82 protein-coding genes and 16 pseudogenes (1 of these 98 running past the window's edge) are annotated in these 115,343 nt (G+C 59.3%); 45 read left to right on the forward strand and 53 right to left on the reverse strand.

Annotated features, from left to right (window positions below):
* The 3 genes from repA (at position 1) to repC (ending at position 3,859) form a co-directional block, all read left to right on the forward strand.
* Positions 1-1,194 (forward strand): plasmid partitioning protein RepA, encoded by a 1,194-nt coding sequence (gene repA / locus ACZYHG_RS36440; RefSeq protein WP_464615456.1) that lies wholly within the window; start codon positions 1-3, stop codon positions 1,192-1,194.
* 180 nt (positions 1,195-1,374) lie between these two features.
* Complete coding sequence (gene repB / locus ACZYHG_RS36445; RefSeq protein ID WP_464615457.1) at positions 1,375-2,340, forward strand: plasmid partitioning protein RepB; 966 nt, start codon at positions 1,375-1,377, stop codon at positions 2,338-2,340.
* A 175-nt stretch (positions 2,341-2,515) separates the two neighbouring features.
* Positions 2,516-3,859 (forward strand): plasmid replication protein RepC, encoded by a 1,344-nt coding sequence (repC, locus tag ACZYHG_RS36450; RefSeq protein WP_464615458.1) that lies wholly within the window; start codon positions 2,516-2,518, stop codon positions 3,857-3,859.
* Between the two features lie 48 nt (positions 3,860-3,907).
* On the opposite strand, the pseudogene ACZYHG_RS36455 reads toward repC, so the two are convergent.
* From ACZYHG_RS36455 to ACZYHG_RS36465, 3 genes and pseudogenes are all read right to left on the reverse strand, one after another.
* Positions 3,908-4,810 (reverse strand): annotated as a pseudogene (locus ACZYHG_RS36455) (recombinase family protein).
* On the reverse strand, positions 4,807-5,913 hold the full coding sequence (gene fic, locus ACZYHG_RS36460; RefSeq protein WP_464615525.1) for a protein adenylyltransferase Fic: 1,107 nt from the start codon (positions 5,911-5,913) through the stop codon (positions 4,807-4,809). The pseudogene ACZYHG_RS36455 and the gene fic overlap by 4 nt, the downstream one beginning before the upstream one ends.
* 471 nt (positions 5,914-6,384) lie before the next feature.
* Positions 6,385-6,483, reverse strand: a pseudogene (locus tag ACZYHG_RS36465) (IS630 family transposase); the annotation flags it as partial.
* Between the two features lie 66 nt (positions 6,484-6,549).
* Here ACZYHG_RS36465 and ACZYHG_RS36470 point away from each other — a divergent pair.
* Positions 6,550-6,864: a helix-turn-helix domain-containing protein gene (locus ACZYHG_RS36470; RefSeq protein ID WP_464615459.1), complete on the forward strand. Its 315-nt coding sequence runs from the start codon at positions 6,550-6,552 to the stop codon at positions 6,862-6,864.
* Positions 6,865-6,908: 44 nt separating this feature from the next.
* Here the strand turns inward: ACZYHG_RS36470 and ACZYHG_RS36475 are convergent, their stop codons facing one another.
* On the reverse strand, positions 6,909-7,097 hold the full coding sequence (locus ACZYHG_RS36475; RefSeq protein ID WP_464615460.1) for a hypothetical protein: 189 nt from the start codon (positions 7,095-7,097) through the stop codon (positions 6,909-6,911).
* Positions 7,098-7,126: 29 nt separating this feature from the next.
* Between ACZYHG_RS36475 and ACZYHG_RS36480 the strand changes: the two genes are divergently transcribed.
* From ACZYHG_RS36480 to scpB (ACZYHG_RS36500), 5 genes are all read left to right on the forward strand, one after another.
* Positions 7,127-7,426 carry a DUF982 domain-containing protein gene (locus ACZYHG_RS36480; RefSeq protein WP_464615461.1) on the forward strand — a complete coding sequence of 100 codons (300 nt, stop codon included), beginning with the start codon at positions 7,127-7,129 and terminating at the stop codon, positions 7,424-7,426.
* A gap of 817 nt (positions 7,427-8,243) precedes the next feature.
* Positions 8,244-8,603, forward strand: coding sequence for a type II toxin-antitoxin system RelE/ParE family toxin (locus tag ACZYHG_RS36485; protein ID WP_464615462.1), 360 nt, complete (start codon positions 8,244-8,246; stop codon positions 8,601-8,603).
* Positions 8,593-8,916 (forward strand): helix-turn-helix domain-containing protein, encoded by a 324-nt coding sequence (locus tag ACZYHG_RS36490; RefSeq protein ID WP_464615463.1) that lies wholly within the window; start codon positions 8,593-8,595, stop codon positions 8,914-8,916. Before ACZYHG_RS36485 ends, ACZYHG_RS36490 begins: the two co-directional genes overlap by 11 nt.
* 186 nt (positions 8,917-9,102) lie before the next feature.
* Positions 9,103-10,050 (forward strand): DUF1403 family protein, encoded by a 948-nt coding sequence (locus ACZYHG_RS36495; RefSeq protein WP_464615464.1) that lies wholly within the window; start codon positions 9,103-9,105, stop codon positions 10,048-10,050.
* A gap of 5 nt (positions 10,051-10,055) precedes the next feature.
* Entirely contained in the window at positions 10,056-10,763 is a 708-nt protein-coding gene (gene scpB / locus ACZYHG_RS36500) for an SMC-Scp complex subunit ScpB (protein WP_464615526.1), read from the forward strand.
* Between the two features lie 217 nt (positions 10,764-10,980).
* Here the strand turns inward: scpB (ACZYHG_RS36500) and ACZYHG_RS36505 are convergent, their stop codons facing one another.
* The 5 genes from ACZYHG_RS36505 to ACZYHG_RS36525 are packed head-to-tail and all read right to left on the reverse strand — an operon-like array spanning position 10,981 to position 14,137.
* On the reverse strand, positions 10,981-11,382 hold the full coding sequence (locus tag ACZYHG_RS36505) for a hypothetical protein (RefSeq protein ID WP_464615465.1): 402 nt from the start codon (positions 11,380-11,382) through the stop codon (positions 10,981-10,983).
* Between the two features lie 36 nt (positions 11,383-11,418).
* Positions 11,419-12,162, reverse strand: a complete 744-nt coding sequence (locus tag ACZYHG_RS36510) for an OmpA family protein (RefSeq protein ID WP_464615527.1) — start codon at positions 12,160-12,162, stop codon at positions 11,419-11,421.
* Positions 12,162-12,827: a hypothetical protein gene (locus ACZYHG_RS36515; protein WP_464615466.1), complete on the reverse strand. Its 666-nt coding sequence runs from the start codon at positions 12,825-12,827 to the stop codon at positions 12,162-12,164. The genes ACZYHG_RS36510 and ACZYHG_RS36515 overlap by 1 nt, the downstream gene beginning before the upstream one ends.
* Positions 12,820-13,836, reverse strand: a complete 1,017-nt coding sequence (locus ACZYHG_RS36520) for a hypothetical protein (RefSeq protein ID WP_464615467.1) — start codon at positions 13,834-13,836, stop codon at positions 12,820-12,822. Before ACZYHG_RS36520 ends, ACZYHG_RS36515 begins: the two co-directional genes overlap by 8 nt.
* Complete coding sequence (locus ACZYHG_RS36525; RefSeq protein ID WP_464615468.1) at positions 13,823-14,137, reverse strand: hypothetical protein; 315 nt, start codon at positions 14,135-14,137, stop codon at positions 13,823-13,825. Before ACZYHG_RS36525 ends, ACZYHG_RS36520 begins: the two co-directional genes overlap by 14 nt.
* Positions 14,138-14,404: 267 nt before the next feature.
* Between ACZYHG_RS36525 and ACZYHG_RS36530 the strand changes: the two genes are divergently transcribed.
* From ACZYHG_RS36530 to ACZYHG_RS36545, 4 genes and pseudogenes are all read left to right on the forward strand, one after another.
* Positions 14,405-18,100 carry a hypothetical protein gene (locus tag ACZYHG_RS36530; protein WP_464615469.1) on the forward strand — a complete coding sequence of 1,232 codons (3,696 nt, stop codon included), beginning with the start codon at positions 14,405-14,407 and terminating at the stop codon, positions 18,098-18,100.
* 126 nt (positions 18,101-18,226) lie between these two features.
* A pseudogene (scpB, locus tag ACZYHG_RS36535) lies at positions 18,227-18,537 on the forward strand (SMC-Scp complex subunit ScpB); the annotation flags it as partial.
* 220 nt (positions 18,538-18,757) lie between these two features.
* Complete coding sequence (locus ACZYHG_RS36540; RefSeq protein ID WP_464615470.1) at positions 18,758-19,525, forward strand: hypothetical protein; 768 nt, start codon at positions 18,758-18,760, stop codon at positions 19,523-19,525.
* A 344-nt stretch (positions 19,526-19,869) separates the two neighbouring features.
* Positions 19,870-20,295, forward strand: a complete 426-nt coding sequence (locus ACZYHG_RS36545) for a hypothetical protein (protein WP_464615471.1) — start codon at positions 19,870-19,872, stop codon at positions 20,293-20,295.
* A gap of 227 nt (positions 20,296-20,522) precedes the next feature.
* Here the strand turns inward: ACZYHG_RS36545 and ACZYHG_RS36550 are convergent, their stop codons facing one another.
* From ACZYHG_RS36550 to ACZYHG_RS36580, 7 genes are all read right to left on the reverse strand, one after another.
* Positions 20,523-22,085 (reverse strand): ATP-binding protein, encoded by a 1,563-nt coding sequence (locus tag ACZYHG_RS36550; RefSeq protein ID WP_464615472.1) that lies wholly within the window; start codon positions 22,083-22,085, stop codon positions 20,523-20,525.
* The gene (locus tag ACZYHG_RS36555) at positions 22,078-23,889 is read right to left on the reverse strand and encodes a PIN-like domain-containing protein (RefSeq protein WP_464615473.1); all 1,812 of its coding nucleotides are present in this window, start codon (positions 23,887-23,889) and stop codon (positions 22,078-22,080) included. The genes ACZYHG_RS36550 and ACZYHG_RS36555 overlap by 8 nt, the downstream gene beginning before the upstream one ends.
* A gap of 300 nt (positions 23,890-24,189) precedes the next feature.
* Positions 24,190-24,594, reverse strand: a complete 405-nt coding sequence (locus tag ACZYHG_RS36560; protein WP_464615474.1) for a hypothetical protein — start codon at positions 24,592-24,594, stop codon at positions 24,190-24,192.
* Positions 24,595-25,118: 524 nt separating this feature from the next.
* The gene (locus ACZYHG_RS36565) at positions 25,119-26,696 is read right to left on the reverse strand and encodes an ATP-binding protein (protein WP_464615475.1); all 1,578 of its coding nucleotides are present in this window, start codon (positions 26,694-26,696) and stop codon (positions 25,119-25,121) included.
* The gene (locus tag ACZYHG_RS36570; protein ID WP_464615476.1) at positions 26,693-28,324 is read right to left on the reverse strand and encodes a radical SAM protein; all 1,632 of its coding nucleotides are present in this window, start codon (positions 28,322-28,324) and stop codon (positions 26,693-26,695) included. The genes ACZYHG_RS36565 and ACZYHG_RS36570 overlap by 4 nt, the downstream gene beginning before the upstream one ends.
* Positions 28,317-29,345, reverse strand: a complete 1,029-nt coding sequence (locus tag ACZYHG_RS36575) for a DGQHR domain-containing protein (RefSeq protein ID WP_464615477.1) — start codon at positions 29,343-29,345, stop codon at positions 28,317-28,319. Before ACZYHG_RS36575 ends, ACZYHG_RS36570 begins: the two co-directional genes overlap by 8 nt.
* A gap of 195 nt (positions 29,346-29,540) precedes the next feature.
* Positions 29,541-31,373, reverse strand: a complete 1,833-nt coding sequence (locus ACZYHG_RS36580) for a type II toxin-antitoxin system HipA family toxin (RefSeq protein ID WP_464615478.1) — start codon at positions 31,371-31,373, stop codon at positions 29,541-29,543.
* 173 nt (positions 31,374-31,546) lie between these two features.
* Here ACZYHG_RS36580 and ACZYHG_RS36585 point away from each other — a divergent pair, with 173 nt between their 5' ends.
* Together ACZYHG_RS36585 and ACZYHG_RS36590 are read left to right on the forward strand one after the other, a co-directional pair.
* The gene (locus ACZYHG_RS36585; RefSeq protein WP_464615479.1) at positions 31,547-33,655 is read left to right on the forward strand and encodes a helix-turn-helix domain-containing protein; all 2,109 of its coding nucleotides are present in this window, start codon (positions 31,547-31,549) and stop codon (positions 33,653-33,655) included.
* 482 nt (positions 33,656-34,137) lie between these two features.
* Positions 34,138-35,766 carry an IS1634 family transposase gene (locus ACZYHG_RS36590; protein WP_464615422.1) on the forward strand — a complete coding sequence of 543 codons (1,629 nt, stop codon included), beginning with the start codon at positions 34,138-34,140 and terminating at the stop codon, positions 35,764-35,766.
* 82 nt (positions 35,767-35,848) lie between these two features.
* Here the strand turns inward: ACZYHG_RS36590 and ACZYHG_RS36595 are convergent, their stop codons facing one another.
* Together ACZYHG_RS36595 and ACZYHG_RS36600 are read right to left on the reverse strand one after the other, a co-directional pair.
* The gene (locus ACZYHG_RS36595) at positions 35,849-37,561 is read right to left on the reverse strand and encodes a DGQHR domain-containing protein (protein WP_464615480.1); all 1,713 of its coding nucleotides are present in this window, start codon (positions 37,559-37,561) and stop codon (positions 35,849-35,851) included.
* Between the two features lie 5 nt (positions 37,562-37,566).
* Positions 37,567-37,962 (reverse strand): hypothetical protein, encoded by a 396-nt coding sequence (locus tag ACZYHG_RS36600; protein ID WP_464615481.1) that lies wholly within the window; start codon positions 37,960-37,962, stop codon positions 37,567-37,569.
* A 1,461-nt stretch (positions 37,963-39,423) separates the two neighbouring features.
* On the opposite strand from ACZYHG_RS36600, the pseudogene ACZYHG_RS36605 reads away from it, so the two are divergent.
* A pseudogene (locus ACZYHG_RS36605) lies at positions 39,424-40,517 on the forward strand (IS1595 family transposase).
* A 39-nt stretch (positions 40,518-40,556) separates the two neighbouring features.
* Here ACZYHG_RS36605 and ACZYHG_RS36610 read toward each other — a convergent pair.
* Both ACZYHG_RS36610 and ACZYHG_RS36615 read right to left on the reverse strand, forming a co-directional pair.
* Complete coding sequence (locus tag ACZYHG_RS36610; protein WP_464615482.1) at positions 40,557-43,532, reverse strand: Tn3 family transposase; 2,976 nt, start codon at positions 43,530-43,532, stop codon at positions 40,557-40,559.
* 165 nt (positions 43,533-43,697) lie between these two features.
* Positions 43,698-44,791: pseudogene (locus ACZYHG_RS36615) on the reverse strand (IS1595 family transposase).
* Positions 44,792-44,909: 118 nt separating this feature from the next.
* Between ACZYHG_RS36615 and ACZYHG_RS36620 the strand changes: the two are divergent.
* Positions 44,910-46,621, forward strand: a pseudogene (locus ACZYHG_RS36620) (vitamin B12 dependent-methionine synthase activation domain-containing protein); the annotation flags it as partial.
* A gap of 69 nt (positions 46,622-46,690) precedes the next feature.
* Positions 46,691-46,943 (forward strand): annotated as a pseudogene (locus ACZYHG_RS36625) (transposase); the annotation flags it as partial.
* A 52-nt stretch (positions 46,944-46,995) separates the two neighbouring features.
* Here ACZYHG_RS36625 and ACZYHG_RS36630 read toward each other — a convergent pair.
* Positions 46,996-47,712, reverse strand: coding sequence for an IS6 family transposase (locus ACZYHG_RS36630; RefSeq protein WP_464615483.1), 717 nt, complete (start codon positions 47,710-47,712; stop codon positions 46,996-46,998).
* A gap of 650 nt (positions 47,713-48,362) precedes the next feature.
* On the opposite strand from ACZYHG_RS36630, the gene ACZYHG_RS36635 reads away from it, so the two are divergent.
* From ACZYHG_RS36635 to ACZYHG_RS36650, 4 genes are read left to right on the forward strand one after another with little or no spacing between them, the layout of a single operon-like run.
* Positions 48,363-49,616, forward strand: a complete 1,254-nt coding sequence (locus tag ACZYHG_RS36635; protein ID WP_464615484.1) for an NAD(P)-dependent oxidoreductase — start codon at positions 48,363-48,365, stop codon at positions 49,614-49,616.
* A complete protein-coding gene (locus ACZYHG_RS36640) occupies positions 49,613-50,320 on the forward strand; it encodes a class I SAM-dependent DNA methyltransferase (RefSeq protein WP_464615485.1) in 708 nt (235 codons plus the stop codon). The genes ACZYHG_RS36635 and ACZYHG_RS36640 overlap by 4 nt, the downstream gene beginning before the upstream one ends.
* Entirely contained in the window at positions 50,317-51,246 is a 930-nt protein-coding gene (locus ACZYHG_RS36645) for an isopenicillin N synthase family dioxygenase (RefSeq protein ID WP_464615486.1), read from the forward strand. The genes ACZYHG_RS36640 and ACZYHG_RS36645 overlap by 4 nt, the downstream gene beginning before the upstream one ends.
* Before the next feature lie 29 nt (positions 51,247-51,275).
* A complete protein-coding gene (locus ACZYHG_RS36650) occupies positions 51,276-51,797 on the forward strand; it encodes an FMN-binding negative transcriptional regulator (RefSeq protein WP_464615528.1) in 522 nt (173 codons plus the stop codon).
* On the opposite strand, the gene ACZYHG_RS36655 is transcribed toward ACZYHG_RS36650, so the two are convergent.
* Positions 51,792-54,731 carry a Tn3 family transposase gene (locus ACZYHG_RS36655; protein WP_464615487.1) on the reverse strand — a complete coding sequence of 980 codons (2,940 nt, stop codon included), beginning with the start codon at positions 54,729-54,731 and terminating at the stop codon, positions 51,792-51,794. The genes ACZYHG_RS36650 and ACZYHG_RS36655 overlap by 6 nt on opposite strands.
* Positions 54,732-54,874: 143 nt before the next feature.
* Between ACZYHG_RS36655 and ACZYHG_RS36660 the strand changes: the two are divergent.
* The 5 genes and pseudogenes from ACZYHG_RS36660 to ACZYHG_RS36680 form a co-directional block, all read left to right on the forward strand.
* Positions 54,875-55,092 (forward strand): annotated as a pseudogene (locus tag ACZYHG_RS36660) (recombinase family protein); the annotation flags it as partial.
* A gap of 183 nt (positions 55,093-55,275) precedes the next feature.
* A complete protein-coding gene (locus ACZYHG_RS36665) occupies positions 55,276-58,251 on the forward strand; it encodes a Tn3 family transposase (RefSeq protein WP_464615482.1) in 2,976 nt (991 codons plus the stop codon).
* 114 nt (positions 58,252-58,365) lie between these two features.
* Positions 58,366-59,459: pseudogene (locus tag ACZYHG_RS36670) on the forward strand (IS1595 family transposase).
* A gap of 45 nt (positions 59,460-59,504) precedes the next feature.
* Positions 59,505-59,705, forward strand: a pseudogene (locus ACZYHG_RS36675) (recombinase family protein); the annotation flags it as partial.
* A 124-nt stretch (positions 59,706-59,829) separates the two neighbouring features.
* Positions 59,830-60,840 (forward strand): DUF7986 domain-containing protein, encoded by a 1,011-nt coding sequence (locus tag ACZYHG_RS36680; RefSeq protein ID WP_464615488.1) that lies wholly within the window; start codon positions 59,830-59,832, stop codon positions 60,838-60,840.
* Between the two features lie 257 nt (positions 60,841-61,097).
* Here ACZYHG_RS36680 and ACZYHG_RS36685 read toward each other — a convergent pair whose 3' ends face one another.
* From ACZYHG_RS36685 to ACZYHG_RS36710, 6 genes are all read right to left on the reverse strand, one after another.
* Positions 61,098-62,105 (reverse strand): GlxA family transcriptional regulator, encoded by a 1,008-nt coding sequence (locus tag ACZYHG_RS36685; protein ID WP_464615489.1) that lies wholly within the window; start codon positions 62,103-62,105, stop codon positions 61,098-61,100.
* 133 nt (positions 62,106-62,238) lie between these two features.
* Positions 62,239-63,177, reverse strand: coding sequence for an electron transfer flavoprotein subunit alpha/FixB family protein (locus tag ACZYHG_RS36690; RefSeq protein ID WP_464615490.1), 939 nt, complete (start codon positions 63,175-63,177; stop codon positions 62,239-62,241).
* Positions 63,178-63,200: 23 nt separating this feature from the next.
* Positions 63,201-63,950: an electron transfer flavoprotein subunit beta/FixA family protein gene (locus ACZYHG_RS36695; protein WP_464615491.1), complete on the reverse strand. Its 750-nt coding sequence runs from the start codon at positions 63,948-63,950 to the stop codon at positions 63,201-63,203.
* Between the two features lie 15 nt (positions 63,951-63,965).
* The gene (locus ACZYHG_RS36700; protein ID WP_464615492.1) at positions 63,966-65,201 is read right to left on the reverse strand and encodes an NAD(P)/FAD-dependent oxidoreductase; all 1,236 of its coding nucleotides are present in this window, start codon (positions 65,199-65,201) and stop codon (positions 63,966-63,968) included.
* 28 nt (positions 65,202-65,229) lie between these two features.
* Entirely contained in the window at positions 65,230-66,525 is a 1,296-nt protein-coding gene (locus ACZYHG_RS36705; protein ID WP_464615493.1) for an aspartate aminotransferase family protein, read from the reverse strand.
* On the reverse strand, positions 66,518-68,995 hold the full coding sequence (locus ACZYHG_RS36710) for an FAD-dependent oxidoreductase (protein ID WP_464615494.1): 2,478 nt from the start codon (positions 68,993-68,995) through the stop codon (positions 66,518-66,520). Before ACZYHG_RS36710 ends, ACZYHG_RS36705 begins: the two co-directional genes overlap by 8 nt.
* Before the next feature lie 62 nt (positions 68,996-69,057).
* On the opposite strand from ACZYHG_RS36710, the gene ACZYHG_RS36715 reads away from it, so the two are divergent.
* Genes ACZYHG_RS36715 through ACZYHG_RS36740 form a run of 6 tightly spaced genes read left to right on the forward strand, consistent with a single transcriptional unit; the run spans position 69,058 to position 75,121 of the window.
* Positions 69,058-69,963: a MurR/RpiR family transcriptional regulator gene (locus ACZYHG_RS36715; RefSeq protein ID WP_464615495.1), complete on the forward strand. Its 906-nt coding sequence runs from the start codon at positions 69,058-69,060 to the stop codon at positions 69,961-69,963.
* Entirely contained in the window at positions 69,960-71,060 is a 1,101-nt protein-coding gene (locus ACZYHG_RS36720; RefSeq protein WP_464615496.1) for an aromatic ring-hydroxylating oxygenase subunit alpha, read from the forward strand. Before ACZYHG_RS36715 ends, ACZYHG_RS36720 begins: the two co-directional genes overlap by 4 nt.
* The gene (locus ACZYHG_RS36725; protein ID WP_464615497.1) at positions 71,053-72,504 is read left to right on the forward strand and encodes an aldehyde dehydrogenase family protein; all 1,452 of its coding nucleotides are present in this window, start codon (positions 71,053-71,055) and stop codon (positions 72,502-72,504) included. Before ACZYHG_RS36720 ends, ACZYHG_RS36725 begins: the two co-directional genes overlap by 8 nt.
* Before the next feature lie 12 nt (positions 72,505-72,516).
* The gene (locus ACZYHG_RS36730; RefSeq protein WP_464615498.1) at positions 72,517-72,897 is read left to right on the forward strand and encodes a carboxymuconolactone decarboxylase family protein; all 381 of its coding nucleotides are present in this window, start codon (positions 72,517-72,519) and stop codon (positions 72,895-72,897) included.
* Positions 72,894-74,000, forward strand: a complete 1,107-nt coding sequence (locus tag ACZYHG_RS36735) for a mandelate racemase/muconate lactonizing enzyme family protein (protein WP_464615499.1) — start codon at positions 72,894-72,896, stop codon at positions 73,998-74,000. Before ACZYHG_RS36730 ends, ACZYHG_RS36735 begins: the two co-directional genes overlap by 4 nt.
* Positions 74,001-74,032: 32 nt before the next feature.
* Positions 74,033-75,121 (forward strand): alcohol dehydrogenase family protein, encoded by a 1,089-nt coding sequence (locus ACZYHG_RS36740; RefSeq protein ID WP_464615529.1) that lies wholly within the window; start codon positions 74,033-74,035, stop codon positions 75,119-75,121.
* A gap of 59 nt (positions 75,122-75,180) precedes the next feature.
* Here the strand turns inward: ACZYHG_RS36740 and ACZYHG_RS36745 are convergent, their stop codons facing one another.
* The 3 genes and pseudogenes from ACZYHG_RS36745 to ACZYHG_RS36755 all read right to left on the reverse strand — a co-directional run bounded on the left by ACZYHG_RS36745 (position 75,181) and on the right by ACZYHG_RS36755 (position 78,683).
* Complete coding sequence (locus ACZYHG_RS36745; protein WP_464615500.1) at positions 75,181-76,833, reverse strand: ABC transporter ATP-binding protein; 1,653 nt, start codon at positions 76,831-76,833, stop codon at positions 75,181-75,183.
* A complete protein-coding gene (locus ACZYHG_RS36750; RefSeq protein ID WP_464615501.1) occupies positions 76,820-77,731 on the reverse strand; it encodes an ABC transporter permease in 912 nt (303 codons plus the stop codon). The genes ACZYHG_RS36745 and ACZYHG_RS36750 overlap by 14 nt, the downstream gene beginning before the upstream one ends.
* Positions 77,728-78,683: pseudogene (locus tag ACZYHG_RS36755) on the reverse strand (ABC transporter permease). The gene ACZYHG_RS36750 and the pseudogene ACZYHG_RS36755 overlap by 4 nt, the downstream one beginning before the upstream one ends.
* Before the next feature lie 202 nt (positions 78,684-78,885).
* Here ACZYHG_RS36755 and ACZYHG_RS36760 point away from each other — a divergent pair.
* The 3 genes from ACZYHG_RS36760 (at position 78,886) to ACZYHG_RS36770 (ending at position 82,819) form a co-directional block, all read left to right on the forward strand.
* The gene (locus ACZYHG_RS36760; protein ID WP_464615502.1) at positions 78,886-80,439 is read left to right on the forward strand and encodes an ABC transporter substrate-binding protein; all 1,554 of its coding nucleotides are present in this window, start codon (positions 78,886-78,888) and stop codon (positions 80,437-80,439) included.
* A gap of 146 nt (positions 80,440-80,585) precedes the next feature.
* Positions 80,586-81,689, forward strand: coding sequence for a mandelate racemase/muconate lactonizing enzyme family protein (locus tag ACZYHG_RS36765; protein WP_464615503.1), 1,104 nt, complete (start codon positions 80,586-80,588; stop codon positions 81,687-81,689).
* Positions 81,690-81,715: 26 nt separating this feature from the next.
* Positions 81,716-82,819, forward strand: coding sequence for a mandelate racemase/muconate lactonizing enzyme family protein (locus ACZYHG_RS36770; protein WP_464615504.1), 1,104 nt, complete (start codon positions 81,716-81,718; stop codon positions 82,817-82,819).
* A 94-nt stretch (positions 82,820-82,913) separates the two neighbouring features.
* Here the strand turns inward: ACZYHG_RS36770 and ACZYHG_RS36775 are convergent, their stop codons facing one another.
* Genes ACZYHG_RS36775 through ACZYHG_RS36785 form a run of 3 tightly spaced genes read right to left on the reverse strand, consistent with a single transcriptional unit; the run spans position 82,914 to position 87,485 of the window.
* A complete protein-coding gene (locus ACZYHG_RS36775; RefSeq protein WP_464615505.1) occupies positions 82,914-83,648 on the reverse strand; it encodes an aspartate/glutamate racemase family protein in 735 nt (244 codons plus the stop codon).
* A gap of 46 nt (positions 83,649-83,694) precedes the next feature.
* Entirely contained in the window at positions 83,695-85,149 is a 1,455-nt protein-coding gene (locus tag ACZYHG_RS36780) for an aldehyde dehydrogenase family protein (RefSeq protein WP_464615506.1), read from the reverse strand.
* Positions 85,146-87,485: an FAD-dependent oxidoreductase gene (locus ACZYHG_RS36785; RefSeq protein ID WP_464615507.1), complete on the reverse strand. Its 2,340-nt coding sequence runs from the start codon at positions 87,483-87,485 to the stop codon at positions 85,146-85,148. The genes ACZYHG_RS36780 and ACZYHG_RS36785 overlap by 4 nt, the downstream gene beginning before the upstream one ends.
* Before the next feature lie 92 nt (positions 87,486-87,577).
* Between ACZYHG_RS36785 and ACZYHG_RS36790 the strand changes: the two genes are divergently transcribed.
* The 3 genes and pseudogenes from ACZYHG_RS36790 (at position 87,578) to ACZYHG_RS36800 (ending at position 92,329) form a co-directional block, all read left to right on the forward strand.
* Positions 87,578-88,498 carry a LysR substrate-binding domain-containing protein gene (locus ACZYHG_RS36790; protein WP_464615508.1) on the forward strand — a complete coding sequence of 307 codons (921 nt, stop codon included), beginning with the start codon at positions 87,578-87,580 and terminating at the stop codon, positions 88,496-88,498.
* A gap of 281 nt (positions 88,499-88,779) precedes the next feature.
* A pseudogene (locus ACZYHG_RS36795) lies at positions 88,780-89,873 on the forward strand (IS1595 family transposase).
* 68 nt (positions 89,874-89,941) lie between these two features.
* A complete protein-coding gene (locus ACZYHG_RS36800) occupies positions 89,942-92,329 on the forward strand; it encodes an AAA family ATPase (RefSeq protein WP_464615530.1) in 2,388 nt (795 codons plus the stop codon).
* Positions 92,330-92,513: 184 nt separating this feature from the next.
* Here ACZYHG_RS36800 and ACZYHG_RS36805 read toward each other — a convergent pair whose 3' ends face one another.
* Positions 92,514-92,711: an IS1096 element passenger TnpR family protein gene (locus ACZYHG_RS36805; protein ID WP_464615509.1), complete on the reverse strand. Its 198-nt coding sequence runs from the start codon at positions 92,709-92,711 to the stop codon at positions 92,514-92,516.
* Between the two features lie 183 nt (positions 92,712-92,894).
* Positions 92,895-93,878 carry an IS5 family transposase gene (locus ACZYHG_RS36810; RefSeq protein ID WP_464615510.1) on the reverse strand — a complete coding sequence of 328 codons (984 nt, stop codon included), beginning with the start codon at positions 93,876-93,878 and terminating at the stop codon, positions 92,895-92,897.
* A 185-nt stretch (positions 93,879-94,063) separates the two neighbouring features.
* Here ACZYHG_RS36810 and ACZYHG_RS36815 point away from each other — a divergent pair.
* Positions 94,064-94,536, forward strand: a pseudogene (locus tag ACZYHG_RS36815) (transposase); the annotation flags it as partial.
* Positions 94,537-94,890: 354 nt separating this feature from the next.
* Here the strand turns inward: ACZYHG_RS36815 and ACZYHG_RS36820 are convergent.
* From ACZYHG_RS36820 to ACZYHG_RS36865, 10 genes and pseudogenes are all read right to left on the reverse strand, one after another.
* Positions 94,891-96,597, reverse strand: coding sequence for a hypothetical protein (locus ACZYHG_RS36820; protein WP_464615299.1), 1,707 nt, complete (start codon positions 96,595-96,597; stop codon positions 94,891-94,893).
* Between the two features lie 153 nt (positions 96,598-96,750).
* A pseudogene (locus ACZYHG_RS36825) lies at positions 96,751-97,736 on the reverse strand (IS5 family transposase).
* A gap of 25 nt (positions 97,737-97,761) precedes the next feature.
* Positions 97,762-98,160 carry a hypothetical protein gene (locus ACZYHG_RS36830; RefSeq protein ID WP_464615511.1) on the reverse strand — a complete coding sequence of 133 codons (399 nt, stop codon included), beginning with the start codon at positions 98,158-98,160 and terminating at the stop codon, positions 97,762-97,764.
* A 10-nt stretch (positions 98,161-98,170) separates the two neighbouring features.
* Positions 98,171-98,965, reverse strand: coding sequence for an SDR family NAD(P)-dependent oxidoreductase (locus tag ACZYHG_RS36835; RefSeq protein ID WP_464615512.1), 795 nt, complete (start codon positions 98,963-98,965; stop codon positions 98,171-98,173).
* Positions 98,952-100,517, reverse strand: coding sequence for a hypothetical protein (locus tag ACZYHG_RS36840; protein WP_464615513.1), 1,566 nt, complete (start codon positions 100,515-100,517; stop codon positions 98,952-98,954). Before ACZYHG_RS36840 ends, ACZYHG_RS36835 begins: the two co-directional genes overlap by 14 nt.
* Positions 100,517-101,125: a CDP-alcohol phosphatidyltransferase family protein gene (locus ACZYHG_RS36845; protein ID WP_464615514.1), complete on the reverse strand. Its 609-nt coding sequence runs from the start codon at positions 101,123-101,125 to the stop codon at positions 100,517-100,519. Before ACZYHG_RS36845 ends, ACZYHG_RS36840 begins: the two co-directional genes overlap by 1 nt.
* 24 nt (positions 101,126-101,149) lie before the next feature.
* Entirely contained in the window at positions 101,150-101,929 is a 780-nt protein-coding gene (locus ACZYHG_RS36850; RefSeq protein ID WP_464615515.1) for a phosphocholine cytidylyltransferase family protein, read from the reverse strand.
* Positions 101,926-103,161 (reverse strand): aminotransferase class I/II-fold pyridoxal phosphate-dependent enzyme, encoded by a 1,236-nt coding sequence (locus ACZYHG_RS36855; protein ID WP_464615531.1) that lies wholly within the window; start codon positions 103,159-103,161, stop codon positions 101,926-101,928. The genes ACZYHG_RS36850 and ACZYHG_RS36855 overlap by 4 nt, the downstream gene beginning before the upstream one ends.
* 30 nt (positions 103,162-103,191) lie before the next feature.
* A complete protein-coding gene (aepX, locus tag ACZYHG_RS36860) occupies positions 103,192-104,100 on the reverse strand; it encodes a phosphoenolpyruvate mutase (RefSeq protein ID WP_464615516.1) in 909 nt (302 codons plus the stop codon).
* A 433-nt stretch (positions 104,101-104,533) separates the two neighbouring features.
* Complete coding sequence (locus ACZYHG_RS36865) at positions 104,534-104,902, reverse strand: Rid family hydrolase (RefSeq protein ID WP_464615517.1); 369 nt, start codon at positions 104,900-104,902, stop codon at positions 104,534-104,536.
* A 228-nt stretch (positions 104,903-105,130) separates the two neighbouring features.
* On the opposite strand from ACZYHG_RS36865, the gene ACZYHG_RS36870 reads away from it, so the two are divergent.
* From ACZYHG_RS36870 to ACZYHG_RS36880, 3 genes are read left to right on the forward strand one after another with little or no spacing between them, the layout of a single operon-like run.
* Positions 105,131-106,276, forward strand: a complete 1,146-nt coding sequence (locus ACZYHG_RS36870; protein WP_464615518.1) for an NAD(P)/FAD-dependent oxidoreductase — start codon at positions 105,131-105,133, stop codon at positions 106,274-106,276.
* On the forward strand, positions 106,260-106,517 hold the full coding sequence (locus ACZYHG_RS36875; RefSeq protein ID WP_464615519.1) for a (2Fe-2S)-binding protein: 258 nt from the start codon (positions 106,260-106,262) through the stop codon (positions 106,515-106,517). Before ACZYHG_RS36870 ends, ACZYHG_RS36875 begins: the two co-directional genes overlap by 17 nt.
* Before the next feature lie 52 nt (positions 106,518-106,569).
* Positions 106,570-107,958, forward strand: coding sequence for an FAD-dependent oxidoreductase (locus ACZYHG_RS36880; RefSeq protein WP_464615520.1), 1,389 nt, complete (start codon positions 106,570-106,572; stop codon positions 107,956-107,958).
* Between the two features lie 475 nt (positions 107,959-108,433).
* Here the strand turns inward: ACZYHG_RS36880 and ACZYHG_RS36885 are convergent.
* The 3 genes and pseudogenes from ACZYHG_RS36885 to ACZYHG_RS36895 form a co-directional block, all read right to left on the reverse strand.
* Positions 108,434-108,766, reverse strand: a pseudogene (locus ACZYHG_RS36885) (transposase); the annotation flags it as partial.
* A 55-nt stretch (positions 108,767-108,821) separates the two neighbouring features.
* Positions 108,822-109,805 carry an IS5 family transposase gene (locus ACZYHG_RS36890; RefSeq protein ID WP_464615521.1) on the reverse strand — a complete coding sequence of 328 codons (984 nt, stop codon included), beginning with the start codon at positions 109,803-109,805 and terminating at the stop codon, positions 108,822-108,824.
* Positions 109,806-110,357: 552 nt separating this feature from the next.
* Positions 110,358-110,648, reverse strand: coding sequence for a porin (locus ACZYHG_RS36895; protein WP_464615532.1), 291 nt, complete (start codon positions 110,646-110,648; stop codon positions 110,358-110,360).
* Between the two features lie 155 nt (positions 110,649-110,803).
* Between ACZYHG_RS36895 and ACZYHG_RS36900 the strand changes: the two are divergent.
* Positions 110,804-111,494 (forward strand): annotated as a pseudogene (locus tag ACZYHG_RS36900) (IS6 family transposase); the annotation flags it as partial.
* A gap of 130 nt (positions 111,495-111,624) precedes the next feature.
* Entirely contained in the window at positions 111,625-111,855 is a 231-nt protein-coding gene (locus ACZYHG_RS36905; protein ID WP_464615522.1) for a DUF6880 family protein, read from the forward strand.
* Between the two features lie 50 nt (positions 111,856-111,905).
* On the opposite strand, the gene ACZYHG_RS36910 is transcribed toward ACZYHG_RS36905, so the two are convergent.
* From ACZYHG_RS36910 to ACZYHG_RS36925, 4 genes are all read right to left on the reverse strand, one after another.
* Complete coding sequence (locus tag ACZYHG_RS36910) at positions 111,906-113,000, reverse strand: IS1595 family transposase (protein ID WP_464615134.1); 1,095 nt, start codon at positions 112,998-113,000, stop codon at positions 111,906-111,908.
* A 418-nt stretch (positions 113,001-113,418) separates the two neighbouring features.
* Positions 113,419-113,697: a hypothetical protein gene (locus tag ACZYHG_RS36915; RefSeq protein WP_464615523.1), complete on the reverse strand. Its 279-nt coding sequence runs from the start codon at positions 113,695-113,697 to the stop codon at positions 113,419-113,421.
* Between the two features lie 490 nt (positions 113,698-114,187).
* A complete protein-coding gene (locus ACZYHG_RS36920; RefSeq protein ID WP_464615524.1) occupies positions 114,188-114,856 on the reverse strand; it encodes a hypothetical protein in 669 nt (222 codons plus the stop codon).
* 23 nt (positions 114,857-114,879) lie between these two features.
* On the reverse strand, positions 114,880-115,343 hold the 3' portion of the coding sequence (locus tag ACZYHG_RS36925; protein ID WP_464615533.1) for a hypothetical protein. The gene runs 103 nt beyond the window's last position; only the last 464 of its 567 coding nucleotides appear in the window; its start codon lies off the right edge, out of view; it ends in the stop codon at positions 114,880-114,882.

The raw sequence follows: 115,343 nt of genomic DNA on the forward strand, positions 1-115,343 counted from the left end.
GTGGAGAACCGACCCAAACGCAAGGCAATCCATGAGCTGATAGGCGCCCATGCTCGGGAGCTATCTGCTCGACTGCAAGAGCATCGTCTGCAGCTATATCCCCCCGAGGCCCGCAAGACGCTCCGCACGTTCTCATCGACCGAGGCTGCAAAGCTCATCGGTGTGAATGATGGGTATCTTCGGCATCTGTCGCTGGATGGCAAGGGTCCACAGCCGCAAATCGGGCTAGGCGGCCGCAGATCCTACTCGATCGACACCATACAGGCACTCCGAGAGTACCTTGAAGTAAGCGGCAAGGGCGATCGGCGTTACCTCCCCAAGCGGACCGGCGGCGAACACCTCCAAGTCATAACGGTTGTCAATTTCAAAGGGGGCAGTGGAAAGACCACGACGGCTGCGCATCTCGCGCAGTTCCTGGCCTTGAACGGATATCGAGTTCTTGCTGTTGATCTCGATCCACAGGCAAGCCTATCCGCGCTTCACGGCTTTCAACCCGAATTTGATATCGGTGACAACCAGACGCTTTATGGGGCGGTTCGGTATGATGCTGAGCGACGTAACCTACGCGATATCATCAAGAAGACGTACTTTGCCAACCTCGATCTGGTGCCAGGCAATCTCGAGCTAATGGAGTTCGAACATGACACCGCCAAGGTGCTCGGCTCGAACGACAGGAAAAGTCTTTTTTTTACGAGGATGGACGATGCACTGACGTCCGTCGCAGATGACTATGACGTGGTCGTTGTGGATTGCCCTCCCCAGCTCGGATTTCTGACCATTTCGGCTCTTTGCTGCGCAACCGCAGTTTTAGTCACGGTGCACCCTCAGATGCTCGACGTGATGTCGATGTGCCAATTCCTTCTGATGACATCGGAATTGCTGAGTGTCGTGGCCGACGCGGGCGGGAGCATGAACTATGACTGGATGCGGTATTTGATCACACGGTACGAGCCTGGAGACGGGCCCCAGAACCAAATGGTTTCATTTATGAGGTCGATGTTCGGCGACCACGTACTGAATTACCCGATGCTTAAGAGCACGGCGATCTCGGACGCGGGTATTACCAAGCAGACTCTGTATGAGGTTGGCCGGGAACAGTTTACCCGCACGACCTACGATCGCGCGATGGAAGCGTTGGATCACGTCAATCAGGAGATTGAGCAACTCATTGATGCGGCATGGGGACGGAAATAATGCCGAGATCGCAATACGATGGCGTCTTGTGGGAGCGAAGTTGCCGGCCGGCAACTTCGGGAGAACCGGCGCGGCAATTGAGGTCGCCCCCGTGCTTTGGACCTGGCTTCGCTCTGTGTCGCCGGTCCCGCCACGCCCAAACTAAACGACTTGGTTTGACCAGTGAAAGGAGGTTTGAAAATGGCTAGAAAGCACCTCCTGTCCGGGCTAGGGAGCCAAAAGTTGCCGGACGGCAACTCTTCAGAAAATGCGAGCAGTTCATCGGCGGTTTCACCCGTCCCGCAGTTCTCCCCTCGTGGGGCCATCGGCGCGGTCTCTCGCTCTATAGAGTATTTGAAGGCTCAATCTGTTGTCGAACTCGATCCCGATCTAATCGACGAGCCCGCCATCACCGATCGCCTTGAAGAGGCGACGGACCGCTTCGATGAGTTTGCTGCGCAAATCAAAGAGCACGGTCAGCAGGTTCCGATTCTCGTTCGCCCGCATCCGACGATCGAAGGGCGGTACCAAATCGCCTATGGCCGAAGGCGGCGGCGAGCAGTCAAACAGGCGGGTCGATTTGTAAGGGCCATCGTAAAGCCCCTCACCGATGAGGAGCTTGTTCTCGCACAAGGCCAAGAAAACAGCGCCCGTGCCGATTTGTCGTTCATTGAGCGAGCCCTGTACGCTGCGCAACTCGAAGCCACTGGGTATTCGCGAGACCTAATCATGGCGGCGCTCGCCGTAGACAAAACCGGGCTTTCGCGTTTGATCGCCGTGGCGGTGCAGATCCCTGGCGATATTATTCGTGCGATCGGCCCCGCGCCAAAGGCAGGACGGGATCGTTGGACCGAACTAGCCAGTCGGCTCGAGCGTAAGGGGAGTGCGGATACTGCTCGGGCCTTGCTTTCCGCAGATGGGGTTGCCGATCTCGCGTCTGACGATCGCTTCGTTAAGGTTTTTGACGCGACAGCGCCTAAGAAGGCCGGGGCTCCGCGAGCCAAGGTTTGGAAGGCGGAAGACGGAACGCGGGCCGCCCGCATTAAAGAGGACGACCGCACGCTGACATTGATGATCAACAAGAAAGCCGCCCCAGAATTCAGCGACTATCTGGTTGCGGAACTTCCAGAGATTTATGCCGCCTTCAAGAGACATCAAAGGCGGTAGAACCCACGAAATCAGAGGAGCAATCGCGCAAAGAAAAAGACCCTCCGAAACCGCGTCCCAGAAGGCCTCTCTCAGTGTGGTAGCTAGAGAATCGCATTTCCGGGAATCACAGTCAAGAAGTTTGGCGCTGTTTTAGCGAGGGTGTTTTCTTTTGCCTAGCGCAAGGTGAAGAAAAATGAGGACGCATATCTCAACGACGCCCTTTGGGCGGCGGTCGATGTCGCTTGGCATGATTTCAAGTCAGGTCACGGCCAAAGCCATGCCTGCGGACGCAACGGTCCATAAGTGGCATGTCTTCCAGAACATTAAGGAGGCCCGGATGGCTCTGGGCGCAACCGACCGCGCTCTGGCGATCCTGGATGCGCTGCTGTCATTCCATCCCGATACAGCGCTCTATGGCGATAGCGCCCTGATCGTCTGGCCATCCAATGAGCAGTTGATCCGGCGGGCTAACGGTATGTCGCCGGCGACGCTGCGCCGGCATCTGGCCAATCTGGTTGATTGCGGCCTGGTCATCCGTCGTGACAGTCCCAACGGCAAGCGCTTCGCCCGCAAGGGGCAAGGCGGTGAGGTCGAGCAGGCCTATGGCTTCGATCTTTCGCCGATCGTGGCGCGAGCTGAAGAGTTCAAGGATCTTGCCGAGGCGGTTCGCGCCGAGGCTAAGGCCTATCGCCTGGTTAGGGAACGGTTAACTATATGCCGCCGTGACATCGTCAAGATGATCGAGACGGGCATTGAGGAAGGCGTACCTGCGAACTGGGGCAGGGTGCAGCAGACCTACCAGTCCATCGTTAGCCAGGTTCCTCGCACGGCGCCCAGGCAGGTCCTGGAGGCGATAGCAGCCGACCTCGACGATTTGTGGGCGGAGGTGCGGGATGCATTGGAATCCTTTGTAAAAACAAAGAATCTGAACGCCAATGAGTCTCAAATTGAGCGCCACATACAGAATTCAAAACCAGACTTTAAATCTGAATCTGAACAGGGCTTTCGAGAAAAGAAAGAAGCGAGCGGCAACGCTGCGGAAACCGACAACGTACGGAGCCTGCCGAAGCGGGAGCTACCTTTGAGCATGGTGATGGATGCCTGCCCAAACTTGGCCTGGCTGCTGAAAGGCGGCGGCGAAATCCGGCACTGGCGCGATTTCCTGGCGGCGGCCGAAGTTGCCCGGCCGACATTGGGGATCAGCCCCAGCGCCTGGGAGGAAGCGCGCATCGCCATGGGCGAAACCCAGGCGGCGATTACCATTGCCGCGATTTACCAGCGGGTCGATCAGATCAACAGCGCCGGTGGCTATCTGCGAAATCTGACGGACAAGGCCAAAGCCGGGAAATTCTCGGTCTGGCCGATGGTCATGGCCCTGCTGCGCGTGAAACTCGATGCCTCGAAGGCTGCCGGAGGCGGGGCAGGGGCGGGCGTCGTCGAACTCGAAACGGCTGCGAAAGTGGCCCGGACGGAGCAGCGCCTGGAAATCAGCGATGCGCTGCGTCGCAGCCTCAACAAGCCGGACCGTGGACGGTGATGCGTTTGAAACGCTTGGTGATCAAGCTCGTGTTTGTGGGCAGCGGCTTCAGGTGGAGGCGGTTGGTTTGAGCAATCCTGATCTGCGGGCGCGGTCAATCAGGTTCTTGACGGACGAAGGGGACCATTTCGACCCGCCGCGCGGTGTCCGTTCATGCAAACGTTCGAGCTGGCTGGCGATCGAGCGCATCGAGAGCTCGGGATTCGACGCATGGATGCCGGCCACGAGCGTCATGAGGCGATCTTCCGGCAGGCGAGGAGGGGACTTCCGGAGTAGGCCGGGGTCGGCCATGTGTTCCGCGACGAGCCACTTCACGGCGCGCCGTAGCCGCTCCGGCGTCCAGCTCTGGCCACGCTGATTGAGAACGCGGGCTATATCATCCCATGTGTGATCGGGACGCATGCGTTTGACGGTCGGTAGCCACTGATTGGCCGTCGCCTATTGTCGCCGAACGCGGCGCGCTGCACGGCGGCCATCTTCGCCAGCGCTTCTGGCCTTCGTTCACGAAGTCCGGGATTGCCGGGAAGCTTGCCCTTCGCTTTCGCTGCTTGGATGCCGGCCTTGGTCCGCTCCGAGATCAGCGCTCTCTCGAGCTGCGCGACGGCGCCGAGCACTTGCAGCGAATCTTGCGGCGTTGTCGTGTCGATCGGATCCCGTAGAGACCGGAAATGCGCGCCTTTCTGCGTCAAATCCTCTATCACCTCAAGCAGATGGCTGACCGAGCGCGCCAGGCGATCGAGCCGCACCACGACGAGTGTCTCGCCGGCTCCGATCTCGCGTATCAGCTTCGCGAGGGCAGGGCGTACACGCGAAGCGCCGGAACCGTGCTCCTGGACGATCACGTCGCATCCGTCCGATGCGCAGCTCGATCTCCTGCGCTTCCGTCGCCTGTTCGTCGGTCGATACGCGCGCGTAGCCGATCAGGCGCCGCCTGGCGCTCAGACGTTTCATAGGTCGGGCCGATCCGGAGGCCGGTCGCCGAGAAGCGCGAGCAGCGCCGGATTGATGTATAGATTTTCCCGGCCTGCCTTCATTTCCTGCAGCAGGCCCTGCTCGGTAAGGGTCTTGAGATAGACCGACGCCGCCTGTCGCTTTGCGATGCCGGCGGTCACCAGATCGCCGATGCGGCAATAGGGATTCACGAAGATCACCTCGGCCAACTCGCGCGAATAAATCTTCGGCAGATCACGTCGGATATGCTCCGCGGTTTGGTCGAGCAGATCCCGGATGGCGCGCATTCGCGCTGTCGACCAATTTGCCGTCTCCCGCACCGCCTCGAGCATGTAGAGGATCCAGTCCTCCCATGCCTCCTCGGTCGTGACGGCTAGAAGCCGGTCGTAATAGGCGCGTTTGTTGCCGATGATGTAGCGGCTGAGATAGAGCACCGGGATGTCCAGCAGGCCCTTGTCGACAAGATAGAGCAGGTTCAGCACCCGCCCCGTCCGACCATTGCCGTCGGTGAAGGGGTGGATCGCCTCGAACTGGTAGTGCATCACGGCCAGCCGGATCAGCGGGTCGATCTCCTCGGCTTCGTGAATGTAGCGCTCCCAGTTCGCGAGCTTGTCGCGCAGAAGTGCCTGGCCCTCGGGCGGCGTGTAAATCACTGCGCCCGTTGCCTCGTTCATCAAAGCCGTTCCCGGCGTTGCCCGGATATCGAGGTCGATACCTTTGATGGTGCGGCAAACCGCGATCGCCGTCGATGTTGACACGGGGCGCTCGCGCAGCGACCGGAATCCCTCGCTCAGGGCCGTTCGGTAGCGAAGCGCCTCCTTCGTCGCCGGATCGGCCTGGTTGCCGGCCTCATCATTGGCGAACCGGAAGAGCCTGTCGGTTGTGGTGACGATATTTTCGATTTCCGAGCTGGCCTGCGCCTCGAGCAGTGGAATCGAGTTGATCAGAACGGCCTGGTTCGGGATGAGCTGGCCGGATATGCGAAGTTCGGCCAGCGCCGCCCGGGCCTCGATGCAGGCCTTCAGCACGGCCTTCGTCTCGACATCCGCGCGCGGGGGCAGGGGAGGGAGGTCGTTGTAGGGGCGGTCTGGGCGGAAAGGCATGTCGATCAATCCTTCTTCGATCGACATGTCGGGCGAATATGTCGTCGACATCGACATGTGGTTAAATCGTGTCGATAGAATCGTAATCTATCGACATATGGTAAGCGCTGCAAGCCGGTTGTTCAGAACCATAGGTCATCAATAACCGATCGGTTGTAAACGTCTTTAGCACCCTTTGCCATCGGCCCTACGGCCTCGGTGAGCCTGCAAAGCACCGTTTTCCAGGCTCCTGAGAGCCCTAGGGCGTGGTGCTGTACAGTCCCGATATGAGGTCATTATTACTAGGGGGTTTTGTCCCGGAAGAAATCGCCTGTGGCGGAAGTAATAGGCATTGTAGCTTCCGTTGTGCGGATCGAATCGTTCCGCGGGAGCGGCGTAAATGCCTAGAGCACGTCTGGTTTAATCCGGGTCATAGCCTGCGGCCTTGAAGTAGTTCTGGCATTCGGCTGGGGTGAAGAGGTCGACGAGCGATCCGACGCCGAACCTCGCCGCCGCCTGCCGTGCCGACATGCCCGCGTCCGAAGCCTTCAAGACCCGGGATCGAAGATCGTCGCTTAGCGCTCTCGCCATCATCCACCTCCTCAAAGTGGATGTTGAATCACCCGCCGAGCTCGACGTCACATCACAATCGATTCATTGATCGCAGGACCTGCTCTAGTCCGCACCACAAGGCTGCTGGCCGTCCTCGACGCTTTCCGAGGCCGCCGCCCCGGGCTGAAGGAACACGACCGGCTGGCGCTGGCCAAAGGCCAGATGGAACGCCGGCTCAGGAACCGGCGCAAAAACTCGAGCCTGCCGGCGTTGATCGCGCTGGTGCTGGCGCGGCCGGTGGTTTCGGCGGGATTGATCGCGGCCGAGCTCAAGGTCACGCAACGCGCCGCGCTCGTCGCCGAGCTCGGCATCCGCGAGGTGACCGGCCGGGAACGCTACCGGGCGTGGGGACTCTTGTGACGAAGTTGAAAGCCGCCCAGCGCCGTGATGGATTGCCACCGGGATCATAGTGCAGAGCGCGCCGCGGGAAACCCCCAGAACACGCGCGCCGAGCTTTTATCGAGGCGGCGAAAGACGCTGGTATTCTGGTGGAGCATGATTGGTGAGGTCATGCCGCCTTCCCATTCTTGAACCGTCATCAGGCTGACAACACATTCTGCGATGGTCGCCGCGACGGCGGCTTCATCACACACTCGAGCCGTTCGTCAAATTGGAGGAACGAATGAACGCCACGGCTTTCAGCCCCGTATTCGTGAAGAACGGAGCCTACCTGGTGCAGGAGATTGCGGATCTCCCAGACGCGATCAATTTTTTGGAGGAATGGCCGGACGATCGGCGCAACCTGATCCATGAAACGGCCCTTCGCGCATGCTACCAAGCGCATGGTGGGCTTAAGCCAATGAGCGTGGCGCGCGATGCCTTTGTCGGCTTCGCGAAGCGAGCCGGTATCCTAGAAGACCCCGAGGCGGTTATACCGTGGATCGCTGCTTCCAAATCGGGCAGCGGGAAGGTTCAGGTGTAGACTCATTCGGCGGCTCGCCTCTTTTGCCGCCAAGAGTTCCGCGTATCGGCCGATGCGCGTTGCTGGCCTTATCGGCCCGAAGCGATTTTGGCCAAGTTGTGTGGAACGTTGCCGGAACGGATTGACCGGTATGGCGTCGTCGTGACCGGTCTCTCGGCGCGAGCAAGCGAACGCGTCATTGAAGCGCAGATCGAATTGGGAGCTCATTTGATGAGCGACGAGTGGAGGCATTCTTCGAGCAGTTCTTGTTCTGACCCCTTGTATGCCGTAGCGACCGAATAGGGCTCTGGAAATCGCTACCCGCGAGTGGACGGGGAGGACAGGAGCGCCGGGAGAGGCGGCGGAGTGGCGCGGGGTGTCCAGCCTTGCGCACTTTCGCGGGAACTGAGTTTCCGGCGCCTCGCTGCGTCGCCTGCTCAAGCGGGTTCCTGTTCGGCAGCGTGCGCATCAGTCAGTGAATCGGTTTTCGTGAGACTACGTGACAAAGCCAGGGGAGACCGGCGGTCAGTATCAATAAGTCATTAAACTCAATCGCTTAAGGGCCGGCTCGTTCGTCGCCATGCACGTAGTCTCACGAAAACCGATTCAAAAAGGCGGCGAGTCTCACGATTTCCGGTCAGCTGACAGTAGCCGTCCCTGCCATGGCGCGAACGATCTCAACGATGTCGGGCAATTCTTCGTCTGTTCGGTCCACCATCACCGTTACCGCTCGCGCAATTCAAGATTCGCAAGAATATTCGGGTCCGCAGGCTCTTGTCCACGAATTCGGGGATTTGAGGCCGGTTGAATATCCTAGCACCGAGTGCTATCTTTCGCCATGCCTGACCGAATATTCAAAACAGCCTGGTTCGCCAAGGCGGCGCGCAAGGCACGGCTTCCCGATACAGCGCTTGTGCGTGCGGCCAGGGAGGCTGCGCAGGGCAAGGCAGACGATCTGGGTGGAGGCGTGTTCAAGAAGCGGCTCGGCGACAATCGGTTTCGGTCGATCTTGCTCGCCAAGAGCGGTGGCTTTTGGGTTTACGTCTATCTGTTCGCCAAGCAGGACAGGGCGAACATCGATGATGACGAATTGCGTGCGTTTCGCGAGCTGGCGGCGCTCTATCGGCGCAAATCCACCGCCGACTTGGACGCTGAACTGACTGCTGGAGCTTTGATGGAGATTGGTCATGGCCACTAAACGGAAATTCAAGAGCGACGCCTTCGAGGCGATCCACAGCGCGGTGGAAGGCATGGTGCGGGCCGGCACGGTCGACAAGCAGACCCTGCGCTCCTTTGACGAGGCCTGCCTGTCCAGGCCGACGATATTCGACGCGAGGAAGATCAAGGCGCTGCGTGAGCGCAATCACGTCAGCCAGCCGGTGTTTGCACGCCATTTGAACACATCGGAATCGACAGTGCAGAAATGGGAGAGCGGCGCCAAGCGGCCGAGCGGCATGGCGTTGAAGCTGCTGACGGTGGTCGAAAAGCACGGCCTTGACGTCCTGAGGTAGGCATTATTAATACGAACGATAATGCAAGATTATCATTCGTTGTATGTTGCCGACAGGCGCGGCGGATTTTACGCAAAACAATTGCCAAAAGCGCCGTCATGACTCATCATGCTTGCGATGATTCTGCGCCCCAAACCCTCTCTGTCTCGCCATGGCGTGCTTGGCGGCGCCCCTTCGATCGCACCGATGGCAACGGTGCCGGCCTGGTTGCGCCGGGCCATCCCCGATGCGCAAAGCCGTACAGGAAAAGATATTGAGGACGTTGCGCTCGTTGCTGGCGCCGCCATCGCCGCGCTCGATGCGGTGGTCAGACGGCAGGAGCGGTGGGCCGGCGCCTGGCGGCAGCGGCTAGCACTTTCGGCGGCCACGGCAACGGCAAAGCAGGCCGGCCGCGTCGAGGATGAAGGCGCACTGCGCGACGCCGTGCTGCTCGCGCGACCGGGCGATTTTTTGTCCGTAGGCCCGGCCGGTCTTTTGCTGCTCGCCTGGCGCCGGCTGGGGGCCCGGCCCTGGGACGAATTGCTGACGGAAAAAAACCTCGCCGCGGTGTTGGAAGAGTTCGGGTACGCCCCGGATGATGACGTGGTCAGCGATCTGGCGGCTGATCTTCGGCAACTCGCGGCCGGCGCTGGCATGGTCGCAACGCTGGCCGGCACATTCATGGCCGCCGAGCGCCACGGCTTTGGGCGCGCCGTTGGGGCCTGGCTCGCCGATGCCCTGCTGGCGCAACGGATGGGTTGGACACACGCGGTGCCGCTGCTGGGTGCCGAAGCGGCCTTGGGCGCTCGCCCGCCTCGATCGGCAGCCAGCGCTGTGGCGACAAGCATTGAGATAGATCTTGAGCGTGCGAAAGGTCTGCTTGCCGCGCAGGCGCGGGCCGCGTTGCGCGCCATCGATCTTTCCGCTGAGCTCGAGCGCCGCGCTGACCGGCTGCTTGCGGTGGCACCGAAACTACGCGCCCGGGCGTCTGATTTTGTCGTCGAAAGGCTCTTGTCCGACGACGCGATCGTCGCCTCGGAAAAGATCGCCGACATGAGCGACCGCGGCCTTCGCCGCCTGTTCGACCGGCTGGTCGAGCTCGGCGCCGTACGCGAGCTATCTGGACGTCCGACCTTCCGTATGTACGGGCTGTGACGATCATGGCGGAGAGTGCGCGTAGGAGAAGGGGAGGGGCTCAAGGAGCCGGCAGCCGGCCAAATGACCATTTGTTTGACCGCGAGCTGGATCATCTGCCGCCGGAGGTGCGTTGGCGGGAGTGGATGCACCGCGTCGAGGCGACAATTTTTGCGGCCAGCGAGCCGGTCACTCGCGAAACGCTCGCCCGCATCGTCGGCAAAAGTTCCAGCATCGACCTTCTGATCGACGACATTCGCGAAGAGCTGCGCGGCCGTCCCTATGATCTCGTTGCGGTCGCCGGCGGCTGGAAGCACCTGACCCGGCCCGCCTATGCCGATGCCATCCGGGCGGCTGTTGGCAGCAGTCAGAAGGCGGGCGAGCTGACCCAGTCCGAGGTGTTGGTGCTGATGTGCATAGCGTTCTTCCAGCCAATCACCCGCGGAGAACTATCGAGCTTTTTTGGGAAGGAAGTTTCGCGCGACCTGATTGGCCATCTGCGCGGTGCAAAGCTGATTGCATCCGGCCCGCGCAGCCCGACGCCCGGCGCGCCCTACACCTATGTGACGACCAAAGAATTCCTGCTGGAGTTCGGCCTCGACACGCTACGCGATCTGCCGGATTTCGAGGCGCTCGAGGATGCCGGGCTGCTGTCAAAGGAAAAGTTTCTGGCCGGCGAGATAGTGCCGGCTTTGTCCAACAATCAAAACGCCGACGTCGAGATCGAGGATTAGCTACCGGCTGCCGTAAGGCAGCCGGTAGCCGTTGCACGTCCTAGGCTTCCCAACGGGCCGACTGGTGCCGTTCTTGCCCGCAATTTGTAGGCATATTTCGGACAGACGCGGTTCCGGGCCGAGCGTTCAAGCCATAAGCCGGTCAACCTCTGGGAACGTACTCTCAGGAGAGTAGGCGCCGATATCTGAGCCCGTCGAGTTCGAGGAGAAAGCTATGTTAGCTTAACTGCGTGTCCGAAAACCGGCAGCAGGCCAGGTCTCTGCTTAGTCGAACCTCGAACCGGGCAACCCCATCCTTCATTGCAATTTCACCCCACCAACCTTCCTCGGTCGTGCCAGGAGGCAGCTTAGACATGATCGAGGATGGAAGGCCCTTGGTTACGGTAAGATCATAACTCGGGATCACATCGCTCGCGTCGACCAACCCGAGACCGGCCGACGCTATAAAAAGGGATGCGCCGGCCTCGGACGCCGCTTTTTTGGCTTCCATCATGCCGCGTCCCGCATACACATTCCTGGCCTCCGCAATGCGATTGCGCCAATCCTTGCCAACTGAATGGAAGCGACCGTGAATCGAAATCGGCCGGCGCCGCTTGCGGCATTGCGGCCAACCCGCCAAGGATCGTGTCCGACGATGCACGATCACTGCCGGCGGTCACTCGATCGGGACGACGTCGACGCGCCGGTTCTTCGCGCGGCCCTCGGGCGTTGAATTCGTGGCAACAGGCCGGCTCAGCCCGTACCCCAGGGCCATGAGGTTTGCCTCGGGAACGCCGAGGGCGACAAGCGCTTCTGCCACGGCCTTTGCGCGGCGGACAGAAAGCCGTTGATTATAATCGCTGCTGCCCTCGTCGTCCGTGTGTCCTTCAATCCGGACGCGAAGGTCAGGACGCGCCTTCAGCGCATCAGCGACCGCGGCGATATCGACATCCGACGCTGGCCGCAAGGTTGCCTTGTCGTGGTCGAACAGGACGCCATCAAAGCGGATGGTCTTTCCCGCTTCCAGAGCAGCTTCGACTTTCTGCGACGCCTTCACAACAGGCTTCTCGGCGGTAACGGTCGGGATCACATCGCGCGTGGTCGAGGGCAGCGCAACCGAGTTATCCACGGCCTCGCCGCTTTCGAGCGTCTCGCCAGGTTTCGCTTCCGCGCTGAAATCGCGCGAGTTGGCGGTGGTGCTTAACGTGACCACGGACGCATCGGTGAGCGTCGTTCCCAACTCGACGCGATCGGCACTGCCGTCACCGGACACGATGGAAAGCGTCTGCGCCTCGATCGGCGAATATGCCAGCAACGTCATGCAGGATAGGATCGTCAGGGTCCTATAGGTCATCGGTCTTTCCTCATTTTCATGTCGGGTGAGTGAAGCGTGGATTTCCGAGCGCCCACGCCGGATCATCAACGTCTGATCTCTGCACGTTCGAAGCCGATATCGTGCGCCAGTTTCAGGAAGAGTTTCTCGCCCTCGGCCTTCATGCCCGGCGTCGGCTTGGGGTCGTTCACCCAAAGGCCGACGAAGTAGGCGGCACCGCAGAACGGCGTCCCATGCGGCGCATCCTTGAGGATGAACCGGTTGCCGGCGATCTCGCCCGCCTCGATGCCGTTGCTGAGGATGATCGTCGTGACGTCCCCGGAACCGCAGTCGAGATTGGTAGCAAGGTTGCCAAGCGCGTAAAGCATGTCGGACTTGCCGTCCGGCTGAAGGGCGCCAAGGGCTGCGACCTTCTGGTCGATGAACGGCGCAACGTCCTCGACCTTTGCGCCGCGGTAGGTGAAGGTGATGTCGCGATTGAAGTCCTTCTTCGCCATCTGATCGAGCAAACCGGGATTGCCGAAGGTGCGCATGGTGAGCGTGTCGCCGAGGGTCAGTCCGAGGCCCGACACGATTTCGTTGACGGCCGCGGCGGCCCGCGCCTGGTAGGCCGGGTTGCGGAAGGGGGCACCGCCCGGGCCGGTGTCGATCAGGAGGTTGACCAACTTCGGCTTTGCCGATGCCGCGCCGGCGAGGCCGGCAATGCAGGTGGCGATCATCGTCGCGCCGGCGATACTGAGTCTCTTAGACATAGGCGGGCTCCTTGTTCCTTTCGGTTTCCTTGACGATGGCGTCGAAATCGGCCTGCTCGCGAAGCCAATCGGCGAATTCGGCGAGTTCGGTACGGGCGTCGGCGGTGATCTTCTCGGGGGTAATGGGCAGCAACGACAGTTCGATACGGTGCTGCTGCAGGCGGCGTTCGACCTGTACCGCGATCAGCTTGTCGGTCGGCACAAACGGTGCCTTGAACTGATCGCGCACGTTCTGCAGCCACTGTTCGGGGTTGACGGAACGACCCGGGATGCCGTTCAGGTAGCGCGAGATCGTCCGGGCGTGGTCCTCCATCCCTTCCGCGACAGCCCTTGCGAACTGCGCTGCGCGGTCGCGGTTATGCTCGGCCGCGACGGACGGCATGTCGGAGGCTTTCTTGTAGCCGGTATCGATCTCGACGATTGCCTCGTTGATCGTTTTCGCGTCGCGGTTGGCGCGGGCCGCCTTCGCGGCCCCGCGCCATCCGCGCTCGATCATCGTCAGCCCGATGCTCGCGACGATCGTGCCGAGGCCGACAAGGAGGCCGCGCACGAGGCCGCCCGTCGCCATGAGATTCGTCTTGAGGCTCGCGAAATCGCCCGGTACCGCATCGAGGCTGTTGCCCATCGGCAATCCGCGAATGACGTTCGAGAACTGCGGAGCCAGGATGACCACTGCGACGATCGCCAACCCGATCGCCGCAAGCCAGGTGCTGTTGAGCTTCTCTGTCACGTGCCGGAGCGCCAGGTGAAAAATCACCAGGTTGATGATCAGGCACGATATGATGGTTACGGCCACCAGGGCCCAGAACTTCGTGTCTGAGAGCACGCCGTTTGCGTCGCGCAGATCGAAGTCGCCGAATTCCCAGACCGAGAGCGTTTCCGGCGCGAGCGCGGTCAGAAAGGGGATGCCCAGCAGCACCTGTGCGACATGCGCCCAATACCCCCTCGACTCGGCCTTCAGGCGTGCTGCGTGCGCCTGAAGGCTGCGGATGAAATCACTTACGACCATCGGTTATCTCCTTCCCGTTGAACTCAGTCTCGGTCATCAGCGGCGCCACTTTCTCGAAAACCTGGCGCAGGCTGCGTTCCAGTTCATCTGTCGTCGCTTCGACATGGGCGTCCGTCATCGCTCCGATGGCGGCCTTGTCGGCGGCATAGTTCGGGGTCTTCTTGGCGCGTGCCACCATGGATTTGACCATCGGGCCGATGTGGCCAGGGGTGGTGGCGGCTTCTGCGTCCTCGCTGGCGTCGTTTTTCGGCTCGGTGGCCGGCCCCTGCGGCTGGAGCGAGGTAATATTCGATGTCGGCATCACGGCTCTCCCTTCGCGTTTTGATGGGAGAATCCTCTCACATCAAAACCACGTGGAAAATCGAAGCCTGACGGGCTGCGGTAGATTGAAGAGGAATGAGATTGCGAAGATGCAGCGCAATTCGAGGACCGGATTGCATTTGGCTGGAAGGTTTGCAATTAGCTAATTGCAACGCGCGGCACTGCTGCCTTGATCGCTGCGGCCTTAAACCTTGAACCACTGCGAATTTCAAGTTGATACTTTAGGTGTAGTTAAGGAGATTTTGACGTGAAGGGCCCGATACCGGCGGACAGGGTGTATTTCAACGAATCCCGCGTGCAGGAGGCCTTTGAGGGCTTGCCGCGGTCATACGACAACAAGACAAATGATGATGATCGGCTCAGGATCGCGAGCCAGGTCACATATATCTACAGGCGCAAACAAGACCCGCGGACCAAGGGGCGCGACCTGTATCGCAGGCTCTGCGAGATCCATGAAAAGTGTTGGCTCACCTGGGAGGACCCGGAAGCGGAAAATGAAGACCGCATCGTCAAGCGGATCGGCATCTGGGGTCAGATCTGGGCGTTGGCGGTGACATGGTCACTGGTCTCAAAAGACCACAAGAGGTTCAATATTAAAAGGCTCGCCGAGGCGATCGTCGAATACGGCATCGAGAGGAAGTTTCTCGACGGCGAGACCTTTGAACACGAACTCACCAAAGAGGACGCCAAGGTCCTGGAAATCCTCTCGGTCGAGAACATCGCGGCTTTGTCGCCGAAAACCTACCGAGAGCTTCTCCACGCTTATCTGCGCAGAGGCGACGATCCGTCGATCGTCCCGTCGCTCCCGGCGTCGATCGCCTTGCGCAAATGCGTCGTCGAATTCGTTTTCGAACATTTGGTAGGCACCGACTTTGCGCCGAAAGCGGGCGTATCAGCCGACACCATCATCAAGTTTCTGGATGATGAGGACTGCACGACACCGCAAGAGTGCTTTTGGCGTCTTGTTACGGATCATTTGGGTATCCGCGAAGCGGTGGATGCCCGCGAGAACGACATCAACAACATACCGAAGCAAACAGGGTTTAGCTTTATCGAGCCAAGCGTCTGGCGCTATATCACGGCGCTTGAAAGCGACAAACGGTCCGCACCGCCAGGGGATGTGAAGCAGACCGTCATCGATATAACAGACGTCTTGAACTATCGAGGGACTGGCATACGGGGCCGCACCGAAAAACCCATGGCGATTTTGTCCGGGCCGGCGCATTCGGGAAAGAAGTCGGTTCTCGGCGATTTCTTCAAGGCCTTGAAACAAGGTCGAGAGGTCGTCCTGACCTGCAACGCGCGCCACGGGCAGGCCGATCCTGTCGAACTTCCAACCTTATGCATACAGACCCGTGACCGCGATTATGTTTCGCTCTGCGTTGAAGTGATGGTTTTTCTCGAGCGGATCATCGCAGGAGACAACAAGGCCTTTCTTCCGCAAGAGGAAGCGACAAAGGCCCGATGGGCAGTCCTCGATCAAGGAGACGGCGTTCCAAGCCTGCCATTTCTTCTCAATCGCATTGACGAACTTCATCGCGAAACGCCGGCATTTTTCGTCTTCATGGATGTCCGGGCAACCTCCTATACAGACATGCGAAGCTTGATACGGCGGCATGGCATCGGCCGTCTCGTGGAGACATTGTCATGGAGCAACAGCGACAGCAGGTTCTTGCTCACGACCGAGAAGGTCGACAACCAGTTCGCCAAGTTTGACCACGAGAATTTTCCGCTCCTGTCACCAACCTGCGCGCGCCTCTCCTGGTACCTGAGTGAAGACCAGGAAAAGGAATTTGCGGTCCTCGCCGATGCGCATGATTTCGAGGCGCTTAAGAATAAGTCGGTGTGGGGTGACGTCCTTATGGCGCTATCCATCCTGTTCTCTGAACGAGACGTGCAGCGCGAAGAGTTTTTTTCGATGCTGACTACGATATGTGAAGGCAAGCTCCACCCATCTGTCGACGCGGTCGATTATGTGTGCCGTCGCCTCATCGCAAGCTGGCACGCGGAGCACCTGACACCCTATATCGCCCTGATCGCAGCATCGAGTGACGGCATGATGTCGGAGACACTGAAAACCTGCGTTGCCGAATGGCAGAACGCATCAACAGGTCTGGAATTCGCCAGCGACGCCGATGCGCTCAAGAAGTTGCAAGACCTCTCGAAACTCGGGCGTGGTCTGTTTTTGCGGTTTCAGGCGCCTCCCAATTTTCTCGCCGAGGAACGTCGCTTTGACGAGCCACCTTTCCATGTCAACAACGAGTATTTCTGGACCTGGGAGTTCGACGCTGGGTTTGCAAAGGTCATCTCACGAATCCTCGCCACTGACCCGGCCTATCAGGCGATCCTGAGAGGTGCCTATCGCCTCGTTTCGATCCAGGCCCGCATCAGGGCGCAGCATCGGCAGATGCGGGGATTGACCGGTCAGCGTTCGTTCGGCCAGCAGGTGCCGGAACGGAGCGTTCAAGCATTCGTCGCTCTGATCCTGAGCATGGAGCAGAATGCGCCTCTCCTCGTCGATGACAGTGGCCGGAAGAGTCAGCCGAGCTTCTTGGAGGTCGTGCATTCGGCGCCGAATGTCTTCACGATGGCAACCGGAAGGTTCGATCAGGATGCCGCGATCCGCTACGCTTACGACATCCTTCTCAAGGCCGAGGCGGATTACGATGAACGGTTAAGCATGACGCTCGATACCGATCTGTTGCGGCTGCAACTCTATACCCTCCTTTGCGCGTCACCAGGTTCCGTCCTGTCATGGAATGATGATCGACTGAAGGAACTGAAAAGTGGCGAACTGCCGCTCGAACTGGTCGGTGCCGACCTCCGCCACCTCGATGTTTTCCCACTCAAGGCGCGGGCTCAGATCCTCACTAGTCTGGGCATGGCTGCCTTCTACGGCGGATACCACGCCATTCTGGTCTGGGCTGAGGCGAAACTGGTCGGTCTCGGCGTCGATGACGAGGCTGTTCTCGACGACCTTTCGCGCCTCATTTCCGCGCGCGCTGATCTTGAGTGTCAGATCGGAAGCCCGCTTGAAGAGGATCCAAGCGAGACGGACAATCGCCCCCAAGACCTGCCTTTGGTTCAGGTTCGATCCAAGCTTAAGAAAGACGTAGCCCGGGTGCGGGCGGCGCAAGCTGCCTTGGCCGCGCCGCAAAAGACGACCGTGGCCTGGCGGCTAGAGCGACGGATTGCTCAACTCGACGCCTTGGTCGACCCGCATCGAAGCGATGCGACATCCGCGGCGCCCCTGTCGGCCAAGATCGCCAATGACGTTCGGCAAGGCCGGACCGCCCGGCTCTCCTTCAAGACAATGCTGCATCAGTTTCCACTGCTCTCGAAACGGATTGGCGAAACTTGGCGCCAGCCGTTCGAACCGTCGACCTCGATCGACATGCTGGATAGAATGATCGACGCGAACATTTTGCGTCTTGCCCACTATGCGGGCTCCGAGCGGGCGCTGACGCTCATCGATCACGCCCGGAAACTGATGATGCAGGGCCTCGTCCTCGCCGCGCAAGGCGCCATCGAGAGTGCGCGCGACATCTGCTTCCTGGGGGCGTCCAGTGACAGCGTGCGGCTCGAAGTCCTCTATCTGGAAACGACGATCCTCATCGCGAGCGCGGAAATCGAGAGCGTCGGCCGCAAGTTGAAAGCGAACGAAATCAAGGAGACCGCCGAGGCGATCCTCCTGAATCTCGAGTTCATCGATGACATCACAGACGCCCACGGCCTGAAATTTGAGAAAGCCATGCAATATGCGTTAGCGTGGAGAGCGCAGATCATGGCGGCGAAAATCGGAACAGCAATTAAGTTGCCGTTTAAAGAGGAACCCTTCGAGACAGCCTGCAAGATCGCGGATGAGTTTGGCGCGGCCGGGTTCAAGCAGGTCCTTCGGGAACTGCATGCATTCTTCGAAGAAGACCGGAGGAGGAAATCGTGATCTCGGCGTAGTTTCTCTAAGCGGATTTGAGTCGTCGCTCCTTGCGATGATGGGCAACTGCGCTCGAACCTCTTCGCTACGTCAATACCGATCTTTTTCTTGTTCTCGCAATCTTGTTCTGACCCCTACTTCCAGCCGATCACCCGCGCCGAACTGTCGTCTTTCTTCGGCAAGGAGATCAGTCGCGATTTTATTGGTCATCTGCGCGGTGCCGGCCTGATCGCTCCGGTCCGCGCAGTCCAACGCCAGGCGCGCCGTACACCTATGTCACCACGAAAGAATTCCTGTTGGAGTTCGGGCTCGAGACGCTGCGCGACCTGCCGGACTTCGAGGCGCTCGAGGACGCCGGATTGCTGTCGAAGGATAGGTTGCTGGCGGGGGACATCACGCCGGAGTTTTCAACCCAGCAAAACTCCAACTTCGAGATCGAAGACTAAATGCTCGCTAGCGGAGCAGCTGCTGGCCGTTGTGAAATCGATGCCTTACGAGTTGGCAGACCTTCCTTTGGAGAGGTTGATCGGGCCTGTTTTCGCGCCACCGAGGGCGTTGGTCCGCGTTGACGAGCGGCTGGCCCATCTGCGCGACACCTCCAAGCGTGAGAAATCGTTGACGGGCGAAAGCGGTTAGGAGTTGGATAGGTGCACAGGGGGAAGAGCTATGCCACTCAATCTACGCATCGGGATACTTGTCGTCGGATCGCTCGATTGGGAGAGCAAAAGCTACGGCGGGCATTTTGTTGGAAAGCTGGATCAAGTTCGCACGAAGTGGCGGGAGACACGCCTAAAAGCAGACAAGCGGTCGATCCAATACGTTCGTGTCCCAATCCGGTATGGCCGGCGGTCATCTAGTCGTGGCAACACCTATACGATGGTTTTCTCGCCTGAGCTTGGTCTAGGACTTGGTGTTGGCAAAATCTTCCACTGTCGCAATCCGGCCAACGGCATCGACGATCTAGTGCAGGAGGCCAAAGAGCTCTGGAGAGCGGAGCAGCCAAACGGCAACGACGTGATCTCCGCAGGCTGGGGATGTGTCGCGATTCTGACGTCGCCCGGCTTTCTCGACCACACGGACGCTGCGGATCGGACGAAGCTGCTGGGAGATTGGGCTGCCTTTACGGAAAAGCAAAGCCGTTACGCTGGATTCGCATTTTCCGCCACCTATCGCGCCGCCGCCGGGGATAGGCCTGTGATTGAAAATGGCCGCCTCAACATCCCTTGGCCGAAATTCAGAAACAACTGGCCGCTCTCGCTGGACGCAGTTCTGCTGACAGCTACCAAACCGGAAATTACGCCGAAGGGGGCATACCGTATCGCGCGAGAGATCGCCGACGTTGGAAAAAGAGCAAGAAGGAAGATTACTATTTTCGCAACAATTTGCTGGCCGGAATTCGAACGGCCGACGATGAAGAAATCAAAACGTATCTAGACGGCTGAACTGAGCGATGAGTTTCGATCTACGCCCCGCCAATAGTCTGACCGGCCCGAGGGTCTATTCCACCGACTTCAACCCACGTGCGTTGGAGCGAGGTGCGAACGAGGTGGCTATATCGAGGAGCTTGAAGATCAAGCTTCTCACCAAGGGGATCGTTACGATCAACGGTGGCCACTTGATGCACCCCGCTGCTTTCGACTTCATGCAGCGGAATCCGAACCTGCTAGCTGATGGGCTACTGCTTCCAGCGATTAGAGAGGACAAGGGCGACTTAGCTAAGGTTGAGGAGGCGATCGCCTTCCTGCGACAGAGTGTGAAGGTCGTTTTGCCTTGGAAAGTTGGCACAGGCTCAGGAGCAGTACCGCGAGCGTCTACTCTGGGGGCTGTCCTCCGATCGTTCAATCGCCAGGCAGCGCCTGCTCGAGGTGGAAAGAATGAGCGAGCTCCGACTGAGCAATCTGGTCGAGCAGCTTTCCAAAGTAGACCTCAACGAGGACAGTATTCTCGATCGCCTAATTGCCGGCGAGCCAGAGGAGGCCCGAAAGATAATATCTCGCTTTGCCGAGGCAGCCTATCATCATGTCGGCACCAGTGTAGTCAACTGCGAGACGGGACTGGACGTCTCGGAGCTCGCCGCGAGCCGAATTGATCAATTGTCCAACAGCGAAATCTTGGCCTCGTTCTTCGGTGATAGCTTTTTGAGAGCTTGGTCGATCATAGCGTCGCGCTTGGACCGCGCCGCCGCGTACCAGAAGCCGTTCTGATAGTCGGGGCTCACACACTCACTGTGACCTGGTTACGAGAGAAGCATTTGAAATTCGGGCTCGTCACGTCGCGTGAGCGGCCGGGTTCGAAGAATTGGACGACGCCGACTGCTGTCAAAGGGGCAACGCGTGAGTCGTGAGCCCGGAGCGACAGCGCGATATCGTCGAATTGTGTTTGGCGTGGGGTCGCGCGAAGGCGCGACCCCAATACCGCAAAGGTCTCAGCGCTAAGTTCGTGGCCAATCATACTCGCGCCGAACGATCTCGCGCACGTTGGTCAAGCATTGCAACGAGAGGTTCTGCTCGAACAGCCCCATCAGTTCCCCGAGAAGCGCGTCGCGTGCCTCGTTCTCGATCTTGTCGCGATCGACGTCGACCGTGGTCCCGGGAAGCTTGCCCATCGCCTCGGTTTTCATGTCGACGAGGCGCGAGCCGATCGCTTGGAGGGAGGTGAGTGTGGCAGCATCGGCATTTTTGGCCGCGCGCCCGACCTCTCCTTGCAGCTTGGTAACCTGAGCCGAGATGATGAGCGTTTTGTCACCGTTTCGGAAGTCATTCCGGCGCAGCGACTCCACCTCACTCGCCATCCTCTCGGTCTTCTCGGTCAATTTTTGGAGCGTGAGCTGACCTTGATTGGAGACCTCCTGCGCCCAGGTTCCAGCGTCTTTGCAAATGCTACCGCCAATCTCATCCCGGATCGTCTTCCATGCTTTCGTGTCCTCAAAGCCATCACGTCGGGCATTTGGCACCACGGCTCTTGGATCGACGAAGATCTCGCCGATAAACCAGTCCTGATACCGGCCGTTGGACTTGTTTTGACGCTGGAATATCTCACGGACGAGCGCCGTACCGTCGATCTGGATGTTCTTCGTCCGCACGCGGATGCCGCGTACCTCAGCGTCGACATACGAACCCGGAACGTCTTTCTTCCCGATCCACGCCCACCACTTCTTGCTGGGTGACTCGTAGAATTTGTGCTCGGCCAACTCGACTTTGGAATCCGCACCTTCGATCTCGAATTTGGCGGTGTAAGGCTTGAACACCTCTGTAGGAGCTTTGCTCGGCTCCTCTATCTGGATACGGACGGTTTCAATCGGCACGGGCGAACTCTGGGCTTTCTCGCGGATCGATGTGGCCAGTTTAAAGTCGCTGCGATAGTTCACCGGTGAGACCTGAGATGCGAACAACTCCATGTGCTCGGGCGAGGTGAGCTCAAGGGGCGGCTCCACCAGCGATCGCATGCTCACCTCGAAAAAAGCCGGATCACCGGCGGTGACGTCATGCTGGCGCCCCTCGACACAGGCTTCGAGGATGTCATGAGCCTTGTACTTACTGCCTTGGCTTGGTGACATCATCACCCGCATCTTCTTTGCGTCGAAGATGACTTCTGTGAGCAGAGGTTCCCGGTTTGCCTTGGTTGTGAATGTCAGCGTGTCGCAAAAAGCCACCCCGGCGAGCCGGCCGATGCCGCGGAATCCAGCATCGTTGATGAAGTCCTTCGACGAGGCGCCTATCGATACAAGGGTTTGGACGGCGTTGGTGGCGGGAAGCCCCGCACCATTGTCACGGATTCGGACCCCCTGCCCATCAGCATCATAGATGATGCGAATGAGACCCTCGCCGAGTTTTAGGTGATGAAGTTTGGTGATGGCACGCTGGATCGAGTCGAAGCTGTTTTGAATATATTCGCGGATCGCGTTACGAGTCTCCTCGTACATCCCGATTGTCAGTGTCTCGAGGACAAAACCCCCAAAATACGGTTCGATCTTAACGGGGCGAAAATCAGCCATTTGCTTCTCCTTGCGAGATCTCCCGCCGGACGTCCTGAGGAGCGCGGAATCCTATGTGCTCGTCAATGCTGTAGGCCGCGATAATATTTCCTGCCGCAGCAAGCTGGCCCCGCGGCAGGACATACAGATCCGCGACGTGATCAAGGACCAGTGCGGGTGTCAGCGCAACATGTCCGATGCGCCGCGAAAGCTGCAGAGCCGCGTCCGACTGAACGTCGATGAGCAGGTCTTGGTCACCAATCCACAAGGAGCGTAGCGCGTTCTCGCGATCCAGGTCAGTGTCGATTTTGAACTCGACGGCAATCGGCGGCCGATCGACCGAGGGAAGATAGAGCGGAACATAACTCGCTTTGGATGCCCTTGTTGCAACGTCTTGGATCGGCAGGCTCGCTATCGGAAGGTGCTGAAGGGCGAACAATTTTTGCGCGACGGCGGGGCGAGGAGACGCTAGGAACTGATTACGGTCATCAAGATAGGTGCCCGCCAGCAGTCCCATGTAAAGGAATGTGGCCGTCACCGGGGGCATCGCCTTCAATGCTTCGGCCAGATCGTTGGCTGCAGCGACACGTTGTTGATCATCGCAAGAAAGGGATACTAGCCGTCTTGCGAAGCCGACAAGGCCCTTTCCCCGGAGCGCCGCCACTGCTTCTGCATTCACTATGTCGACAATCTGGCCAGAGGCAAGAGCGTGGCGGATGCTCTCCTCGAAGGCTGAGAGCTGCGCATCGACGTCAACGCCCTCGCGCGTCTCGTAGACCGCCTTTAGCAGGATCGCTTTCGACACAGTCATCCCATCTGGGTCCATGAATCGCAAATTACTTGCACGTGCGATCCCAGCATTGATTTTTGCGCGCTCCTGGAGTTCTCGCTCTATCGCCTCGCTTCTGATTTCCGCGTCCGTTTTCGGCGGGGGCAATGCCGGCGGACGCGCCGTGGCGACAAACTTGGCCGTCCGCTCGGGCGATGCTACTTTCATGACCTCCGACAGCCGAACCTGATCGAGCAGGACGAGTTCCTGTACGCCCGCGGTACGGGCAGCCTCAAAGCTAAGCATGGGATGTGGTGGTTGGACGCCTGGACCGTTGGATTCGTCCGCGGCCCTAACCGGCAGCGTACCGGCCATTCGCCAGTCGTTTTTCACATCTTTGGTCAGGATAATCACGTTGCGGACCCGATTGGCACGTGCGTGCTCTAGTACCTCCTGCCAGAAGATGAGGTCACCCCAGCGGTTGCTGCCTACGACGGCCTCGCTACCGTCATCGGTCCCGGTCACCTTTTCCTTTTTGTGCTTATCCTGAAAACCCGGAGGAACCCTGCCGGTATATCGCGCTGCCGAGAGCCCTTCGAGGGAGGTGAACTGATCGAAAAGCGCGCCGCCCTTTAACGCGTGGCGATTGGCGAAATCGATCACCGCGCGCGCGTTGCGGTCGTAGTTTGCCGACCATGCGGCGGCGCGGTCGGTCAAGGTACGGACGGACCGCAGGGCGTCACGCGCCTGGTCGCGTTGATGGCCAACGCTTGGCGCCCCGCCCAGCGGCTCGTCAAACAATGTCCAGAACATGGAGAAGGATTCACCGACCAGGCCATTGAGCTTTTTGATATGCTCTTCGACATCGGTGGGCAGTCGCTTCTCGACGTGGTGCCGGTACAGTTCGTGTGTAGACCAGGTGGGAACCGAAATCCGATCACCGCAGACCTGCTTCAGCCAGGCCGAGAATTCTTCGCGCGATTCAGGGCCGATCTTGAACATCCACATCAGATAGGATGTGTCTATGTAGATATGGCTGCCTGGCAGTCGAATCATAAGATCCACCCGCCTCGCGAAACCCTCCATATCCTCGGAGTTCGAGGGGAAGCTGGAGACAGGCGCTGCGGTTCTCAAATCGACCACGTCTAGGGGCACCCGGGAGGGTCCCGCCGGCGCGACGTCGCATTGCAGCCAACGCGCGCACCTTCTTCTCGACTTTCAGAGCTTCCCCCCGTCCGCGCTGCTCCCGCCGATTATACTTCGCGGGAATCTTTACAATTCTGGCGACAAACTAACGCGGTACTTAGTCGGGCACAACGGCAAAGCAGGGGGCCTGATCAATAGGTACGGAATGGATCAGAGGCCGGGCTTTGCTGAGGACGGCCGCCGTCTTGGCAGACTCATGCGCTTTAAACTCTGGCGCAGTCCATCGACCTCGTCGACCGAACGGAGCGCGCCCCGATCAATTGACACGAACGCGAGCGAGTTCGCGCGCTCCAACCCAATTCCAAACAGTCCGGTGAAGTCGACGACGAACCGGAGACCGCTTACAATGAAATGCCACGAGCCCCGATCCGCATTTGCGGGAGACGGCAGGACTGCAATCACAAGCGGCGCACCTTCTCCGTCATCGATCTCGAAGCTCTCGATGAACACTGCGGGGTCGCAGCCTTCACCGGGTCCGAACAGCCTACCTTCGATAAGGTCCGCGTAGTGGCCAAGCGCATGTCCGGGCCGCCCGCGCGTTCTCGATGCGGCCATGCGCCATATGCATGTGAGGATGAAGTTGACCAGCAATGCCGGCTGCGGATTTGGGAGGAGCACAGGTCCGCGCTGGCCGGTGGCTAGGCTCCGCCATGATCGGCAGAAGGCAATCCCATAGCCATCGGCAAGCCCGGTCTGACGCTCGTGCCGTTCGCAGAGGATGCTTTCATCCAGTTTTCCCGACTGGGTTACGCGATAGCCGTCCTCGAGACCCCCCATGATGATGGTCCGCCTTGGGCGCTTTGAGTCGTGGAAAAGCGCCCGAGGCAGGACGTGAGAGCGTACAGTCGGCCGTTCGGCGCAGATTACACAGATGGGAGAAATTTCATTCATCTGGCTCGCTGACATTCTTGACCTGAGCAGCGGCAACACTAGCAAAGGAGTGTGCCGAGACGCTTGCTTAGACGGTTCGAGAAGCAGGCCTCCACACTGTCATTTGCAACTGCTGGCGCTCAGAGCTTAACGATGCAATCGCGAATAGGCTGACCCTGGACGTGGCGAAGCCGACTCCGCTGATCTCTCTAATTCTCAAGACGCATCATTATTCGATCAATTAAAGACTTGGCTGCAACGCGATTTGCAGAGCATTCATATACAAGATCGAAAAATTTCTGGTAAATCGCCCGCTGCTCCGGCGGGAGGCGCATTAGAGGAGTTTCGATCGGGGAAACGTCATCCATTAATTCGCCAAGTCGAACACGAATTCTCTCTATCACGGCGGCTCGCATATGAGCTTCGTCTTTCAGTACGTCCATCCTTGCTACCTTGGATAGATGCAGCAGTGTTTGGTCTGTCACGAGCGCGAGGCGTTCCCGCTCCACACTGCTGACACCGCCTTGGTTGATAACCGACAGTGTGTCCTCGGCTGATTGAGCCTGCAGCTCGAATTCCCGCGCCCATTTTCTGCGTACCGAACTTGTCCGACAGCGCCGAGCGATGTCCCGCGCGGTTGGCGTCAGGTGATTCAATAGATTGTTGTAGTGCGCGTTCTGTTCGAAGTGATCGCGCCGGCCATTAGGGACGACCTTCCTGTCGAGCACGTGTACTTCGCCTACAGACCAAACGTTGAACCGTGGTTCTGGAAACAGATCCTCAAGAAGGGTGTGGTCGCCGACCTGGACGTTGCCCGCGCGAAGCCGAAGACCTTTCACGAGCGTCCCGGTCGGCACCGCCCCTTCGTACTCATGATGCAGGACCCAGCCGACCGCCGCGGCGTCGCCATCGATGCCGGGGATCTCGATAAAGGTCACGTCATCGAACGTGATATCCGCCTTATTGTCCAACACAAACCGGTCGCGGTGCGGACGATAGAGCGGCTCTTCGGCGGCGTCGATTCGAATGTCGAGCACACCTAGATCGAGATGATGCGAAAGTGCCTCGGTCATTTGCCCGCCGAAACGGAAATCTGGTGAGAACGGCAGGGGAGCGACCTGGCTCAGATAGTCGCCAATCGCCGTCGGGCTCATCAAGCGATCGTTCCGCAGCCGGACAATGCCCCTCATTTCAACTTCGAAAAATCGCTCCGGTGCGTCGGAGATTTCGACGCGTTGCAGCGTGGTCACTTGGCGGATCAGCTCCGCGATACCTGTATCCTCTTCCAATGCGCGTAGAGCTACCTTTAGTTGGCGGCAATCCCAACGCAGTTCGGAAATTTTGGCCTCACCCGGAACGCGCGAACGGAAGATCAGCTCCTGCGCGTATGCGAGCCCTGCGAGCCGGCCTACGCCGCGAAATCCACGGGCCGGTGTCCCACGCTTGGCACTGCCACCAAGTGCGGTCAACTTGCGACCGAATTCCTGGAAAGGAACGCCGCAGCCGTTGTCTCGAATTCGGACCGTCCGGCTACCAGGCTCGACCGAAATCTCGACGCGGCCAAGCTCGCTGGCAGCGAGCTGGCCATCCGCGCGAGCCGCATCGACCGCGTCAGCTGCGTTCTGAATGTATTCGCGGTACACGGTCATAGGGTCGACGTACATCGCGCTCGAGACGAGCTCGAGAACATCCTTGCCGATCACGATTTCCGGCAACTCGTGGCGTTCGGCCGTCCCGCGACTTGTTGACGCCGCCCGGGCGAGCTTGATTGCAGCCGTCGCGTTCATGCGGCGATCCCTTCATGCGTATTCGATTTGCAGACCGGCGAGGGCTCCGGTTCTTCATGGTCAAGGCCTGCGTCCTCGACCCGTTCATCCTCCGCCAGACCTGTTTCGGCAGTTGGCTCGCCCCGGGTAAGCTCCTTCTGCTTCGCCCAAATTGCAAACAGTTCGTCTTTAGGCACTGGCACGTAGAAGCGAAGAACCCGCTTCAGTGCCGCCGTTGTGGCCAGCTCCGCCAGCCCCGCAAACTGTCGAGGATCGCACGACGACAGTAACTCCAGCAGCTCGCGCCGTTCATAGCCATCGAGCCTGTTGAACTCCGCCCGGTACGCAGCGAGCCGCTCCTCGGGATCGAAACGTTCATACCAATCGCGATTGAAGATGAAGTCGTGCGGGAGAGCCAGGATACGCTCGTACTCCTCGAACGTGTTGCCGAAGGCCCGCTTAAAAAAGGTGGGTTCGCCGCTGACGATGCCGTGGGTCGCCTGCAGGATGAGCTGCATCGAGCGGAGCTGGTAACGGGTCCACTTGCTGCCGATGTGACCACGGTCGGGCCGGTCGGTCGGCTGGAAGCGCATTGGAAACGACCAGATGCGCACGCCTAACTCCTCGTTGAGAGTCACGTTGAGCCGCATCCGCTCAAACAAGTCCGCAGGGTTGTCATGGAAGTTATAGAGCATGTAGTTCGAGAGCTCGGTGAGGCCGTATTCGGCGGCGTACCGCACCGCCTGTTCGTACGGCTTCCTCACACCGAGATGGTCAAACGCGATCCTCAGCGGCTTGAGGCAGATGGTCGCCAGTTCGCGCAGGTACATGGGATCCTTGCAGAGGATCCGGGCATCAACACCCTGATTAAAGTCGACCCGGCGCTGGACAGGCACCCGCATCCCTTCGCGCTGGAGCTTGGCGCCTGGCGTGAACCCGAGATCGCGGATTTCGGCGATGATCTCCTTGAAGCGCGGGCTTGCGACGACATTGTTGTCCATAAGGGTCAGGTCCTTCTTCGGACCGTAGAGCGCGTCGATGGCCTTGATGAGCGCCGTCAGTGACTCCGTGTCCCGCTGCGCGCCCTCGAGTTTTGGCACTCCGCAGAAGTGACATTTTCGAATACAGCCGCGGGAGGTGTACGCGAAGTAGGCATCACGAACCGGATACTTGTAGTCGATCTGATCGAGGATGCCGTAGTCGGGGACCAGATCCTCGATCGGGCGGCCACCGGTGTCCTCGGCGTAAAGCTCCTCTGAGAACTCATCCAACTGGAGCGCAACAGCCGGCGGATCCGAAAGCAGCCCTTTGATGAAGCGTATGCCCTGCCAGCGTCTCTCCTCAATGAAGCGCTCGTGCATCAATGAGGCGGCAATCCCGCCGACGAAAACTTTGTCGGCTTGACCGTTGGCGACCTCCAGCGCGAAATCGATCGTCTGCGCAATCTTCGGGTACTCGAAAGAGAAAAGCGTCGTGATGTAAATTCGGTCCCACGCCTGGTTCAGAACTGAGCGATCTTCCCCTTTGATGAATCGGACGCGATCTCGTTTCCCTCGCGGTCCATGATATTGGGCAATTTTCATAAGGCCGAGCGGTGGATACTTGTTCTTGTAGCCGGGCTCGATCAGCAGAATATTCTTGTTAGCCATTGACCACCTTATAACGAGCGCGCTTCCGAACTTCGCGAATGAATTCTACCGCCTGCTTGACGCCGCCTTGGCCGCCGAAGCCCTTGAGGGGGCCGGAGGTGGACCAATCGATCGTTCCGGCGAAATCAGAAAGTGCGGTGATGAACGCCCGCTTGTCACATGATCGTCCAGCGTCGCGGCATTCGTTGACAATATCCGCCGCGATGCGAAAAAGCGCATAGACCCCCACACCCTTTGTCAGCATATGCTTGCGTGGATTGGCCCACTCCTGCGGGAGCACCACGCCAACCGCACGCCAGAAATCCAGCACGATACGCAGCGCTTCCTCGACCGAGCCCTTCGAAGACAGTTTGGTCGCCTTCAGGAACGCGTGGATGGCTTGCTGCATCATTCGCAGCGAAACGATCCTTTTCAGTCCGGAGGTCGTCTTGCCGCCAAGGTTCAGGCGCCGATGCCACGGCGAGTCTTCTTGGTTGTTCAGCTTGAATGCAATGAAAAGCTCGGGACGTTCGAGGGCCAGATCCTCGGCAAGTTGTGCTTCGTGGTAGTCGAGCAGACTGGTGCTCAGTCCCTTGGCTTTGCTGTTGATGATGCTGAAGACCTCCATTTCCTCGCGCTCGGAAAGCTCGATAAAGCACATGAATGGGAGGGGAATCGGCAGGTCGCCCAGGTGACCGAGGCGGTGCTGGCAGTCGACCTGTGCCATGATCTTCTGGGCGCCGGCCGAGATCTCCAGGCGAATTCGACCGTCCGGAAGCTCTTCGATCCGCCATTCGTCATTTAAGGCCGGCCGCAGGTTCAGCGTCAGCGGGATCGTCGAACTTTCGGGTTCCTTGATGTAGCGCCGAAAGTCCTGGCTGTGACGGTCGTTGAAAGGACGTTGATACCCGCGACGGCTATCCTCATCGAGGATGTCGGCAAAGCTCAAGCGATAAAGAACGTCTGCCGGCGCGAAGCCGAGCAACACAGGCCTATGCGCCGATTGGCCTTTCAGGCAGTCGATAACAATAGCGGTTGTCACTGTTCGAATCCGACGACAAAATTGCAGTTCCAGACTGCACATTCTGCAGTCTGGAACTGCAGGTCAAGGCGGAATTTTGTCTGCACGGCAACTTTTGCGGGCAATCCAACAAGCCGTCTTGCTATTCCCCCTAAAAGTTCGCTCGCGCTCAGTGCGGAGCAATGTTTTTGGGTCGAGGGTAAGGCACGGATTCTATCAGAGAAAAGGTTCGGCGCGATGCTGCACGATTGCGACAATACGATCCCGAATAAGATCTCCGTTGGGAGCCGCCTCCAGAGGTATAGCAACATGGGGAGCCGAGTCGAAGGTCCGTCGAGCGCAGTTTGCCATCAGTTGCGCGGCACGGGAAACCGGCAGTTCGATCGTCCGCGCAAGCGCGAGAAAATCATCGGGGGTCAAACGGTCGTCCTTGCCATTGAGCTTTAACGCCATCCGGTCGTGTTGGAGGCCCGGGAAAAGCCGGGTGGTTACCGCATCGTAGACGGGGGCGAACCGGACTTGCGTGAAGCCATCGGCGCCGTCTTCGCCAATTTTGAGCAGTGCCAAGTTCTTCAGATGCATGTCGCCATCAGCGATTAGCCAGGCGAAGACAGCACGTTGGAACAGGATTTCTATGTCGGCAACGGGATCGGTGGACAAGGGGCGCAGGCCGCGCGCCATTCGCTCCACGGTGCCATCGTATTTGCGGGCCGCCGGGAGCTCGAGGATCGAGCAGAAATCCTCAAGTGCAAGTCGATGGATGTCGTTGTGGGTACGGCGAATGTCGAACCGTTCGATCAGTAGGGCAGGTGGCATCTGGTCGGGCATGCGCACGAGGACCGCCTCCGGAACATCGAACGCGGCCTCGCGCGCCAGCATCAGGCAGATCCATTCCACGATGGGCAGGTCGTCGAAACCGCTCGTCCCGGCAGGCTTCAGGATATGGGTGAAAGGCTCGGTGATTGCTGGAACCAGATCACCGTCCTGCCTGAGGCACATCGGCGCCTTGATCTGGACGCCGGACAGCCGCGGTGTGTTTGCGTCCGCGAACAGGCGCGCAAGGTTATCCTGGAAGGTATCCTCGAGGGAACGTCGGGTCGGCCCTTTGTATTGGCCAGTGAAGAGTCCGCCAGCCTGGAAGTGAGCAAGACGCCCTTGCAGAACATCCTGCGGGACAGTTGCCAAGTCGACGGAACCGTCGACGATCGTTATGTTGGACATGTAGCGACGGCTCGTCCTGAGAGTTTCCCGTTCGTCGCGATCATCGAGAACGTGTGCTAGCCAGCCTTCCGGAAGCAGCGATTCGATAAAAGGGGGTAGGCTGCCTGGGCGTGTCGGGCGGATCAATGGCGGCTGTCGACCCTCGGCCGCCGTCCAGCGCCATTCCACACCATCATGGATCAGTCGGCCGACAGGTTCCCCGTGCCAAGCTACGACGAGATCAATTTGCGCCCTGTTGACGGGTGCCTGGACCGGTCGAGCCGCGTTGAGAAAGGCTTCTGCGGCTTCGGCCTCGCGAGTCCATCTGTTGGCGCGCGCCAGAGCCCAAATGGCATCGGCCGCAGAGCTTGCATTCCCATACTCTTCGATCAACCGGTCAGCCATGCTTCGGCGCATAGCAGGGTCGATTGCACTTGTATGTTCGCTTCGTAAACGGAAAGCTTCCAGAAAACGCTGGCCGGGTGATGAGGCCGTGATATGGAACTCGCCCATGTCGTCGCCAACGATGACCGGTACCGTCGAGGGGTTGTCAGGCGCCTGGTTCTGTATGATTTCGAGGCCCCGGATTCGGCTTCGCTGGTTACGACGCCCACTTAGGAAGAGGCGGCCGTCCACTGTAGGCGCGAGCTGGAATGCACTCGGACCCGACAAAAAGGCGTGGGGATAAAGGTAGGCAGCGATGCGGACGGCATGGTCCATCACCGTCTTGTTTACGTCGTCGTTGGCGTCCACATAGACGCCGCGCAGCAAGCTCACGAGCGAGCCGGCCTGCGCGGCCATATAGGCTCGGTGCCTGTCGAGATTTTCACCGACGAGATGGAGCGGCATGACTTTCCCGTTTTTCAGATGCGCGAAAGTTATACCGCATTCGCCCGCCTGTCAGCGAGAATGTTCCCGAAAAGCCGTCAAAGGCCTATAATCGCGCAAAATCTCATTTCCTGATGGGATAGTTTGCGAATATTCGCGATTTGTGTCATCAAAGAGTGGAAAAGAGAAAGATCATGGTCCACTCCATCCCAGCCGACGTGCTCAAATATGTTAGAGACGCTAGTGGCATGAGTCAGGCGACTCTCGCACGCGCGATGAACACTGTTCCCAGCGTGCTCTCCAAATTGGAGAAGGCAGATGAGGTCGAGCCGGAAATTGCTGAACGCTATTTGGCCGCATTCGGTACCCAGACCGCGACCGAAGTGAGCGAACACTACGCGCGAAACTGGCTGCGCGCAAAGCCACCATCCTTCCTGCATCCCGACCGAGAGGCGCTTTGGACGATCGATAGGGCCGCCCGAGACCTCCTTGCCTTCCAGGAACAAATGACGGACCCGATTCTGCGCGGACCGATCGATCTGCTTCGGAATGAACTTCAGATAACGGAAGCCTATCTGGACCGTCGTGACCACATTATGGCCTGGGTAGGGGATATCGGCGTCGGAAAAACCATGGCGCTCACCTATGCAGTTGGACTCCTGGTTGGCGATGGCCGCAGCGGACGCCGGCCTGCGTTCCCGGTGGGGCCTGGACGTACCACGGTCTGCGAAACGGCCATACGCGTCGCACCTACATTTGGTGTTCTTGTCGATACCGTTACGGAGGAGGAAGTCGTTAGACTGACGAAACAATTGGTCGCCAGTCTCGTGCCTGGGGCGAGTGGCGGCGGGCTGTCAGCCGAACTAGGCCGTCTGATCCGCAATATGGCTGGCATGAGGCCGGTCAGTCACATGGAAAATGATGAGCCGATTACCAAGGACCCAATCGTTGACCTTCTGAAAGAGGGCCTTGGCATCGACGAGGTTACCGATCGAATTGTGGGCGGAATGAGTCTGGCCGCTCGAAAGGAACGCCAGATGATTCTTCCGGAGGGGCGAGAGGATGGCCTGCTTTGGGTGTCAAATCTGGTATCGGCGATCAATAGTGGTGCGGAACCGCGCTTCAGTATCCCTCGACGCATCACCGTCCTGATGCCTTCGAACAATCTTAGTGCTGATGGTCAGACCCTATCCGTCATCGATACTCGCGGCGTGGAAGGCGTAACCCAGCGTCCTGATATCACCACGTACGCAGAGGACTCCCGGACTCTCCTAGTACTCTGCACCAAATTTGCAGATGCCCCGAATACGACCGTCCAACGTCATCTTCAGGAATCGCAGGACGCGGCATCCGACGCGGCTGAGCGCTATCGGCAATGCATCCTTGTATTGCCGCGCGGCGACGAAGCCCTTGAAATGCCCGGCCTTGATGGTCCTGTTATCTCCCGTCAGCAGGGCTACGGCCTTCGGCGCAAGGAGATTGAACAGGCTCTGGCCAATGTGGGCCTACCACCGACACCGGTTTACTTCTTCGATGCAAAAAACGACGACGCCGGCAAGATCTGGACGGCTCTTCGCGGTCAAATCGCTCGCATGCGGGCTGCCTATGCCGCTCGCGGCGTGAATGCGGCAGACGGCGTTCGAAACTTGATCGAGAATGTCGATGTCGTTCGCACGAGCGAAGCACGTCGGGAAATCGAGCAGGATCTGGCGCGCGTCCTGCACGCGGTCGGCGACCTTCCAGAAACAGTACGCCCCGCCTACCAGAACCTCATCGACCAGCTTGCGGTGGGGCATCACAGTTCAATTGCCGCCTCGATCTATCGGCGAGGCGATTGGGAGAATTTCCAGGTTGATCACATCTTGGGTACGGGGGTCCGGGTCGATGCCAATTTGCGTTCGCAAGCTCTCGTGCAACGTATCGAGCACAAGCTGATGGATCTCGAAAGCAAGTATGAGGATCTTGAAGCGATCGGCCAGAATCTGAGGGCACTTCGGGCGCGGCTAAGTGAGAGCCGACAGGAGTTTCTGGCGGCGGCGCGCACCATCGGCCGCGACGCCTATGGTGAACTGTTGTCGGACGCGGATATCTGGACACAGACGGCGGAACGTTACGGCCAAGGGGCCGGGTACAAACGCGACATCACGGCCGCGTGGCGCAATTGGTTCGAAACAACCGAGGGCGTGCGCCAGACGGCATCAAAGGTTAGCGAGCGCCTTCAAGATGCCTGGAGCGTCTGGGTACTCGAACCCCTCATGCGCGCAACGAGAGTTCAGCCTGACAGCGAGCTTGGCGGAGCCTAACTGCCCAACTCTATGCTGACAGCCAAATGCGAATATTGGTAAAACGCGTGACTGTTAGCCGGCGCTGTCACTTGAAGAACCATCGAAGAGCAGCTGTTTGCGGCCGTCGACGGGCTCTCCCCCAAGGATGTGGCGTTTCACAAGTTCATGCACACGTCTCACATATTCGACCTTGTCCTTCGACAGCGGGCCTTTTTCTGCATGGTGCGTGACGGTGCGCGCCTTGTTGACTTTGCCGATCCACCGGACAAGCGTCGCCTTGGCGCCTTTGCCGTAGAAATTGTAGCGATCCTTGAAAAGCTCCCAATTGCTGTCATGCCCGACTTGAACAGTTGGAGGTGAACGGATGGCGAACGCTGTCCGTTAAGCTATTGACTTCACTCGCCTCGAGTTTTCGGCGCGAAAATGTGTGGTAACAACGTTTGATCTGCTAGCTGCATGTTGTATGGATTTTATGGCATTTATTCGCTAACAACGCTGGCATGTTTGTCGTTGAGAGAGTCGCGCGCGGCCACCGCTATCTTTACCTCGTGGAAAGTGTCCGCGACGGCAAAACCGTTCGCCAGCGCACGATAAAGGCGCTGGGCCGCAAGGATGCGCTGGTTGCCAGCGGCGAACTTGACAGATTGGCGGCCTCGATTGCGCGCCATGGCGAGCGCAGCCTCATCCTGTCCGACATTGACGCGGGGCGAATTGCCTCTCGCCGCATCGGCGGTCCGCTGTTGTTCGGGCGGCTGTGGGAGCGGCTCGGGATCGGCGATGTGCTGGAAGAGGTGCTGGAAGGGCGCCAGTTCGGCTTTGCGGTGGAACGGGCGGTGTTCATTGGCACGTTGCATCGGCTGTTCGTCTCGGGCTCGGACCGCGACTGCGCGAACTGGATGGCCGATTATGGTATCGAGGGCGCCGAGGGTCTGGCGCTCCATCACTTTTACCGGGCCATGGCGTGGCTGGGCGAGGAACTCGGCGAAAAGGCGCAAGGCGCGCTGGTGGCGCGCTGCGTGAAAGACGCGATCGAGGAAAAGCTCTTCGCGCGCCGGCAGGACCTGTTCACCGACCTCAGCCTTGTATTCATGGACACCACCTCGTTGTCCTTCCATGGCGCGGGCGGCGAGACGCTGGGCAAGCGCGGGCATTCCAAGGACTTCCGCCCCGATCTGGCGCAAATGATCCTGGCGCTGGTCGTTGATGCCGAGGGCCGGCCGATCTGCACCGAGATGGTGCCCGGCAACACCGCTGACGTGACCGTCCTGTTGCCGGTGGTCGATCGGCTGCGAACGCGCTTCGGCGTCACACGCGCCTGCGTTGTCGCCGATCGCGGCATGATCAGCGCCGATACCATCGCCGCGCTCGAAAAGCTGGGCATGGAATACATTCTGGGGGCCCGCGAACGCTCGAGCAGCGTGATCCACAACGTCGTGCTCAATGACGCGGCACCGATGGTTCCGCTCGTTCTCGAGCGCCAGCGCGGTGAAACTCAGTTGTGGGTCAAAGAGGTCAAGGTCGGTAAAGACCGCTACATTGTCAGCCGCAATGACGCCGAGGCCGAGAAGGACAAGGCCGACCGCCAGGCGATCATCGCCGGCCTCGAGGCACAGCTCAAGAAGGGCGACAAGGCACTGGTCGGCAACTCGGCCTACCGGCGTTACCTCAAGGCCAGCGGCAAGAACTTCAAGATCGATGTCGGCAAGCTTGCCGAGGAAGCCCGGTACGACGGCATCACCGTGGTGCGGACCAACGCGAAGGTGACCCCGCTCCAGGCCGTGCTGCGGTATCGCGATTTGCTCGAGGTCGAGAGCCTGTTCCGCGCCGCCAAGGCAACCTTCAATACCCGGCCGATCTTCCACCAATCCGATGCCGCCATCCGCGGGCATGTGTTCTGCTCGTTCCTGGGGCTCGTACTCAGCAAGGAACTGTACCGCCTCTGCCGGGCCAAAGGCCTGACGCCCGAATGGCAGCCGCTTCTACGCGATCTCGACCGCCTCCAGGAAGCCACCATCGAAAAGGATGGTCGCATCGTCACCACCAGAACCCACGTTACGGGCCAAGTAGGCAACGTCTTCAAGGCAGCTGGCATCGCTCTGCCACACAACCTCGACGAACAACTCGCCTGAGATCATCCCCAAAATGTAGTGGTAACACGCGCCGGCGCGCGCCTAACGTGCTGATATAATAACATATTCTTACAGGCGGTGTTTAAGTGGGGTCATGAAGCACAATGCCGAGATAGTCGATCAGGTACAGATAGCGCCAACGCTCGTGCTCGCCATTGTCGTTGTTATAGTTCTTGTCGGCTTCAATCCGGATCGCCTTTGGCACGCCAGATAGCCACCAGGCATCTTTCTCCTCGCCAAACTTGGCCTTCAGCGTGGTCAGGACATCGTCAAAGAGAATCTGGTTGATCTCATCGATCATGATGCGAGCTTGTCGGGTCCCCTCGGCATCCTGGTTCTCAAGGTAGCGTTTGACCTCGGGGAGATCGAACGAGGGATCAGCGGTATGGATGATTGCCATCATCTGCAGGGCATTTTGATCGACACTAGCAAGCGAACTGCCGCGGTTGCGAAAGCGGGCGACGTCGGAAGGCGATGCATCATGGAAATAGGCGACTACGTGCTGCGCGAGCGGCCTAATGAGTTCGACGATGTCATCAGCTTCAAGCGACACCACGCGCGTACCGTCGCGTTCGCTGAAGACGGTGAGCTTGCGGAGCAGAACTAGTAATGCCCGCAGACCCAAGTTAGTGCAGAGATAGCCGCCCTTGGCATCGCCCAGTGCCCAGTGTTCCGGCAGGCCACCCGCAAAAATGGCGAAATAGCCTGACAACGTGGAAGTCGCCTTTTTCATCATGGCCGCCGAGTCGTCGGACAACGTACCCAGCGGGCCGGGGATCAGCCTGAAACTACCTTTCTTGCCACCCGACTTGTGAACCGATCCGAGGAGACTGTTGCCCTCGATTCCATCGGCGAGAGAGGTGAGGGTCAGACACTGGAAATTGTCCTTCTGTTGACCGACTGTGAGTATGCGGTCACGGACCGGAGACAGCTTTTCCTCGTCCAGCTTCAGCACGATGCGCGCGCACATCGCGTCCAGCCGCTTGCGCGGGTCCTCGTCGTCGATGTTGAGCGACGAGATGATTTCATTCACCAGATTGCGCTGAACCTTGACCTGCTGCGTATTGATGTCGACGAACATCTCTATTTCCTGCCGGACCGGCAGGTTCTGGTAAGCCAGAACGGAGACGACGGACCGGTCCTCATCGGCATCGCGCCCTGCGTACGCGTAGCCATAGAGCCGATGCTGCCCATCGATTATCCATGCGGACCCGTATTGGCCGGGAAGATCGAGAGTGCCAGTCGCGGTATCTCCCAACGTTTCCTGGCTGTTGAAATTCAGGCCATCGAGCTTAACATTGACGACGATGTTGGTTGGGAACGTGCCGCCGCGATCGAGATAGGCGCCGATTGATCGGAGCCGTGTAGGCTTCACCATGCGCTGGTACGTCTCAAGGTCTTCGTTGGATGTAGCGCCCATATGACTGATGTAGGCGATGCGCAACAGGTCGTGGGGCGACATCAGGAAGCTGTAGAAGGTCGTGTTACCGACTTTGCCACGGTTCGCCGGGACGCGCGTACGCAGACCCTCAACTTTTTCACCCTTGAGATAACGGCCGAGAAACTGGTATCGCGCCGCCGATTTCAGAATACTGGTGAGCTTAAAAAAATACGCGACGTCGGCCTCTGTGATAATCGGCACGCCTGCTGCCGCGGCACGTTGCCGGTCGGCAGTGCGGATGTCGACGTTTCGTGTTGCGATCGCGATTTTGACTTTCAGCTTTGGATCCCGGCCAAACGTCGAATGCACCGCGGTGACGACGTCTTCTCTGATCGCCCCAATCTTGTCGAGCAACTGCTTTACGGACTTGGTTGCAGTATCCTGTGCATGTGTGCATTCGACGACGAAACCGTCTCATCGTCCTTCGCGAAAACATCGAGCTGCCGCCGTGACCCATCCTTCCCCACGATGTAGAAATTTCGATCAGGGTTTAGCGCCTTGAAGCCCATCCGGTAAAGCAGCGTCCAAACATCATCCTCGAGCTGCCGATCGATAGGCTTGGCACGCTCAAGGCGAAGCGACCGCTTGTTTCGCTTCGCGAGCGTCCACCCGTCCGCCTCTTCTGCCGCAAGCTTCATGTCTAGCGCGGCGGCTGAACCGGCCGACACCGTCTTCTCGTCCACCTTCTTCGCTCGCACGACGGACGCAACGCGCAGTTCGTCATCCGAAACCAACATCCCCAAAGAAGCCGCCATCGTCCTTCCCCGCATGCTTGCCGCATCAGTTTGAGCGCAAGTAATCCAATCCGACCCACGATTCACGTATTGCAGTAGAGTATCTACAGCACATATGCCCAAATCGTTGCGCTGTCTTTCTCGGCTCAGTAGAAGCGCTCCCATAAAAGAACCTGGAGCCGGCGGAACATGGCGCTCGGACAAAGACCCGCAATGTCGTTCGGCACATCGATCCGGCGCTATCTGGCGAAATTCCGCCGGATCATTTCTGAGGACTCGTCAAAAGAGGTAACCATGCCCGCCCTATTTGAAGACAAGAAAAGGGATAGGACGTCGCCAAAGAAGGCAGGGGAAGACGATTTTGCGTTTTACGACAGCTCAGCTCGCAAGCCTTTTGCCCTTTATCGTCAGCTCGTAAACGGATGGTTGGCGGAGTTCCCGCAAGCGGAACAGGCCGACTTGGTCAAACGATTACGCGGCGGTTCGAACGTTCAGTATCAAGCGACAATGGCCGAAATTGTTGTTCACGCAGCATTGCGCCAACTCGGACATACCGTGGAGATTCATCCTGTCTCTCCGCATCCAACACGTAGGCCGGACTTCTTGGTCAAGGATGGGAACGGAGGTCCTTTGGCCTTCGTAGAAGTCACGACGTTCGGGCCGGACTTGGAGACAGTGGGCCGAGACAACCGTGAGGCAGCAATTTACAATGCTTTGGAAACGGTGAAGCTGCCAGCTGGGTGGCTGATGGGTTACAGCGTCGAAAAGCACGGCAAATCATCACCCAGTCTTGGCAAGCTCAGATCTGAAGTCGAGGCCTGGGGGGCACAGGAGTGCGGCGACAATGTTCAGCACATGCCCAGCCGCATTTTCGACGCTTCTGACTGGAAGATCGAGCTCACACTTCATGGTGGGTACGACAAGGAGAAGCTGTATGAGCGCAAGATTGCGGCTGCCATGAGCGGTGTGCGATCGGTTGCGCCGCATCTTGACCTCCGCCAGGCCCTTGAGATCAAGGGACAAAGGTACCGGATTTCCGAAACACCGTATCTAATCGTCGTTGCCGACTGCAAAGGATCGATTCCCGTAGGCGACCATGTTGCCGACGCACTGATTGACGCCTTGTTTGGAAGTCCCTGCGTTCATTTTCGCCGACGGCCCGACGGCGGATTTGATACCGAGAACGACCGGACAAATGACGGCTACTGGGGACGCCACGGCGCTCCGCGCAATCGCAATGTGAGCGCCGTCGTCATATTTCCAGAGCCCAATCTTTGGAAACTACGCGACGAACGGTGGCAACCACTCATCGCTTATAATCCGTTTGAAGCCAATCCGCTTTCCAGGGAGTTGTTGCCCTTACCCGGGGTCGGAACAAGAGCAGTGCGAAATCGTACGCGGCCTTTATCAACCAAAGACCGCAATATCCTTGTGATGTATGGCTTTTCATGCGATTCTTCGGGCTGGTCTAAGGAGGTGAGAATGCCTGAAATACTTGCAGCGCTTTCCAACATTCGGACTGTTGAAGAAATGATCGCGGCCTTCCGGGATGAGCAGCATTGCCGTCGGTTGCTGGAAAGCATGGTGTGGCCGGATGGCCGGATCTGCCCCGCCTGCGGATACAAACGCTCGATTGCGCTTGCCGGTCGCGATACCGGCAAGCGTCGCGCCCGACCGGGTCTTTATCAATGTTCCAGCGGCGATTGCCGGTTCCAGTTCACGGTGACGACACACACGCCTCTGCACTCCACGAAGCTTCCCTTGCGTGTTTGGCTGAAGGCCATGTGGCTGTTACTGCAATCCGACAAGGGCTTGTCGTCGGTGCGCCTGGCCGAGGCGCTCGGGGTGAGCCAGCCAACGGCCTGGCGGATGGGACATGCACTGCGTCTCATGGTGGCGCGGGAGAACATGCTCGCCGGCACGGTGGAGATCGACCATTTCCATCTCGGTGGAAGGCCCAGAAAGAATCCCGACGACCCGCCTCCGGGCCGCGGCCGGAAAGGCCAGGCGAATACGGACAAAACGCCAGTCATGGCAATGGTGCGGCGCCCGAGTGACGTCATGCCTGGCACTCTGGCCGGTGACGCGCGTGCCGCGGTCGTGACCAGTCTCTCGGCGCGAGCAAGCGAACGCGTCATTGAAGCGCAGATCGAATTGGGAGCTCATTTGATGAGCGACGAGTGGAAGGCATTCATGGCCATTGGTAGAGCTTTGCCAAGCATGAGACAGTGAAGCATTCCAGCGGTGAGTATGTGCGCGACGCCGTCCACGTCAATTCGGTCGAAGGTTTCAACTCCCGCGTCCGCCGTACCATCGCCGGCGTCTTTCATCATATCAGCCCGCAGCATGCCGACCTGTATTTCCACGAGGTCGGCTTCCGATGGTCGCAGCGCGTCGTCACAGGAAACGTCATTCGCAAAACCCGGCATGGCCGGGAGAGCGTGCGAACCTTGTGGTCGCGCGTGCCGCCTGCGCTGCAATTGACGAATGTTTTTCGCACCGCCACGGGTCGTCAGATGCGCCGAAGCCCGGATGGCGGCATCATCATCAAATCAGCCGTCGCTGTCTTTGGTTGATAAAGGCCTCGTACGCTAAGGTCGAACGGAGCAGGAACGTTATGCGGCACGGCGTAGCCCTGGCGGGAGGCGAAGCGACCTGAAGCCTTCCGGGAGATGTTGCTCGCTATCCCAGGTGTAGATACCTGTCAGGTTGATGTGCTCCCAACTCAGCGGCGAGATATGCTTCAACAGCGTATCTGGGATGTTCCTTCCCGCTCGTTTGAGCTCTGTGACCGCGCGGTCGAGATAGACCGTGTTCCAGTGGACGATCGCGCTGACGACAAGATTGAGCCCCGATGCGCGGAATGCCTGACTTTCGAACGACCGGTCGCGGAGTTCGCCACGCTCATGAAAGAAGACTGCGCGTTTGAGTTTGTGCGCTGCCTCCCCCTTGTTGAGGCCGGCTTGGCAGCGCCGGCGCAGTGTCGAGCTCGAGTACCATTCGATCATGAATAGCGACCGCTCGATGCGGCCGAGTTCCCGAAGAGCCTTGGCCAGTTGGCTTTCCTTCGGTGATGCCGAGAGCTTCTTCAGGATCGTCGAGGGCACAACGGCACGGGTGGTGATCGATGCCGCCAGATGAAGCAGATCGTCCCAGTGATCGAGGATCAGGGTGGTGTTGATTGGCGCTCCGATGTGGTTCGACAGCGCCGGGTATGCATCGCCTTTCTCAAACGTGTGGAACTTCCGATCTTTGAGATTGCGCAGTCGCGGTGCGAACCGCTTGCCGATCAGAGCGAATAGCCCAAAGACGTGATCGCTCGCGCCGCCGGTGTCGGTGAAGTGCTCCTGTATCTCGAGGATTGTGTCCTGATCGAATAATCCGTCGAGCACAAAGGCGGCCTCGCTTTCGGTCGGGCTGATGGGCAAGATGCTGAAGTAGCCGTACTGATCTGACAGATGGCTGTAGAACTTCGATCCGGGCTCACTGCCGTAATGTAGATTGATATCTCCGCGCTTTGCGGCGCGGTCGCTTGCTCGGAAGAATTGGCCATCAGATGACGACGTCGTGCCATTGCCCCAAAGGCGAGAATGCGGATGGCGGGTGTGTGCGTCCGTCACGCAGGCCTGGGCCGCACGGTAGGTTTCTGACCGGGCATGGAAGGTGCGCATCCAACTGATCTGGTGAGCGCTGATCCCTTTGGACGCGCTGGCCATCCGTTTAGGACCAAGGTTGGTTGCATCGGCCAGTACGCCAGCCAGCATGGCCGAGACATTCCTCGGAGTGTCGCCCGTGCGAACATGGGTGAAGCAATCCGCAAAGCCGGTCCATTCATGCACCTCCCTCAAGAGATCTGGCACCTCGACCAACGGATAAAGCTCGCTGATCTCGGCATTCAGTTCCTCGGCTGCAGCGGGAACCTCGCCGGCGGTCGGCGTGACGATCAAGGTACCAGCTTCAAGGCGAACACCGTCGAGCTTCCCGGATCGTGCCCTGTGCGCCAGGCGCTTCAGGTTGAAGTCGAGCATCTGCCGCGCTTCGGTAAGCCACGCCGCACCGCCTTCTTGGACACCAAGTCCGAGGCGACCTTCATCTTTCAGGATTGTGAACGTTGACCGCGGCATCAGGTGCTCGTCGATCGGTCGGAAAGATCGGCTGCCGTCGACCCAAATGTCCGCGGATCTAAGGCGGTCTCGCAAAGCCGCGAGCGTAGCAATCTCATAGAGACGGCGATCGGGCTTCTCCTGCCCGAGGATTAGTCGTCGATCAGCTTGGCTGAGGTGGGTGACCGGGACGCGATCCGGAAGGCTCCGCCGCTTCTCGGCATAGAGCCGTTTCAGCAGCGAAATCGCCGCAAGAAGGGGATCATGGCGGCGCGCTGAGCGGAATGTGAACGCCTGCAGGAACGCACCGGCGTACTTGTTGACGGTCGCATATTGCTCGGCCGCCAAGGTCAAAGGCGACGCCTCGTTATCCTCGACCATCGACTCAAGCTCAGGCTTCATCCGAAGCAACCGGTGCCATCCAACTTCCTGATCGAGAACCTCCAATGCGTTGCGGCCATAATCGTTCGCGGACTGCAGGGCTGTGATCGTGTCCAGGAACATGCGTAGCGCTTTGGCCGTATCCGGCCTGCAGTCCATGTGCCGCTGCTTCTTGCGGTTATTGGCTTGCGAGAACAGCCGGCCGATCAGCTTGATGAACATCGACACTGCATCGTCAGTGAGCTTCTGGCCGAGCTTGATAATCTGCGCCACGATCAGCGCATGTCGACGGCTGGCATTGAAGTCGTTGGCCAGCCATGCCGGTGTGGCGTTGCCCTCACGGATCATCTGATCCCACCGTCCAGACGATATGCGCATCTGCAATTTCGGATCGATTTCTAGCTTGCGCAGGAACGCGATCCGTTCGGTCAGCCCGACCAGGTTTGACGCACCTGGCGCATCCGGCGCTGATCGCAGCCAATGAAAGCGCGTTTGCCCGATGGCCGGGTCAACCTCCAACAGCTTATCCAATGATTGAAGCGTATCGACCGAAATTTCTTCGATCAGCGCTCTCTCCGCCCGCCGACGGGCAATGGCGCGGGCGGCAAGACCGATCCGTTCGATCGTGTCAATTGACGGCAGAAGAGATCCGCGTTCACGAAACATGGAGACAGTAGCACTCGCTATCGCGCCACCGTCGTCGGAGATCGCGGCCGCCTGAATTGCAGCCAACAGCGCAGCTCTACGGTCTTGCCCCGTCGCGCTCCGCGCGGCCAGATAAACCATCAAGCGAGCAATGTGATCGCGACGCGTTTCTTCACGGCGTGCATAGAGCGCAAACTTTCCAGCGTCGGCGCCAATCTGCTCAGCAACGTACTTTAGCATTGCGCGAGGCGGCGTTTCATCGGTCGCCAACACCCTGCCTGGATATCGCATCAAGCAGAGCTGAACGGCAAATCCGAGCTGATTGTGTTCTCGTCTGCGAAGTCCAATTTCAAGCCTGTCAGCCGACGACAACGAATAGTGTCGGATGAGGCCGTCCTCATCGGTTGGTGTATCGAAAAGTCTCTGTCGATCCTGAACCTTGAGAAGCCTCCGTTTACCCATCGCCCAACTCCATCCACGACTAATCTGCCGGGAGCGTTGTCGAGTCGGAGGGGCGAAGAAATCAAAATTGGTGCCCTGCGATGGCAATCCACAGGGATCGGATGCTGCACAGCCGGACTACAGTAGAGTTCATGATCCGTTCGCCCTTAGCGTACGAGGCCTTTATCAACCAAAGACAGCGACGGCTGATTTGATGATGATGCCGCCATCCGGGCTTCGGCGCATCTGACGACCCGTGGCGGTGCGAAAAACATTCGTCAATTGCAGCGCAGGCGGCACGCGCGACCACAAGGTTCGCACGCTCTCCCGGCCATGCCGGGTTTTGCGAATGACGTTTCCTGTGACGACGCGCTGCGACCATCGGAAGCCGACCTCGTGGAAATACAGGTCGGCATGCTGCGGGCTGATATGATGAAAGACGCCGGCGATGGTACGGCGGACGCGGGAGTTGAAACCTTCGACCGAATTGACGTGGACGGCGTCGCGCACATACTCACCGCTGGAATGCTTCACTGTCTCATGCTTGGCAAAGCTCTACCAATGGCCATGAATGCCTTCCACTCGTCGCTCATCAAATGAGCTCCCAATTCGATCTGCGCTTCAATGACGCGTTCGCTTGCTCGCGCCGAGAGACTGGTCACGACCGCGGCACGCGCGTCACCGGCCAGAGTGCCAGGCATGACGTCACTCGGGCGCCGCACCATTGCCATGACTGGCGTTTTGTCCGTATTCGCCTGGCCTTTCCGGCCGCGGCCCGGAGGCGGGTCGTCGGGATTCTTTCTGGGCCTTCCACCGAGATGGAAATGGTCGATCTCCACCGTGCCGGCGAGCATGTTCTCCCGCGCCACCATGAGACGCAGTGCATGTCCCATCCGCCAGGCCGTTGGCTGGCTCACCCCGAGCGCCTCGGCCAGGCGCACCGACGACAAGCCCTTGTCGGATTGCAGTAACAGCCACATGGCCTTCAGCCAAACACGCAAGGGAAGCTTCGTGGAGTGCAGAGGCGTGTGTGTCGTCACCGTGAACTGGAACCGGCAATCGCCGCTGGAACATTGATAAAGACCCGGTCGGGCGCGACGCTTGCCGGTATCGCGACCGGCAAGCGCAATCGAGCGTTTGTATCCGCAGGCGGGGCAGATCCGGCCATCCGGCCACACCATGCTTTCCAGCAACCGACGGCAATGCTGCTCATCCCGGAAGGCCGCGATCATTTCTTCAACAGTCCGAATGTTGGAAAGCGCTGCAAGTATTTCAGGCATTCTCACCTCCTTAGACCAGCCCGAAGAATCGCATGAAAGGCCATAGGTCACAAGGATATTGCGGTCTTTGGTTGATAAAGGCCGCGTGTCTGCGGGAACGGTTCTTGTTCCGACCCCCGATACAGACGAGGCGCGGCTTGCCGCCGAGCGGCCGTGCATGTCATCGAAGGCCCGCTGATGGCCGGCATGAACGTTGTCGGCGATCTGTTCGGCGCGGGAAAAATGTTCCTGCCGCAAGTGGTGAAGTCCGCGCGGGTGATGAAACAGGCCGTCGCCGGATTGTTGCCGCACATGGAGGCTGAGAAGCTGGCCAACGCCGCCAATGGCATCGACAATGGCGAGCGCCAGACGGCGGGCAAGATCCTGATGGCGACGGTCAAGGGCGACGTCCACGACATCGGCAAGAACATCGTCGGCGTGGTTCTGGCCTGCAACAACTACGAGATCATCGACCTCGGCGTCATGGTGCCGGCGGCAAAAATCCTGCAGACGGCGCGCGAGAGACAAGTCGACATCATCGGCCTGTCCGGCCTGATCACGCCGTCGCTCGACGAGATGGCGCACATGGCCGCCGAGATGGAGCGTGAAGGCTTCGACATTCCGCTTCTGATCGGCGGCGCGACGACCAGCCGCGTGCACACGGCGGTGAAGATCCACCCGCGTTATACCAGGGGGCAGACGGTCTATGTCACCGACGCCAGCCGGGCGGTCGGCGTTGTGTCCTCCTTGCTGTCAAACGAGACCAAGGGCGGTTATGTCGACGCGGTTCGCGCCGAGTACAAGAAGGTCGCCGATGCGCATGCCCGCTCCGAAGCCGACAAGCAGCGGCTGCCGCTGGCCAGGGCACGAGCCAACGCGCACAGGATCGACTGGTCTGCCTATGAGCCGCCGAAGCCGTCTTTCACAGGCATCAAGGTTTACGAGAACTGGGACCTCGCCGAACTGGCGCGCTATATCGACTGGACGCCGTTTTTCCAGACCTGGGAGCTGAAGGGCCGTTATCCAAAAATCCTCGAGGACGAAGCGCAGGGGCCCGCTGCCCGTCAGCTGTTCGAGGACGCACAGGCGATGCTGAAGAAGATCATCGCCGAAAAATGGTTCGCGCCACGCGGCGTCATCGGCTTCTGGCCGGCCAATGCCGTCGGCGACGACATCAGGCTGTTCATTGACGAGGCACGATCCGGGGAATTGGCGACGTTCTTCACTTTGCGCCAGCAACTGACCAAGCGCGACCGCAAGGCCAATGTCGCGCTGTCGGATTTCGTCGCCCCGTCGGACAGCGGCAAGCCCGATTATATCGGCGGCTTCATCGTCACCGCCGGCATCGAGGAAGTGGCGATCGCCGAGCGTTTCGAGCGGGCCAATGACGATTACTCCTCGATCATGGTCAAGGCGCTGGCCGACCGCTTTGCCGAAGCCTTTGCCGAGCGCATGCATGAGAAGGTGCGCCAGGAGTTCTGGGGCTACGCGCCCGACGAAGCGCTGGCGCCCGACGAACTGATCGGTGAACCCTACCGTGGCATCCGCCCGGCGCCCGGCTATCCCGCACAGCCCGACCACACCGAGAAGGCGACGCTGTTCCGGCTGCTCGACGGGGAGGGCAATGCGGGCGTGAGCCTGACCGAAAGCTATGCGATGTGGCCGGGCTCGTCGGTGTCGGGGATCTACCTGTCGCATCCCGAAAGCTATTATTTCGGCGTCGCCAAGGTCGAACGCGACCAGGTCGAGGATTATGCGCGCCGCAAGGCGATGCCATTGGCGGAGGTCGAGCGCTGGCTCGGACCGATCCTCAACTATGTTCCGGTGCCCCATGCCGAGGCGGCTGAATAGCGAGGGGAAGCTCTGTCGTTTCGCTTTAACAGTGCTGGTGTTTTGCGTGCCACGCTGTCATGCGCGGCAAGCCAGACCTGTCGAATCCTCATGTCGATCCCTGGTGTTGGTGTGACCGTCGTGACGTCCTTTGTGTCGGCCATCGAAGATCCAGAGAATTTCAAGACATCTCGCTCCGTCGCCGCCTGGCTGGGCCTGACGACCCGCCGCTACCAATCGCGCTAGGTCGACTATCACGGCCTATCTCGGGTCGTGGCGATCCTCGCATGCGTGCCCTTCCTACGAGTCGGCGACGGTCATCCTGGCCCGCAGGGCCGCCGACGGCACCGTAAACTTAACGCTGTGAAACCAAGATCTGGGAGTGAGGCTTTGGTTCATTCGGCGTGAAGGCGGGCGATTTGGCGCCATGCTTGCATGGCAGTTGCTCGCAGTTCTCGATGGTGGGTGGATGGAATATCGTGGCGGGGAACGTTAAAGAGGTTGGCGATCGGGTCGTGGACGGAAACGAAACGCTGAAGATGTCGCGCTGACTTGAAGCGCTTCATGACCCTCTCCCGCCGTCGGACGGGTTGATGAGAGTTCTCCGCCCGATTGTTCAGGCCCTTGTGCGAGCGATGCTCGACGCCTGGCATGATCTCCCGCTTCGCCGCACCGTAGGATCGAAGCTTGTCGGTGATCATCACACGCGGCGAACGGCCTTGCCCTTTCAGAAGCTTTCGCATCAAGCGCTTTGCCGCCTTGGCATTGCGACGGCTTTGCACCAACACGTCGAGAACAAACCCGTCCTGATCAACGGCGCGCCAAAGCCAGTGTTTCTTTCCACCGATGGTGATGACAACCTCATCGAGATGCCATTTGTCGCCGAGCTTGCCGGCCGATCGCTTCCGGATATCATTGGCAAAGTGTCTGCCAAATTTCTCAGCCCAAAGTCGCACGGTCTGGTGAGAGACGATGACGCCACGAGCTGCCAGCATATCCTCGACCATCCGCAGGCTGAGCGGAAACCGGAAATAGAGCCAAACGGCATGGGCAATCACCTGCGCCGGAAATCGGTGGCGACGATAAAGAGGATCACGGGAAAATCTGGTCATGCCGCCAGATCCCACATTTTGATCGATGCCCGGTTAACGTTACGGTGCCGTTTGAGCGGATGTTTGCCAGGCAGGTATGCGTAGTTGGGGAAATTCCTTTTTTTTGGCAGCAAGCAAGAACGTGATAGACCCAGCAATCACGAACGCACGTTGATGGCAATTCACGTCACATGGAATCTGACGGGACACCGCCCTGCATTGGCTGTTTTTGGGTCCTGCCATTCCTGAAGATTTCTGCTTCCGCCGTACACGCACGACGCCGGGCGTCTCCGGCGGCAGAGACCGATAGCGCTTGACCGTCTTGAAGCCCGACTACTCGCGCACCCTTTCGCCGAGCTGTCAACAAAAAAGCCTCTCTAACTCCGCCCTAATACGACTCACAATTGTGAACGTTGTCCGCCAAAAATTTAACCATCGTTAGTAAACTAGCAATAAAAATGTAAAGTGTTTTCACATATCTTCCCTTGCTTCTGCCCTAAACCAGGTGTTTATTCCATTTATAAGGTAATGTTGGACGCGCAAACCAAAAGAAAAGCGATACTGTACTTATGAAAAGAAACCTAGTGTCTGCCGCAGGGGCTGTAAGCGCCACTCGTTTGCGCAACGCCGAACGCATCGGATTCATTGGTACTGGTAGTATGGGACGACCGATGATCGCCAAGCTCTTGGAAGCCGGCTATCTGGTGGACGTCTACGACATCGATCCCGCAGCTGCGAAACACGTGCTGGAAAAGGGAGCTCGGTGGCATGACGCACCGCGCGACGCGGCCCGCGATTGCGAAATTGTCATCACCTGCCTGCCGCTGCCACACGACGTCTTTGACAACATGACGGGCGAGCAAGGCGCTTTGGCGGGAATGGCACCGGGGAGCGTGTGGATCGATACGTCCACCACCGACTACCACAACACGATCGAGATCGCCCGCCGGGCCGCAGCAATTGGCGTGGATACACTAGAAGCGCCCGTGAGCAACTTGTCTCACATGGGGGTCGATTTCGCCAATGTCAGCTTCTTCGTCGGCGGGCAATCGGAGGTCTATGGGCGTTGCGAGGCGGTATTGCAAACCATGGGAGCCATCTCCTTCCATGTCGGAGACATCGGTCAGGGCCAATCAGTCAAATTGCTGACGAACCTACTCTTTTACGCTGCAGCAGTTGCGAGCGGCGACGCGCTCTGCCGAAGTGTGCGCGATGGCGTTCCAGCGCAGCAGGCGTGGCGCAAGTTTGTCGGCTCTTCGGCGAACTGCGTTGCAATCGAGCAGTTCGTCCCGTTTCTCCTGGATGGCAGCTACGATCGCTCTTGCACTCTGGAGATCACGGTGAAGGATATGGGCTTGACCGTCCAACTGGCTGATGAACTCGGCGTGAGACTGCCGATCGGGCGCGCCGTCGAAAAGTGTTACAGCCAGGCGGGACGGAAGTTCGACCGATACGACAACCACCTGCGTGTCGTTGAACTGGCGCAGGTGGCCTTCGGCGTTCGAGTGCAAGTGGCGGGCTATCGCGCGCCATCCAAGTACGGTGCCGACCCCGCGCATCCGCCAGACCAGGAATTCCTCACAGATCCCGTCGGACGGATCAAACCGAAGCGCGAGCATGTGTTTCCGCTCGACGACGCCCCACTCAGTGACATCCAGATACGCTTGCTCAAGTCTCTGGTCGACGAGCTCACCCACGTCAATCGCCTGATCCTTGACGAGGCGTTTGATCTCGGACGCGGCATGGGCCTGAGCGATGCCCTGATCTACGACGTGATCACCTGGAGCGTAGGAGCCTCCGCATGGTCGGACAGCCATGCTCAGCAATACGGCAACGAGGACCTCATTGATCGAGCCGGTGCCATTGCGCCGCCGCTGACGACCGTACCGCATCTCATCTGCCCTACACGGAGGAAACTGTCATGACCACCCTCGACCAGCAGACGACACTGGAGCAAGCCGCGCGAAAGCGCATCAAGGATTCCCATGCCCTCGACGGCGACGTCAGTCGCTTGGCCCACTTCTATCGCGGATGGGCTAGTTCCTATGAACTGGATGTCGGCCGCGACGGATACTGCGGGCCGACGGTGGTTGCGGAACTCGCGAGCGCCGTGCAGACAGCGTATTTTGCCAATGAGCGAGCAGCCATCGCAATCCTGGACGCCGGGTGCGGAACAGGCCTCGTTGGCGTGGAATTGAAGCGCATCGGCTTCCAGTTGCTCGACGGGTTCGACCTTTCCGAAGAGATGGCCGAAAAGGCCCGGAAAACTGGTGTCTACCAGGATGTCCAAGGCGATGTCGACCTTAACGGGCCGCTCTCCGACCACTCAAGCGCGAGCTATGACATCACGGTCTGCTGCGGCGTCTTCACGCTCGGGCATGTCGGACCGAATGCACTGCGCGAACTGGCTCGCGTCACGCGCCCCAACGGATTCATCATCGCAAGCACCCGAAAGAGCTATGCGGAGGCCACATCCTTTGAAGATGAGGTGCGGCGTCTGCAGGATGCGGGCGTGCTTGTGACGGCACAGTGCCTAAATGACGGCAAATATATCGCGGAGGAGGGCGCGCATTACTGGGTTTTCAAAGTGCCCGATAGGGTCTTTGCAGAAACGGAGCAGGAGCTATGATCACGCTACCGCAAATCTCACTGGCAAAACTGGCAGCCGATGCAACCCGACACGAAGAGCGCGAGCGCCTACGCCTGGCCTGCGAGGAGTACGGGTTCTTCTACCTTGAGCACGGAATCCCGAAAGAACAGATCGCAGAAGCGATCCAGGCTTCCCGGCGGTTCTTCGCGTTGCCACAGGCGACAAAGGAACGTTACGGTCACTCCGCCCAAGAGGTGTACCCCGCTACCGCCCGTGGATACAGTCCGTTGTACGGTGAAATGCTACATCCCGAGGCCGGCCCCGATCCGAAGGAAATGTTCGACCTCGGAATCGAGAACGAAGGCGATCGGCGTCCGTTTGCTGGTTGCACACGCCTTCCGGATGACGCGGTGGCCCCTGGCTTCGCCCGAAGCCTGCTTGCTTTGCAGGCTACCGTGGTCAATGAGGTTGTGCCGAAGCTCGGGATGGCGCTGGCCGACCTGCTCGAAATGGAAGAGGGCTGGTTCCGACGCTATTTCAACCCGCCGACGGTCCTGCAGCGCGTGATCCGATATCCATCTACTGGCGGCACGGCCGGAAAGCATACCGACAATGGATTCTTCACGCTGTTGCTGCAGGAGGAACTCCCCACGCGTTCCTTGCAGGTGTGGTTCGGGGGGCGCTGGGTGCCGGCGCCGAGCCTCCCCGACAGTCTCGTTGTCAATCTGGGCGACATGCTTCAAGCCTTGAGCGATGACCGATTCAAGAGCACGCCCCATCAGGTCGTGCACAATGGTCCGGCTGAACGAATTTCTCTTCCCTTCTTTATCTATCCCGACATCGACGCTCGCCTGACTTCCCGGCAAGGCAAGCACACCTTCAGTGTCGTGGAAATGATGTTTCGCAACTTCGAATCAATCTGGGATACCGGGAATGGCGCTGGACATGCACGAGAGTTGCAGTAAGCCGTTCGGTTTCTCGAGCTTGCGTGAATATGGTGACGACGTATCGCTTAGTTCGGCAGGTGCCGACGTGGAACTATCTCGTCGCCCACGCCCATGGGCGCATCACTGTTGTGGATCATGAGCGCTACGTACGTCGCAACGTCGCGAAGCTCACACATATGCATGAAGCCACGCAGCCGGCCCCGTGGAAGATGGGCGACGCGCGAAAGATTTCATCGAAACTATGCTCAAAGCTCAAAGCGATCCGTGGCTTTGGAGATCACCAGCCTGGTTGGGAAATCCAAACTCAGTCTAAACAAGAGGTGCGCGACATTCAGAACGCTACGGAAACGCCCAAGGAGCCAATGGGGTGGGACAAGCGATGCTCGAATCCGCAGCGGCCAAATCCGATTAGCTTTTACCTTCGTGAAGAATTGGGTTGCGCCGAAGCCGCTGTTCTGGACTGCCCAATGTTAACCTATGCGTTGCAGCTGAACACCTATTTAAAACATCTTGGCCCCAGTGCATTATTGGGACACAGATATACGGTAGGCATGTCGGCGCCGTCATGAGGCGTCAATCCTAAGCGGCAGGAACCCTTCGCCATCGACCATGAGATGGTCTGACCAGACGTAATCGCCCGTGATGTTGATATGGTCCCAGCCCAACGGCGAGAGCTGCGGGATTATCCGCTCATCGAATGCCGTTCCGCGCCGGCGCATCGCTTCGACGACGCGACCGAGATAGCGGCAGTTGAACAGGATGATGGCTGCGGTGACGAGGTTGAGGGCGGCGGCGCGGCTGGCCTGGTTTTCGTGCCCACGGTCCCGGAAACGCCCAAGGCGGTGGAAAGCCACTGCTCGGGAGAGCGAGTTCTTCGCTTCGCCCTTGTTGAGTTCGGCGGTGACGAGCCGGCGGAGCTCGGGATCCTCGAACCAGCGCAAGGTGAACAGCGTGCGCTCGATGCGGCCGATTTCGCGCAGCGCGGCGGCCAGACTGTTTTGCTGCCGGTAAGCGCTAAGTTTCTTCAGGATGAGCGACGGTGTCACCACCCGGTTCCTGAGCGCCTGGATTATCCTTTGAACATCCTCCCAGTGTGTCCGGATCAACCCGGCGTCGAGGCGATGGCCGAACAACGGCGCCAGTGGACCGTACCGCGCTTTCGGCTCGAACGCGTAGAGTTTGCGATCCGACAGGCGCGGGATACGGGGTTCGAAGGAAAGTCCGAGCAGGTGCATGACGGCGAAGACGATGTCCGACGCGCCACCACCATCGACATGAAGTGCTGCGACGTTCACGCTGCTCTCGTGACCGAGGATGCCGTCCAATGAATGGATGGCTTCTCCGGCGGTGCCAGCTATGACCTTCTGGTGGAGCGGCGCGTAACGGTCGGTGATCGTGGTGTAGATTTTGACGATCGGATCGCGGCCGTAATGCGCGTTGACGGCGCCGCCAGCTTCGCCGGGGCCGCCGAGATAAAAGGCCTGCCCGTCCGCCGATGCCCGCCACCCTTCGCCGAACCAGGCCGACAGCGGCTCGGCGTGGATCGCATCGGTGAGGCCGGCGAGTGCCGCCCGGAATGTGTCCTCACGCATGTGCCATGTCTGCATCCGCAATAGCGCCCGACGGGAGCCTGCTCCGCTTATCTCGGCCATGCGCGACAAGCCAAGGTTCGTCGCCTCGGCGATGAGCGTCGCCATGAAGGCGCGAATGTTGTCGGGTGGCAGACTGGTCGAGACGTGACCGAATTGACTTGTGAATCCTGTCCAGCGGTCGACCTGATCGAGCATGTCGGTAATCCGCACGCGCGGCATCAGCCGGTAGATGGCGGCGGAAACGGCGCCGGCGCCCTCGGCCTCGTTGTCCTTCTGCTCCTTCGGGAAACGGAGCTTGCCGCCGGTGAACATGGCCACATCCTTGCCCGACAGCCCGCGCGCCGTGGCAAGGAGGGCGGCATCGAGTTCGGCCGCGCGAGCCTCTATGTAGGTCTCGGCACCAACCACCGGAACGGTCGGCAGCCGCGAAGGGGGGAGGTTCGTTGCAGGCGAAGCCGGCGTAAGGAGCGTATCGAGCGAGCGATGGATTCGCGATGTCGGCACCCACACGTCACCGCTGGCGAGAGCGTTGGACAGTGCGAAGAAAGTGACGAGTTCGTAGTAGGTCCGGTCAACCGAACCCTCCTTGAAGACGTGTCGATACCAGCGTCTTTCGATATGGCCGAGAGGCAAACTCGCCGGTAATGACTTGCGCCAGTCACCGCCAAGGTCGCGCAGAACGGTAGCCGCTGAAAGCAATGGCTGAGACGCCCGACGCCCCTCGAACGTGAAGCTCGCCAGGAGTCGGGCGCCGATCTGCTTGAACACGCGGTGCTCGTGGGAAAGCTCGCCGAGTACGTCCGGCCTTCCGGGACGAATTGTACGCCGAATGATGGCGGCGTCGGCTTCGACGACGTCGAGCGCCGCGATCGCGGTGACGGCCGCTTTGATGTCGCCGTCTTTCCTCGCGGTCCTCACCAAAGCGTCCAGCACATCGGCGATGCGAGTCAGCCGTGTTCGGCCCTGTTCGGTGGAGGCGGCGATCGTCTCCTCGAGCCGCTTTCGGGCACGCAGGTTCGCGCGGCCGACGAGCGACTGGAACATGGTAAGCGCGCCATCGGTCAGCGCGATCCCGAGTTCGCTCAGCGTCGCCATCATGATGGTGTGCCGGCGGGCAGGTCCCATCTGCTGAAAAGCCTGCGCCGTATAGAGGCTGCCCTCCTTCGCCATCTGCGCCATGCGGGGCCCGAGGCCGGGACGCGAAACAACAACATCGCCGCCAATCGTGCGGACGAGGGTGAGCTTGTCGAGAAGTTCGAGAAGCGGCCTCCCACCGACCCTGGAGGGCGGCTCACGCAGCCAAGACAGCCGGCTTTGGCGGACATGTATCTTATCCGACAGAAGTGCATCAAGCTGCAGACGCTGCGCATCCGATAGAAGAGAATTGATCTCAGCTACCACGGCGGCATCGGCCGCGTGCATCGCCGCGGCGGCCATGCGCTCGACCACGCTGATGCCGGGAATAATGATCTGCTCGGCGCGCATCCGTTCGATCAGCCGATCGAGCAGCACGCGCCCGTCGGTCAAACCGACGGCTTCGCGCTCCGCCCAGGCGGCGAGTTCTGCTCGCGTCGGCCTGGTGAAATCCCGAAAACCATGACGCTGTTTGATCGCCGCCAGTTGTTCATATCGGGTGGCTCCACGTCGGGCGAACAAGGATATCGCTTCGGCATCGGCACCGACCTGTTCTGCGATATGATTGAGCATGATGCCCGGCAGGAATTCGCCGCGCCGAAGATATCGACCGGGGTAGCGCAGGCAACAGAGCTGAAGCGCGTAACCGAGCCGGGTCTCGGGCATCCGGCTTTGGGCGATCGCCGCGAGGTCATCGGAGGTGAGGCTATGATACCGGACGGTTTCATCTTCCCTGTCCGGCAATGCCAAAAGCTTCTCCCGCTGCGTCTTGGTCATCGATATCCGAGCCGGCATCGTTCATCCCTTCACAAACCACTTGCCTTACGACGTCATAATGAAAGAGGATTGTGAAAGGCTCTGCACCTAGATTCTCGTAGATGCCGGCGGCCTTCCATAAACGACCGTTTTCGAAAGGAACCATGGTGCTGATCGGCTATGCCCGGGTGAGCAAGGGGGACGACCAGTCGAACAAGGCGCAAGCCAAGGCTCTCGCCGATGCAGGTTGCAAGCGCATCTTCAAGGAAGAAGCGTCTGGCGGTCGCTGGGAACGGCCTGAATTACACAGTTGATGCTTGATCACTTGAGGCAGGGCACCGTTGTCGTCTGGAAGCTCGACCGCCTGTCACGCTCGCTCAAGGGGGTCGGAACAAGAGCAGTGCGAAATCGTACGCTAAGGGCGAACGGATCGTGAACTCTACTGTAGTCCGGCTGTGCAGCATCCGATCCCTGTGGATTGCCATCGCAGGGCACCAATTTTGATTTCTTCGCCCCTCCGACTCGACAACGCTCCCGGCAGATTAGTCGTGGATGGAGTTGGGCGATGGGTAAACGGAGGCTTCTCAAGGTTCAGGATCGACAGAGACTTTTCGATACACCAACCGATGAGGACGGCCTCATCCGACACTATTCGTTGTCGTCGGCTGACAGGCTTGAAATTGGACTTCGCAGACGAGAACACAATCAGCTCGGATTTGCCGTTCAGCTCTGCTTGATGCGATATCCAGGCAGGGTGTTGGCGACCGATGAAACGCCGCCTCGCGCAATGCTAAAGTACGTTGCTGAGCAGATTGGCGCCGACGCTGGAAAGTTTGCGCTCTATGCACGCCGTGAAGAAACGCGTCGCGATCACATTGCTCGCTTGATGGTTTATCTGGCCGCGCGGAGCGCGACGGGGCAAGACCGTAGAGCTGCGCTGTTGGCTGCAATTCAGGCGGCCGCGATCTCCGACGACGGTGGCGCGATAGCGAGTGCTACTGTCTCCATGTTTCGTGAACGCGGATCTCTTCTGCCGTCAATTGACACGATCGAACGGATCGGTCTTGCCGCCCGCGCCATTGCCCGTCGGCGGGCGGAGAGAGCGCTGATCGAAGAAATTTCGGTCGATACGCTTCAATCATTGGATAAGCTGTTGGAGGTTGACCCGGCCATCGGGCAAACGCGCTTTCATTGGCTGCGATCAGCGCCGGATGCGCCAGGTGCGTCAAACCTGGTCGGGCTGACCGAACGGATCGCGTTCCTGCGCAAGCTAGAAATCGATCCGAAATTGCAGATGCGCATATCGTCTGGACGGTGGGATCAGATGATCCGTGAGGGCAACGCCACACCGGCATGGCTGGCCAACGACTTCAATGCCAGCCGTCGACATGCGCTGATCGTGGCGCAGATTATCAAGCTCGGCCAGAAGCTCACTGACGATGCAGTGTCGATGTTCATCAAGCTGATCGGCCGGCTGTTCTCGCAAGCCAATAACCGCAAGAAGCAGCGGCACATGGACTGCAGGCCGGATACGGCCAAAGCGCTACGCATGTTCCTGGACACGATCACAGCCCTGCAGTCCGCGAACGATTATGGCCGCAACGCATTGGAGGTTCTCGATCAGGAAGTTGGATGGCACCGGTTGCTTCGGATGAAGCCTGAGCTTGAGTCGATGGTCGAGGATAACGAGGCGTCGCCTTTGACCTTGGCGGCCGAGCAATATGCGACCGTCAACAAGTACGCCGGTGCGTTCCTGCAGGCGTTCACATTCCGCTCAGCGCGCCGCCATGATCCCCTTCTTGCGGCGATTTCGCTGCTGAAACGGCTCTATGCCGAGAAGCGGCGGAGCCTTCCGGATCGCGTCCCGGTCACCCACCTCAGCCAAGCTGATCGACGACTAATCCTCGGGCAGGAGAAGCCCGATCGCCGTCTCTATGAGATTGCTACGCTCGCGGCTTTGCGAGACCGCCTTAGATCCGCGGACATTTGGGTCGACGGCAGCCGATCTTTCCGACCGATCGACGAGCACCTGATGCCGCGGTCAACGTTCACAATCCTGAAAGATGAAGGTCGCCTCGGACTTGGTGTCCAAGAAGGCGGTGCGGCGTGGCTTACCGAAGCGCGGCAGATGCTCGACTTCAACCTGAAGCGCCTGGCGCACAGGGCACGATCCGGGAAGCTCGACGGTGTTCGCCTTGAAGCTGGTACCTTGATCGTCACGCCGACCGCCGGCGAGGTTCCCGCTGCAGCCGAGGAACTGAATGCCGAGATCAGCGAGCTTTATCCGTTGGTCGAGGTGCCAGATCTCTTGAGGGAGGTGCATGAATGGACCGGCTTTGCGGATTGCTTCACCCATGTTCGCACGGGCGACACTCCGAGGAATGTCTCGGCCATGCTGGCTGGCGTACTGGCCGATGCAACCAACCTTGGTCCTAAACGGATGGCCAGCGCGTCCAAAGGGATCAGCGCTCACCAGATCAGTTGGATGCGCACCTTCCATGCCCGGTCAGAAACCTACCGTGCGGCCCAGGCCTGCGTGACGGACGCACACACCCGCCATCCGCATTCTCGCCTTTGGGGCAATGGCACGACGTCGTCATCTGATGGCCAATTCTTCCGAGCAAGCGACCGCGCCGCAAAGCGCGGAGATATCAATCTACATTACGGCAGTGAGCCCGGATCGAAGTTCTACAGCCATCTGTCAGATCAGTACGGCTACTTCAGCATCTTGCCCATCAGCCCGACCGAAAGCGAGGCCGCCTTTGTGCTCGACGGATTATTCGATCAGGACACAATCCTCGAGATACAGGAGCACTTCACCGACACCGGCGGCGCGAGCGATCACGTCTTTGGGCTATTCGCTCTGATCGGCAAGCGGTTCGCACCGCGACTGCGCAATCTCAAAGATCGGAAGTTCCACACGTTTGAGAAAGGCGATGCATACCCGGCGCTGTCGAACCACATCGGAGCGCCAATCAACACCACCCTGATCCTCGATCACTGGGACGATCTGCTTCATCTGGCGGCATCGATCACCACCCGTGCCGTTGTGCCCTCGACGATCCTGAAGAAGCTCTCGGCATCACCGAAGGAAAGCCAACTGGCCAAGGCTCTTCGGGAACTCGGCCGCATCGAGCGGTCGCTATTCATGATCGAATGGTACTCGAGCTCGACACTGCGCCGGCGCTGCCAAGCCGGCCTCAACAAGGGGGAGGCAGCGCACAAACTCAAACGCGCAGTCTTCTTTCATGAGCGTGGCGAACTCCGCGACCGGTCGTTCGAAAGTCAGGCATTCCGCGCATCGGGGCTCAATCTTGTCGTCAGCGCGATCGTCCACTGGAACACGGTCTATCTCGACCGCGCGGTCACAGAGCTCAAACGAGCGGGAAGGAACATCCCAGATACGCTGTTGAAGCATATCTCGCCGCTGAGTTGGGAGCACATCAACCTGACAGGTATCTACACCTGGGATAGCGAGCAACATCTCCCGGAAGGCTTCAGGTCGCTTCGCCTCCCGCCAGGGCTACGCCGTGCCGCATAACGTTCCTGCTCCGTTCGACCTTAGCGTACGAGGCCTTTATCAACCAAAGACCGCAATATCCTTGTGACCTATGGCCTTTCATGCGATTCTTCGGGCTGGTCTAAGGAGGTGAGAATGCCTGAAATACTTGCAGCGCTTTCCAACATTCGGACTGTTGAAGAAATGATCGCGGCCTTCCGGGATGAGCAGCATTGCCGTCGGTTGCTGGAAAGCATGGTGTGGCCGGATGGCCGGATCTGCCCCGCCTGCGGATACAAACGCTCGATTGCGCTTGCCGGTCGCGATACCGGCAAGCGTCGCGCCCGACCGGGTCTTTATCAATGTTCCAGCGGCGATTGCCGGTTCCAGTTCACGGTGACGACACACACGCCTCTGCACTCCACGAAGCTTCCCTTGCGTGTTTGGCTGAAGGCCATGTGGCTGTTACTGCAATCCGACAAGGGCTTGTCGTCGGTGCGCCTGGCCGAGGCGCTCGGGGTGAGCCAGCCAACGGCCTGGCGGATGGGACATGCACTGCGTCTCATGGTGGCGCGGGAGAACATGCTCGCCGGCACGGTGGAGATCGACCATTTCCATCTCGGTGGAAGGCCCAGAAAGAATCCCGACGACCCGCCTCCGGGCCGCGGCCGGAAAGGCCAGGCGAATACGGACAAAACGCCAGTCATGGCAATGGTGCGGCGCCCGAGTGACGTCATGCCTGGCACTCTGGCCGGTGACGCGCGTGCCGCGGTCGTGACCAGTCTCTCGGCGCGAGCAAGCGAACGCGTCATTGAAGCGCAGATCGAATTGGGAGCTCATTTGATGAGCGACGAGTGGAAGGCATTCATGGCCATTGGTAGAGCTTTGCCAAGCATGAGACAGTGAAGCATTCCAGCGGTGAGTATGTGCGCGACGCCGTCCACGTCAATTCGGTCGAGGGCTTCAACTCCCGCGTCCGCCGTACCATCGCCGGCGTCTTTCATCATATCAGCCCGCAGCATGCCGACCTGTATTTCCACGAGGTCGGCTTCCGATGGTCGCAGCGCGTCGTCACAGGAAACGTCATTCGCAAAACCCGGCATGGCCGGGAGAGCGTGCGAACCTTGTGGTCGCGCGTGCCGCCTGCGCTGCAATTGACGAATGTTTTTCGCACCGCCACGGGTCGTCAGATGCGCCGAAGCCCGGATGGCGGCATCATCATCAAATCAGCCGTCGCTGTCTTTGGTTGATAAAGGCCGCGTACGATTTCGCACTGCTCTTGTTCCGACCCCTTGGCGCGATCCGAGGGCAGGATCGGCGGCCGCCGCAAGAAGCTCAATCCAAAGAAACGGCTGGAAATCGCCGAGAGCGTCTTGTCCGGACGCAAGTCAGCCGCTGAAATGGCGCGGCTCTACGAAGTCAGCCAGCCAACGGTATCGAGAATTATAGCCGAGCACAGACGGAAGGTGGGAAAAGGCCATGCCCAACAGCCATGACCTCAAGGGTCTGATGAAGTTCCTCTCCCGCGACGAATGGCGTGATTGTTTCGAAGACACTCTCGACGATCATTTCGGGCCGGTTCTCGACGCCAGCAACATGGAGTTCGATGATCTGGCCGAGATGCTCGGCGATCATTGGGCAATGACGCTTTGGGGCTGCGCCTTCGAGGATTTCCTCACTCAGGATTTCGACGTCGAGGGCGGCAATATCGCTGACGACTATCTGAAGCGGCGCGGTTGGAAGGAAGGCGCCCAGGCAAAAGCTTATATGAAGGCGCTCCGGACGTCGGTCATGAGCCTCTACGAAGTCAGCGACATCGTGTCGGGCAAATCCCTGATGGCCCGCGATCTCATCCGCGGTGGTGATCCTGTCCTGGTCAGCGAGGGCACTGCCACGAAGACATTGCAGCAATGGGACAGGGTTGCGGCCAGAGTCGTTCCCGTTGCGGGCAAGAACATCATTGGCGGAGGATTGCTACCGTTCACACCGGAAGCTTCCGACGCGCTGTTCGATGGTTTGCGGGCGATCTTTGGCAAGGGTCGGTCCAAAAAACTGCCCGTACCAACAAACGAAGAACTTCAACAGGCCGCGCCGGTATTTACCCTCTCATGGCTGTTCGACACCCTGGATCGGACGATGCGGATGGAGCAGACCACCTTCGAGAATGGCGACGGCGACGCAATCATCTTCCACGATGTCCGCTTTCCGCTGGCATCCGGGATCACCCCGAAAGAAATCACCGCCCAGTTGAAGACAGTCCCGGCTCTGCGACAGGAGAACGCGAAATTCTGGAACTGGCTTGGCGACATCCCGAAGGGAAGGCTCAAGGCCGGCAAATCTGGAAACCTCGCATGGGACACTTCCATGGAGGACGGCGCGCGGGTGCTGGGCAATGTGGAACTGAAGGGCCGCTTCCTGCACCTGTCGACCAATTCCGCCGCCCGAGCCGAAAAAGGAACGGCGCTGATGCAGGGGGCGCTGAACGATCTGGTTGGAAAGCCGCTCACTGAAATCCGTACCGTCGAGCAAATGATGGCCGAAAGGCCCGTCCACAAGGATACGGCTCGTCCGGAGCTGCCACCCGAGATCGCCAGGTCGCGAGAAGGCCGCCGAATGGCTCAAATATCTTGAAAACCGTTCTTCAAGCCAGCCTGACCCCAACGATCCCATGGCGACCTATGATTTCCAGTGGATCAGGACCGAACTCGGTATCGAAAATCTCCGCCGATAATCGCTACCGTATATCTGTGTCCCTATAATGTACTGGAGCCATCTTGGATGATCCTCGTGCAGGGCGCCGTAAGCTGTGACCAGACTGCAGCCACGGCACGTGGCATTTTCTCGGCAACAACGAGGTCCGTTCGGTTGAGAATGGCCCGAAAATCCATTTAGCCGCGCCGCACACCGCTGGGCGCCTCACCGAAATGGTCACGAAAACATTTTGAAAAATGCGATGATGAGACGAAGCCGCAAGCAACTGCCACCTGCAGCACGGACATATCGGTTAATTCGAGTAGTTGGCGCGCCCGCGCCAATCTTAGCAAAAGATAGTATTGCATCGGCGTCGCCTTGAGATGGTGAAGAAAGAGGCGCTGGATTTGCCTGCAAGAAAGGCCCTGCTGTTGAGCAATAGCGCGAATCGACAACGGCTCATCTACAGAATTTTCCATGATGCGAATGATGCGGATCAGCTTTTCGCTCGCGCCGCTGAAGCGAAGCCCAAGGGGAGCTGATTGGCAGCTTTCCCCCTCGCGCCATCGATCGGCTGTGAGGAAACGGCAGACTGATCGCGCGACATCGGCACCACATCGGTGTTCTACTGAGCTGATCGCGAGATCAAAGGCAGCAAATTCGCCGGCGCAAGTGACTATTCCTTTTTGCTCGACGAAGAGAGCGTCAGTCAGCTTGAGGCCTTCAAATGTCTCCGAGAACGCTGCCATCGCGTCCCAATGGATAGTGCAGCGCGTGTCTGACAACAGACCGGCCGCAGCAAGGACCCATGCGCCGGTACCAAGTCCGTAAAGCCTCACATTGCGACGCGCACAGAGGCGTAGAAGAGACACCAGTGGTGCTGATTGATAGTGTTCGATTCCCTCGCCCGTGCAAACCACGATGCCATCGGGTAAACGTTTTGATTTCAGAAGCTTGGCTTCCTGGTTAAGGCTTGCATCCACGCACACTCGGACGCCGCTGGCACACATAACAGGGGTGCCGTCGTCGCTTATCAATCTCCATCGAAACCGCTCGCGACCGGACAATCTGTTTGCGTACCGCAATGGATCGATGAACGACGACATACACAGTTGTGAAAATCCGGGAACAAGGACTATCAAGAATTCCGTGATTCCATCAGCCAAAGGCATGAAGGCCGTGGCATCTAAGCTTACGCGATCCAATCTCCGCTCGCTGACAAGTCGGTTGTTTATTAAGTTCATCCTGTCACCGCTCAAATTTTGTGGCATACCGCCAGAGGATGCCGTCGTTTCCTAACCTCTAGCGAGAGGATCGAACCAAGCCATCTTTCTCGCTTCAGCTGCCTGAGAGCGCCTTTTCCAGCTCCGGCAGGATGACGAAGAGATCGCCGACCAGGCCGTAGTCGGCAACCTGGAAGATCGGTGCCTCCTCGTCCTTGTTGATTGCGACGATGACCTTCGAATCCTTCATGCCGGCAAGGTGCTGGATGGCGCCGGAGATGCCGACCGCGATGTAGAGATCGGGTGCGACGACCTTGCCGGTCTGGCCGACCTGCCAATCGTTCGGCGCATAGCCGGCATCGACGGCAGCGCGCGAGGCGCCGACGGCGGCACCGAGCTTGTCAGCGACCGGCAGGATGACTTCCTGGAACTTTTCCGCCGAACCCAGCGCACGGCCGCCCGAGATGATGATCTTGGCCGAGGTCAGTTCCGGACGGTCGGTGTCGGAAAGGTTGTTCTCGACAAAGGACGATACACACGGGTCGGCTGCCGCCGAGATAATCTCGACGGCAGCCGCATTGCCTTGGGAGGCGACGGAAAATGAAGCGGTGCGCACGGTGATAACCTTTTTGGCGTCGGTCGACTGCACCGTTTGGATCGCGTTGCCGGCATAGATCGGCCGCTTGAACGTGTCGGGCGAGACCACTTCGATGATCTCGGACACCTGCGCGACGTCGAGGAGCGCCGCCACGCGCGGCGCGACATTCTTGCCCGACGAGGTCGCCGGCGCGATGATGGTGTCGTAGCTGCCAGCCAGCGAAACAATCAGCGCGGCCAGCGGTTCGGCGAGGCGCTCGGCCAGTTCGTCGGCCTCGGCGAGCAGCACCTTGCTCACACCCTTGAGCTTGGCGGCGGCATCCGCTGCCGGCTTGGCGCCCTTGCCGGCCACCAGCACATGCACGGCCGAGCCAATCTGCAGGGCCGCCGACAGCGCCTTGGCGGTCTGGTCGGAAAGCGTTGCGTTGTCGTGTTCTGCGATGAGGAGGATGGTCATTTTTCTGTTCCTTTCCCGATCGCTTACAGCACGCCGGCTTCGTTCTTGAGCTTGTCGACCAGTTCGGCGACGCTCTTGACCTTGACACCCGCCTTGCGGCCGCTGGGCTCCTCGGTCTTGATCACCTTCAGCCGCGGCTTGACGTCGGCGCCGTAGTCGACCGGGGTCTTTTCGTCGAGCTGCTTCTTCTTGGCCTTCATGATGTTGGGCAGCGAGGCATAGCGCGGCTGGTTGAGGCGAAGGTCGGCGGTGATGATCGCCGGCATCTTCAGTTCCACCGTCTGCAGGCCGCCGTCGACTTCGCGCGTCACCTTGGCTTTGTCGCCTTCGAGGACGATCTTGGAGGCGAAGGTGCCTTGCGCCCAGCCGAGCAGGGCCGCCAGCATCTGGCCGGTCTGATTGGAATCGTCGTCGATCGCCTGCTTGCCGAGGATGACGAGGCCGGGCTGTTCGGCGTCGACGACGCCCTTCAGCACCTTGGCGACGCCGAGCGGCTCGGTCTGCTCATCGGTCTTGACCAGGATGGCGCGGTCGGCGCCCATGGCGAGCGCGGTGCGCAAGGTTTCCTGCGCCTGCTGCGGGCCGATCGACACGACGATGATCTCTTCGGCCTTGCAGGCTTCCTTGAGCCGGATCGCCTCTTCGACCGCGATCTCGTCGAACGGGTTCATCGCCATCTTGACGTTGGCGAGTTCCACCGCCGAACCATCAGCCTTGACGCGAACCTTCACATTCGCATCCACAACCCGCTTCACGGGCACAAGCACTTTCATCGATTTTTCCTTTATTCACCCAGACGGCGCGGCGGCTGTACGAACGTACTGCATGAGGTTGAAGTCGGGTTTTAGAAACAGTTCACGCCGGAGCTCGACACGAGCTCCGAAGAGCCGGCGCGCGGCCATATGCGTTTTTGCGTCATTCATCGTGTCGACGGCCACGGCCAAGCCGTCGCGAAAGTACCAAAACGCCGAAGAGCCCGCTTCCACGGACACCGGGAGGATATCATCGTAGTCAAGCGCCAGACCAGCTGTTTGCAACTTGATGTCGTATTGGTCGCTCCAAAACCAAGGGACAGGCACGTATGCCACCGGTCTGCCCAAAATGGCATTAGCGACGACACTGCCCTGCTCGATGGCGTTTTGTACCGATTCGAGGCGGATTAGCCGGCTGCCAAAAGGAAAAGCGGCACAATCACCAGCCGCATAGATGTCGGCGTCGGAGGTCTGTCCGAATTTGTCAACAACGATGCCATTCTCGACTATCAGGCCGGTTTCCGTGGCGAGCTCAGCATTCGCCATGCCACCAATCGCAACCAGCACCAAATCGGCAGGGAGCATCCTCCCGCTTTGCAAAGATACGCTCGAGACTTTGCCGCTGTCCCCGGAAAATCCTGACAGCTGCTCATTGGTTAGGATCGTCGCACCGTGGCGCACATGGAGTTCTTCGATCGCTTGAGCTGTTGGAGCGCCTGCGACGCGCTTGAGGACCCGGTCAGCCATTTCGACAATGGTGACCGCATTGCCCATGCGAACAGCAACCGAAGCAACTTCCAGCCCCACATAACCGCCGCCAACGACGACGATGCGCTTTGCATCCGCTAACGCGCGCCGAAGACGATCGGCGTCAGCGATGCTCCTCAGGGTCAGTATCCCGTCCCGGCCGTGCGTCATCGCATCCGGAAGGGTTCGTGCCCGCGAGCCTGTGGTTAGAACGAGCTTGGTATAGGAATAACTTCTGCCATCGGATGTTTTAACACTTCGGTTGTTGCGATCCACGGAGTTAACCCGGGTGCCCCGCTCCACGACAATTCCAGCTTTTGCGAAGAACTCCTGTGGACGAAACTCCAATCGGTCCGCTGTTGTCTCGCCCTTCAGGTAGGCCTTGGACAGCGGTGGCCTTTGGTAAGGCAGCCATGGCTCATCACCAAGCATGGTAACGGCGCCCTCGTAGCCGGAGTCGCGTAATCTTACGGCACATGAGAGCCCAGCCTGCCCCGTGCCGACAATGACAACATTGTCCTGCATATGTCTTCCTCAGGGAATGCTTCGTGCTCTATGCTGCCAGCAGTCTTGTGGCAGCGTGATCAATTGCTTCTTTCGTCCAGGCCAGATCACTGTCAGTCAGGGCAAGGGATGGGTAGATCTTACCCGGCGACTTGAAAATTCCCTTCTCACGCAAGGCAGTATTAAATCTACCGGCGGCCGCGGAATTGCCTTTCGCGACGTCTTGATACGATTTCACGGTTTGCTCTGTGAAGACCACATCAAACAGCACTGGATCACCGACGATCTGGTAAGCGATACCGGTTTGGTCGAGCGAATTGCTGAGCATGCCCATGACGCCTACGCCATATCCGCGAAGACGGTCGTAGCTGCCAGGCCGACGCAGGATCTCCAAGGTTTTTAGTCCGGCCACAGCGGCAAGCGGATTACCGTTTAGCGTCCCGATCTGAAGGGTGAACCCATTCTTCCCAACAGCTGCTTTGTCGAAGTGGGCCATGATCTCCGTCTTCCCCGCAACCGCTGCAAGCGGAAGGCCGCCTCCGATGATCTTGCCCAAGGTGCATAAATCGGGCACCACACCGTATCGCTCCTGAGCACCGCCGTAGGCTAGGCGGAAGCCGGTGACCACTTCGTCAAAGATTAGAACGATGCCTCGCTTCGACGATTCCTCGCGCAACGCCTCGAGAAACCCTGGCGCCGGTGGGATTAGACGCTGGAGCGGCTCTACGATGATTCCGGCAATCTTAGAGCCATGCTCGTCCAGGAATTGACGCACGAATTCAACGTCATTAAATGGCGCGACAAAGACGCCGTCCCAGACTTGCTCCGGAATCCCGGCCGAGTCTGGAACGCCGTTGGGATAATTCTCAATTCGGTCCGGAAAAACGCTGATAAGCGCTTCAGACGACATCCCGTGATAGCCGCCCTCGAACTTTAGTATTTTATCGCGACCAGTATGGGCTCGGGCGAGACGCATAGCGTACATATCCGCCTCGCCGCCTGTCGAAACATATCGAAGCTTTTCTGCGCAAGGCACCGCCTCACAGATGATTTCCGCAAGTTCGATCGCATGCCTGTTGCTGGCGAAGAAGGTGAGCCCCCTCGTCGCCTGCTCGCGAATGGCCTCGATGACCTCGGGGTTGTCATGACCCAGAATCATAGGTCCCGAGCCTATCAAAAAGTCGATATACTCCTTGCCATTTTCGTCCCAGACGTGAGCGCCATGGCCTTCTCGTATGACGATGGAAGGATCAAAATTTCCAAATCCACCGCCAGGCAACACTGCCTTCGCTCGGCTCACCCAATCGCTTTGTGTGGCGCTAGCATTCACGACGGTGTCAAGCATGTGCAGCAACCTTCTTGGTCGGGCTTGATCTTTCCGCGTCAACCCGTGGATGTTCATTGTTGGGATCGAAGGCGGCGTCACCCAGAACCGTCGCCGCTCGAGGCTCGCCGAGCACCATGACCTGCAAATTCGTTCCTGCCTGCGCAGCTTCGGGAGCGACGTAGGCAAAGGCCAGGATTTTCCCGGCAGTCGGGGAATAAGCAATGGAGCTAACGGAGCCGACCTGCCGATCACCCAGCAAGACAGCTTCGCCTCCATTTCCATCGGACACGCCGTCGGCTTCGATCGCGAGATAAGCGCAAATCCAGTTCGGTCCTCTCTCCATTGCTTCCAACGTCGCCTGCTTTCCGGCAAAATGAGGCTTGTCCAACTTAACGAAACGCATGACGTCGGCCTCTGGAAGCGTCACTTCATTGGTCAATTCACCTGCTCCCTTGAACATCTTTTCCAGGCGCATGACGTTCATTGCGAATGAGCCGTAGTCGACTAAGCCGAAGGCGCTGCCGGTAGCATGCAGGGCGTCATAGATAGCCGGCAGGCTTTCTCTAGAGGCATGGAATTCCCAGCCCAGCTCGCCCGCATAGGACATGCGAAACGCCCAAACCTTCTGCCCGGCGACTTCGATTTCTTGAGCCGTCAGCCAGGGAAAAGCAGCATTTGTAAGAGCAGCCTCGGTATTCGGTCCCAGAATATCACGTGACCGTGGCCCGTTAAGCGCAAGCGCCCCCCAACGGTCCGAAAGATTGGTGATAGTCACGGTTTCGTTCGCCGTACGCGCAAACGTCAGGTGGTCCAGGAGGCGCTGTTCGAAGAAGGCAGCGCAGGTGAAGTAGAAGCTGTCATCCGCCAAGCGAACGATCGTTGTTTCCAGCTCGATGCGCCCTCTATCGTTGAGCAAATGCGTGAGAGCAATTCGGCCGGTTTTCGACGGGAGCCGGTTCGGTATGAGTTGATCAATGAACCCGGCAGCATCCGGGCCCGACACCTGAACCTTCGAGAAGGCCGAGATATCCATCAGGCCGGCACATTCGCGCACCGCGCTGACTTCCTTCTGAACGAGCGGAAACCAGGCGGGCCGTCGAAACGAGTAATGGTCTTTCTGCTCAAGGCCGTCCTTCGCGAACCAGCGTGGGCGTTCCCAACCATAGACTTCTTCAAAGACAGCGCCGCGCCTCTTAAGACGGTCGTAAAGTGCGCTGGGCTTGACCGGCCGCCCATCATGACGGTTGAGGTGCGGGAAGGGTATTTCATGGCGCAGAAGGTAATCTTCTTTTGCCTTGGTGACCTGATAGTCTGGATCGGCAAACTTGCCAAAACGCCGTGGGTCGTAGTCGCGCATGTTGATGTCGGCGGCGCCGTGAACCATCCAGCGGGCCAGTTCGCGCGTCAGCCCTGGCCCCCAACCGATGCCAATCTGACAGCCGCAATTGAGCCAAAAGTTCTTAAGTCCTGGCGCGGGGCCGATCAGCGGGTTCCCGTCCGGGGGGTGAGAAATGGCACCATGCACGGCCCGTTTGATGCCGAGCTGGGAAAGCACGGGCATCCGACCCATCGCATTTTCAAGCCAAGGCATGATGCGATCGTAATCAGGCTCGAACAGCTCATGCTCGGCTTCCCATGGACAGCCTTCGATCCAAACAGCATTGGGCTTCGCCTTTTCGTAGATGCCGATCAGGCCAGATTTCTGCTCCATCCGGATGTAGCCGGATACCAACCGATCATCCCGAACGACAGGAAGCTCCTTCTCCAGCGTCATGAATTCCGGAACCGTGTCCGTTATCAAGTAATGGTGGGTCATGGAGGTGGTGGGGACATCGAGCCCAACCCATTTTCCAACCTGGCGCGCGTAAGTGCCGCCCGCGTTAACGACATGCTCGCAAACGATCTCGCCCTGTTCCGTAAAGACGCGCCATTCGCCATTGGGCTCTGGCTTTACGTCCAAGACCCGACATTGGCGAACGATCTTAGCCCCGAGCTGACGTGCACCTTGCGCAAGTGCGAATGTGGCGCCGGAAGGGTCAACATGGCCGTCATCGGGCGTGTACAGCGCCGCCTGCACGCCTTCGAGATTATAAAAGGGATGAAGCTGTCTGATGCGCTCCAGGTCTACCAATTCCATGGTGAAGCCCAGCGCCTTTCCGACGCTCAGGGTCTGACGGAGCCAGTCGAGCTCGTCATCCGTATAAGCCAGCCGCAGAGACCCACAGCCATGCCAGGTCACAGATTGTCCGGTCTCTTTTTCGAGCACCTTGGAATAGAGATCGATATTGTAGCCGACGCATTTGCCGAGGGAAAAACTCGACGTCGAATGTGTGATCTGCCCAGCGGCATGCCAGGTCGATCCCGACGTCAACTCGGCCTTCTCCAACAACACGATGTCGGTCCAGCCTTCATGCGCGAGGTGGTAGGCAAGGCCGCACCCCATGATGCCCCCGCCTATGATTACTACCCGCGCGTGAGATATGCTCATTGTCGTCTCCCGAGAAAACTGCCTGTAGACAGGGCTATCGAACAAGTGTACGATTGTCAAGGATGAAACACATGACTGTACCAAAGGTAAAAACAGCCACAATGGTTCTCGACGCTCTGACGAGCCGGCTATCTACATTCACTCCCGAGTTGCAAAAGGCAGCTGCCCACGTGCTCGAGAATTCGAACATGATCAGCATCACTTCGATTAGAAGCATGGCGCAAGGCGCGGACGTAAAGCCCAATACGCTGGTGCGAATGGCGCGCGCGCTTGGTTTTGAGGGCTACGAGGATTTTCGAAAACCCTTTCGCGAGCAAGTGATGCGCGGACGCGAGGATTTTCCCGATCGGGCCCGCTGGCTGCAGTCGCTATCCAAAGGCGGAAAACTGGCCAGCCTCTACAGCCAGATGGCATCGACGTCGATCGAGAATATCGAAGGTCTGTTTTCGGGAACGAGCGCCACCGAGATCAAGCAACTCGCGGATGCCATTGTAAAGGCGCGCACCACCTACGTCTTGGGCTTGGGCTTTGCCAGTTCGGTTGCCCGAAATTTCGCCTATCTGGCAAGCATGGCAGTGGACAGCGTCGTTGCGATTCCACGCGAGGGATCCCTTCCTGTGGACGGGTTGGTTCGCGCCGAGAAGGGTGATCTCCTGATAGCGATGACGTTCAAGCCGTACCGGCGCGAGGTTGTCGAGGCCGTGGAGTTGGCTCGCGCCTATGGCATCAAGGTCGTTGGCATCTCCGATAGTCCCGCGTCGCCTATCCTGGCCCGCGCCGACCAACGTTTCGTCATCCCGACCGACACGCCACAGTTTTTCCCGTCGACCGTTGCCTTGACGGCGCTTTTTGAAACGATCGTTGCTTTCGTGGTGGCTGAAGCGGCGGCCGACGCAGTCAGTAATATAGAGCGGTTTCATAAGCGCCGCTACGAGCTTGGTGTCTATTGGAAAGAGGAACCACGATGAACGTTTCGTCCGAGCCGCCGAAACCCCTGCGATCGCTGGAAGCGCGGTACTATACCGACCCTACCATCTTCGCCAAGGAAGAAGACGGACTTCTGAGCCGGACGTGGCAATTCGCAGGCCACTCCTCTTTGGTGGAGAAACCTGGCGACTACTTCACCTTTGAGCTCGCAGGGCAGAACCTGTTTTGCATTCGCGACAGAGATAGCCAGGTCCGCGCTTTTTATAATGTATGCCAGCATCGCGCGCACGAACTGGTACGGGGAAGGGGAAACGCTCGGCTTCTGGTATGCCCCTACCACGCCTGGACCTATGAACTCACGGGCAAGCTGCGAGGCGGTCCCAACGTCAATGCCGTCCCGGGGTTCGATCGCAACGACATCTGTCTGACGAGCGTGAAAGTCGAACTGTTTTGCGGATTCGTTTTTGTCAATCTCGACCCGGACGCCAAACCGATTGACGAGTGGTTCCCAAAGGTTCGCAAGGAGCTAACGGAATTTGTCCCTCACATCGACCAGCTGAAGCCTCTGGAATGGGTTGAGATTCCTGAAAGCTGCAACTGGAAGGTATCGATCGAGAACTATTCCGAATGCTACCACTGTGCTCTAAACCATAAGACGTTTGCTACCGGGGTTATAAAGCCCGAAACATATGACATCCAGCCTCAGGGCTATTGTCTGCGTCATACTACCGAATGCCAGAATCTTGACCGAATGAGTTATCCTATTAACCTCGACGCCAATGCGCGCGCTGGAGAATATTCCTCCTGGTTTCTTTGGCCGACATTTTCCTTTCAGGTTTATCCCGGCAACATTCTCAACACCTATCACTGGCGCATCAAGAATGTCGACGAAGTCGTCGTCTGGCGTGGTTGGTATACGATCGACGGAGCCGAGTCCGACATCATCCGAAAATTGGCGATCCAGGACAGGGCGACAACCGTCGAAGAGGATATCCATATCGTCGAGGCCGTCCAGCGTGGCTTGCACAGTCGCGGATACAGACCGGGTCCGCTCGTTATCGATCCGAACTGCGGTGTGAACTCCGAGCACTCGGTACGAATGTTGCAGCGGTGGATGCGTGAAGGTGTCGATGTCTGAGATCAAGGCCTATTGGAAGAACTACATAGATGGTGAGTGGGTCGACGGCGGTGCGGGGGATCTCACCGTTGATGATCCTGCAACCGGAGAGGCGCTTGCGCAGCAAGCCCTGGCGAGCGCGCAAGACGTTGATCGCGCCGTAAAGGCCGCCAAGGCCTGTCATGAGTCAGGCGCGTTGACAGAAATGCGCCCCGTGAAGCGGGGGCGAATGGTGCGGGCGATGGGCACCTATCTGCTCGATCGTATCGATGAGATTGCCTATGTCCTATGCCGCGAAGCGGGCAAACCGCTTTGGGAGGCCCGCATCGAGGTCGAAGGGGCGGCTCGATATTTCGAGTACTACGGCAATCAGTGCGAAACGATCGAAGGTCGTTCCATACCCCTCGGAGACAGCTACTACGATTTCACGGTCTACGAACCGTTCGGCGTATCCGCGCATGTCGTCCCCTGGAACTATCCACTCGAGATGACCGCTCGCTCGTTGTCGGCAGCTCTGACAGCAGGCAACGCGTGCGTTGTAAAGACGCCTGAGCTCGACCCTCTGACCAATTCGTTCATCGCAAAAGCCGCCGAGTACGCGGGGCTGCCGCGGGGGGCGGTGAACATTCTCTGCGGCTTGGGCCGCGAGGCCGGCGGGACCCTCGTGAGCCACCCCGACGTAAATCAGATCGTTTTCACCGGCTCGGTTCCGACAGGGGTTAGTATCGCGTCCGCCGCCGCAAAAAATGTGGTTCCATGTGTGCTTGAATTGGGCGGTAAATCCGCCGCGATCGCTTGGCCCGACGCGAACCTGGACAACCTTGTGTCGAATGTTCGTTGGGGGATCTTCTTCAACGCAGGCCAGGTGTGTTCTGCTATGTCCCGCCTGATCGTGCATGAGGACGTGCACGACGAAGTTGTCGAGCGAGTTGCGGATATGGCGCGCTCCATTTCAGCGGGTCCTGGCGCCGATAGGCTCGAATTCGGTCCCAACATGGGCGCCATGATTTCGGACTCACAGCGCAATCGAGCTGAGTCCATGTGCCAGCAAGCCGAGCGGCAGGGAGGGCGTGCGGTTGTCGGTGGCAGGCGCCTCAACCGTCGAGGATTTTTCTTGGAGCCGACCGTGTTTGACAACGTAACGCCGGATATGTCGATCGCACGGGAGGAAGTCTTTGGGCCTGTTCTCTCGGTTTTGAAGTTCGGCACCGACGACGAGGCGGTGCGCCTGGCGAACGGTACCGATTATGGCTTGGTCTCCGGCATCTTTACGGCAGATGTCGATCGCGCAATGAAGACCGCCCGGCGCTTGAGAGCCGGACAGGTGTTCGTCAATGAGTGGTACGCCGGCGGCGTCGAGACACCCTTTGGCGGCTACGGCAAATCGGGCTACGGCCGCGAAAAAGGCCGCGAGGCGCTTTGGAACTACCTGCAAACCAAAAACATCGCGATTGCCATTCGGTAGAGGAGAACTCCATTGCAACAGGATTTGTTTGACGTCGGCCTTGCCAAGCGCAAGGCGACGTTAGGAGCGAAGTACGTCGAAGCCAATCTTGCTGCGGCTGATGATTTCACCCGGCCCTTTCAAGAAGCGATGACCGCTTGGTGCTGGGGTTTCGGTTGGGGAGATGAAGCGATCGATGCGAAAACGCGATCGCTGATGAACCTCGCCATGATCGGCGCTTTGGGCAAAATGCATGAATGGGAAACCCATTGCCGCGGCGCCATTACCAATGGCGTCTCAATGAACGAAATCCGCGCTGTTATCCACGTTGTCGGCATCTATTGCGGCGTTCCGCAGGCGCTCGAGTGCTTTCGCGTTGCCCGCAAAGTGCTGCAGGAGCAAGGAATGCTATGAATATCACCAGCATTACCGTCTGGCAGGTAGACCTGCCTCTTTCGAAACCGTATTGGCTGTCGGGAGGACGGCTCCGCTTCGACAAGCTCGACAGCACGTTCGTCCGGATCGACACCGATGACGGCATATCGGGTTGGGGTGAAGGATGCCCCTGGGGGAACACCTATCTGCCTGCCCATGGGCCTGGTATTCGCGCTGGAATAGGAACACTGGCGCCCTCTCTATTGGGCCAGGATCCTTGCGCGCTCGACGCCATCAATCGCACGATGGACGTTGCCTTGCCTGGCCACCTCTACGTCAAATCGGCACTCGACATGGCGTGCTGGGACATACTGGGGCGCGTTTCTGGAATGCCTGTTTGGCGGTTGCTTGGAGGCGACAAAGCCGACCCGGTTGCCGTCAACTCGTCTATTTCTACCGGATCGAACGACGAGATGATCGCGCTGATCCGTCAGGCCTACGAGCATGGATATCGGACGCATTCGGCGAAGGTTGGTGGCAGTGACCCTGTCGTTGACATCTCGAGAATAGAGGCAATCGAAGCGGCTTTGCGTCCAGACGAAACTGTCACCTATGACGTGAACCGCGCCTGGCTCCCTGCGGTCGCGGTTCAAGTCCTGAACAATGTCGCCTTGCGTGGATGGGTAGAGCAGCCTTGCGAAACCCTTGCGCAATGCGCGCAAGTGGCAAGCCGGGTGAAACAGCCTATTATGCTCGATGAGTGTCTGCATACCTTCCAGGATCATCTTGATGCATGGAAGCTCGGTGCGTGCGAGGGCGTCAAGGTGAAGCCTAATCGCGTTGGCGGGCTGACCAAGGCAAGGCAGATTCGCGACTTTGGCGTGTCTGTCGGCTGGCAGATGCATTTGGAGGATCTCGGGGGATCCGCCCTAGCCGACACGGCAGCCATACACCTTGCGTCCTCCACCCCGCGCGAAAACAGGCTGGCGAGCTGGCTTTGTCATCACCATCTGGCCGTCGATCCTGTTCCAGGTCAAGGGGCGCGGAACGTCAAAGGCTATGCTTCGCCCCCCTCGGCCCCTGGCTTAGGAGTGATTCCCGACGCCGACCGGCTTGGGACACCAGTATCGACGTTCTATTGATCCGGGAGACTTACGTGAGCTCACAATCCGTGATGCGTGCCGTTGTACTGACTGGCCACGGCGGCCTGGATAAACTCCACTATCGTGAAGATTGGCCCATTCCGGCGCCGGCCGCTGGGCAGGTTCTGATCAGAGTCGGTGCCTGTGGTTTGAACAACACGGACATCAACACTCGCACGGCCTGGTATTCCAAATCGGTAACAGAGGGAATTACGCCATCGACCGGCAGCGATGGCTTTGCCAACGCTCGATCAGAGGAAGGAAGCTGGGGTGGTGCGCCGGTTCGGTTCCCTTTGATCCAGGGCGCTGACGTCGCTGGTACCATCGTTGGTGTCGGTGCGGGGGTGGATCTCGCGCGTGTTGGTGAGCGGGTTATTGTGGATCCCTGGTTGCTTGGCACCGGTGATTGGATGGACCTTGCCAATGCGATCTATTTCGGATCGGAGTGCGACGGCGGCTTTGCCGAATATACGGTCGTACGCTCCGGCAATGCGCTGCGTATCGACACCGACCTTTCCGATGCCGAGCTTGCAACATTCCCCTGTGCGTACACCACGGCCGAGAACCTGGTGGCGCGAACGGACCTTCGTCCCGGTGAGACAGTGGTGATCGCGGGAGCTTCGGGGGGTGTCGGGTCGGCCGCGGTTCAGTTGTGTCGGCTGCGCGGAGCGCGTGTCGTTGCTATAGCGAGCCCGTCGAAGGTGGCCAGCCTTAGGGAACTCGGCGCATATGCGGTAGTCGATCGAAACACGCCTTCTCTGTCTGACGCTATCCGGTCGGCGGTAGGCGGCCAGGTCGATGTCGCGATCGACGTCGTCGGAGGCAAGATTTTCAGTCATCTCATTGAGGCTTTACGCCAAGGAGGACGGTATTCCAGCTCTGGTGCCATTTCAGGGCCTACAGTCGAGTTCGATTTGCGACAGCTCATCTACAAGGATCTGCAGCTCACCGGCGCAACAATTGTACCACCTGGCACGGCCAAGCGACTTGTAGGCCTCATTGAGCAGGGGCTGCTGAAGCCACTTCTGGCAGCGCAGTACCCTCTGCGAGAGCTCCCCCAGGCGCAGCAGGCGTTTATGGATAAACAGCACGTCGGGAACATCGTGGTCACCACGCACTAGCCGCGAGTCTCCAACGGAGGCTATCGGCCCCTGTAACTTCAGCCGCCACCTGAAGCCTGTCAGGCCAGGCTGACCGCTCTGGCGAGCGCTGCACGGGTTTCTCGGATCGTGTCCAACCAGTCCGGGTCCATCTGCGGAACCGAGGTTAGCAGGAGTTGCGTGTAAGGATGATGTGGAGGGGCGAAGAACTCATCCTTCGGGCCTTGCTCAACGATGCGCCCTTGATTCATCACAACGACTTCGTCTGCGATAGCTCTAACGGTCTGCAAGTCGTGGGTGATGAACAGATATGAAACCCGCAGATTCTTCTGTAGCTCCATCAGCAGCCTAAGGATACCCTGCGCCACCGATTGATCAAGGGCTGATGTTACCTCGTCACAAATGATCAGATCGGGCTTCGCGGCCAAGGCACGCGCGATGCACAGACGCTGTTTCTGGCCGCCCGAGAGCTCTTCGGGAAAGCGATCCAGAAAAGTGGGATCGAGCTCGATCTGCTCAAGCAGCTCAAGGATGCGTGCTGTGCGAACACCCCCCATGAGCCCGTGGTAGAAGCTCAATGGCCGCCCAAGTACTTCCCGCACGCGATGGCGCGGATTCAACGATGTGTCGGGCATTTGATGAACAAGCTGGATGCGCCGCCGCAAATCTAGACTGCGGTGTTTGAGAGATGAATCAATCGCTTTGCCATCGAACAAAAGGGTACCTTTGCTGCAAGGCAGCAGGCCGGTAACGACGCGCGCGAGCGTTGATTTCCCAGAGCCTGATTCACCCACCACCGCTACCGTGGTGCCCTCCCCTACGGAGAGGCTGACGTCGTGGAGTACCCTTATCGAACCGTAAGCGGCATCCACGGAGGAGACGGTTAGGATCTTTCGACTTGCGGTCGTTGTATCGCTTTTTGGAGGATCACGCCTCAGTAGCTGGCGCGTATAGTCGGCCGAAGGCTGCTCCAAGATCTGCCGGGTGTTGCCTTCTTCGACCAGCTCGCCGTGCCGGAGCACCATGATGCGATCGGCGAGCTGGGCGACAACCGCCAGATCATGGGTGATATAGATCGCCGCGGTGTGGAAGTCCCGGACAACATCCTTGATCGCTGCCAGCACCTCGATTTGAGTGGTCACATCAAGGGCGGTTGTCGGCTCGTCGAAGACGATGATATCCGGCTTGCAAGCCAACGCCATCGCCACCATCGCCCTTTGCAACTGGCCACCGGAGACCTGGTGCGGGAAGCGCTCGCCGAAGGTGTCCGGATCAGGCAGATGCAGCTTTCGATAAAGCTCGACCGCCTGAGCGCGCGCGGACGCAGCATCGCTAACACCGTGAACGACGGCAACTTCGGTGTATTGATCGATAAGCCTATGCGCTGGATTGAAGGCAGCTGCCGCCGACTGAGCGACGTAAGCTATCCTAACGCCTCGGAGACGCCGCAACTCTGCCTCGGAAAGCTCGCTTAAATCTCCTCCAGCGAAAAGGATGGTCCCATCCGTGATCCGGCAACCAGGTTTAACATACCCGAGGGCGGCTAGCCCTATCGTCGACTTGCCGGCGCCGGATTCGCCGATAAGACCAAGTATCTCACCGCGTCGCAACGTGAGATCAATCCCTTTGACGATTTGGGCCCAACCGGCTTTGCTCTTGGCACCGATTCGAAGGCCTCTCACATCCAGTATGACATCGCCTTTGGTGCCACGGATGCTATCAAGTTTCGTCATCTAAACCGCTCAATTCGTGCAGGAACCAATCCACCAGAAAATTTACCCCGACCGTCAGAAGGGCAATGGCGGCTGCGGGCAACAGCGGGGTGATATCACCGTAGGTGATAAGAATTGCGTTGTCCCTCACCATGGAGCCCCAGTCTGCTGTGGGTGGCTGCAGGCCGATGCCCAAAAACGAAAGGGAGCTGATCAGCAGAAAAACGAAGCAAAAACGCAAACCGAACTCCGCCACGAGCGGAGGCAAAATGTTCGGCAACACCTCACGCGAGAGTATCCAGATCAGCCCCTCACCCCGTAGGCGCGCTACCTCCACATAATCCATCACCGCGATGTTCATCCCAGCCGCGCGCGCCAGGCGAAAAACGCGCGTCGCGTCGAGCACGGCAATAATCGAAACCAACGAAGTGACCGACGCACCGAAAATCGTAAGCAGCAGCAAGGCGAAAATCAGCTGCGGGACTGCCATCAGGATGTCTACCAGTCGCGCCAGGATCTGGTCGACCCAGCCGCCGACGACTGCCGCAACAAGCCCCGCGCTGCCGCCAATAAGAAAGGCAAGCGATGTCGTCAGAAACGCAATGCCGACGGTGTTTCGTGCGCCGTATATCAATCGCGACAGCGTGTCCCGACCAAGATTGTCGGTGCCCAATAGATGCTGGGCGGTCCACGGATCGAACTGTGAACCAACCACCTGGCCTTCCCCGTATGGGGCGATCACGGACGCAAATAGCGCAACCACGACGTAAATGGCCACGATGACAAGACCGAACCAGGCGCTTAGAGGCGCCTGGCGAAGGCCTTCGAGCAATGCCCTAAAGCGGCCGGGATCCTGGTGATGAGGCCGGCCGGCCGGGGCTATGTTCGGCGGCGGGGAAAGATCAGCGGGAGTACTCATTTGGGGTACATAAGCCTCGGATTGGTCGCAATCGCCAACACGTCGGCGAACATGTTCAGCAAAACGTAAGTGGCTGCAAATATTAGGCTGCAGGCTTGAACGACCGTAATATCGCGGCGTTGAACGGAGTCGATCATCAGCTGCCCGAGCCCGGATAGACGAACACGACTTCGACCACGACAACGCCTACAATCAGGTAGGCGAGGTCGATCACCACGACGTTGATAATCGGTGCCAGGGCATTGGGCAGCGCATGCCACACAATGACTCGCCGCTGGCCAATGCCCTTCAGCTTTGCCATCTCTATAAACGGACTGCCCAGAACGCTGATGATTGCCGCACGCGTCATGCGCATCATATGGGCGGCGACGACCAGAGTGAGCGTCAATGCCGGCAACGTCACCAAGTAGAGGGAATGGATAAAGCTATCGCTGTCTCTGATCGTTGACAGGCTGGGAAACCAGCCCGCCTGGACGGAGAAGAACATGATCAAGATGTAGGCGACGAAGAACTCGGGAAATGAGATCCAGGTGAGTGTGACGGCGTTCGTGAAGCGGTCGAAGACCGAGCCGCGATAAAGCGCAGTGAGCAACCCCAAGAGCAATGACACCGGTACAGAGAAGCAGGCCGCGACGCCGGCCAGAAACAAGGTATTGCCCAGCCGCTCGCCTATCAATTGTGAGACGGCACGCCCGTTTGCAAGGGAGTGTCCGAGATCCCCGGTAAGCAATCCACCGAGCCAGTGCACGTATCTGATGTGGAGGGGCAGATCGAGCCCCAGTTGGTGTCGAAAGGCCGCGACCGTTTCAGGGAGGGCGGACTGGCCGAGGATTTCGGTCGCCACATCTCCGGGAAGCAGGGACACCCCGAGGAAGATAAAAAGCGACACCACCCATAGGACAAAAATCCCCAGGCCGAGGCGCTTGATGATCAGCTTTGGAATGTTTCCCAATGGTCCCTCCGCCCACAGTCATGGCACAAATGTTTTTGTATGGACAGCTTAATAAAACAATCGTACCTTCGTCAACCAGCGGACGGTCGGAGAAAACGAATAAGTCGGGAAGGACCTCCGTTGGAATGCTCATCAAAGCGCTGCTGCTCTTCGCCCCCATAACAGCGGTGAAACAGGGTGGGGTATAAATGGGAGATTTTCCATGAATGGTCACCTGTCTTGGCGTCCAACACGGCGGACCTTGCTCGTCGCCGGCGCCGCGGCGGTTGCAGGCGTCAGCTTGCGCGGCGGCCCGGCTTTAGCCTCGACCCCCAAGCGAGGAGGGACTTTACGCATAGGCTATTCCCAAGGCGGGACCACCGACAGCCTTGACCCCATGTCCTACTTTTCCGATCCCCACTATGCCTATGGGTGGCTTTTCGGAAACAATCTAGTGGAGCTCGCGCCGGACAAGAGCCCAGTTCCGGAGTTAGCTGAGAGCTGGGAGTCCAGCAAAGACGCCAAGACGTGGAGGTTCAAGCTGCGCAAGGGCGTGGAATTCACGAACGGCAAGAAGCTGACATCAGCCGATGTCGTCTACTCCCTGAAAAGGCATACCGCAGCTGACTCCAAGTCGGCGGCAAAGGGTCTCCTTGAGGATTTTGCGGACATTCGCGCCGACGGGGACAACGTCGTTGTCATTGAACACCAAACCGGTGACGTTGACGTACCTGTTATTCTCGGCGATTTCCACCTTCAGATCGTACCCGAGGGCTTCAAAGACTGGACCACGTTTATTGGGACGGGACCCTATATCCTCGACAAATTCCAGCCGGGTGTAACGCTTAGCGCCCATCGCAATCCGAACTACTGGAAAGCCGATCGCGCCTGGTTCGATGGCGTGGAATTCACCTATATCAATGACGCTACAGCTCGGGCTAACGCCCTAACGACAGGCGCTGTCGACGCGGTTGATCGGATCGAGCCGAAGATCGTTCAGTTGGTAAAGCGAAACAAGCAGCTAAAAATCGTGGAGACCGTGGGCGGCACCTACGTCGGTAGCGCCATGGACATCAGCAACAAGCCGTATTCGGACAACAATGTCCGCGAGGCAATTAAATACGCAATTGACCGCGAAAAGCTGGTGGCCAGCATCTTCTCGGGCTTTGCGGAAGTCGGCAACGACCAGCCGATCGCGAGCAACGACCCGTTTTTCAACAAGTCCTTGCCGCAACGCAAGTACGATCCGGACAAAGCGAAATGGCATTTGAAGCAGGCCGGGCTCACGTCGCTCGATGTGGAACTTAGTGCGGCGGACGCCGCCTTTTCGGGCGCTGTCGATTCAGCTGTTCTTATGACCGAGCAAGCGCGAGCCGCAGGTATCAATCTCGCCGTCAAGCGAGAGCCAGACGATGGATATTGGTCCAACATCTGGATGAAGCGACCGTACTTCACGACCTATTGGGGGACGCGGCCCACACCCGGAATGATGTTCTCGCTTGCGTTCAAGTGCAACGCTCCCTGGAACGAGACGAGGTGGTGTAACGACCGTTTCAGCCAAATGCTGCAAGGCGCCCGTACGGAGCTCGACGTGGAAAAACGTCGATCAATCTATCAGGAAATGCAGGCAATCTGCAGCCAGGACGGCGGCAATTGCATCTTCGCGTTCCCCGCTTCGTTGGATGGCTACAGCACTAAGGTCGATGGCGTTGGTCCTGATCTCGTTCGCTCGATGGCGGGCTCGCGCTTGGCCGAGCGCGCTTGGTTCACGCAGTAGAAAGCGGGTAGCAACAAGTCACCCCGAAGAAATGTATTCTTCGGGGTGACACCTATCTGGCCGCATCACCCGCCGCCGCTGCATCACGAATTCCCTATGGCGTTGGCCATTTACTTTAATGCTCTTAGAGATGAGCAAGGATCATCATGAAAATAACGCGCCTCGTGGTCTGGGAAATTCCCTTGACCAGCCATGTTGCTTATCACATGGCCGGTGGAAAAACCTGCGATACTGTGACATCGGTATTGGTTCGCGTTGATACTGATGAAGAAATCTCGGGGTGGGGCGAGGTTTGCCCGATCCCCCACTATCTACCGGCGTATGCGGAAGGTGTGCGCCCGGCGCTCGAATATATGGCGCCTGTTATCATCGGGGCCGACCCCGTCGGACCCGAAGCTTTGATGAGCAAGCTCGACGCATGGCTGCAGGGGCACGTTTACGCGAAATCCGCCATAGATCTCGCACTTTGGGACATCACAGGCAAAGTCGCAAAATTGCCCCTCTACGCCCTTCTCGGCGGGCGGCAGGCGCTGCGCATGCCGCTGTATCATTCAATTACGTGTATTGCACCGGACGAAATGGCGCGTATCGCGCGGGAGGCCCTCGCTGAAGGGATGCGGCAGTTCCAGGTGAAGCTGGGTGCCGATAACAATTGGGAAACCGATGTAGCGCGGCTTCGTCAAGTGCGCGAGGCGGTTGGCCCCGGCCCTCTTGTCTACGGAGACTGGAATTGCGGTGCAACCCGGTTAGACGCGACCCGCGTTGGCAAAGCCGTCGCGTCACTCGACATCATGCTGGAACAGCCTTGCGCGACCTTGGAAGAGTGCGCGGCAGTCCGAGCCGCCACAGGCCTCCTCATGAAAATCGATGAAAACGGCTATGACAGTGGCTCCTTGCTACATGCCTACAATCTCGGCTGTATGGATGCCGTCGCGTTGAAGCTCTCCAAATCAGGTGGACTGAGCGCACTTCGTCGTCTTCGCGATCTGTGCCTGCACCTCGGCGCCAAGATGTGCATCGAGGATACGTGGGGATCTGATGTCACCACTGGCGCATTGCTCCACTTGGCCGCCGCCACTCCCGTAAGCCGACTTTTGAACACCTGCGACCTGTCCGGGTACGCTGCGCCGCGCCTGGACCCCGGCGCGCCCTCGCGCTGTGGCGGTGAGATCTCGCCGCCTGACGGACCGGGGATCGGCGTCAATCCTGACCCTGACGTGCTTGGTCAATCGAGTGTAATTATTGACTAAGCCGACCCAATGGGGCTGTACCCACAATGAAGATCACTTCAGTCGATATCTATCGCAAGAGCCTCAGCTACATCGGCGGCGTGTACAAATGGGGCCGCGGCAATGCAATCGCGACCGCTCGATCGACGGTCGTGGTTATCGGCACCGATGCTGGCCTCACAGGCGCGGGCGAATTCTGCCCCTGCGGGGAAAACTATATGGAAGCCCATGGCGATGGGACTGAAGCCGCTGCGAGACTGCTCGCACCCGCTATCATGGGACATGATCCGCGGCAGGTCGGGGTGATTGAAAGGATTATGGACAACACGATACGCGGTCATGGATATGCCAAGGCCCCATTCGACGCAGCCTGTTGGGACCTTCTCGGCAAGGCGGTCGAACAGCCTGTCTGGATGCTGCTTGGGGGACGGCATACGCATGGCGCTCCCCTCTATAAGGTCGCGCCCCAAAAAGCGCCGGAGGACATGGTCGTTGAGATGAACAGCCTTCGTCAGCAGGGCTATCGGCAGTTTCAAATTAAGGTCGGCGCTAACTGGATAGACGATATAGAACGCATTCGCGCAACCGTGCCGAATCTGCTTCCGGGCGAAAAGGCCTTTGCCGATGCAAACCAAGGATGGCGCGTCGACGAAGCCCTCAGTGTGGGGAAGGCCACCCGTGACCTTGACTATATCATGGAGCAGCCCTGCCAGACCTATGACGAGTGCCTGCAGGTGAGGCGCAAGGTCGATCTGCCGATGAAGCTCGATGAATGCATTGACAGCTTCGATATGGTGAGACGCGTCATTGCTGATCGCTCGGCGGAAGTCGTTTGTCTAAAGATCTCGAAGCAAGGAGGTCTTTCCAAGGCGCGCCGCATGCGGGACATGCTTATTGATAATCGCATCCCCGTCGTTTCCGAAGATAGCTGGGGCGGCGAAATCACTACGGCAGCCGTGGCGCATTTTGCCGCCTCTACCCCGAATGAGTTCCTGATCAATACGACGGATCTGCATAACTACAATAACGAGCGGACCGGCACCCCTGGCCCATTAACCAGTGAGGGGAAGATGTTTGCATCGGACGCGCCTGGACTGGGTGTCGAGCCCGACTTCGAGAGCTTGGGTGGGCCGGTTGCCTCTTACCGCTAACCCGCCGCCCCCGCGTTTTATTGGTCGGCCCTTATGAACCCTACCGGTAGCCTCCAAGGCATCGTTGAAGAAGGGCTATGCATTGGGTGCGCCGTTAATAGCATCCATGGAATCGGCTCCGCATCACGGAAGCGGCGGCGAGATTGATCAATGTGGAAGCATCGAAGACTGGGAGCCCGGTCGCCTCCTGAACAGCATGGGCGTACGGCGGAAGATCGGTGCATTCAAAGAGAAGGGCGCCGATCTCGGGATGCTCGGCGACGAGATTGAGGGCGGCAGCGACGACGTCGGTTTCCACCGCATCGAAATCGAGCTCGCCGCACTGGTCGTGCACAGCGGCCTTGAAAGCAGGGCTGTTCTCCAGTCCGGCGATATAGGTTGAGACTTCCGCACCGCCCAGCGCGATTTCCATGTGCCGCGGGGTCAGTGATGCGGCACTGGCTGAGATGATACCGACCGATTGCCCCGCGGCCAGCCCGCGCCCGACGAGCTGAAGCTGCAGGAGGCTCGACATAAACACCGGCACCGGGAGTTCGGCCGCCATACGTTCCTGAAACAGGATCATGAAGCCGCAATTGCCGAAGACCGCGCGAACGCCTTGCGCAACAAGTCTGCGGCCTGCCTCGAGGAAGGGCCGCACCAACTTTTCGTCCGGCGCGTATATAAGGCTTTCCATCGTGGCGCTGCGGACAACCTCGTAGAGCACCGGAAAACCAAACGTACTCGGGTTGCCTGGCGTACCCGGAGGATATGGGATCAAGCAATCCATCACGATGATGCCAACCGGCGCGCCATAGATGTCGCGGCCCTTTTGTGCCTTGTAGAGCATATGCTGCATTCCCCAGAAATGGTGCGCCAGGCGATCGGCAATGCGGTCAAAATGAGTTGAGCCGTTTCATCCCGACGTTCTTCGACTGGTAGTAGCTCGCCAGCGCCTCGACGCCCTTTTCTCGACCAATGCCTGATTTCTTGAAACCGCCGAACGGGGTCTCTACCCCGCCCACCCCCCACTCGTTGACATGGACCTGACCGGCCTCCAACCGCTCTGTCGTCCAGATCGCTCGGTCGAGATCGTTGGTGAAGACCACTGCCGCCAGCCCGTACTCCGTGCCATTGGCGATCTCTACTGCCTCACGCGGATCGGAGAATTTAAGAACTGACAGGACCGGGCCGAAGATTTCCTCTTTGTTTACGCGCGATACGGGAGCCACGTCGACCAGTATGGTCGGGGCCATAAAGAAGCCCACGCGATCCAGCCTGCGTCCTCCTGCGACAGCACGCGCGCCTTGCTGCACGCCGACCTGGGCGTAGTTGTCGACCTTGTCTAGCTGATCGGCGGAGATCAGAGGCGTGATGTCGGGATCGTCCATTCCCGGGCCGATGGTGAGATTGGCAGCCATTTTCGCGAGCCGCTCGACGGTTTCGTCGTAGATTTTTTCATGCACGATCAGCCGCGACATCGAATCGCAACACTGGCCCGAATTCATGAAAATGCTGGCCTGGGTGTTGACGATGACATTGTCGAGATCGGCGTCGGAATAGACGATGCCCGGCGTTTTCCCGCCCAATTCAAGAACCGCGGGTATCAAGTTCTCGGCTGCGGCATGCGCGACCTTGCGGCCGGTTGCAACCGAGCCGGTGAATACGACCTGATTGATGTCAGAATGGCTTGCTAGGGCCGCACCCGCCTCGTTGCCAAAGCCGCAGATCAGGTTGACCGCACCCTCAGGCAAGCCCACTTCCTCCGCCAGCTCAGCCAGCACATAGCCCGCCGTAGGGTCAAGTTCGGGCAGCTTTACAACACAGGCATTGCCCGCCGCGATAGCCGCCGACATCGAACGCGCAATCATGTTCAGTGGGAAATTCCACGGTATTATATGGGCGCTGACCCCGTAGGGATATGGGACCACATAGTCGACATAGCCGTCGCCAAGCGGGATATACTTTCCCTCGATCTGCGCAGCGAGCCCGCCATAGTATTCGAAGTACTTGGCCGAGCCCTCGACCTCCCCACGAGCTTCCGAGATGCGCTTGCCGGCGTCGAGCGAGATCAGCGTGGCGATTTCCTCGGATCGCTCGCGCAGCTTTCGACCGATCTCCGCGACCATTCGCCCCCGCGCCATTGGTCGCATGTCGATAAGCGCTCGCGAGCGGACGCAGCGCCGGGCCGCGGCGACGGCGCTGTCGACGTCGGATGCCGTGGCCCGGGCAACTTCGGAAAGCGGCTTGCCGGTGGCTGGATCGAGAAGAGTAATACGTCGCCCGTCGGAGGCATCGACCCATTTGCCACCGATGTAATTCTTCCAGTAGTCCTTCATCGGTTTGTTCATGTTGGCTCCCTTTCGATAGAGGTCTGTCTCGACCCGACTTGTAGTGCGTTCGTCGGCACGGCCTTGAGCCATTTGCCCATCACGCATACTTCGAGTCCGTCCGTCCAAGGTTGGATCCGCGCGAAGGCCAGCGCTTTGTTCCTCAGATGCCCCCATCCGGCCGACGTTGTGCGACCGATGATGCGACCTCTCCCATCGCGGACCGGCTCCAGCCCGTGCGGAATTGTATCTGCGCCGTCAATTTCGAGATGGACCAGTTGCCAAGGCGCGTCCGGCGAATCGGTCGAGATTACCGGCGTCGTCTCGGCATTCAGCTCAGTGGGCCAAGCCGGTGTCGCGCATTCCAGCCGGAGCGATTCAAGCGCTCGCGCGCCAACCAGAGTTGTTTCGCCCTCCAGCGCCAGAAAGACGTGGCGTAGCATGTCGGCGCGAACAGAGAGCCGGTAGCCCTCCAAGCCAAATGGATCGCAGCGATGGGCGCGCACTGGTGCAAAGCCAATCGTTATTTGCCGCAGTGCGCCGAAAGGAAAGCTATCATCGTCGAATGACACTTGGACGGCCTCATGAAGGCGACTTCGCGCCGACGGGCCGAAGAGGAGAAGCGCTCCCTCGGAAGCTGTCAGGTTTTCGATCCGCGGTTCGCTCTTGGCGGTAGCTTTGAGCAGAGCGTCCAGCACCCTGCGTTCCTCCACCGCGGACGCCGTCAGAATGAAGCGATCCCTGCCTTCGCATCCAACCGATAGCTCGGCCTCGATCCCGCCTTTGGACGTCGGAACGCAAGCCGCTGTTGCAAAACCAGCCGTGGGCAGATCGCCCAGAAGGACCCGGCTGAGGAGTTCAGTGGCGCCGGCGCCGGAGACACGGATCACTGCGCCTTGGCTGACATCGGCAAGTGCAGCGCCCTCTGCCGCGCTGCGGCACTCCGCTCCCACCGCGTCGTGCCAATTCGGCCGGTAAAACGACGGGGCGTCGTGCACGCCGTCCAGCGCATACCAATTCGGCCGCTCCCACCCGGCGACCGCACCGTACCGCGCGCCGCGGGCGGCCAGCAAGTCATGGATCGGACTTGTACGCAACTCACGGGCAGCGGGGAGTTCCTCGCCGGGCTTTGGCAGCAAATAAGTATGTTCATAGGCTTCCTCGACCTTGCGGGCCGACCATTCGCGCGTGGCCCAGTCGGCAAAACGGCGGGAATCGCAACAGGACATGTCTATTGATGGCGCGCCTTCGAGAATCCACTCTGCCATCTGCCAACCGATGCCACCGGCAAGCGTGATGCCGAACGGGGTTCCTTCGGCGAGCCAAAGGTTCTTCAGACCGAACGCCGGGCCGACCGTTGGCATATCATCTGGGGTATAGGGCATCGCGTAGTTGATCAGACGTCGCACACCCGCGACACCGAGTGCCGGAATTCGCTCCACCGCGGCTCCCAGATAGGGAAGCAGCTTTTCTAGCTCGTCAGCAAAGGGTTCGGCCATGCCTGTCGGCGGCTTATCGACGAAACGTGCCTCTCCGCGCCCATCATATGCTCCGACGAGGAGTGCATCGCCCTCCTGACGGCAATAAAAGACATTTTCGGGATCGCGCATGACCGGCATTTCCGGCAATCCCGCTTGTCGCCTCTCAACGAGCTCGGGCAACGGTTCGGTGATGAAATACTGGTGTCGCACAGGAACGCATTGTGCGGTCAGTCCGACCATTTTTGCGGTGTGTTGGGCATGGTTCCCAGAAGCGCAGACGACATGTCGAGCCATGATCGTGCCCAGCGACGTCACCACCCGCCAGATGCCGCTCGGCTCCTGTGTCAAACCGATGACTTCGCATTGCCGGTAGAGCGTGGCTCCGTTCTTGCGCGCACCCGACGCGAGGCTCTGCGCGAGGTCGCTCGGTGAGGCGTGTCCATCGTACGGGTTGTGAAGACCGCCCAGAATCCCGTCGGTGGTCATGAGAGGCCAAAGCGCGCCCACCTCATCGCGGGAGAGCAACCGCGCGTCAATTCCGCTCGCCTGAGCTATACCGAGGTATCGGATAAACTCGTTGAGCCGCTGAGGATGGGTGGCGAGCCGAAGGTTCCCGCAGGCATGAAAGCCAGGGGACATGCCAGTCTCGCCTTCCAGCAAGTTGTAAAGATGGACACTGTATTGATTGAGCCTGCTGATCGTCGCGTCGAGCGTGTAGAGGATGACATGGCCTGCTGCAAATGCCGTGGCGCCGGAGGCGAATTCATGCTTTTCGCACAGGACAACATCCGTGCAACCCTTCTTGGCAAGGTGATAGGCGATACTGGAGCCAATCACGCCTCCGCCGATGACAAGAACGTCCGCCCTCTCCCGCATGCCTTCTCCGCTGCCTCCATTCTGTCACTGGATAGAAACTTCTCAGATGCTTGGAAAAGGGATAATGCTCATTAGCGGCATGAAGCAGATTCATGGAGGACACCCTGACCCGACGCCTTCCGCCGCTTTACCCGATGCGCGCCTTCGAGGCGGCCGCTCGATTGGGCTCGTTTTCCGCGGCCGCAAGGGAACTGACGTTGACGCAGAGTGCGATCAGCCACGAAGTAAGGGCGCTTGAGACTTACTTTGGTACTACCCTCTTTCGGCGGACGCGCTCCGGTCTCGTACTGACGCGACGCGGTCAACAGGTCTTCGCCGTTGCGCAAGGCGCGTTTGCAGACCTTTCGAAGCTGGGCGCGGAGAGCGAGAGCCATGATTTGAGGGGTACAGTGAGCATCGCGGCTCCGCCCCTCTTCTGTGCTCAGTGGCTTCTTCCGCGTATTGACCGTTTTGCTCTGGCCAATCCGGGCGTCACATTCCGGATCCTTAACGCAACCGAAGATCGGCCGGAGCTTCTACGCGAAGTGGACATCGCTATCCTTTGGGGCGAGCGCGTGCCGTCGGGCCACCAGGGTGTAAAGTTGATGTCGGTGATGCAGACGCCGGTCGCAAGCCCCATAGTGACGGCAGCTTACGGGGCGATGGACCCTGCTGAATTTCTCAGTCAGCACCGCATCTTGCACGAAGGTAACGCGCAGAGTTGGAGAGACTGGTGCGCGTTGGCAGGGATTGGCCCAATCGAAAGCACAAATGAATGGGTGTTCGACGATCCCGCTTTGGTAATCGATGCCTGCATGCGCGGCCATGGGATTGCATTGGGTACCTTGCCATTGATCGACGGCATCTTGTCGGAAGGCCGCCTTGTCGCGCCGTTCCGGCAGGTGCTTCCTGCGCCATTTCGGTATTTCCTGACACGACCGGACCCACCGACCGCCGGGCGCGCAGTCGGCATCATTTACGACTGGTTGAAGGGTTTCTCGTCTGATCGGAATACAGCCCACGCGACCGACTAGCTATTTTTCGTCCACGAACGGACCTATCTGGTTTGTTTATGATCACTTTGTCTTTAGCTGGAAAGCCTTTGAGCGTTTGGACAGGCCCGAGGGGCTATGGAGCAGAATGGCGTTGTGGGAGCGATCACGCGCGCGCCACACCGACGATTTCTATGCGATATGCTGGGGTCGGAACAAGAGCAGTGCGAAATCGTACGCGGCCTTTATCAACCAAAGACCGCAATATCCTTGTGACCTATGGCCTTTCATGCGATTCTTCGGGCTGGTCTAAGGAGGTGAGAATGCCTGAAATACTTGCAGCGCTTTCCAACATTCGGACTGTTGAAGAAATGATCGCGGCCTTCCGGGATGAGCAGCATTGCCGTCGGTTGCTGGAAAGCATGGTGTGGCCGGATGGCCGGATCTGCCCCGCCTGCGGATACAAACGCTCGATTGCGCTTGCCGGTCGCGATACCGGCAAGCGTCGCGCCCGACCGGGTCTTTATCAATGTTCCAGCGGCGATTGCCGGTTCCAGTTCACGGTGACGACACACACGCCTCTGCACTCCACGAAGCTTCCCTTGCGTGTTTGGCTGAAGGCCATGTGGCTGTTACTGCAATCCGACAAGGGCTTGTCGTCGGTGCGCCTGGCCGAGGCGCTCGGGGTGAGCCAGCCAACGGCCTGGCGGATGGGACATGCACTGCGTCTCATGGTGGCGCGGGAGAACATGCTCGCCGGCACGGTGGAGATCGACCATTTCCATCTCGGTGGAAGGCCCAGAAAGAATCCCGACGACCCGCCTCCGGGCCGCGGCCGGAAAGGCCAGGCGAATACGGACAAAACGCCAGTCATGGCAATGGTGCGGCGCCCGAGTGACGTCATGCCTGGCACTCTGGCCGGTGACGCGCGTGCCGCGGTCGTGACCAGTCTCTCGGCGCGAGCAAGCGAACGCGTCATTGAAGCGCAGATCGAATTGGGAGCTCATTTGATGAGCGACGAGTGGAAGGCATTCATGGCCATTGGTAGAGCTTTGCCAAGCATGAGACAGTGAAGCATTCCAGCGGTGAGTATGTGCGCGACGCCGTCCACGTCAATTCGGTCGAAGGTTTCAACTCCCGCGTCCGCCGTACCATCGCCGGCGTCTTTCATCATATCAGCCCGCAGCATGCCGACCTGTATTTCCACGAGGTCGGCTTCCGATGGTCGCAGCGCGTCGTCACAGGAAACGTCATTCGCAAAACCCGGCATGGCCGGGAGAGCGTGCGAACCTTGTGGTCGCGCGTGCCGCCTGCGCTGCAATTGACGAATGTTTTTCGCACCGCCACGGGTCGTCAGATGCGCCGAAGCCCGGATGGCGGCATCATCATCAAATCAGCCGTAGCTGTCTTTGGTTGATAAAGGCCGCGTGTCGCTGGGAACAGTTCTTGTTCCGACCCCAATCCGAATTGCGCACCGATCAGCGGGTGGCGTTCGATCATGCGACTGGGTCCGGCGGGCTGAAACTAATCGAAGGCCGGGCCGGTACGGGAAAGAGTTTTGCGCTTGGCTCCATTCGCGAGGCGCATGAGGCGGCGGGTTATCGGGTGGTCGGCCTGGCGCCGACAAACGCCGTCGCGCAGACGATGAAGGATGACGGCTTTGACAGAAGCTCGACCGTTCATGCCGAACTGTTCCGGCTGAAGAATGGCCGCGCGCGGTGGGACCGTCGTACTCTGGTTGTCGTCGACGAGGCTGCAATGATGGACGCCAAGGTGACCGGCGAGGTGTTGCGCGAAGCGCGGCTGTCGGGCGCCAAGGTTGTGCTGACCGGCGACGACCGGCAGCTCGGCTCGATCGAGCGGGGCGGGCTGTTCACAGAACTGAAGAAGGAACACGGTTCGGCCGAGATCACCCAGGTGACGCGTCAGAAGGTCGACTGGCAGAGAGAGGCGGCGCGCGATCTGTCGGACGGTCGCTTCGAGGACGCGCTGCGAGCCTTCGCGCGCAACAAGGCGGTGGTGTGGACGTCGAAGCAGGATGAATTGCGAGACAAACTGGTGGAACGATGGGCGAAGGATTCGGAAAAAAATCCGTCAGCGTCTCGGTTCGTGTTCGCCTATACCAACAAGGATGTCGATGCGCTGAACAAGGATCTGCGCGCGGTTCGTCGAGAGCGTGGTGAGCTCGGTGAGGATTTTGTGTTTACGACCAAGCACGGCGAGGCCGCGTTCGCGGTAGGCGACCGGGTGCAGTTCACGGATACCCTGAAGGGCGCCGGGATCTACAACGGCAATGCCGGCGTCATCACCGACATCGACCGGAACTTTGGCCGCATCAGTGTCGTGCTCGATGCTGCCGCAGGCCGCGAAGGGCGAAAGGTCGAGTGGTATGCGTCGGAGTTTTCTGGTTTCCGGCACGGCTATGCCGGCACGATCTACAAGGGCCAGGGCAAGACGCTCGATCATACCTATCTCATGCACACGCATCACTGGCGGGCCGCCTCGAGCTATGTTGCGTTGACGAGGCAGCGTGAGAGCGCGACGATCTTCGTCGCGACGCAGACTGCGCGGGATTTGCGGCAGCTCGCCCGCCAGATCGGCCGCAACGAGATCAAGTCGGCATCGGTGGCTTATGCGACGCGCAACGAGCTCAGCGCGGAACAACGGGCGAAGCTGGACGAGGGACGGGCGGCGGAGAACGCTCGGCCAGTGTTGCATGTTGGGCAAGTTCAGGATGGCCGGGAAAGGGAGGAGCAGCCGATGACGGCTTCAGTTGTTGAAGAGGCGCGCGCGGGCACACGTCGGGCAGATTGGCGCACACCAGAAATGCAGGCTGGCGTCATTGCCGAGGACGCTGAGAACCAGCGCCAGGGTACTGAGCATCGAGGCGCAACGCCTGAGCCCGTGCTGGCGAAGGAGTCAAAAAAGGCAGGAGGCAGCGATCGTCATGGGCCAGCGGATGATCGGGTCGTGGCAGACAAAACCCAAGCTCGACAGGCTGTTCCAGACGGGAGAAATGAAGAGGGGTCGCCCGGCACCACAGCCGACCGGCCAGGTGACGTCAGGCTGCTGATAGCTGCATTCCAGGATGTGGCTGCTGATGGCAATCGCCGCGACAGTTTTAGGCGATCGATCGACGAACGAAGTGTCGCGGCCGCTGTCAGTCGCGATGCGGATGTACAGCGCGAGCGTGACGCTCGCTCAATCTATCTGGAGACCGCCTACCGTGATCCGAAAACCGCTGCGCGGCGTCTCGATGACATCATCGCGCGAGACGGTCCGACAAGTGCTGCACAACGGATATCGGCGGATGCAGAGGTGCTTGGCGAACTGCGGGGCAGGGAAGGGTTCTTCGCCGGCGCTAAAGCTCGTGAAGAGCGGGAAGCCGCTCATAGAGCAAGCGAGGCGATCGGTCCGAACATTGTCCGGACCGCCGAGTTCGAGAACCGGGCTGAACAATCCTATCGTGGCGAGGTCGAAAAGCAGATGAGGGCTGACGCGGTGGAGGTGAGGGATGTTTCGGATCGGGCGAAAGCCGCACTCGGAAAAATCGCAACGGCCAAGGATGATCGCGAGCGGGCCGAAGCCTCCAAGGCGATGTCAGCCGATCAGGAGGTCAGTCGGGAGATCGCCACCTTCAGGAAATCGATTGAAGCCCGTTTCGGTGAAGACGGCGCACGCGAGATCGCTCGTGCGACAGCATCTCGTACGGCATTTGAACATCCGTCCGTGCCGAAATCCGAACAGGGCAGGTTGGGTGAGGCCGCCAGGCTCTATTCCGCGGCCCGATCTGGTGAAGTCGCGTCCAGGCAACAGGCCGAAACCGAACGTCTTGCGGCGCGAGAATCTCAGTCGACACGGCTGAAACAGTAGGGAAGCGCCGGGGGGCCGGCTGTCGTTATCCCGTCGGCGTCGCAGGCCGCGGCGAATGACTACTCTTTAAGCAAGGTGGTCGTTCATTGTCACAAGTGGGCCCGATACAGTTCAGAGCTGCAGATCAGCAATCGGCGAGTGTAATTACCCACCCCTCGCCCCCTCGATGCGGCCCGGTGCGTCGTCACTCGTCGTCGATGTCCGGGTACTGCGGGGGAGCCTTGCCGATCTTGCTGACGATCCTCGGGTAATTGGCATCGGGCTGCGCCTGCCCTGTTCCAATAACTTCAACGCGGAAGCGCCACTCGTCACCGTAGTCGTACAAGAAGGTCATTGCCGAGCCCGCCTTCTGGAAGGCTGTGGTGACGCGCGTGCCCTTCACGCTGCGAGACCGCTCCCCTCTATGTCGGCGAAGAGTTCGAACCGCTGGGGCGAGTCGAACAGCTTTCCCGTCAGCTTTGAATAGAAGCCGTAGGCGTGGTCCATGTCGAAGCCAAATGCCGCTACGATGGGCGTTGGTGCACGGATATGAAATCGAACGCATTTCGATCTTTAATGTAGTTGGTTATGCCTGCGTGACTTGACGCCGGATAGACTCCGAGCGTGCCCATGCCAGCATGCGGTTGAGAACGATGCAACCGATGGCAACCTCGGTCTGTTGAGCCGGAAGAGAGCGTGCTCGCAGGCGCCGTCCGATCAGCCCCTTGTATCGTCCGATGGCTGTTTCGCTCAGCGCCCGCTTGCCGTAGCCGGAGGCTGCCTGCCATTTCAGCCGACCGTCGCTTGCGATTGCGGCAATGTGCTTGTCCCTTTGACCAAGCGGTCCGGCATCACCGCTTTCCACCGCCGTGGAACGCGGTGGAATGACGATGTTCGCGGTTGCGCTGTGCTGCAGGATAGACCGATAGGTTGGCTTGCCGTCATAGGCTCCGTCGGCTGTGAACTGGTCGATCTCGCCGTCGATCTGATCGAGCAGCGGTGCCACCTGGGAAGGATCATCCGTGTCCTGATCTGTCAGCCTTTGGGCAATGATCGCGCCCCTTTTGGCATCCACTGCCAGATGCAGCTTGCGCCAGTTGCGACGTGATCTGGCGCCATGTTTCTGCTCCAGCCATTGCCCGGCGCCGTAGACTTTCAATCCCGTGCTATCGACAAGCACATGCAGCGGGCCGTCCGGCAGCGGCGGGTTTCGTCGGGCTGATGGCTCCCACTTCTGTGCCCGACGGCTCAGCGTCGTATGATCTGGAACTGGGACTTTCAGCCCCATGAGATCCAGCAGCGAGTGGAGCAATCCCTCGGTCTGGCGCAGCCGCATTGCCAAGACGCAACCCAGCGTCAGCGCTGTCTCAATGGCGAGATCGGAATACCGGGCTTGGCCGCCGCGGGTCTTGCGTCGCGGAGCGCGCCATCCCGCCAGTGCCTCCGGCGTTACCCATAAGGTCAGGCTACCACGCCGGCGCAGACCTGCTTCGTAGTCACGCCAATTCGTCACCCTGAATTTCATCTTTCCGACGTGATGACGACGATCTGCGTTGTGTTTGTACGGCATGGCTCTCGCATCAAGCTGATTTCGATCCTGCCTGCCTATCGCCAAACCGTTGACAAAGGATCCATGCACCAACGCTGCGGTCGGCGCTTCGGATCGGTTAGCTGCAACGGGCATGCTTGCCTCCAGTGTGAGATGTTTTGGCAACCTCACTTTGCCAGAGCGCAGGTCGCTATCCACCTCCTCATAGGATCTGGGTGCACAAGACAGCCAATGTCCTGAACAAGGTGCCGCTCTCGGTGCAGGCCAACATGAAGACGGATTTGGGCGAGATTTATGGCGCGCCGACACGCTCAGCAGCCGAAACGGCGATCGATGTGTTCGCCGAGAAATACAGTGCGAAGTACAACAAGGCGGTCGACTGCCTGACGAAGGATCGCGAGACGGTGCTGGCGTTCTACGACTTCCCCGCCGACGGGATCATCTGCGAACGTCCAATCCGATCGAGAGCGTCTTTGCCACCGTTCGCCACCGAACGGTGCGCACGAAGGGCTCCCTGTCGTCGAAGACCGCCAGGCTGATGGTCTTCAAGCTCGTCATGGCCGCCGCCAAATCCTGGCGTCGATTGAAGGGACAAAATCAGTTGCCGAAACTGCTCGCAGGTGCCAAGTTCCAGGATGGGATCGAGCTCATCGAAATGAAGCCGCAAAGCGCCGCTTGATCAACCCCGTCACCCAAAATCCGTCATAGCTCCTGCTCTGCCTCCCAAATCCGCAATCATCGCCTTCGGGCCATCGCCGAATGGAAAGCCGCTGCCGGCATCACTGCCTGAACGGCATCTCACGGCGTTACACTCGCCGTCCTTTTGACAACGTGACAGCCCCCACGCCCGAAATCCGCCCGCCGCAAGGCGGCCACGGCATAGTCTGCCGCTTCAAAGATCGACATCCGCTCAAGTCCGGACCCATGCACCAACGCCATCCCGTTCCATACAAATCATTCTTATGCGAAGGCGCGCCCCAGTGGCGCCCGACGCCCTGCCTTGGTCCTCAAGGCTGTCCCGCATTACACCCGGTCACGGCCGCCTTTCAAAAGCTCGCACGGAGATTTCTGCTACTTGTTTCATCAGGGGTATCTGATCAAACGGCAAGTCCGAGGCAATGTCGCGCCCGACGAGAGCCAATTGTTTCCAAGGCCAATGACGCGTTTTTTCATTACCACGCATCGCAAGCGCCGAAATCGCGCATTGCCGCGCCCAAAAAAGCCGTCGTTCAGGCAGATAAGTCTTCATAAGTTTGGCAACGCGCTGTTTGGAACCTTTGACAGGATAGAGAAAATCCTCTAACGCCTCGCCAGCTTCAAACCATTGATACTTGAATTCACTTTCCAGTAGATCGGCGTGCGCTCTTGCCACGGCTGTCGGATTTGATTGTTCAGGTGGCAGATCAGCCAGGAGGCCCGTAATGATTTCCATTGGCGAAGCATGATCGGGATGAACCGGACCAAGGCCGAGACTCTCCACCACCTCGACCAATTTGAACGGCGGCAGATTTCCAGAGGCGAAATTGTCGGCAATCGCCAGTCCCAACATCCGAGCAATGCCAGCTAAATCTGTTTCCGACACCGGCATGGAGGATTTCATTTGACGAACCATATCGTCCATCTCGGATTTTGACAGTTCCGGAATAACCATAGCTTCGGCAACCCCTGAATACTTCATCATGACGCTTGCAAGTTGGTAGTGAGCGCCGACCCTTTGTGTGACGAAGAGACCTCTCGTGCCCGAACCATCGCAGACCGAGACATAACACTTGATGACCTTTGGCGACTCCGTTTTCGCCGGCGGTAAGGCGTTCAACCGCATGGCCCGTATGGTTGCGTCGAGATGGGCCTGTCGGGTCTGCGGCACCCAAGGCCGCATGCGGACAAGCCGTTCGATCATCGAACTCTCAACGGGGGTTTGCGTAGCGGATACGGCCAAAGTTTCAGCCACTGACTGCGCGAGAACAGCATCAGGATGCAACACGAATCCAGCGACGGCCTGATCAATCACCGCCTTCTTGCCAGCGACGAGTTCAACCAGCAGCATGACACTAGCCTCCGGCGGAAAGCCGGCCAAAAGGGAATTCACACTTTCATAGACATCGAACGGATTTTGTCCTACCTGATCGGCTACTTCCAACAGCGATGAAACGATAGCATTTCCGGCAACACCTTGCGTATCCGGCGGGGCAGTTCGTAGCGCCTCAGCCATAGCCTGTCTCAAACTATCGGGAACAGCCCACCCGGCATCAGTAAAAATCTTCCCGGTCATCATCATATCAATTGGATGCAGCGAATGACCTTCAATTGCATTGTCCAATAGATCATAGATGGCTTGGATTTTTTCGCGAGCTTCCCGGTCACCTCCATTGGAGTCTACTTTAAGGCCGCCTAGCTCAACAACCAAATCAGTCAAGAGTGCGGCTTGCACATCTTCATCGGCCTTACCCAGCGCGCAGCTTTCCAGATATTCAGCGAATAGATCGATAGGATCCTCCGGATCAAACATTTCGGAACCAAAACCCATCTCTTTCTGCACGGTCTGCCGCAGCACGGCGACCAAGTCTTCATCCATATTGTTCAACATGACCAAAATGGGATTGCCCTGCCCCTTACTCTTTTGGGTGGGCGCTTTCGCTTTCGATGGCTTCCTAGCCTTACTCGCATTCTTCATCGATTCGATCCTCTGATTCGCGCCCATCTTTTCTCCATCTTTAGCCAAATCTGCATGAGCCGCCAAATGCTGACTATCCGTGTCCAGCAATTCGAAATGGCGTCACACAGCCTGATTTTTTTGGTTTTCCCGCGCTCCTTCGAGATGCAGGTTCTCGATCGCTTGGGCGTTGGTGCATGGGTCCGGACTTGAGCGGATGTCGATCTTTGAAGCGGCAGACTATGCCGTGGCCGCCTTGCGGCGGGCGGATTTCGGGCGTGCGCAGGCAAGCATGCGGTTGAGGACGGCGCAGCCGATGGCGACTTCGGTCTGCTGAACGGGAAGCGACCGTGCCCGCAAACGCCGCCCGATGGTGGACTTGTATCGCCCTATGGCGGTCTCGACCAGCGAGCGTTTGCCATACCCGTTGGAGACCTGCCATTTCATCCGGCCGTCTCTGCCGATTGCGGCGATATGCTGGTCCCTTTGGCCGGCAGGTCTATCGTCGAATGGTTCGACCGCGTTGACGCGAGGCGGAATGACGATTGCGGTGGCAGCGCTATGATCGATGACTGCGTCGTAAGTCGGTTTTCCGTCATAGCGCCGTCAGCAGTAAACTGTCCGATCGGACCGCCAATCTGGTCGAGTAGTGGCTCAACTTGAGAGACATCGCCAGTGTCCTGATCAGTCAGGGTATGGGCAATGATCTCGCCGCTGTCGGCATCCAGTGCCAGATGCAGCTTGCGCCAACTGCGACGGGATCTGGCGCCGTGCTTCTCCTCCAGCCACTGACCCGCGCCGTAGACCTGCAGGCCGGTGCTGTCGACAAGAACATGCACTGGTCCCTCCGGCGGAACCTGGCGATCATGCCGTTTGTTGGGCGATTGCCATGTCCGCGCCCGACGGCTCAGGGTGGTATGATCGCGGACAGCGAGCGCCAGCCCCATCAGTTGCAGCACCGATTCCAGCAAGCCTTCTGCCTGGCGCAGCCGCAGGCCAAACACAAGGCCCAGCGTCAAGGTGGTCTCGATCGCCAGATCAGAATAGCGGTGCTGGCCGCCACGTGTCTTGCGTCGTGGCGCTTGCCACCTGGACAGGGCTTCCGGCGTCACCCACAGGGTCAAACTGCCGCGATGACGAAGTCCTGCCTCATATTCTGGCCAGTTCGTCACCCTGAACTTCATCTTCTCAATATGATGGCGGCTGGTATTGTGTTTGCAAGGCATGGCTACGCTACAAAGGCTATTGCGGTTACCGCTTGCCTAAACCCACACCAATAAACGATCCGTGCACCAACGCCCCATGATAGGTGAGTTCCTCAGCTGCAAGCAGGCCATTCCGTCCGACCAGAATCGACAGAATCATAAATAGCCCATTTTGTGTGCCATTCGTGACGACGACCCGATCAGGGGCAAGTGATTGTTGGAAACGTTGCTCCAGCCACATCGCGCCGGCCCGACGGTCTCGCTCGAACCCTCCGAAGCTGTGGTTGCGTAACAAGAAATCTAGGCTGCCGTCGTCCGAGATATCTCTGAGGACCTTGCCTACAGCCCGTCCCGCCCATTCAGGCATAGGCGGTGTCGTACGGGTAAGGTCTATCAACGCGTGGTCTGACATATGTTCCTCCGGCACTGCATCCAGTTCAGCCAACTCGGAAGTCTCATCGACAGCAAGTCAGGCCGCCATCAACAAACAAGATCTGCCCAGTCACAAATCGCGCCATCGGGGACGCGAAAAACAAGGCTGCGCTGGCTACGTCCGCTGGCGTCGCAAGTCGTCCAGCAGGAATATCACCAACAGCTCGTTGAAGCGCGACGGGGTCTTGCAGCGTCTTTTCGTTCTTTCGCGTCCGAACAGCGCCCGGGGCCACACCATTCACGGTGACACCGCATGGTGCCAACTCCGCTGCCTGCTGCTTCATTAGGTTGGCCAAGCCACCTTTCGCAGCACACATCGCGCTATACCCTCGGTCCCGGTACCCGAGTGAGGATCGGAGGGAGAGCAGATGGATCTGGCTGCCTCCGTGGGCCGCAGAGATCTGGTGTTTGGCAACCGCCTGCGAGAGAAACATGCCAACTCTTAAGGTCTTTGCGTAGACTTCGTCGAAGGCCTCTTCCGTCACGTCGAGCAGCTTCTGCTCCTTGTGAAACCCGACACAGTTGACGACGATGTCAATCGACCCGTGCTGTGCCGCCAAATTCTCGGTGAGGTCCCGCACCGCCTGAACATTGCAGGCGTCCACTTCGACCCCTTCGGCGTCCCAGTTCTTCGCACTCAGCCTTTCGGCAAGGCTTCGGGCGAGACTTCTGTTTCGACCGGCGATCACGCATTTTGCGCCTGCTGCGGCAAACGTCTCAGAGATAGTTGTCCCGATCGCCCCATAGCCACCGACAACGAGCGCGACCCTGCCGGACAACCGCGTTGGGTTTTCGAGAGGCATCTCACGGCCCGTCATTGCGACCTCCCGCGGAAACACGTGTCGCCCGCCAGGTCCCGGGTCCATACTGGGCCTTGAAAACGGGGCCGAGGTGCTCGGGCGCCGAACCGCCGAACTGCGCGACTCCTGCCATCAAGCCGCCTTCGCCAACCTCGCCATTGAACCGGTAGAATAGATGGATGGGCATCGCGTTGTGCTCAGCCTCGAATTGGACCGCGTGGCCGCTCACTTTGCCATGAATACGTCCACAAGCGACCGCGGTTTGAAGGACGCCGGAGAGATACGGACCGTTCTGCCGGAGTTCAGCCTGGTGCACCTTCGACCCATGAAGGAACTCTATCTCAAGCCGCCAGGTCCCCGTCACCTCAGCCAGCGCGCGCGGCATCGAATCTGACCGGACGAACGACTGAGGTCGATCGAAAGCGGCGACCAGCGCACGTCCGACGGTGTCCGCCTCTTCGTCGGACAGGTTGATAGGATCCAGAACGACGGACGTCGGTGTGGACCAGAAATCGTGGATGAGAATCCGTGGACGCTGCTCGAGCAGCGCGAGCCTGAGTGCCTCAGCGTCGAGGGGAACCGCGGCCTGGTCCCAACTCACCCTCAATCGCGTCGCCGTGACGGATCCAGCCCAGGTAAGAACCTCCGTGTCGACGCCGGGGGCATCGGCGAGGCAGGTCGCGATCCGCTGCAGACGCGGAAGCCACTGGTCGCGCTCTGCTCTTGCTGACGGCGAATTGATCCACCGGTCAAGAGCGACGACGGCACCGACCGCTTCTTCCTTACCCACTTTCAGGCAGCGTCCGAAGGCCTGGTGCGGCGCGCCGTTCCACCACATCGCTTCGCAGAGCCGCTTCCGGCCGAGCACGATGGCGGTCGACTGCGGCCCGCGGATATATTTGCCGCCTGCATAGACGACGAGATCGGCACCGCGGCTGGTCCAGGGATCCGGGTTCGCCGGCGAGAGCCCGGCCGCATTGACGAGGACCGGCACGCCGCTCGTGCGCGCGGGGCCAAGGACCTTCCCAAGCGGAAGCGAAGACGAGCCGTCCATGCGGCCAAGCAGGCAGATCATCGCCACACCGCCCGCGCCGAGAACTCTCGACAGCTCGTCGAGCGTCGCGACACTGACGATATCGGCGCCGGCGATCCGGATTGCCTGCTCATAGGGGAAGCGCTGTTCGGCCGGAATGATCACCTTGTTCCGCAACCCGGATGTGTCCGGCAGTCGCAACATCAACTCCGGATCATTCCCGGCGATGCATGCGGCTGTCGCAAGGGCCAAGCTGGCAGCCGTCCCCGCCGTAACAAGTCCCCATTCCGCGCCGGTCAGTCCAGCCAGCTTTCTGCCAATCCCTTCGGCCAGCTCGTCGAGATCTACAAAGGCTTGCGCCGCGGCGTTCATCGCATTGACGACGTCGTCGGCCGGGTTGCTAGCGCCGTAGTTCGTGCGCACGCCAGCACAGTTGATCAACGGCTCGACGCCGAACGACCGGTAGATCCAGCCGGGCGATTCCAGCTCGCTCGGAGCCTGGGCCGACCATGCCGACGAGAGAGGCAATGAGGGCATCACACTGTCCCCCGGTGAACGAGGATGGTCGACGCAGTCACTGCGAAGAGCGTGATCGCCAGGTACATGGCCCTGTTCGGCGACGGCACGCGTACCGAGGCGACGTGGGCAGCGCTCAAAAGAGCGAAGACGATGTTCACCGCTGGCAGGAACGTCCCCGAGGACATGAACGGCTCAACGAGGACCAAGGCGGCCATCAAGGGAATGTCGTAGGACAGCGGCACACCAAAAAACCGGCCGTCATCTGACTTTCCGAAGTTCGCGAAATAGCTCAGGCGAATGGCGCCGGCGAGCAGCAGCGCCGTGGCGACGAAGAAGGAGACGAGCGAGGCGCCATTCAGCTGCACGAGGATGATCGCGGGAAGGATGGCGCCATAGATGATGTCGCCGAAACCGTCGAGGCTCTTGCCCATTTTAGCCATGTCCGGCGAGCGGTTTCGAGTTCTCCTAGCGACTACCCCGTCCAGGTGATCCGCGAGGACGGCCCACAAAGCAGCGCCGACCGCCAGATCGATCTGCCCCGCCAATGCAAAATAGAGAGCAATCGAGGAGCAAAGTAGCCCGACCGTGGTGATGGCATTGGCGGGATCAACGAGATAGCGAAGCATCTTACACTCTCCCAGACTTGGTGGTCAGCAGGCGAGATCCCGTGCCGTCATGAACATGGCTTCGGCGAAACGCAGGTCCGCCTCGTTGTCGATCTCGTACCATTTGAGGCCGTCGCACCGGGCGGCCGCGATCTGCAACCCTTTCTCGCGCACCAGGTTCGACAGAAGCTCTTCGGTGTAGGATTTGACGGCTCCGGCGTTGATGATGTGATTGAGATGCGGAACGATCGTCCGACGCAGATCTTCTCCGGAAAAGCGGATCAGGTTCACCATTTTGAAGAGAGGCGGCGAACCATCATTAAGGTTCGCTGCCGTCTGCTTCATCCGCACTTCGGCGATGTAGCCGTTGTTCGTCAGGACCACGGCAGAACCTTCCATCGTCGGGCTGAACGGCGCGACGGCAGCGACATTGTCCGCATCGCCCAGCGTCAGGTAGCGAAGCGCATCCAGCTCGAAAAACACGTCGCCTTCGAGCAGATAGGTGTCCCCGGCCAAGAGCGCATCGCGCGCCAGCCATAGCGAGTAGGCACTGCCCGTCCGGTCGAAGACGTCAGACTCGATATAGTCGATGCCGAGATCGCCGAAGCGTCGGCCGCAGGAATGTTGGATCGCGTCTTTGCGATAGCCGACGACGATCGTCACCTCCCGCACGCCGACTGCCTCGAGGTTCTGCAAGGCGTTGTGAAGGATCGGCGTGCCATTGATTTCGACCAGCGGCTTCGGCCGCAGATTGGTGAGCGGATGCAGGCGCGAGCCAAACCCGGCGGCAAGAATCACCGCCTTTCTCGGAGCAATTGCAGTCATCGGTCTAAGTCCCTTTTATCTTGGTTGTTGCGACGATTCCTTCGGTTCCAGCCGTTAAGGACGCCGACCACACGCTCGAGGCCCGCCTCGAGTTGCCCCGGCGGAATGCCATAGGAGAGCCTGAGCCCCATGGGATCGCCGAAGGCAGTGCCTGACACGCCGGCCACGCCGGCCTGCGCGAGCAGCGCGGTCACGATGTCGTCGGCGGTCCTGGGGTCATCATTGGCGAGCATCGGCCGCAACAGGCCGGACAGATCGAGATAGAAATAGAACCCGCCCTGTGCTTCAGGTATAGGCACGCGCTGCAGCCCGGATAGGGCGGAAAGCCCAACCTGCCGCGCCGCCGTCAATTGACCCTTGAGCCGGGCTTCAAAGGCGCCATCTCCCTCACGGAGGTGGTGCAGCACGGCGTGCTGGGCGACGACATTCGGGTTCGATGTCGTGTGCGACTGCAGCGCCTTGACAGCCGAGATCAGTTCCTTCGGCGCAGCGAGATACCCGATGCGCCAGCCGGTGAGGGCCAAGCTTTTGGAGAAGGCATTGACGATCACCGTCCGAGCCCGGACCTCCGGGACGAGCGACACGACCGGATGATGCCGATGGCCATCATGGGTGAAGGGGCAGTAACATTCATCGAAGATGATCCAGAGGTCCCGATCCATCGCGAGTTGGGCGATGCCCGCAAGGGTCTTCGCGTCGTACACAGCGCCGGTGGGGTTGGCGGGCGTGTTGACGACGATGGCCCGGGTCAGCGGCGTGATGACGCGTTGGATGTCGTCGATCCGTGGAACGCAGCCGTTTCCTCGCGTGTCGATATGGACTGGGGTGCCGCCGGCGATCTGGACCTGCGCTGGGAATGTCGTCCAGTAGGGTGCGGGAATGATGACTTGGTCGCCGGGATTGATCAGTGTCATCGCCACGTTGAAAAGAGCCTGCTTGGCGCCGTTCGTCACGGCGATCTCGTCGGCCCGCCAGAGCTGCCCCGTCTCGACCGATACCTTCCGTGCCAGCGCCTCGCGCAACTCCGTCAAGCCGATCGTGTCAGTGTAGCGGTTCAGGCCTTGTCGAATCGCCTCGATCGCTCCGTCCCGGATCGTTGGTGCCAGATCGCTCCAGATCTCGCCGGCCGTGAGATCAACAATCTCCATCCCAGCATCGGCGGCAGCCTTCGCCGCGGCGCGGGCGGCCGCGGTCCCCGACGATTTGAACAAGTTTGTCCGTGACGCCAACATGCGCGTTTCCATCTTTTTCGGCAAAGCCGCTTACCGCGGCTGTCCCTGGCCGTCCGCTGCCCGCGGAAGGTATTTCTCTTCTGCCGCTGAGAGCTCGCCGTAGTTCATCAATTCGAACAGCTCGTCGAGCGTCGCCACCTCATCTTCGATACCGGCAATGCTTTCTTCCTGAATGATGCGGTCGCACACGTGACGCATTGCCGAGATTGCGGCGCGCATGTTGTGGTTGGCCCAGATCACGGTCGAAATGCCTGCGGCGCGATATTCGGCGACCGGTGTGCGGTAGTATTTCGTTGGCACGATCACGACGGGGAGGCGGTTCCGCCAGAGTCGAGCAAATGCCAAGATCTCGCTGGGATCGGATTTGCGCGAATGGATGAGAATCGCATCGGCGCCGGCTTCCGCATAGGCGTGCGCTCGTGCAAGCGCCTCGTGCTGACCGTATCCGGCGATCAGCGCCTCGATTCGAGCGACGAGAACGAATTCCGGATCCGGAACCTGGTCCTTGACGGCCTTAAGGCGACCGCAGAACTCGCCGATCTCCGCCAGCGGATGGCGGTCGCCGACGAAGGAGTTCATCTTCGGGAACGCGGTGTCTTCGAGGCAAACGCCGCTCGCACCGTGCTGCCGCAGCTTGCGAGCGACCAGACGGGCATTGTTGAAATTGCCGAATCCGCTGTCTCCGTCGACGAGGATTGGAATTTCCGCCGCGTCCGCCATCCGTTCCACCACCTCGACAACCTGGGTCCAAGAGGCCTCGTTCGCATCGCGGTAGCCGAGGCTGGAGGAGATTGAGAGGCCGGACGCCCAAAGCGCCTTGAAACCGGCCCGCTGCACGATCGCCGCGGAGAGCGCGTTATGGGCTTCCATAAGGAATGACGGTCTGTCACGGGTGCCAATGAGCTCACGAAGCGTAGACACCCGACGCGGATCTGACATGCTGCTTTCCTCCCTTCGTTCCATCGATCGCGATATCAACCACAACATGAAGTCGCTCGGCAGCTCCTGCCGCCTTTCTAGAATGAAGCTTTCAAAAGTCGTGCCAACTGCGCAGGAAAAGCCTCAGAAAAAGGGTTCTCGATATTATTCAATGACTTGAATGATGGTGGGAGCAGGAGCCAGCAGGAGCCAAACCGAACAGCCCGTGTCGCTCACTCGACAAACCCGGCGGTAGTGTCGGTCGCCCACCGTATTCCCCAGGGATGGCGGACAGAATTCCTCCGCGGGAAGCGGAATTCACGCGTCATTCGACTGCTATCCGCGCTGTCCGATGTCCACGCAAGCAAAGACATTGTCTCTGTCGAAGAGATTTTCCGTCTCCAGGACATGGAAGCCGCAAAGATCAGCGAAAAGCGCGTCCTGAGATAGCCGGTCACGACGGGCGGGCAGCGACCACCGTGATTTCGACCAGCGTCCCGGCCGACAGGACCGCTTGGACGCAGCAGCGTTGGGGCCAATGGTCCGGGTTATCGCCGACCCACGCCCTCCACTCGGCATCGAACTTTTTCTTCTGCTCGAGGTCCGACAGCAAGACATTCACCGAAATCAGGTAGCGCTTGTCGGTCCGAAAATGCGCTAGAACGAGCTCGATCTTGCTGAAAGTCGCTTCGATTTGCCCTTTCAGGCCCAGGCTCTTGTCGTCGGAGGTCGCAACAGCCCAGACGAGGTTGCCGACTGCGGATCCCGAGCTGCGTCCGGGAGCGACCCCCGGCGCACGCTCTATCGGAAACGAACTGTTCATCCCGCGCTCCCTTTCGATGTTCCGAAAATGATAAACCTAACAATAAATTTCTTGCTCAAGAACGGTGCTTGATTTCCGAGGCAGCGGCCGATCATCCTGACGCGAGCCGCCCATGGTCACGCAAGACCACTCCGCTGCGCGTTGTTCCCTTAACGGGTTGACGGCGGACAACTTCAAAGCCGATTCTCCTGATACATACAACGCCTTCCGCAGTCGTGGAGCCGCCATATGGACATGAACCGAGCGAAAAGCTCCCGAACTTACGACGCCGTCATCGTGGGCGGCGGTATTGTCGGTCTGTGCATTGGCTATGGCCTCGCCAGGAGCCAACTGAGCGTCGCTATACTTGACGGCAACGATGCCGATTTCAGCGCCTCACGCGGAAATTTCGGAATGATCTCCATCTCGAACAAGGGGGTCAACAATATTCCCTATTTCCGCCTTTCTCTGACGTCGGGGAAGTTATGGCCCTTGTTTGCGGAGGAGATTCGAGAATGTTCCGGTATCGATCCGCATTTCGACGCCCGGGGCAAGGTTTATTTGTCTCTGGGAGAGCGGGAATTCGACGAACAGAGAAGACACATTGAAGAGTTTTCGCGGCGAGCGGGAGCCGAATACCTGAACGAGATTCTCGACAGAGAAAGCGTTGACGAGTTGTTGGGCCATGTCGGTCTGGGAGAGCCCGTAAGTGGGGGGTCCTTCAGTCCGCTGGACGGCTTCGTCGACCCCCTGAAATTCTATTCCAGCCTCCTCCGGGCCTACCTTGTTAGCGGCGGGCATTATCTCTCCGGTCATATTGTCGATCGTGTTACCCGCGACGCTGCAACTTTTTCCGTGACGACATCGGCGGGCCAGTTCTCGGCTCCAAAAGTGGTAATTGCAGCTGGCCTAGGCATCCCGCCTCTCGCCGAACAGGTCGGGCTTCGGGTGAAAGTCCGTCCGGAACGCGGCCAGATCATCGTGACCGAACGGATCGACAAGGTGTTCAAGTACCCGATCAGCGGCTTCTTGCGACAGAATGTTGAAGGCACGGTGATGATCGGCAGCTCAAGCGAATATGCCGGTTGCGACGACCGCACCACGGTCGAAATCCTGAAGGCGCTGGCGAAAGGCGCGGTCGAGAGACTGCCCTTGCTGCGATCCGTGCAAATCAACCGGTGCTGGGCGGCACTCAGGCCACGTACGCAGGACGGTTATCCGATCTATCAGGAATCGCGCGAGCAGCCGGGGGCCTTCGTCGTCTCGTGCCACAGCGGAATCACTCTATCGGCTCTGCACGCGCGTCTCCTGCCGCAGTGGATCATGGAGGGTATAAGGGACGGGCTTCTCGAGCCGTTCGGAATGGAAAGGTTGCGCGATGAACAACCGGCATGATGCGACCGACCAAGTCTTTCCCATAAATTTGGAGTTCGAAGGGCATGCCATTTCCGCCCGGGAAGGAGAGACCGTCGCCACAGCCCTTCTCGCCGCCAATCCGGGCTATACCGGCACCAGCCCCGTGAGCGGGCGCCGTCGTGGTCCGTACTGCCTGATGGGCGTCTGTTTCGAGTGTCTTGTGGAAATAGACGGCCTTCCAAATCAACGCGCCTGCTGGTGCCCGTGCGGGAAAACATGACCATTCGCAGGCAAAACGGACTTCGGTCGCTCGACCCGAGGGGGCTGGAGAGATGAGCCTGGATGTCGTCGTCATCGGCGCCGGTCCCGCCGGCATGGCCGCGGCAATCGAAGCGGCCGAGTTCGGGCTGTCCGTGCTGGTCCTCGACGAACAACCTGCCCCCGGGGGGCAGAGGTTTCGCGCGATCGAAATGGCGGAGCGACGGGCAACGGGAAGCGGAGGTGCCCTGGATAAGGACGAAGCCCACGGAGCATTGATCGCAAGGCGTTTTCAGGAAAGCGGCCTCACTTATTTGGCGCAGGCGTCGGTCTGGGACGTGGCAGCCGATCCATTCGAGGTTAGCTATTTGCACCAAGGCAGCAGCGTTTCCGTACGGCCTGAAGCCATCGTCGTTGCGACCGGCGCCCTTGAGAGACCTGTGCCGATACCCGGTTGGACGCTGCCTGGCGTGATGACTGCGGGCGCCGCCCAGCTAATGCTGAAGGAGTCTGGACGCATTCCCAAGGGGCGCGTTGCGCTGTTGGGATGCGGGCCGCTCCTCCTTCTTGCGGCAAAGCAGCTTTTGGACGCGGGAGCCGACATCGTCGCGCTGCTCCAGACGACGACTCTCGTCGATTTCCTTCGAGCGACGCCTAATCTTCCGAGCGCATTTCTGGCACCGAAGGTTCTGCTGGAGGGATTGAAACTGCTCGGCTGCACGATCGGAATCAACGCTGCCGCCTCGCTGCAAGGTGCAAGAATTCTCGGAGAAGACCGCGTGAGAGGCATTGAATATACGATCGGTCGACGTACCACGGCCCTGGAGTGCGATGTCGTCCTCATGCATTTCGGCGTCATCCCCAATACCCAGATCACACGATTGGTCAGGGCCGACCACATGTGGAACGACCGCCAACTATGCTGGCAGCCGGCGACCAATGCCTGGCAGGAAACATCGATCCCGAACTTGATGGTGGCCGGCGATGGAGGTGGCATCTTTGGCGCAGACGCGGCCGTACTGTCCGGCCGGCTGAGTGTTTTAAAGATCGCATCTCAGCGGGGGGCGATACCGGAAGCCATAAGAGATAGGCTCGCTCATGATCTCAGGACGAAACACAGTAGGCTTGCCCGCGCGAGGGCATTCGTGGACGTAGTTTATCGGCCACCCGCGGGTTTCCTGCGACCGAGCGCCGAAGCGATGGTCTGCCGTTGCGAGGAGGTCATGGGACACGAAATCGAAGCCGCGATCGCAAACGGTGCTTCGGGCATGCGGCGGCTCAAAGCGCATACCCGTGCGGGCATGGGCCCCTGCCGGGGCCAGATGTGCTCGACGGCAACATCCGCGATCTTGAGCGGACAACTGGGTGCCGAATTCGGCAGCGTTGAACCTGCGACCGGGCGCCCGCCGCTTCGTCCTTTGACACTCGGGCAACTCGCCTCGACGAAGCACTGCCGCGACTAAAAACACGGTCCTGGGCACCTCTTGTGGCCTCGATTGTGACGGCAATACTCTTATTGCGTATCTCAAGAAAGGCGTCGCTGAGATCCGGGCGAAACTCCCGCCATACCAAGATCACAGGGAGGTCTGAGCGTCTGAAGGCGCTCACCAGCCGATTGGTATTCTGAACAAGTCTATCGATTTTGTCGGCGGCCCACTGATCGAGAAAGTCGTTTAGCACAATGACAACAAGAGCGCGCTTGGGCATGGCAAGCCTCGTGGCCGATAGCCGAGATGGCGCAGAATCTCCGCGCAATGGCGCCGTCCCGAACGCCCCGAAAAGTCGTAGCCTAAAAGATCATCCCGACTGACGCCGAGTTGCTCGGCCAGAAAGGACACGGTTCCCCTGGAATGTCGGACGCGACGGTGCCGAAAAGGTGCCGTAGCGGGTCGTGTTGGAATTCGGCGGAGCAGCCTCCGGTAGGTTAAGATTATCGGCTCATGCGGCGAGGTCAATCTGCTGATCGAGTGGCTTCGTAGGAAGCGTCTGCCAGCCGTCGATCTTTCGCATCGAGATTTGACCGGACGCCATCAACGCCCAGAACAACATTGCCGCGGTTTCGGCCGAAGGCAGAACGGTCTGGGTCTTGATGCGCCGCTTGAACTCCTCATGCAGACGCTCATTCGCGTTTGTTGTTCTGGCGCTTTTCCATTGGCTCGGCGGCAGCCGGGTGAAGGCGAAGAGACGCTCGCCGGCCTCCTCCAGGCTGTCGGCCACCGCCCGGCACTTGAGCCGCCATTTGCGCAGGAACGCCTTGCGGCGGCTCTCGATCGGCGTTGGTGCGCGGATATGAAATCGAACGCATTTCGATCATTAATGTAGTTGGTTATGCCTGCGTGACTTGACGCCGGATAGACTCCGAGCGTGCCCATGCCAGCATGCGGTTGAGAACGATGCAACCGATGGCAACCTCGGTCTGTTGAGCCGGAAGAGAGCGTGCTCGCAGGCGCCGTCCGATCAGCCCCTTGTATCGTCCGATGGCTGTTTCGCTCAGCGCCCGCTTGCCGTAGCCGGAGGCTGCCTGCCATTTCAGCCGACCGTCGCTTGCGATTGCGGCAATGTGCTTGTCCCTTTGACCAAGCGGTCCGGCATCACCGCTTTCCACCGCCGTGGAACGCGGTGGAATGACGATGTTCGCGGTTGCGCTGTGCTGCAGGATAGACCGATAGGTTGGCTTGCCGTCATAGGCTCCGTCGGCTGTGAACTGGTCGATCTCGCCGTCGATCTGATCGAGCAGCGGTGCCACCTGGGAAGGATCATCCGTGTCCTGATCTGTCAGCCTTTGGGCAATGATCGCGCCCCTTTTGGTATCCACTGCCAGATGCAGCTTGCGCCAGTTGCGACGTGATCTGGCGCCATGTTTCTGCTCCAGCCATTGCCCGGCGCCGTAGACTTTCAATCCCGTGCTATCGACAAGCACATGCAGCGGGCCGTCCGGCAGCGGCGGGTTTCGTCGGGCTGATGGCTCCCACTTCTGTGCCCGACGGCTCAGCGTCGTATGATCTGGAACTGGGACTTTCAGCCCCATGAGATCCAGCAGCGAGTGGAGCAATCCCTCGGTCTGGCGCAGCCGCATTGCCAAGACGCAACCCAGCGTCAGCGCTGTCTCAATGGCGAGATCGGAATACCGGGCTTGGCCGCCGCGGGTCTTGCGTCGCGGAGCGCGCCATCCCGCCAGTGCCTCCGGCGTTACCCATAAGGTCAGGCTACCACGCCGGCGCAGACCTGCTTCGTAGTCACGCCAATTCGTCACCCTGAATTTCATCTTTCCGACGTGATGACGACGATCTGCGTTGTGTTTGTACGGCATGGCTCTCGCATCAAGCTGATTTCGATCCTGCCTGCCTATCGCCAAACCGTTGACAAAGGATCCATGCACCAACGCTCTACGGATGCAGCCGCGAAATCGTGCTATTGCTGACATTGTAGCTATGGGCAACCTCACCTCCCCGGCGGCCAGCCGCGCCAACGCCTCTCGCCGCTGTTGCTGTGAGAGCTTGGGCTAGCGGCCGAACTTGACGCCCCTGACCTTCGCGCGGCGCGCCCATTCGACGTGTTTTCCAGGATCTGCGCCGTTGCCATTTGGCTGCCCGCCCGACAAGGAACAATATCAGATCCGACATCTCCGACCTGGTATCGATAAAGGGCTCGTCCAAGAGGCGCAGACCGGCGCCGGCAGACGTCACGCCGCCGACGAGGCGCCGACGTCTCCGGTACTTACAGGATATGACGAAGAGCGTTTGCTGACCTGCATTCGTCTGCTCGATGCGGCCGCCGAAGACGCCCACTGTGGCGCCGCCCGCCCAACAAAGAGGCCCGCAGCGACGCGCTGCGGGCCTTTCCGTCGAGATCGTAGTATCGATCAGAACGAACGCTGGAAGCGGAGGATACCGCCGATGCTGTTTTCCTTGTCGGCTTTGGTCCAGTTGGTGACGGTGTCTTCGCCGACATGCAGATAGTCGACTTCGGCCGTGACCTTGAGGCCCTTGACGATTTCATAGGCGATGTTCGCTGCAACGCCGACGTTCTTGCCTTCGTCATAGGAGAGTTGGGCGTTGAAGGAAGTCTTCTCGTTGATGGTGTAGGTGCCGCCGCCCCAGACTGCCCAGTTGCCGCTCCACTGCTTGTAGAAACCCCGGCCGTGGGCGTCGATAGCGTTGCCGCATCATCGTTGAGGTTGTCGTCGGTGCCGTAGCCGCCCATGATGAACAGTGACAGATTGTCCATCGGCTTCACGTCCAAGCGAACCTTGCCGGCGGTGCTGTCACATTGATTGAGGGGTAAGGAAATTGAGGTAGCAGCGCGCCCATGACCGTGAGTGCACCGACCTACAAGAACCACCGCTATCGGATCGAAATCGTGGCCCGTGCTGTCTGGCTCTACTTCCGCTTCAATCTGAGCCTGCGCGATGTCGAGGAAATGCTGCTCGATCGCGGGATCGTCGTTTCCTACGAGACCATCGGCCGATGGTGCCGAAAGCACGGCCCTGATTATGCGCGCCGCATACGCCGCAAGTCGCCGACGAAAGATGATGTCTGGCACCTGGATGAAGTCGCGGTGCGCATCAATGGTCAGAAGTGCTGGTTGTGGAGAGCGGTTGATCAGGACGGATATGTGCTCGACGAGATTGTTCCAGACGCGTCGCAACACCAAGGCCGCCGGGCGCCTGCTGACGCGACTTCTGAAGAAGCAGGGTCTGCCGCCAAAGCGTATGATCACCGACAAACTGCGCTCCTACGGGGCGGCCCAACGCCAGCTCATGCCGAACGTGGAACACCGCTCGCATAAAGGCTTGAACAACCGGATGGAGAATTCTCACCTGCCGTTCCGAAAACGGGAACGAACGCGACAGGGTTTCCGGTCGGTCGGCTCATTGCAGCATTTCGTGTCGATCTTCTCCGCCGTCCGAAATCTCTTCGTCCCATCCCAGACCAACCGCTCCGCAGCACAAATTCGAACCCATCGACGCCAGGCAATGGCCGCGTGGGAAGCCGTGAGTGCAGTGCACGGCCTGCCTGAAAAGCGCGGTGTCGGCCTCACGCGGCCACATTTCAAACAACGTGACAACGCCCCATTATCTGTTGGATCCAGCCGCACGTGCCCTCGAAGGAGCCTATCCACTCGCCGCCGTGCTGCTGCGACGCGCTATGATCAGTGACACGTTGGACCGCGCAAAGTCGACCCGATACCGTCATGCCGCCCGCCATCTCGCGGAGTGCCAATCGCTGCACAGTGCAATTCCGGGCTACGCCAATCCAATCTTGGGGACCATGCCGCCTTCCTGGCATCGCTACAGGACAAGCATCGACGCAAGGAAGGCTTCTGGGGGCGGTGTGCGGGAGTTCTCGACAAAGAGATAAATGTGTTCTTCTTTTGTTCGGTTGGCTGTCGCTTTTGAACAGGGCCTTTATCAACCAAAGACAGCTACGGCTGATTTGATGATGATGCCGCCATCCGGGCTTCGGCGCATCTGACGACCCGTGGCGGTGCGAAAAACATTCGTCAATTGCAGCGCAGGCGGCACGCGCGACCACAAGGTTCGCACGCTCTCCCGGCCATGCCGGGTTTTGCGAATGACGTTTCCTGTGACGACGCGCTGCGACCATCGGAAGCCGACCTCGTGGAAATACAGGTCGGCATGCTGCGGGCTGATATGATGAAAAACGCCGGCGATGGTACGGCGGACGCGGGAGTTGAAGCCCTCCACCGAATTGACGTGGACGGCGTCGCGCACATACTCACCGCTGGAATGCTTCACTGTCTCATGCTTGGCAAAGCTCTTACCAATGGCCATGAATGCCTTCCACTCGTCGCTCATCAAATGAGCTCCCAATTCGATCTGCGCTTCAATGACGCGTTCGCTTGCTCGCGCCGAGAGACTGGTCACGACCGCGGCACGCGCGTCACCGGCCAGAGTGCCAGGCATGACGTCACTCGGGCGCCGCACCATTGCCATGACTGGCGTTTTGTCCGTATTCGCCTGGCCTTTCCGGCCGCGGCCCGGAGGCGGGTCGTCGGGATTCTTTCTGGGCCTTCCACCGAGATGGAAATGGTCGATCTCCACCGTGCCGGCGAGCATGTTCTCCCGCGCCACCATGAGACGCAGTGCATGTCCCATCCGCCAGGCCGTTGGCTGGCTCACCCCGAGCGCCTCGGCCAGGCGCACCGACGACAAGCCCTTGTCGGATTGCAGTAACAGCCACATGGCCTTCAGCCAAACACGCAAGGGAAGCTTCGTGGAGTGCAGAGGCGTGTGTGTCGTCACCGTGAACTGGAACCGGCAATCGCCGCTGGAACATTGATAAAGACCCGGTCGGGCGCGACGCTTGCCGGTATCGCGACCGGCAAGCGCAATCGAGCGTTTGTATCCGCAGGCGGGGCAGATCCGGCCATCCGGCCACACCATGCTTTCCAGCAACCGACGGCAATGCTGCTCATCCCGGAAGGCCGCGATCATTTCTTCAACAGTCCGAATGTTGGAAAGCGCTGCAAGTATTTCAGGCATTCTCACCTCCTTAGACCAGCCCGAAGAATCGCATGAAAGGCCATAGGTCACAAGGATATTGCGGTCTTTGGTTGATAAAGGCCGCGTGTCTGCGGGAACGGTTCTTGTTCCGACCCCTGGAACGTACACTCAGGAGCGTAGTCGCCGATATCCCTTCGACATCGCTCTGCTGGGCGTGAGGCCCGGTCGGTCCATGACAACCGCCTCGATTGCCACGGCGGTGCCCGAAGTTCCCAAGCGGGAGCCATCCAAAAAATGGAGAACCGTTTAAGTGGACGCACAAGCGCATATCGGGTCGATGGCATCATCGCCGACTGCTGGCAGTGGCTGAGGCCATCTTGATGATTTCTCCGACGCCGATCCTGGTCCGCCCTGGTCAGCCGCGTCATATTCGTTCTTGCTGGCGATCCCAGGGTCGCTATTCGAAACGCTCGTCCCGGCCGCGGTCGCGCTGTGTCTCCCACCGCTGTTCCTCGGCAACCGCCTCCGTGAGGCCCTTCTTTGCTCGTTCGACAAAGCTGATCGCGGCGGCGTCGCCGCCAAAATCGAGATCATCCAGCATGCGCGCGTTCGACTCGATGATCGCGGCGCGCGAGCCACTCCACATCCGTGGCCGGAACCGCCGCAGAAATTCGGCCAGGACCTGTACCGGGTCAGGTGCTTTCTCCAGCACCAGCCGCGCGCCGCAGGGGTCCATTGCAACGGCGTTTTTTCCTCCGGCCTGCGGAACAACGTGATGGTCGCGGCGGCAACGGGATAGCGAATTGTGGGATCGGCTTCACACCATGCAACGAGGATATGGGGCTGCATCAGCCATGCGATCCGTCCATCCTCCTCACGTCGGCCTAGCAGGCAATCGCCTGCATGCAGCACCAGCGCTGGGCTCGTCGCTTTAAGGTGGACAAAGACGTAGCTGGCCGAATCTGAGCGAAAGTCCATCGCGAGCGCGGCGTGTAGCATCCGAAGCTGCGCGATCAGAGCGTCGGGAGTTACCACTTCAGCACCGGCTACGAACCAGTCGACCATGCGGCGCGCAATCTCGCGCGTAAAATCGCCGCTGGCCGAACCCGATGTCGATCCATCGAGAACCATGGCCAAGACGGCATCGCCGCGAATGCCGATTCCTGCATGGTCTCGGTTGTCGGCCGTCCGCGTGCCTTGCCAACAGTGCCACCGGATTTGCAAGGTCATGCCAATGTGCTGATCGCAACCAGCCGGTCGTAAACGATGTCGACACGGCCCGCCGGTCCGCGGATGTTGCCCTCCAGGAAATGGTCGAAGTTCGGATCGTCAAGCAGCGCCGCAATCTGTTCGGCGATATACTCCCGGATCTCCGGCTCGCTGCTCGCGACTTCCTCGACGATCTCTTCCCGCCCATCGACGAGAAGGAGAACGTCCTCGGCATCGCGGCTGCCGATGAGATCGCCTTCACCACGTCCGCGGTACGCCTCCAACTTAGTCGCCACGAACAGCTGCGGCGTGAGGCGCCGAATCTCAAGTGCCTCCTCCAGTTGTTCTGGTACAGCCGTCTCGATCCCCTTTGCGTACCAGCGATTGCTGAAACCCAGGATCGCCTCGTCGTCTGGCATGAAGTCGACCTTCAGCTCGCCGAGCTTCATGCGGCAAATGATGGAGTCGTCAGCCGCCTCGGTGAAGCCGCGTGCGCGCAAGCGCTCCATCAGTTCGGTCCATTCGGCGAAACCCGCGAGATCGACGATCAGGTCGACATCGTCAGTAGCCCTCACGCCTTCGAGAACGACGGGGTCGGTAATGTAGAGCGCTGTCGTGCAGCCGCCGACGAAGACCAGGCGCGCGCGCAGCTCGTCGCCGAGCGCCTCGGCGACGGCCTTCAACATTGCCTTCAACTGACCCTGGACCGTCATCCCAGCCTCTGGACGAGCAGGTCGGCGGCGTGCTTGCTTTCGCGCTGATTGCCGATGCGAATTGCGTCGATGAGGGCGAGATAGGCGTAGAGCCGGCTATCTGTCTCGCAGGCCTCCGGCACGCTTTTGAACAGCGGAGCGACCGATTGACCCATTTCTTTTGCGCGCGCGTAGGGCCAGACGTAGATGAGACTGCCGGCACTGTGCAGAGATTCACGCAGCACGGGTGCCGCGAACGCCGTCGGCAATCCGCGCTGCATGGCGCCAGGTTTCGCCGGAAAGACGAATTTCAGACCGTGTATGATGAACTCCCGCAGATGGCGCCGGCTCGGTTTGGGCCGGCCCGTCTTCCTGTCCTTGATCGCGAGGCCCGACGCGATGCTGCGCTTGAGCGAAGCGCCGATCTCCGTTTTGCTGATTCTGAGTGCGGCCTCGAGAGCGCGCACGGAATAGGGATCCA

This window comes from Mesorhizobium subarcticum, from assembly GCF_055456085.1.

Bases quoted from the DNA above. Each gene is read 5' to 3' on its own strand.
- repB (WP_464615457.1), top strand. From the start codon at position 1,375: ATGGCTAGAAAGCACCTCCTGTCCGGGCTAGGGAGCCAAAAGTTGCCG.
- repC (WP_464615458.1), top strand. From the start codon at position 2,516: ATGAGGACGCATATCTCAACGACGCCCTTTGGGCGGCGGTCGATGTCG.
- fic (WP_464615525.1), bottom strand. From the start codon at position 5,913: ATGCCTTTCCGCCCAGACCGCCCCTACAACGACCTCCCTCCCCTGCCC.
- ACZYHG_RS36480 (WP_464615461.1), top strand. From the start codon at position 7,127: ATGAACGCCACGGCTTTCAGCCCCGTATTCGTGAAGAACGGAGCCTAC.
- ACZYHG_RS36485 (WP_464615462.1), top strand. From the start codon at position 8,244: ATGCCTGACCGAATATTCAAAACAGCCTGGTTCGCCAAGGCGGCGCGC.
- ACZYHG_RS36490 (WP_464615463.1), top strand. From the start codon at position 8,593: ATGGCCACTAAACGGAAATTCAAGAGCGACGCCTTCGAGGCGATCCAC.
- ACZYHG_RS36495 (WP_464615464.1), top strand. From the start codon at position 9,103: ATGGCAACGGTGCCGGCCTGGTTGCGCCGGGCCATCCCCGATGCGCAA.
- scpB (WP_464615526.1), top strand. From the start codon at position 10,056: ATGGCGGAGAGTGCGCGTAGGAGAAGGGGAGGGGCTCAAGGAGCCGGC.
- ACZYHG_RS36510 (WP_464615527.1), bottom strand. From the start codon at position 12,162: ATGATCCGGCGTGGGCGCTCGGAAATCCACGCTTCACTCACCCGACAT.
- ACZYHG_RS36515 (WP_464615466.1), bottom strand. From the start codon at position 12,827: ATGTCTAAGAGACTCAGTATCGCCGGCGCGACGATGATCGCCACCTGC.
- ACZYHG_RS36520 (WP_464615467.1), bottom strand. From the start codon at position 13,836: ATGGTCGTAAGTGATTTCATCCGCAGCCTTCAGGCGCACGCAGCACGC.
- ACZYHG_RS36525 (WP_464615468.1), bottom strand. From the start codon at position 14,137: ATGCCGACATCGAATATTACCTCGCTCCAGCCGCAGGGGCCGGCCACC.
- ACZYHG_RS36540 (WP_464615470.1), top strand. From the start codon at position 18,758: ATGCCACTCAATCTACGCATCGGGATACTTGTCGTCGGATCGCTCGAT.
- ACZYHG_RS36550 (WP_464615472.1), bottom strand. From the start codon at position 22,085: ATGGCTGATTTTCGCCCCGTTAAGATCGAACCGTATTTTGGGGGTTTT.
- ACZYHG_RS36555 (WP_464615473.1), bottom strand. From the start codon at position 23,889: ATGATTCGACTGCCAGGCAGCCATATCTACATAGACACATCCTATCTG.
- ACZYHG_RS36560 (WP_464615474.1), bottom strand. From the start codon at position 24,594: ATGGCCGCATCGAGAACGCGCGGGCGGCCCGGACATGCGCTTGGCCAC.
- ACZYHG_RS36565 (WP_464615475.1), bottom strand. From the start codon at position 26,696: ATGAACGCGACGGCTGCAATCAAGCTCGCCCGGGCGGCGTCAACAAGT.
- ACZYHG_RS36570 (WP_464615476.1), bottom strand. From the start codon at position 28,324: ATGGCTAACAAGAATATTCTGCTGATCGAGCCCGGCTACAAGAACAAG.
- ACZYHG_RS36580 (WP_464615478.1), bottom strand. From the start codon at position 31,373: ATGCCGCTCCATCTCGTCGGTGAAAATCTCGACAGGCACCGAGCCTAT.
- ACZYHG_RS36585 (WP_464615479.1), top strand. From the start codon at position 31,547: ATGGTCCACTCCATCCCAGCCGACGTGCTCAAATATGTTAGAGACGCT.
- ACZYHG_RS36590 (WP_464615422.1), top strand. From the start codon at position 34,138: ATGTTTGTCGTTGAGAGAGTCGCGCGCGGCCACCGCTATCTTTACCTC.
- ACZYHG_RS36600 (WP_464615481.1), bottom strand. From the start codon at position 37,962: ATGGCGGCTTCTTTGGGGATGTTGGTTTCGGATGACGAACTGCGCGTT.
- ACZYHG_RS36610 (WP_464615482.1), bottom strand. From the start codon at position 43,532: ATGGGTAAACGGAGGCTTCTCAAGGTTCAGGATCGACAGAGACTTTTC.
- ACZYHG_RS36630 (WP_464615483.1), bottom strand. From the start codon at position 47,712: ATGACCAGATTTTCCCGTGATCCTCTTTATCGTCGCCACCGATTTCCG.
- ACZYHG_RS36635 (WP_464615484.1), top strand. From the start codon at position 48,363: ATGATCGCCAAGCTCTTGGAAGCCGGCTATCTGGTGGACGTCTACGAC.
- ACZYHG_RS36640 (WP_464615485.1), top strand. From the start codon at position 49,613: ATGACCACCCTCGACCAGCAGACGACACTGGAGCAAGCCGCGCGAAAG.
- ACZYHG_RS36645 (WP_464615486.1), top strand. From the start codon at position 50,317: ATGATCACGCTACCGCAAATCTCACTGGCAAAACTGGCAGCCGATGCA.
- ACZYHG_RS36650 (WP_464615528.1), top strand. From the start codon at position 51,276: ATGGTGACGACGTATCGCTTAGTTCGGCAGGTGCCGACGTGGAACTAT.
- ACZYHG_RS36655 (WP_464615487.1), bottom strand. From the start codon at position 54,731: ATGACCAAGACGCAGCGGGAGAAGCTTTTGGCATTGCCGGACAGGGAA.
- ACZYHG_RS36665 (WP_464615482.1), top strand. From the start codon at position 55,276: ATGGGTAAACGGAGGCTTCTCAAGGTTCAGGATCGACAGAGACTTTTC.
- ACZYHG_RS36680 (WP_464615488.1), top strand. From the start codon at position 59,830: ATGCTCGGCGATCATTGGGCAATGACGCTTTGGGGCTGCGCCTTCGAG.
- ACZYHG_RS36690 (WP_464615490.1), bottom strand. From the start codon at position 63,177: ATGACCATCCTCCTCATCGCAGAACACGACAACGCAACGCTTTCCGAC.
- ACZYHG_RS36695 (WP_464615491.1), bottom strand. From the start codon at position 63,950: ATGAAAGTGCTTGTGCCCGTGAAGCGGGTTGTGGATGCGAATGTGAAG.
- ACZYHG_RS36700 (WP_464615492.1), bottom strand. From the start codon at position 65,201: ATGCAGGACAATGTTGTCATTGTCGGCACGGGGCAGGCTGGGCTCTCA.
- ACZYHG_RS36705 (WP_464615493.1), bottom strand. From the start codon at position 66,525: ATGCTTGACACCGTCGTGAATGCTAGCGCCACACAAAGCGATTGGGTG.
- ACZYHG_RS36710 (WP_464615494.1), bottom strand. From the start codon at position 68,995: ATGAGCATATCTCACGCGCGGGTAGTAATCATAGGCGGGGGCATCATG.
- ACZYHG_RS36715 (WP_464615495.1), top strand. From the start codon at position 69,058: ATGAAACACATGACTGTACCAAAGGTAAAAACAGCCACAATGGTTCTC.
- ACZYHG_RS36720 (WP_464615496.1), top strand. From the start codon at position 69,960: ATGAACGTTTCGTCCGAGCCGCCGAAACCCCTGCGATCGCTGGAAGCG.
- ACZYHG_RS36725 (WP_464615497.1), top strand. From the start codon at position 71,053: ATGTCTGAGATCAAGGCCTATTGGAAGAACTACATAGATGGTGAGTGG.
- ACZYHG_RS36735 (WP_464615499.1), top strand. From the start codon at position 72,894: ATGAATATCACCAGCATTACCGTCTGGCAGGTAGACCTGCCTCTTTCG.
- ACZYHG_RS36740 (WP_464615529.1), top strand. From the start codon at position 74,033: ATGCGTGCCGTTGTACTGACTGGCCACGGCGGCCTGGATAAACTCCAC.
- ACZYHG_RS36745 (WP_464615500.1), bottom strand. From the start codon at position 76,833: ATGACGAAACTTGATAGCATCCGTGGCACCAAAGGCGATGTCATACTG.
- ACZYHG_RS36750 (WP_464615501.1), bottom strand. From the start codon at position 77,731: ATGAGTACTCCCGCTGATCTTTCCCCGCCGCCGAACATAGCCCCGGCC.
- ACZYHG_RS36760 (WP_464615502.1), top strand. From the start codon at position 78,886: ATGAATGGTCACCTGTCTTGGCGTCCAACACGGCGGACCTTGCTCGTC.
- ACZYHG_RS36765 (WP_464615503.1), top strand. From the start codon at position 80,586: ATGAAAATAACGCGCCTCGTGGTCTGGGAAATTCCCTTGACCAGCCAT.
- ACZYHG_RS36770 (WP_464615504.1), top strand. From the start codon at position 81,716: ATGAAGATCACTTCAGTCGATATCTATCGCAAGAGCCTCAGCTACATC.
- ACZYHG_RS36775 (WP_464615505.1), bottom strand. From the start codon at position 83,648: ATGCTCTACAAGGCACAAAAGGGCCGCGACATCTATGGCGCGCCGGTT.
- ACZYHG_RS36780 (WP_464615506.1), bottom strand. From the start codon at position 85,149: ATGAACAAACCGATGAAGGACTACTGGAAGAATTACATCGGTGGCAAA.
- ACZYHG_RS36785 (WP_464615507.1), bottom strand. From the start codon at position 87,485: ATGCGGGAGAGGGCGGACGTTCTTGTCATCGGCGGAGGCGTGATTGGC.
- ACZYHG_RS36790 (WP_464615508.1), top strand. From the start codon at position 87,578: ATGGAGGACACCCTGACCCGACGCCTTCCGCCGCTTTACCCGATGCGC.
- ACZYHG_RS36810 (WP_464615510.1), bottom strand. From the start codon at position 93,878: ATGCCGTACAAACACAACGCAGATCGTCGTCATCACGTCGGAAAGATG.
- ACZYHG_RS36835 (WP_464615512.1), bottom strand. From the start codon at position 98,965: ATGACGGGCCGTGAGATGCCTCTCGAAAACCCAACGCGGTTGTCCGGC.
- ACZYHG_RS36840 (WP_464615513.1), bottom strand. From the start codon at position 100,517: ATGCCCTCATTGCCTCTCTCGTCGGCATGGTCGGCCCAGGCTCCGAGC.
- ACZYHG_RS36845 (WP_464615514.1), bottom strand. From the start codon at position 101,125: ATGCTTCGCTATCTCGTTGATCCCGCCAATGCCATCACCACGGTCGGG.
- ACZYHG_RS36850 (WP_464615515.1), bottom strand. From the start codon at position 101,929: ATGACTGCAATTGCTCCGAGAAAGGCGGTGATTCTTGCCGCCGGGTTT.
- ACZYHG_RS36855 (WP_464615531.1), bottom strand. From the start codon at position 103,161: ATGTTGGCGTCACGGACAAACTTGTTCAAATCGTCGGGGACCGCGGCC.
- aepX (WP_464615516.1), bottom strand. From the start codon at position 104,100: ATGTCAGATCCGCGTCGGGTGTCTACGCTTCGTGAGCTCATTGGCACC.
- ACZYHG_RS36865 (WP_464615517.1), bottom strand. From the start codon at position 104,902: ATGAACAGTTCGTTTCCGATAGAGCGTGCGCCGGGGGTCGCTCCCGGA.
- ACZYHG_RS36870 (WP_464615518.1), top strand. From the start codon at position 105,131: ATGGACATGAACCGAGCGAAAAGCTCCCGAACTTACGACGCCGTCATC.
- ACZYHG_RS36875 (WP_464615519.1), top strand. From the start codon at position 106,260: ATGAACAACCGGCATGATGCGACCGACCAAGTCTTTCCCATAAATTTG.
- ACZYHG_RS36880 (WP_464615520.1), top strand. From the start codon at position 106,570: ATGAGCCTGGATGTCGTCGTCATCGGCGCCGGTCCCGCCGGCATGGCC.
- ACZYHG_RS36890 (WP_464615521.1), bottom strand. From the start codon at position 109,805: ATGCCGTACAAACACAACGCAGATCGTCGTCATCACGTCGGAAAGATG.
- ACZYHG_RS36910 (WP_464615134.1), bottom strand. From the start codon at position 113,000: ATGCCTGAAATACTTGCAGCGCTTTCCAACATTCGGACTGTTGAAGAA.
- ACZYHG_RS36915 (WP_464615523.1), bottom strand. From the start codon at position 113,697: ATGGACCCCTGCGGCGCGCGGCTGGTGCTGGAGAAAGCACCTGACCCG.
- ACZYHG_RS36920 (WP_464615524.1), bottom strand. From the start codon at position 114,856: ATGTTGAAGGCCGTCGCCGAGGCGCTCGGCGACGAGCTGCGCGCGCGC.